100 protein-coding genes and 4 tRNA genes (1 of these 104 running past the window's edge) are annotated in these 115343 nt (G+C 72.9%); 62 read left to right on the forward strand and 42 right to left on the reverse strand.

Annotated features, from left to right (window positions below; all coding sequences use genetic code 11):
• Positions 1–59: 59 nt before the first annotated feature.
• Complete coding sequence (locus IE332_RS01925; protein ID WP_189913542.1) at positions 60–1466, reverse strand: CCA tRNA nucleotidyltransferase; 1407 nt, start codon at positions 1464–1466, stop codon at positions 60–62.
• A gap of 458 nt (positions 1467–1924) precedes the next feature.
• Between IE332_RS01925 and IE332_RS01930 the strand changes: the two genes are divergently transcribed.
• The 7 genes from IE332_RS01930 (at position 1925) to trxA (ending at position 12670) form a co-directional block, all read left to right on the forward strand.
• Entirely contained in the window at positions 1925–4450 is a 2526-nt protein-coding gene (locus tag IE332_RS01930; protein WP_189913264.1) for a DUF6049 family protein, read from the forward strand.
• Positions 4451–4508: 58 nt separating this feature from the next.
• On the forward strand, positions 4509–7022 hold the full coding sequence (gene murJ / locus IE332_RS01935) for a murein biosynthesis integral membrane protein MurJ (protein ID WP_189913265.1): 2514 nt from the start codon (positions 4509–4511) through the stop codon (positions 7020–7022).
• Positions 7023–7323: 301 nt separating this feature from the next.
• A complete protein-coding gene (locus IE332_RS01940) occupies positions 7324–9321 on the forward strand; it encodes a protein kinase family protein (RefSeq protein ID WP_189913266.1) in 1998 nt (665 codons plus the stop codon).
• A 40-nt stretch (positions 9322–9361) separates the two neighbouring features.
• Positions 9362–10084: an RNA polymerase sigma factor SigM gene (gene sigM, locus IE332_RS01945; protein WP_189913267.1), complete on the forward strand. Its 723-nt coding sequence runs from the start codon at positions 9362–9364 to the stop codon at positions 10082–10084.
• Positions 10081–11064, forward strand: coding sequence for a zf-HC2 domain-containing protein (locus IE332_RS01950; RefSeq protein ID WP_189913268.1), 984 nt, complete (start codon positions 10081–10083; stop codon positions 11062–11064). Before sigM ends, IE332_RS01950 begins: the two co-directional genes overlap by 4 nt.
• A gap of 174 nt (positions 11065–11238) precedes the next feature.
• Entirely contained in the window at positions 11239–12204 is a 966-nt protein-coding gene (gene trxB / locus IE332_RS01955; RefSeq protein ID WP_189913269.1) for a thioredoxin-disulfide reductase, read from the forward strand.
• 139 nt (positions 12205–12343) lie between these two features.
• Positions 12344–12670 (forward strand): thioredoxin, encoded by a 327-nt coding sequence (trxA, locus tag IE332_RS01960; protein ID WP_189913270.1) that lies wholly within the window; start codon positions 12344–12346, stop codon positions 12668–12670.
• A gap of 121 nt (positions 12671–12791) precedes the next feature.
• Here the strand turns inward: trxA and IE332_RS01965 are convergent, their stop codons facing one another.
• The 9 genes from IE332_RS01965 to rpmH all read right to left on the reverse strand — a co-directional run bounded on the left by IE332_RS01965 (position 12792) and on the right by rpmH (position 19542).
• Positions 12792–13409, reverse strand: coding sequence for a GNAT family N-acetyltransferase (locus IE332_RS01965; RefSeq protein WP_189913543.1), 618 nt, complete (start codon positions 13407–13409; stop codon positions 12792–12794).
• A 144-nt stretch (positions 13410–13553) separates the two neighbouring features.
• Complete coding sequence (locus tag IE332_RS01970) at positions 13554–14615, reverse strand: ParB/RepB/Spo0J family partition protein (protein ID WP_189913271.1); 1062 nt, start codon at positions 14613–14615, stop codon at positions 13554–13556.
• Positions 14612–15556: a ParA family protein gene (locus IE332_RS01975; protein WP_189913544.1), complete on the reverse strand. Its 945-nt coding sequence runs from the start codon at positions 15554–15556 to the stop codon at positions 14612–14614. Before IE332_RS01975 ends, IE332_RS01970 begins: the two co-directional genes overlap by 4 nt.
• Positions 15557–15853: 297 nt before the next feature.
• Positions 15854–16690, reverse strand: a complete 837-nt coding sequence (rsmG, locus tag IE332_RS01980; RefSeq protein ID WP_189913272.1) for a 16S rRNA (guanine(527)-N(7))-methyltransferase RsmG — start codon at positions 16688–16690, stop codon at positions 15854–15856.
• Between the two features lie 179 nt (positions 16691–16869).
• The gene (locus IE332_RS01985) at positions 16870–17400 is read right to left on the reverse strand and encodes a Jag family protein (protein WP_189913273.1); all 531 of its coding nucleotides are present in this window, start codon (positions 17398–17400) and stop codon (positions 16870–16872) included.
• A 90-nt stretch (positions 17401–17490) separates the two neighbouring features.
• The gene (yidC, locus tag IE332_RS01990) at positions 17491–18642 is read right to left on the reverse strand and encodes a membrane protein insertase YidC (protein ID WP_189913274.1); all 1152 of its coding nucleotides are present in this window, start codon (positions 18640–18642) and stop codon (positions 17491–17493) included.
• Between the two features lie 3 nt (positions 18643–18645).
• Positions 18646–18960, reverse strand: coding sequence for a membrane protein insertion efficiency factor YidD (yidD, locus tag IE332_RS01995; RefSeq protein ID WP_189913275.1), 315 nt, complete (start codon positions 18958–18960; stop codon positions 18646–18648).
• Positions 18957–19385 carry a ribonuclease P protein component gene (rnpA, locus tag IE332_RS02000; RefSeq protein WP_189913276.1) on the reverse strand — a complete coding sequence of 143 codons (429 nt, stop codon included), beginning with the start codon at positions 19383–19385 and terminating at the stop codon, positions 18957–18959. The genes yidD and rnpA overlap by 4 nt, the downstream gene beginning before the upstream one ends.
• A 19-nt stretch (positions 19386–19404) precedes the next feature.
• A complete protein-coding gene (rpmH, locus tag IE332_RS02005; RefSeq protein WP_148643823.1) occupies positions 19405–19542 on the reverse strand; it encodes a 50S ribosomal protein L34 in 138 nt (45 codons plus the stop codon).
• A 355-nt stretch (positions 19543–19897) separates the two neighbouring features.
• Between rpmH and dnaA the strand changes: the two genes are divergently transcribed.
• The 14 genes from dnaA (at position 19898) to IE332_RS02070 (ending at position 35687) form a co-directional block, all read left to right on the forward strand.
• Positions 19898–21772 carry a chromosomal replication initiator protein DnaA gene (gene dnaA, locus IE332_RS02010; protein ID WP_189913277.1) on the forward strand — a complete coding sequence of 625 codons (1875 nt, stop codon included), beginning with the start codon at positions 19898–19900 and terminating at the stop codon, positions 21770–21772.
• 953 nt (positions 21773–22725) lie between these two features.
• Positions 22726–23856, forward strand: coding sequence for a DNA polymerase III subunit beta (gene dnaN, locus IE332_RS02015; RefSeq protein WP_189913278.1), 1131 nt, complete (start codon positions 22726–22728; stop codon positions 23854–23856).
• A 194-nt stretch (positions 23857–24050) separates the two neighbouring features.
• Positions 24051–24926 carry a phosphogluconate dehydrogenase (NAD(+)-dependent, decarboxylating) gene (gene gnd, locus IE332_RS02020; RefSeq protein WP_189913279.1) on the forward strand — a complete coding sequence of 292 codons (876 nt, stop codon included), beginning with the start codon at positions 24051–24053 and terminating at the stop codon, positions 24924–24926.
• A 91-nt stretch (positions 24927–25017) separates the two neighbouring features.
• Positions 25018–26151 (forward strand): DNA replication/repair protein RecF, encoded by a 1134-nt coding sequence (gene recF, locus IE332_RS02025; RefSeq protein WP_189913280.1) that lies wholly within the window; start codon positions 25018–25020, stop codon positions 26149–26151.
• 148 nt (positions 26152–26299) lie between these two features.
• Positions 26300–26842 carry a DciA family protein gene (locus IE332_RS02030; RefSeq protein WP_189913281.1) on the forward strand — a complete coding sequence of 181 codons (543 nt, stop codon included), beginning with the start codon at positions 26300–26302 and terminating at the stop codon, positions 26840–26842.
• A gap of 268 nt (positions 26843–27110) precedes the next feature.
• A complete protein-coding gene (gyrB, locus tag IE332_RS02035) occupies positions 27111–29132 on the forward strand; it encodes a DNA topoisomerase (ATP-hydrolyzing) subunit B (RefSeq protein ID WP_189913282.1) in 2022 nt (673 codons plus the stop codon).
• A 131-nt stretch (positions 29133–29263) separates the two neighbouring features.
• Positions 29264–31801 carry a DNA gyrase subunit A gene (gene gyrA / locus IE332_RS02040; RefSeq protein WP_189913545.1) on the forward strand — a complete coding sequence of 846 codons (2538 nt, stop codon included), beginning with the start codon at positions 29264–29266 and terminating at the stop codon, positions 31799–31801.
• A gap of 151 nt (positions 31802–31952) precedes the next feature.
• Positions 31953–32696 (forward strand): DUF3566 domain-containing protein, encoded by a 744-nt coding sequence (locus IE332_RS02045; RefSeq protein WP_229928223.1) that lies wholly within the window; start codon positions 31953–31955, stop codon positions 32694–32696.
• 262 nt (positions 32697–32958) lie between these two features.
• Entirely contained in the window at positions 32959–34353 is a 1395-nt protein-coding gene (locus IE332_RS02050; RefSeq protein WP_189913283.1) for an SAM-dependent methyltransferase, read from the forward strand.
• A gap of 16 nt (positions 34354–34369) precedes the next feature.
• A tRNA-Ile gene (locus IE332_RS02055) sits at positions 34370–34446 on the forward strand.
• A gap of 85 nt (positions 34447–34531) precedes the next feature.
• Positions 34532–34605: transfer RNA gene (locus IE332_RS02060), tRNA-Ile, on the forward strand.
• A gap of 123 nt (positions 34606–34728) precedes the next feature.
• Entirely contained in the window at positions 34729–35061 is a 333-nt protein-coding gene (locus tag IE332_RS02065; RefSeq protein ID WP_189913284.1) for a DUF6191 domain-containing protein, read from the forward strand.
• Between the two features lie 256 nt (positions 35062–35317).
• The gene (locus tag IE332_RS40545) at positions 35318–35446 is read left to right on the forward strand and encodes a DLW-39 family protein (RefSeq protein ID WP_014137031.1); all 129 of its coding nucleotides are present in this window, start codon (positions 35318–35320) and stop codon (positions 35444–35446) included.
• 168 nt (positions 35447–35614) lie between these two features.
• Positions 35615–35687, forward strand: a tRNA-Ala gene (locus IE332_RS02070).
• A gap of 91 nt (positions 35688–35778) precedes the next feature.
• Here IE332_RS02070 and IE332_RS02075 read toward each other — a convergent pair.
• Positions 35779–36483: a DUF5324 family protein gene (locus tag IE332_RS02075; protein WP_189913285.1), complete on the reverse strand. Its 705-nt coding sequence runs from the start codon at positions 36481–36483 to the stop codon at positions 35779–35781.
• A gap of 226 nt (positions 36484–36709) precedes the next feature.
• On the opposite strand from IE332_RS02075, the gene IE332_RS02080 reads away from it, so the two are divergent.
• Positions 36710–37603, forward strand: a complete 894-nt coding sequence (locus tag IE332_RS02080; RefSeq protein ID WP_189913286.1) for a rhomboid family intramembrane serine protease — start codon at positions 36710–36712, stop codon at positions 37601–37603.
• Positions 37604–37976: 373 nt separating this feature from the next.
• On the opposite strand, the gene crgA is transcribed toward IE332_RS02080, so the two are convergent.
• The gene (crgA, locus tag IE332_RS02085; RefSeq protein WP_189913287.1) at positions 37977–38225 is read right to left on the reverse strand and encodes a cell division protein CrgA; all 249 of its coding nucleotides are present in this window, start codon (positions 38223–38225) and stop codon (positions 37977–37979) included.
• A 176-nt stretch (positions 38226–38401) separates the two neighbouring features.
• On the opposite strand from crgA, the gene IE332_RS02090 reads away from it, so the two are divergent.
• The 5 genes from IE332_RS02090 (at position 38402) to IE332_RS02110 (ending at position 42112) form a co-directional block, all read left to right on the forward strand.
• A complete protein-coding gene (locus IE332_RS02090) occupies positions 38402–39166 on the forward strand; it encodes a DUF881 domain-containing protein (RefSeq protein WP_373313666.1) in 765 nt (254 codons plus the stop codon).
• Between the two features lie 68 nt (positions 39167–39234).
• Entirely contained in the window at positions 39235–39414 is a 180-nt protein-coding gene (locus tag IE332_RS02095; protein ID WP_189913289.1) for a hypothetical protein, read from the forward strand.
• A 55-nt stretch (positions 39415–39469) separates the two neighbouring features.
• The gene (locus IE332_RS02100; protein WP_189913290.1) at positions 39470–40132 is read left to right on the forward strand and encodes an aminodeoxychorismate/anthranilate synthase component II; all 663 of its coding nucleotides are present in this window, start codon (positions 39470–39472) and stop codon (positions 40130–40132) included.
• A gap of 5 nt (positions 40133–40137) precedes the next feature.
• Positions 40138–41274, forward strand: coding sequence for a class E sortase (locus tag IE332_RS02105; RefSeq protein WP_229928224.1), 1137 nt, complete (start codon positions 40138–40140; stop codon positions 41272–41274).
• Between the two features lie 37 nt (positions 41275–41311).
• Positions 41312–42112, forward strand: a complete 801-nt coding sequence (locus tag IE332_RS02110; RefSeq protein WP_189913292.1) for a class E sortase — start codon at positions 41312–41314, stop codon at positions 42110–42112.
• Between the two features lie 36 nt (positions 42113–42148).
• Here IE332_RS02110 and IE332_RS02115 read toward each other — a convergent pair whose 3' ends face one another.
• From IE332_RS02115 to IE332_RS02145, 7 genes are all read right to left on the reverse strand, one after another.
• Positions 42149–42658 carry an RICIN domain-containing protein gene (locus IE332_RS02115; protein ID WP_189913293.1) on the reverse strand — a complete coding sequence of 170 codons (510 nt, stop codon included), beginning with the start codon at positions 42656–42658 and terminating at the stop codon, positions 42149–42151.
• Between the two features lie 291 nt (positions 42659–42949).
• A complete protein-coding gene (pknB, locus tag IE332_RS02120; protein ID WP_189913294.1) occupies positions 42950–45061 on the reverse strand; it encodes a Stk1 family PASTA domain-containing Ser/Thr kinase in 2112 nt (703 codons plus the stop codon).
• Positions 45062–45321: 260 nt separating this feature from the next.
• The gene (locus IE332_RS02125; protein ID WP_189913295.1) at positions 45322–46776 is read right to left on the reverse strand and encodes a peptidoglycan D,D-transpeptidase FtsI family protein; all 1455 of its coding nucleotides are present in this window, start codon (positions 46774–46776) and stop codon (positions 45322–45324) included.
• Positions 46773–48176 carry an FtsW/RodA/SpoVE family cell cycle protein gene (locus IE332_RS02130; RefSeq protein ID WP_229928259.1) on the reverse strand — a complete coding sequence of 468 codons (1404 nt, stop codon included), beginning with the start codon at positions 48174–48176 and terminating at the stop codon, positions 46773–46775. The genes IE332_RS02125 and IE332_RS02130 overlap by 4 nt, the downstream gene beginning before the upstream one ends.
• 133 nt (positions 48177–48309) lie before the next feature.
• Positions 48310–49959 carry a PP2C family protein-serine/threonine phosphatase gene (locus IE332_RS02135; RefSeq protein ID WP_189913297.1) on the reverse strand — a complete coding sequence of 550 codons (1650 nt, stop codon included), beginning with the start codon at positions 49957–49959 and terminating at the stop codon, positions 48310–48312.
• Positions 49960–50012: 53 nt separating this feature from the next.
• A complete protein-coding gene (locus IE332_RS02140) occupies positions 50013–50558 on the reverse strand; it encodes an FHA domain-containing protein FhaB/FipA (RefSeq protein WP_189913298.1) in 546 nt (181 codons plus the stop codon).
• Positions 50559–50604: 46 nt separating this feature from the next.
• On the reverse strand, positions 50605–51477 hold the full coding sequence (locus tag IE332_RS02145) for an FHA domain-containing protein (protein ID WP_189913299.1): 873 nt from the start codon (positions 51475–51477) through the stop codon (positions 50605–50607).
• 419 nt (positions 51478–51896) lie between these two features.
• Here IE332_RS02145 and IE332_RS02150 point away from each other — a divergent pair.
• Positions 51897–51980, forward strand: a tRNA-Leu gene (locus IE332_RS02150).
• A 75-nt stretch (positions 51981–52055) separates the two neighbouring features.
• On the opposite strand, the gene IE332_RS02155 is transcribed toward IE332_RS02150, so the two are convergent.
• Positions 52056–53201 (reverse strand): sensor histidine kinase, encoded by a 1146-nt coding sequence (locus IE332_RS02155; RefSeq protein ID WP_189913300.1) that lies wholly within the window; start codon positions 53199–53201, stop codon positions 52056–52058.
• Positions 53198–53851 (reverse strand): response regulator, encoded by a 654-nt coding sequence (locus tag IE332_RS02160; protein ID WP_478311772.1) that lies wholly within the window; start codon positions 53849–53851, stop codon positions 53198–53200. Before IE332_RS02160 ends, IE332_RS02155 begins: the two co-directional genes overlap by 4 nt.
• Before the next feature lie 337 nt (positions 53852–54188).
• Here IE332_RS02160 and IE332_RS02165 point away from each other — a divergent pair, with 337 nt between their 5' ends.
• A complete protein-coding gene (locus IE332_RS02165; RefSeq protein WP_373313667.1) occupies positions 54189–56021 on the forward strand; it encodes a phosphatidylglycerol lysyltransferase domain-containing protein in 1833 nt (610 codons plus the stop codon).
• Between the two features lie 277 nt (positions 56022–56298).
• Complete coding sequence (locus IE332_RS02170) at positions 56299–56991, forward strand: hypothetical protein (RefSeq protein WP_189913301.1); 693 nt, start codon at positions 56299–56301, stop codon at positions 56989–56991.
• Between the two features lie 168 nt (positions 56992–57159).
• On the opposite strand, the gene IE332_RS41740 is transcribed toward IE332_RS02170, so the two are convergent.
• Entirely contained in the window at positions 57160–60003 is a 2844-nt protein-coding gene (locus IE332_RS41740) for an ATP-binding SpoIIE family protein phosphatase (RefSeq protein ID WP_268256515.1), read from the reverse strand.
• 250 nt (positions 60004–60253) lie between these two features.
• On the opposite strand from IE332_RS41740, the gene IE332_RS02180 reads away from it, so the two are divergent.
• The 5 genes from IE332_RS02180 to IE332_RS02200 all read left to right on the forward strand — a co-directional run bounded on the left by IE332_RS02180 (position 60254) and on the right by IE332_RS02200 (position 66499).
• Positions 60254–61504, forward strand: coding sequence for a rhodanese-like domain-containing protein (locus IE332_RS02180; protein WP_189913302.1), 1251 nt, complete (start codon positions 60254–60256; stop codon positions 61502–61504).
• A gap of 100 nt (positions 61505–61604) precedes the next feature.
• Positions 61605–62267, forward strand: a complete 663-nt coding sequence (locus IE332_RS02185; RefSeq protein WP_189913303.1) for a DUF5819 family protein — start codon at positions 61605–61607, stop codon at positions 62265–62267.
• Complete coding sequence (locus tag IE332_RS02190) at positions 62264–63595, forward strand: HTTM domain-containing protein (protein ID WP_189913304.1); 1332 nt, start codon at positions 62264–62266, stop codon at positions 63593–63595. The genes IE332_RS02185 and IE332_RS02190 overlap by 4 nt, the downstream gene beginning before the upstream one ends.
• A gap of 9 nt (positions 63596–63604) precedes the next feature.
• Positions 63605–65710 carry an FUSC family protein gene (locus tag IE332_RS02195; protein WP_189913305.1) on the forward strand — a complete coding sequence of 702 codons (2106 nt, stop codon included), beginning with the start codon at positions 63605–63607 and terminating at the stop codon, positions 65708–65710.
• Between the two features lie 33 nt (positions 65711–65743).
• A complete protein-coding gene (locus IE332_RS02200) occupies positions 65744–66499 on the forward strand; it encodes a TrmH family RNA methyltransferase (protein WP_189913306.1) in 756 nt (251 codons plus the stop codon).
• Between the two features lie 46 nt (positions 66500–66545).
• On the opposite strand, the gene IE332_RS02205 is transcribed toward IE332_RS02200, so the two are convergent.
• From IE332_RS02205 to IE332_RS02225, 5 genes are all read right to left on the reverse strand, one after another.
• On the reverse strand, positions 66546–67856 hold the full coding sequence (locus tag IE332_RS02205) for a peptidoglycan-binding protein (protein ID WP_189913307.1): 1311 nt from the start codon (positions 67854–67856) through the stop codon (positions 66546–66548).
• A gap of 215 nt (positions 67857–68071) precedes the next feature.
• Positions 68072–68980: a pyridoxamine 5'-phosphate oxidase family protein gene (locus tag IE332_RS02210; protein ID WP_189913308.1), complete on the reverse strand. Its 909-nt coding sequence runs from the start codon at positions 68978–68980 to the stop codon at positions 68072–68074.
• A gap of 23 nt (positions 68981–69003) precedes the next feature.
• Positions 69004–69474 (reverse strand): VOC family protein, encoded by a 471-nt coding sequence (locus IE332_RS02215; RefSeq protein ID WP_189913309.1) that lies wholly within the window; start codon positions 69472–69474, stop codon positions 69004–69006.
• Between the two features lie 216 nt (positions 69475–69690).
• Entirely contained in the window at positions 69691–70719 is a 1029-nt protein-coding gene (locus tag IE332_RS02220) for a hypothetical protein (protein ID WP_189913310.1), read from the reverse strand.
• Positions 70720–71045: 326 nt separating this feature from the next.
• Entirely contained in the window at positions 71046–73202 is a 2157-nt protein-coding gene (locus tag IE332_RS02225; RefSeq protein WP_229928225.1) for a protease pro-enzyme activation domain-containing protein, read from the reverse strand.
• Positions 73203–73458: 256 nt separating this feature from the next.
• On the opposite strand from IE332_RS02225, the gene IE332_RS02230 reads away from it, so the two are divergent.
• Entirely contained in the window at positions 73459–74025 is a 567-nt protein-coding gene (locus IE332_RS02230; RefSeq protein ID WP_189913311.1) for a CGNR zinc finger domain-containing protein, read from the forward strand.
• Between the two features lie 81 nt (positions 74026–74106).
• Here the strand turns inward: IE332_RS02230 and IE332_RS02235 are convergent, their stop codons facing one another.
• From IE332_RS02235 to IE332_RS02245, 3 genes are all read right to left on the reverse strand, one after another.
• Positions 74107–75597, reverse strand: a complete 1491-nt coding sequence (locus IE332_RS02235) for an FAD-dependent monooxygenase (RefSeq protein WP_189913312.1) — start codon at positions 75595–75597, stop codon at positions 74107–74109.
• Positions 75598–75742: 145 nt separating this feature from the next.
• Positions 75743–77443, reverse strand: coding sequence for a phenylacetic acid degradation protein PaaN (gene paaN, locus IE332_RS02240; RefSeq protein ID WP_189913313.1), 1701 nt, complete (start codon positions 77441–77443; stop codon positions 75743–75745).
• A gap of 198 nt (positions 77444–77641) precedes the next feature.
• Positions 77642–78904, reverse strand: a complete 1263-nt coding sequence (locus IE332_RS02245) for a putative hexosyltransferase (protein ID WP_189913314.1) — start codon at positions 78902–78904, stop codon at positions 77642–77644.
• Positions 78905–79033: 129 nt separating this feature from the next.
• Here IE332_RS02245 and IE332_RS02250 point away from each other — a divergent pair, with 129 nt between their 5' ends.
• Positions 79034–79618 (forward strand): TetR/AcrR family transcriptional regulator, encoded by a 585-nt coding sequence (locus IE332_RS02250; protein ID WP_189913315.1) that lies wholly within the window; start codon positions 79034–79036, stop codon positions 79616–79618.
• A 10-nt stretch (positions 79619–79628) separates the two neighbouring features.
• On the opposite strand, the gene IE332_RS02255 is transcribed toward IE332_RS02250, so the two are convergent.
• A complete protein-coding gene (locus IE332_RS02255) occupies positions 79629–80105 on the reverse strand; it encodes an Lrp/AsnC family transcriptional regulator (protein ID WP_229928226.1) in 477 nt (158 codons plus the stop codon).
• Between the two features lie 149 nt (positions 80106–80254).
• On the opposite strand from IE332_RS02255, the gene pdhA reads away from it, so the two are divergent.
• The 4 genes from pdhA to IE332_RS02275 all read left to right on the forward strand — a co-directional run bounded on the left by pdhA (position 80255) and on the right by IE332_RS02275 (position 85666).
• Entirely contained in the window at positions 80255–81394 is a 1140-nt protein-coding gene (pdhA, locus tag IE332_RS02260) for a pyruvate dehydrogenase (acetyl-transferring) E1 component subunit alpha (RefSeq protein WP_189913316.1), read from the forward strand.
• Complete coding sequence (locus IE332_RS02265; protein ID WP_189913317.1) at positions 81394–82401, forward strand: alpha-ketoacid dehydrogenase subunit beta; 1008 nt, start codon at positions 81394–81396, stop codon at positions 82399–82401. Before pdhA ends, IE332_RS02265 begins: the two co-directional genes overlap by 1 nt.
• Positions 82401–83771, forward strand: coding sequence for a dihydrolipoamide acetyltransferase family protein (locus IE332_RS02270; protein WP_189913551.1), 1371 nt, complete (start codon positions 82401–82403; stop codon positions 83769–83771). The genes IE332_RS02265 and IE332_RS02270 overlap by 1 nt, the downstream gene beginning before the upstream one ends.
• Before the next feature lie 233 nt (positions 83772–84004).
• On the forward strand, positions 84005–85666 hold the full coding sequence (locus tag IE332_RS02275; protein WP_229928227.1) for a globin domain-containing protein: 1662 nt from the start codon (positions 84005–84007) through the stop codon (positions 85664–85666).
• Here IE332_RS02275 and IE332_RS02280 read toward each other — a convergent pair whose 3' ends face one another.
• Positions 85667–86209, reverse strand: a complete 543-nt coding sequence (locus IE332_RS02280; RefSeq protein WP_189913318.1) for an NUDIX domain-containing protein — start codon at positions 86207–86209, stop codon at positions 85667–85669.
• Positions 86210–86352: 143 nt separating this feature from the next.
• On the opposite strand from IE332_RS02280, the gene IE332_RS02285 reads away from it, so the two are divergent.
• The gene (locus tag IE332_RS02285) at positions 86353–86778 is read left to right on the forward strand and encodes an SsgA family sporulation/cell division regulator (protein ID WP_189913319.1); all 426 of its coding nucleotides are present in this window, start codon (positions 86353–86355) and stop codon (positions 86776–86778) included.
• A 113-nt stretch (positions 86779–86891) separates the two neighbouring features.
• On the opposite strand, the gene IE332_RS02290 is transcribed toward IE332_RS02285, so the two are convergent.
• Positions 86892–87272: a phage holin family protein gene (locus IE332_RS02290; RefSeq protein WP_189913320.1), complete on the reverse strand. Its 381-nt coding sequence runs from the start codon at positions 87270–87272 to the stop codon at positions 86892–86894.
• Positions 87273–87394: 122 nt separating this feature from the next.
• On the opposite strand from IE332_RS02290, the gene IE332_RS02295 reads away from it, so the two are divergent.
• The 6 genes from IE332_RS02295 to IE332_RS02320 all read left to right on the forward strand — a co-directional run bounded on the left by IE332_RS02295 (position 87395) and on the right by IE332_RS02320 (position 93914).
• Positions 87395–87712, forward strand: coding sequence for a cupin domain-containing protein (locus tag IE332_RS02295; RefSeq protein WP_189913321.1), 318 nt, complete (start codon positions 87395–87397; stop codon positions 87710–87712).
• A gap of 103 nt (positions 87713–87815) precedes the next feature.
• The gene (tenA, locus tag IE332_RS02300; protein WP_189913322.1) at positions 87816–88484 is read left to right on the forward strand and encodes a thiaminase II; all 669 of its coding nucleotides are present in this window, start codon (positions 87816–87818) and stop codon (positions 88482–88484) included.
• A gap of 227 nt (positions 88485–88711) precedes the next feature.
• Complete coding sequence (locus IE332_RS02305) at positions 88712–88912, forward strand: DUF5326 family protein (protein WP_189913323.1); 201 nt, start codon at positions 88712–88714, stop codon at positions 88910–88912.
• A 338-nt stretch (positions 88913–89250) separates the two neighbouring features.
• A complete protein-coding gene (thiC, locus tag IE332_RS02310) occupies positions 89251–91065 on the forward strand; it encodes a phosphomethylpyrimidine synthase ThiC (RefSeq protein ID WP_189913324.1) in 1815 nt (604 codons plus the stop codon).
• A 361-nt stretch (positions 91066–91426) separates the two neighbouring features.
• Positions 91427–92503, forward strand: a complete 1077-nt coding sequence (locus IE332_RS02315) for a hypothetical protein (RefSeq protein WP_189913325.1) — start codon at positions 91427–91429, stop codon at positions 92501–92503.
• On the forward strand, positions 92493–93914 hold the full coding sequence (locus tag IE332_RS02320) for a toll/interleukin-1 receptor domain-containing protein (RefSeq protein ID WP_189913326.1): 1422 nt from the start codon (positions 92493–92495) through the stop codon (positions 93912–93914). Before IE332_RS02315 ends, IE332_RS02320 begins: the two co-directional genes overlap by 11 nt.
• Before the next feature lie 130 nt (positions 93915–94044).
• Here the strand turns inward: IE332_RS02320 and IE332_RS02325 are convergent, their stop codons facing one another.
• Positions 94045–94431: a VOC family protein gene (locus IE332_RS02325; protein WP_189913327.1), complete on the reverse strand. Its 387-nt coding sequence runs from the start codon at positions 94429–94431 to the stop codon at positions 94045–94047.
• A gap of 148 nt (positions 94432–94579) precedes the next feature.
• On the opposite strand from IE332_RS02325, the gene IE332_RS02330 reads away from it, so the two are divergent.
• Positions 94580–95506 (forward strand): LysR family transcriptional regulator, encoded by a 927-nt coding sequence (locus IE332_RS02330; RefSeq protein ID WP_189913328.1) that lies wholly within the window; start codon positions 94580–94582, stop codon positions 95504–95506.
• A 35-nt stretch (positions 95507–95541) separates the two neighbouring features.
• On the opposite strand, the gene IE332_RS02335 is transcribed toward IE332_RS02330, so the two are convergent.
• Complete coding sequence (locus tag IE332_RS02335; protein WP_189913329.1) at positions 95542–96378, reverse strand: helix-turn-helix domain-containing protein; 837 nt, start codon at positions 96376–96378, stop codon at positions 95542–95544.
• 101 nt (positions 96379–96479) lie between these two features.
• Between IE332_RS02335 and IE332_RS02340 the strand changes: the two genes are divergently transcribed.
• Both IE332_RS02340 and IE332_RS02345 read left to right on the forward strand, forming a co-directional pair.
• Positions 96480–97112: an NADPH-dependent FMN reductase gene (locus IE332_RS02340; RefSeq protein ID WP_189913330.1), complete on the forward strand. Its 633-nt coding sequence runs from the start codon at positions 96480–96482 to the stop codon at positions 97110–97112.
• A gap of 43 nt (positions 97113–97155) precedes the next feature.
• A complete protein-coding gene (locus tag IE332_RS02345; RefSeq protein ID WP_189913331.1) occupies positions 97156–98124 on the forward strand; it encodes an aldo/keto reductase in 969 nt (322 codons plus the stop codon).
• Between the two features lie 2 nt (positions 98125–98126).
• Here IE332_RS02345 and IE332_RS02350 read toward each other — a convergent pair whose 3' ends face one another.
• Positions 98127–98729, reverse strand: a complete 603-nt coding sequence (locus IE332_RS02350) for a hypothetical protein (protein WP_189913332.1) — start codon at positions 98727–98729, stop codon at positions 98127–98129.
• Positions 98730–98992: 263 nt separating this feature from the next.
• On the opposite strand from IE332_RS02350, the gene IE332_RS02355 reads away from it, so the two are divergent.
• Complete coding sequence (locus IE332_RS02355; protein ID WP_189913333.1) at positions 98993–99493, forward strand: hypothetical protein; 501 nt, start codon at positions 98993–98995, stop codon at positions 99491–99493.
• Positions 99494–99541: 48 nt separating this feature from the next.
• Here IE332_RS02355 and IE332_RS02360 read toward each other — a convergent pair whose 3' ends face one another.
• On the reverse strand, positions 99542–101011 hold the full coding sequence (locus IE332_RS02360) for an alpha/beta hydrolase family protein (protein WP_189913334.1): 1470 nt from the start codon (positions 101009–101011) through the stop codon (positions 99542–99544).
• A gap of 304 nt (positions 101012–101315) precedes the next feature.
• On the opposite strand from IE332_RS02360, the gene IE332_RS41745 reads away from it, so the two are divergent.
• Positions 101316–101624: a putative quinol monooxygenase gene (locus IE332_RS41745; protein WP_189913335.1), complete on the forward strand. Its 309-nt coding sequence runs from the start codon at positions 101316–101318 to the stop codon at positions 101622–101624.
• 27 nt (positions 101625–101651) lie between these two features.
• Here IE332_RS41745 and IE332_RS02370 read toward each other — a convergent pair whose 3' ends face one another.
• The 3 genes from IE332_RS02370 to IE332_RS02380 form a co-directional block, all read right to left on the reverse strand.
• Positions 101652–102569 (reverse strand): hypothetical protein, encoded by a 918-nt coding sequence (locus tag IE332_RS02370; RefSeq protein ID WP_189913336.1) that lies wholly within the window; start codon positions 102567–102569, stop codon positions 101652–101654.
• A gap of 229 nt (positions 102570–102798) precedes the next feature.
• Positions 102799–104232, reverse strand: coding sequence for a metallophosphoesterase (locus IE332_RS02375; RefSeq protein WP_189913337.1), 1434 nt, complete (start codon positions 104230–104232; stop codon positions 102799–102801).
• A gap of 251 nt (positions 104233–104483) precedes the next feature.
• Positions 104484–105641, reverse strand: coding sequence for a LacI family DNA-binding transcriptional regulator (locus tag IE332_RS02380; RefSeq protein ID WP_189913338.1), 1158 nt, complete (start codon positions 105639–105641; stop codon positions 104484–104486).
• A 345-nt stretch (positions 105642–105986) separates the two neighbouring features.
• Here IE332_RS02380 and hisC point away from each other — a divergent pair, with 345 nt between their 5' ends.
• The 5 genes from hisC (at position 105987) to IE332_RS02405 (ending at position 111443) form a co-directional block, all read left to right on the forward strand.
• A complete protein-coding gene (hisC, locus tag IE332_RS02385; protein WP_189913339.1) occupies positions 105987–107066 on the forward strand; it encodes a histidinol-phosphate transaminase in 1080 nt (359 codons plus the stop codon).
• A gap of 273 nt (positions 107067–107339) precedes the next feature.
• Complete coding sequence (locus IE332_RS02390; RefSeq protein ID WP_189913340.1) at positions 107340–108752, forward strand: efflux RND transporter periplasmic adaptor subunit; 1413 nt, start codon at positions 107340–107342, stop codon at positions 108750–108752.
• A gap of 2 nt (positions 108753–108754) precedes the next feature.
• A complete protein-coding gene (locus tag IE332_RS02395) occupies positions 108755–109558 on the forward strand; it encodes an ABC transporter ATP-binding protein (protein ID WP_189913341.1) in 804 nt (267 codons plus the stop codon).
• Positions 109555–110769: an ABC transporter permease gene (locus tag IE332_RS02400; protein WP_189913342.1), complete on the forward strand. Its 1215-nt coding sequence runs from the start codon at positions 109555–109557 to the stop codon at positions 110767–110769. The genes IE332_RS02395 and IE332_RS02400 overlap by 4 nt, the downstream gene beginning before the upstream one ends.
• An 11-nt stretch (positions 110770–110780) precedes the next feature.
• A complete protein-coding gene (locus IE332_RS02405; protein ID WP_189913343.1) occupies positions 110781–111443 on the forward strand; it encodes a hypothetical protein in 663 nt (220 codons plus the stop codon).
• Positions 111444–111597: 154 nt separating this feature from the next.
• On the opposite strand, the gene IE332_RS02410 is transcribed toward IE332_RS02405, so the two are convergent.
• Positions 111598–112167 carry a DUF6529 family protein gene (locus tag IE332_RS02410; protein WP_189913344.1) on the reverse strand — a complete coding sequence of 190 codons (570 nt, stop codon included), beginning with the start codon at positions 112165–112167 and terminating at the stop codon, positions 111598–111600.
• Between the two features lie 4 nt (positions 112168–112171).
• On the reverse strand, positions 112172–112735 hold the full coding sequence (locus tag IE332_RS40570) for a COG4315 family predicted lipoprotein (RefSeq protein ID WP_229928228.1): 564 nt from the start codon (positions 112733–112735) through the stop codon (positions 112172–112174).
• 138 nt (positions 112736–112873) lie between these two features.
• Here IE332_RS40570 and IE332_RS02420 point away from each other — a divergent pair, with 138 nt between their 5' ends.
• The 4 genes from IE332_RS02420 to IE332_RS02435 form a co-directional block, all read left to right on the forward strand.
• Positions 112874–113413, forward strand: a complete 540-nt coding sequence (locus tag IE332_RS02420) for a hypothetical protein (RefSeq protein WP_229928229.1) — start codon at positions 112874–112876, stop codon at positions 113411–113413.
• A gap of 143 nt (positions 113414–113556) precedes the next feature.
• Complete coding sequence (locus IE332_RS02425) at positions 113557–113970, forward strand: hypothetical protein (RefSeq protein ID WP_189913345.1); 414 nt, start codon at positions 113557–113559, stop codon at positions 113968–113970.
• Between the two features lie 249 nt (positions 113971–114219).
• The gene (locus tag IE332_RS02430) at positions 114220–115185 is read left to right on the forward strand and encodes a methyltransferase domain-containing protein (RefSeq protein WP_189913346.1); all 966 of its coding nucleotides are present in this window, start codon (positions 114220–114222) and stop codon (positions 115183–115185) included.
• Between the two features lie 123 nt (positions 115186–115308).
• On the forward strand, positions 115309–115343 hold the start of the coding sequence (locus IE332_RS02435) for a YciI family protein (RefSeq protein WP_189913347.1). 325 nt of this gene lie beyond the right edge of the window; 35 of the gene's 360 nt are visible here — the first part of the coding sequence; the start codon lies at positions 115309–115311; the stop codon falls past the right edge of the window.

Consider the following 115343-nt stretch of genomic DNA (forward strand, 5'->3'; position numbering starts at 1 on the left):
TGCCGGCCCCACCCCTCACGTCGTGTCCGGAGCGTCCCCGCCGGGGCGCCGGAGCCGGGTCAGCCCTGCTGCCCGGCCCACCAGGCCCGCAGCGCCGCGACCGCCTCGTCGTGCTCCATCGGGCCGTTCTCCAGCCGCAGTTCGAGCATGTGCTTGTACGCCTTGCCGACCTGCGGGCCGGGCTTGAGGCCGAGCAGCTCCATGATCTGGTTGCCGTCCAGCGCCGGGCGGACGGAGTCCAGCTCCTCCTTCGCCCTCAGCTCGGCGATCCGCGTCTCCAGGCCGTCGTAGGTGCGCGAGAGCGTGGCGGCCTTCTTCTTGTTGCGGGTGGTGCAGTCGGAGCGGGTCAGCTTGTGCAGCCGCTCCAGCAGCGGCCCGGCGTCGGTGACGTAGCGGCGCACCGCGGAGTCGGTCCACTCGCCGCCGCCGTAGCCGTGGAAGCGCAGGTGCAGCTCGACCAGGCGCGAGACGTCCTCGGTGAGCTCCTTGGAGTACTTGAGCTCGCGCATCCGCTTGCGGGTCATCTTGGCGCCGACCACCTCGTGGTGGTGGAAGGAGACCCGGCCGTCCGGCTCGAAGCGGCGGGTGCGCGGCTTGCCGATGTCGTGCAGCAGCGCGGCCAGCCGCAGGATGAGGTCCGGGCCGTCCTGCTCCAGGGCGATGGCCTGCTCCAGGACGGTCAGCGAGTGCTCGTAGACGTCCTTGTGCCGGTGGTGCTCGTCGCGCTCCAGCCGCAGCGCGGGCAGCTCGGGCAGCACGTGGTCGGCCAGGCCGGTGTCGACCAGCAGCCGCAGGCCCTTCACCGGGTGGTCGGCCAGCAGCAGCTTGTTGAGCTCGGCCTGGACCCGCTCGGCCGAGACGATGGTGATCCGCTCGGCCATCGCGGCCATCGCGGCGATCACCTCGGGCGCCGGGTCGAAGTCCAGCTGGGCGGCGAAGCGGGCGGCCCGCATCATCCGCAGCGGGTCGTCGGAGAAGGACTCCTCGGGGGTCGCCGGGGTGCGCAGCACCCGGGCCTCCAGGTCCTCCAGGCCGCCGTGCGGGTCGACGAAGCCGCGGCCGGGCAGGTCGACCGCCATCGCGTTGACCGTGAAGTCCCGGCGGACCAGGTCCTCCTCGATGGTCTCGCCGTAGGTCACCTCGGGCTTGCGGGAGGTGCGGTCGTACGCCTCGGAGCGGTAGGTGGTGATCTCGATCAGGAAGGAGCCCTCGGGGGTGTCCTTGCGGGCGCCCACCGTGCCGAAGGCGATGCCGACGTCCCAGACCGCGTCCGCCCAGCCCTTGACCAGCTTGAGCACCTGCTGCGGGCGGGCGTCGGTGGTGAAGTCCAGGTCGTTGCCGAGGCGGCCGAGCAGCGCGTCCCGGACCGAGCCGCCGACCAGCGCCAGCCGGTGCCCGGCCGCCTGGAAGCGGCGGGCGATCTCGTCGGCGACCGGCGACACCCGCAGCAGCTCTTGCAGGCCCATGGTCTGGGCCTCGCTCAGGCCTGGTACGGCCCGGAGGTCGGTGCTGGAACGGTCGGTACGCGCGGTGGGCTCATTGGCAGTGGACACGGCTCACAAGGGTACGTGCCCCGACAGGTCAACCGCCCGCGCGTTTTGGGCGTCTCACCCCACAGCCCGCAACACTGCACCGCAGGCTGCATCGTTACCATGCCGGTGGACGAGTCTCGGGCACCGGACAGGGGATGCGGTGCCGCGTGCCGTCACGGCCTGCGGCGCTCCCGCGGAAGCGGTGCGGCGAGGGCGTCGGGCCATCGGTTCCCAGCGTTCCGAGTGCTCCGAGAATTCCAAGAGTTTCCAGAGTTTCAGAGTTCAAGAGTTCAAGAGTTCCAGAGTTCCAAGCGAAGGACCGTCGGGCGCACCGCGCCGGACGGGACGACCAGCATCAGCAGCAGCGATCGAGAACGGCGAGGGCGAAACGAGTGAGTGAGCCGGCACGGCACTCGGGCCTGGGGGCGCACCGACAGCCTGGACGGGCCGAACGTCCCGCCGACGGACGTCATCCGGTCCGCCGGGCGGGGCTGCGCCTCGCCGCCGCCTGTGCGGCCGCCCTGACCCTCTTCGCGGCCTCCCCGGCCGGTGCGCTGCCGGCCGGGGGCAACACGAACCCGGCCGCCGACTCCACCGCCTCGGCCAAGTACCCGGTGGTCCTGACCATCGAGTCGCTGGCCCCGCAGGTGGCCGTCCCCAACGGCACCGTGACGATCACCGGGCACGTCACCAACGCCGGCCAGTCCGCGCTGAAGGGCGCCCACGCGGCCGTCCGCAAGCCGTACTCCGGCAAGCCGCTGGACCGGCGCAGCGACCTGGCCGGCGTGGCCGGCCGCTCCACGCCGGTCGAGCCGGACGGCGTGGAGCTGGACAGCCCCCAGTACGCCCTTCCGGAGCTGAACCCGGGCCAGACCCTGCCGTACACCCTGAGCGTCGCGGTGAACGACCTCGGGCTGTCCTCCAGCGGCGTCTACGAGCTCGCGGTGGACGCCTGGGGCTCGACCGCCGACAACTCGCACGACCGGGCCCTGGGCATCGCCCGGAGCTTCCTGCCGTACAACCCGGGCGGCGCCGAGGCGCAGCCGACGAAGCTCGCCACGCTCTGGCCGCTGGTGCACGCGCCGGTGCTGACCGCGCAGACCGTCACCGACAACGACCAGTCCGTCCCGGTGCTGCGCGACGACAGCCTGGCCACCGACCTCGCCCCGGGCGGCCGGCTGTACGAGCTGGTCGACACCGGCTCCAAGCTGCCGGGGCTGACCTGGGTGGTCGACCCGGACCTGCTGGACGCCGCGCTCGCGATGACCAAGCCGTACCGGGTGCAGAACCCGGGCACCGAGGAGGCGGGCAAGCCGGCCAGGGACGACAACACCGTCCTGCACAACGGCTCGGCCGCCGCCGGCGCCTGGCTGGACAAGCTGCGCGCCGCCGTCGCCAAGCCGGAGAACCAGGTGGTCGCGCTGCCGTACGCCGACCCGGACCTCGCCTCGATCGCGCACAACGGCGCCGACCTGTCCGGGATGGCCACCGCGCTCGGCAAGGCGGCCACGGCCGGCCGGCTGACCGTCGAGGGCCGGCTCTCGGTGGACACCCGCTCCGACGTCGCCTGGCCGTACCAGGGCTACGTCGACCAGCAGATCGTCGGCCTCGCCCAGCAGACCGGCAGCTCCCTGGTGCTGGCCAACGGGGCGAGCATGCCGGAGCCGGACGCGCTGAACTACACCCCCAGCGCGGCGCGGCCGATCGGCAACGGGCAGAGCGCCGTGGTCGCCGACGAGACGGTCTCCGCGCTCTTCCAGCGGGACCTGAGCACCGCGAAGGACCAGACCGAGTCGACCCAGCGCTTCCTCGCCGAGACCTTCGCGATCACCCACGAGCAGCCGCAGAACCAGCGCGGCCTGCTGGTCATGCCGCCGCGCGACCTGAGCGTCACCACCGCCAAGGTGCTGGCGACCGCCCTGCAGGCGGCGTCCGGCAAGTGGATCGCCCCGGTCAAGCTGGACGCGGTGGCGCAGTCCTCGCCCGACCCGAAGGCCACCACCGGCGTCCCCGCCGCCACCGACTACCCGACCCAGGCCCGTGCCACCGAGCTGACGTCGACCGAGCTGGTCGCCACCAACCGGATCCAGTACGACCTGGACACCCTGATGCGGGTGCTCACCCTGCCGCAGCGGGTGCGCGGCCCGTTCAACGCCGCCATGGTCCGCTCGCTGTCCACCGAGTGGCGCGAGCGGGAAGCGGCCGGCGTCGACTACCGCAAGGGCGTCACGGCCTACCTGAAGGAGCTGACCAAAGCCGTCCAGGTGCCGCCGAAGAAGGTGGTCACCCTGGCGGGCGACACCGGTCTGCTCCAGGTCAGCGTCCGCAACGACCTCACCCAGACGGTCACCAACCTGAAGCTGGTGCTCACCTCGGCCCAGCCGAACAGGCTGAACGTCCGCCGGGAGGAGGAGCTGGTCCTCCCGGCCTCGCAGAGCGCCACCCTCCGCTTCCAGGCCGAGGCGCACAACAACGGGACGGTCCAGATGACCGCCCAGCTCTGGACCACCGGCCCCAACGGGCGGCCGTACGGCGAAGCCCAGCCCTTCACGGTCGAGGTCACCTCGGTGACCAACGGCGTGCTGTACGTCTTCGCGGGCGCCGGCGTGCTCCTGCTGCTGGCCGCGCTGCGCTTCGTCCGCCAGCGAAAGCGGCGGGACGGGCAGCCGCACGCGGACGGCGACCAGCCGGTCGGCGACGCCCCGGCGACGGGCGGGGCCGCGGCGGCGGAGCCGACGGCGGAGTCCACGGACGCCCCGGACGCCCCGGAGGCGGCGGACCGGCCCGCCCGGTCCGCCGGGTCCACCGGCGACGGGCCGGGGGACGGCGACGCCGGTGCCGGTCCCGCGCAGACACCGCGCGGCAGCAGCCCGGATGGCCGGGATCGGGCCGCCAGTGATGAGAAGGTTGGTCCTTGATACCGCCGACCCCCCGTGACGCCGGGCCGGCCTCCCCCCACGACAGCGAAGAGGTGACATGACCGGGCGCAGCGAGGAGCGGCCGCCGGGCCGCGGTGAGAGCCGGCCGGGTGCCGAGTCGCCGTCCGGCGACTGGTACGTGGCCGACACCTACGCCCAGGACCCGTACGCGGCCGACGCCTACGGGAACCAGCAGGACGGCCAGGACCCGTACGGTCTGCGGGCGGGCCGCCCGGCCGCGCCGCAGCCGCCGGCCGCCGCGTACGACGTGCCGCCGCAGCTGCCGCCGCAGGGCGGTGGCTACCCGACGCCGGTGCCGCCGACCCCGTACCCGGCGGCGGACCGGTTCTCGGCCCCGGTGCCGCCGATGCAGCCCGGCTGGGACACCCCGCCGCAGGGCGGCTGGCAGCAGGAGCCGGCCCCGGCTCCGGCCGGCGGCCAGTGGGGCGGTGCCGGACAGCCGCAGCAGCAGTGGGAGCCCGGCCCGGCGCACTCCGCGTGGGACAGCGAGACCACCGAGTACGTCGGGGTGGACGCGCTGTTCGGCGGCCGGCCGGCGACGGAGGCCGCGGCCCAGCCGCCGGTCCCGCCGCCCGCTCCGGCCCCGCAGCCGACCCAGCCGATGACCCAGCACACGACCCAGCCGGTGCCCGCGCCGGGCGCCCCCGGCGCCGTGCCGCCGGCCGGCCCCGCGCCGTACCCGCCGGTGGGCGGCCACCCGGGGCAGCCCCGGCCCGGCGGTCCGGGCGGGCAGCGCCCCTTCGTGCCGCCGATCGAGTTCGACCCGCCGCTCTCCGAGGAGGAGGCCACCATGCAGGTGGCCGCCGTCGCGGTGCCCCCGGCGGTCGAGCCGCTGGCGGACCTCGCCGCCGAGGAGCACACCGCGGAGCCCGCGGCCGCGCCCGCCCCGGCGGGCGGCGGCGGGGGCAAGGTCGCCAGCCTGCTCAACTCCAGCGCGATCATGGCGGCCGGCACCCTGGTCTCCCGCGGCACCGGCTTCGTCCGGACCATGGTGATCACCACCGCCATCGGCGTCGGCGTGATGGGCGACTCGTACAACGCGGCGAACACCCTGCCGACCCTGCTGTACATCCTGATCGGCGGCGGCGCGCTGAACGCCGTCTTCGTGCCGCAGCTGGTGCGCAGCATGAAGAACGACGAGGACGGCGGCACCGCGTACGCCAACCGGCTGCTCACCCTGGTGATGGTCGGGCTCGGCGGCGTGGTGTTCCTGGCCGTGCTCGGGGCTCCCGTCCTGGTCCAGCTGATCGCCCACCCGATGATGGCGAACCCGGAGCGCGCCGAGACCACGGTCGCGATGGCCCGCTACTGCCTGCCCACGATCTTCTTCATGGGCATCCACGTGGTGATGGGCCAGATCCTCAACGCCCGCGGCCGGTTCGGCGCGATGATGTGGACCCCGGTCCTGAACAACATCGTGGTGATCTTCACCTTCTCCGCGTACACCTGGGTCTACGGCGGGTTCGGCACCACCGGCGTCACGCCCGAGTCCATCTCCCCCGAGGGCGTCCGGCTGCTCGGCCTCGGCACCCTGGTCGGCCTGGTCGTCCAGGCCCTGGCGATGATCCCGTACCTGCGGGCGGCCGAGTTCCGCTTCCGGCCGCGCTTCGACTGGCGCGGCCACGGCCTGGGCAAGGCCGCCCGGCTGGCCAAGTGGACGTTCTTCTTCGTGCTCGCCAACCAGGCCGGCTACCTGGTGATCACCCAGCTGTCCACCATGGCCGGTGACGCCGCCGCGGCGGCGGGCCACCACGGCGGTGCCGGTCTGGCCGCGTTCTCCAACGCCCTGCTGATCTGGCAGCTCCCGCAGGCCGTGATCACCGTCTCGATCATGAGCGCGGTGCTCCCCCGGCTCTCCCGGGCGGCCGCCGACGAGGACGCCGGAGCCGTCCGCGACGACATCTCCTACGGTCTGCGCACCACGGCCGTGGCGGTCGTCCCGGGGGCGTTCCTGTTCCTGTCGCTCGGCCCGGTGATCGGCCGTTCGATCTACGCGGTCGGCGGCAACGAGGCCGTCCTGAGCGCCGCCACCGACGTCGGTCTGATGCTCTCCGCCTTCGCGCTGGGCCTGATCCCCTACTCGGCCCAGTACGTGATGCTCCGCGGCTTCTACGCCTACGAGGACACCCGGACGCCGTTCGCCAACACCGTCTGGGTCGCGGTCTGCCAGGCCGGCTTCTCGGTGCTGTGCTGGCTGCTGCTGCCCGCCCAGTGGACCGTGGTCGGCATCGCCTTCGGCTACGGCCTGGCGTACGCCGTCGGGGTGATGGTGGCCGTGCCGAAGCTGAAGAAGAAGATCGGCGGACTGGACACCAAGCGGATCGGCAAGACGTACAGCCGGCTCGCCACCGCCTGCGTCCCGGCCGCACTGGTCGGCTTCGGCGCCAGCCTGGCGGTCCAGCACGTGCTCGGCGGCTGGGGCGGGAGCGTCGCCTCCCTCGTCGTGGCCGGCGGCCTGCAGCTGGGCGTCTTCGTGCTGATCGCCAAGCGCCTGCGGATCGAGGAGCTCAACTCCATGCTGGGCATGGTCCGCGGCCGACTGGGCCGCTGACCGCCCGTTCCACGGCCGGACGAGCGGCGCCCTGAACGGGCGTCAACCGGAGCGCACCGCTCCTCCGCTCGTCCGGCCGAGTGCTGGGCAGCCAGTCGTGCGGGCCCCGCCCGGCGGCGAGATGGCGACCCGGTGTCCTTTCTGCACCACATCTCTCCACCCGTACGCAACCGAGTGGACCCCTCAGCGGTCGTACCCGGTGGAGAAGAGTGGGCACAATTGTCCTGGAGCACAGGGCCGCCAACCCGCGGGCTCCAGCGACTCTCTCGGCCGGGGCGACACAAGGGGAGGCAGGACCACGGTGGCTGATGGCACCAAGGCGGTCGTCGACACGTCAGCAGCTGACGCGGCGGCGGACGAAGCCGCGCTGGCCGCGGCGATCGACGGGCTCGCGGTCGCGGAGGACGCCGACGGGCGTGCCCCCGCCGACACCGACGAGGGCCCCTCCACCGCTGCCGCCGCCCCGGGGAAGACCGCCGGGAACGAGCGCGAGGCGAAGGACAAGGCGAAGGACAAGGCTGAAGGCGAGGCGTCGGGAAGCGGCCGGGAGACCTCCGTCAGCGAGGAGACCTCCGAGATCACCGCACCGCTCTCGGTCCGGGAGATCGCCGCCGAACTGGCCGCCGGCTCCGCCCGGAAGAAGCCGGCCCCCGCCGCCGAGCCCCCCAAGCGCAAGCCCACCGACCCCCAGCCCACGGTCGACCCGCGCGACACCGCCACCCTCCCGCGCACCCTCCCCGCGCCGCAGCGGCGCAGCGGCGACATGATCGGCCACCGGTACCGGCTGGAGGAGTGCATCTCCCAGAGCGACACCTTCAGCAGCTGGCGCGCCGTCGACGAGAAGCTGCGCCGGGCCGTCGGCGTCCACCTGATGGCCTCCGGCCACCAGCGGGCCCGCAAGGTTCTCGCCGCCGCCAAGTCCGCCGCCCTGCTCGGCGACCCGCGCTTCGTCCAGGTCCTGGACGCCGTCCAGGAGGGCGAGCTGGTCTACGTCGTGCGGGAGTGGCTGCCGCACTCCTCCGACCTGGCCAGGCTGCTCGCGAACGGCCCGATGGAGCCGCACGAGGCCTACCAGATGGTCCGCCAGGTCGCCGACGCGGTCGCCGCCGCCCACCGGCGCGGCCAGGCCCACCTGCGGCTCACCCCGCGCTGCGTGCTGCGCACCGACAGCGGCCAGTACCGGATCAACGGCATCGCGGTGGACGCCGCCCTGCGCGGGCTGACCGCGGAGGAGTCCGCCGAGGACGCCCAGCGCGTCGACACCCGGGCGATCGGCGCCCTGCTGTTCGCCGCGCTCACCCACCGCTGGCCGTACCCGGAGGACCGCTACGACCTCCGCGGCCTGCCGAAGGACCTCCAGAACGCCGCGCCGGACCAGGTCCGTGCCGGCGTCCACAAGGGCCTGTCCGAGCTCGCCGCCCGGGCCCTGTTCGACCACCCGCCGCACCACGCCGAGCCGATCACGACCCCGGAGGACCTGGTCCGGGCGATCGCCCGGATGCCCCGGATCCGCCAGCCCGAGCCGGAGCTGCCCGCCTACCCGGCCCCGCCCCGGCACAACACCCACGCCCTGCCCACCGCGCCCAACCCGACCCGGGTGGCCGACACCACCGTCGCCCCGCTGCCCGCCTCCTCCCGGCCCACCTCCTCCCGGCGCATGCGTCGGCGGCTGCGCCGGGTGGTCAAGGCCACCGCCTGGACGGTCGCCCTGGGCGCGATCGGCGTGGCCTCCTGGCAGTTCGTCGGCAGCCTGCGCAACAACAACGGCGCTTCCGCCTCCCCGCTGCCCTCGGTCAGCAGCGCCGCGCCGACGGCCACCCACGCGACCCCGCACACGCCGGTGCCGCTCGCCATCAAGGGCGCGCAGTCGTACAACCCGCTCGGCGAGGGGTCCGACGGCAAGGAGAACACCGCCAAGGCCGTCGACGGCGACCCGAACACCGTCTGGAACACCCAGTGGTACGCCGACCAGTTCGGCACCAAGCCGCCCGCCCTCAAGTCGGGCACCGGGCTGCTGATCGACCTCGGCACCCAGCAGTCGGTCTCCTCGGTGAACGTCCAGTTCGTCGGCGAGCACACCGCGGAGCTGCGGGTGCCCACCCCGGCCGCCGCCGCCAACCCGATGCAGGCCAGGCCGGAGGGGTACACCGTCCTCGCCAAGAAGTCCGGGGCCAACGTCGAGTACACCCTTGACGCCCCGGTCACCACGCGCTACCTCTTGCTCTGGCTGACCGCACTGCCGAAGGACGGCGCCGGCACGTTCACCGGCCAGGTCGCCGAGGTCAAGGTCTCCGGCTGACCGGGGCCGGCGGACCCGGTACGACGCGGAGGCTCGAGGGGTGACGGTGGCGGACGACGACGCGGCACTGCTCGCCCGGCACGTGGCGGGCGACCCGGAGGCCTTCGGCCTGCTGGTGAACCGCCACCGCGACCGGCTCTGGGCGGTCGCCCTGCGCACCCTGGGCGACCGCGAGGAGGCCGCCGACGCGCTCCAGGACGCCCTGGTGTCCGCCTTCCGCGCCGCCGCCGGCTTCCAGGGCCGCTCGGCCGTCACCACCTGGCTGCACCGGATCGTGGTCAACGCCTGCCTGGACCGCGCCCGGCGCAGCGCCACCCGCCGCACCACCCCGCTCGACGAGGACCCGCAGCGCCTCGACACCCTGGTCGGCGCGGCCGAGCCCGCCGACTCCCCGGTGGTCCGGGCCGAACTGCACCGCGAGCTGACCGCGGCGCTCGACGAGCTGCCCGTCGAGCAGCGGGCCGCCCTGGTCCTGGTCGACATGCAGGGCTACCCGGTGGCCGAGGCCGCCGAACTGCTGGGCGTCCCGGTGGGCACCGTGAAGAGCCGCTGCGCGCGCGGCCGCGCCCGGCTGCTCCCGCTGGTGCGCCACCTGCGCGAGAGCGACGGCGGCCCGGACGTTTCACGTGAAACACCGGGCCCGCACGGCTCGGCCCCACCCCGACGGGACGCCCCGGGGAACCCGAAGGCCCCCCGCACCGTCACAGGAACAGGCCCGAGCACCGGTCGGACGATTCTGGAAGGAGACGCGAGCACACGATGACCGCCGACCTCTCCTCCCCCGACCGCACCGACGACCACCCCCCGGTCGAACGGCTCGCCGACCTCGCCGAGGGGCTGGTCGACTCCCCCGCCGACGTCGAGGCGCTGCGACGGCACCTGGACGGCTGCGCCGAGTGCCGGGAGACCGTCGACGCGCTCGCCGAGGTCCAGGCGCTGCTGGGCGAGGTCGAGACCCCGCCGATGCCCGCCGACGTCGCCGACCGGCTGGACGCCGCACTGGCCCGCGCGGCCGCCGAAGCCGCCGAGTCCGCCGACGCGGCTCGCGCGGCCGCGTCCGGGGACGACCGGACGGCCGCCACCCGCCCCCAGGAGGCCCCGGCAGCCGCCCACCGGTCCGCCGCCCAGGCCCCCGCCGCACGCCCCGCCACGGGGCCCTCCGCGCCGCCCTCCCGCCCCGCCGCGGCCACCGGCCCCGGCCGGCCCCGCCCCCGCCGGCGGCGGATCGCCCTGCTGCTCGGCGCGGCCGCCGCACTCGCCGGGCTCGGCCTCGGCGGGGCACTGCTGCTGCACCCCGACGACCGGTCCGGCGTCGCCGTCACCGCGGGCGCCCCGGCCGGCACCGGCACCGCGGCGGACCAGAGCGCCCGCACCCCGCACGCGGCGGGCGGCGGCACCACCTACCGCGCCGACGGGCTCGCGGCCCAGATCCAGCAGCTGCTGGCCCGCTCGGACAGCAGCGCCCCGGGGCTGCGGCCGACCGCCCCGGCCAAGCCCGAGAGCGTCCTGCCCGCCGAGGGCGCCCGGCCGGAGCCCGCGTCCCCCACCTCCCCCACTGCCCCGCCGTCCTGCCCGGCCCCCGCCCCCGGCGTCCCGCTGGCCACCGACCGGGGCAGCTACGACGGCTCCCCGGTCGACGTCCTGGTCTACCCGCTGCCGGGCCGGCCCGGACTGGTGGACGTCTACCTGCGCGCCGCCGACTGCGGTCCGGTCCTCCTGCACCAGAGCGTTCCCACCCGCTGACCGAGTGGTCGCCATGCGATCCACGCCCAGCACGGCACGCCGCTTCCGGAGTTCGGGCACCTGGTACTGATCCGCCTGGGAATGCGGGAGACTGGTCAGTCGTTGTCCCGGGCGGCGGAGCAGGACCGCCCTCCCCGCAGCAAACGCGGGTCGCGATGCGAACCAGGAGAAGCAGTGAGCGACGTCCGTAACGTGATCATCATCGGGTCCGGCCCGGCCGGGTACACGGCCGCGCTCTACACGGCCCGCGCCTCCCTCAAGCCGCTGGTCTTCGAGGGAGCCGTCACCGCCGGTGGCGCGCTCATGAACACCACCGAGGTCGAGAACTTCCCGGGCTTCCGGGAGGGCATCATGGGCCCCGAGCTGATGGACAACATGCGGGCCCAGGCCGAGCGCTTCGGCGCCGAGCTGATCCCCGACGACATCGTCGCCGTCGACCTCACGGGTGACATCAAGACCGTCACCGACTCCGAGGGCAACGTGCACAAGGCCCGTGCCGTGATCGTCACCACCGGCTCCCAGCACCGCAAGCTCGACCTGCCGAACGAGGACAAGCTCTCCGGGCGCGGCGTCTCCTGGTGCGCCACCTGTGACGGCTTCTTCTTCCGCGACCAGGACATCGCGGTGGTCGGCGGCGGTGACACCGCCCTGGAGGAGGCGACCTTCCTCTCCCGCTTCGCCAAGAGCGTCACCATCATCCACCGCCGGGACACCCTGCGCGCCTCCAAGGCGATGCAGGAGCGCGCCTTCGCCGACGAGAAGATCCGCTTCGAGTGGGACAGCGCGGTCGAGGCCATCCACGGCGACCCGAAGCTGACCGGCGTCACCCTGCGCGACACCACCACCGGCGAGACCCGCGAGCTGCCCGTCACCGGCCTGTTCATCGCGATCGGCCACGACCCGCGCACCGAGCTGTTCAAGGGCCAGCTGGACCTCGACGCCGAGGGCTACCTCCAGGTCGAGGCCCCCTCGACCCGGACCAACATCCCGGGCGTCTTCGGCGCCGGCGACGTCGTGGACCACACCTACCGCCAGGCCATCACGGCCGCCGGCACCGGCTGCTCCGCCGCGCTGGACGCCGAGCGCTACCTCGCCGCCCTGGACGACCTGGAGGCCAAGGCCGCCGCCGTGGCGGTCTGATCCCCCGGGCCACCGACCCATCCCCTCCCGCGGGGGTGTTCCACGTGAAACACCCCCGCTCCGGCCGGGCAGAAACAGAACGGGCCCGCCCGTTGTTCTCCTGGCAGCAGCCCCCTCCGTCCTAACCCGAGGAGTTCCCGTGGCCGGCGCCACCACCACCGTCACCGACGCGACGTTCCAGTCCGACGTCCTGGACAGCGACAAGCCCGTGCTGGTCGACTTCTGGGCCACCTGGTGCGGCCCGTGCCGCCAGGTCGCCCCGATCCTGGACGAGATCGCCTCCGAGCACGGCGACAAGCTGACCATCGCCAAGCTCGATGTGGACGCCAACCAGGCGACCGCCGCCCAGTACGGCGTCATCTCGATCCCGACCCTGATCGTCTACAAGGGTGGCGAGCCGGTGAAGTCCATCACCGGTGCCCGTCCGAAGGCCGCGCTGCTGCGCGAGCTGGCCGAGTTCATCTAGGTCGTCGGACCGTCGACCGCACGGCGGCGGGGCTCCCCACCCGGGGAGCCCCGCCGCCTTCTTTCGTCTCCGCCGTCTTTCGTCCCCGTGCCGCCTCGTGCCGCCCCACCCGGGGCCGCGCTCAGAACGGCCGCAGCGCCGGCTCCTTGCGCCCGCCGCCGAGCAGCCGCTCCAGCGCCCCCTCCACGTCCCCCCGCCAGGAGAGCGTGGTCCGCGCCTCCAGCCGCAGCCGCGGGTAGCGCTGGTGCGGCCGGACGGTCTTGAAGCCGACCGCGAGCAGGTGGTCGGCCGGCAGCACGCAGCTGGTCGGCAGCCGTCCGGCCGAACCGAAGGCCTCGATCGCCCGCACCCCGCGCCCGATCAGGTCCTTCGCCACGGTCTGCACCAGCACCCGGCCGAGCCCCTGGCGCTGGTAGCCGGGCAGCACCCGGCTGACCATCAGCTGAACGGCGTCCGGTGAGACCGGACTGGTCGGGAAGGACTGCGATCTGGGGACGTAGGCCGGCGGCGCGTAGAGCACGAAGCCCGCGGGCCGGTCGTCCACGTAGACGATCCGACCGCAGGAGCCCCACTCCAGCAGCACCGTGGAGATCCACCCCTCCTTCTCCAGTTCCGGCTTCCCGGACTCCACCGCCTCCTTGGCGCTGACCGGGTCCAGCTCCCAGAACACGCAGGAGCGGCATCCGGTCGGCAGGTCGACGAGGTTGTCCAGCGTCAGCGGAGCGATCCGGCGTCCCATGGCCCGTACCTCCTCCTCCACTTCACGGTCGAGCATTCCCCCACGAACACCGATGGGTGCATGTTTCACGTGAAACAGCGCTCACGTGAAGCATGCACCCATCGGTCGGTGCCCTCGGCCCTGGAGACAGACCCGAAGCCGGGCTCAGCCCTGCGACAGCCGCAGTCCGTCCTCGCCCGGGGCCATGCTGTCCAGGATCCGGTTGAGGTCCTCCACCGATCCGAACTCCAGCACCACCTTGCCCTTGCCCAGCTTGCCCCCGCGCTGCGACACCTCGACCTTGACCCGGGTGTCGAAGCGGTCCGAGAGCCGGCTCGCCAGGTCGTTGAAGGCCGGGGAGAGCAGCTTGCCCGCCTTGGGGGCCTGGCGCTTCGGCTCCTCCCCCTTCATGGACTTCACGATCTCCTCGACCGTGCGGACCGAGAGCCCCTCGGCGTTGATCCGCTTGGCCAGCCGCTCCTGCTGCTCGGGGTCGGTCAGGGAGCAGAGCGCCCGGCCGTGGCCGGCCATCAGCACCCCGGCCGCCAGCCGGCTCTGGACGGACGGCGGGAGCTTCATCAGCCGCAGCGTGTTGGTGACGTGCGTCCGCGAGCGGCCGATCCGGTCGGCCAGCTCCTCGTGGGTGCAGGAGAAGTCCCGCAGCAGCTGGTCGTAGGCGGCGGCCTCCTCCAGCGGGTTCAGCTCGGCCCGGTGCAGGTTCTCCAGGAGGGCGTCCAGCAGCAGCTTGTCGTCCTCGGTGGCCCGGACGATCGCCGGGATCCGCTCCAGCCCGGCCTCCCGGGAGGCCCGCCAGCGGCGCTCGCCCATGATCAGCTCGAAGCCGTCCGGGCCGGTCTGGCGCACCACGATCGGCTGGAGCAGGCCCACCTCCTTGATGGAGTTGACCAGCTCGACCAGCTTGTCCTCGTCGAAGACCTCCCGCGGCTGGCGCGGGTTGGGGGTGATCGTGTCCAGCGGCAGCTCGGCGAAGTAGGCGCCCGCCGGCTGAGCCTGCTCGGCCTGCCGCTCGGCGGCCGCCCGGGCCGCCACGGTGCCCCGGCCACCCGGCAGCGTCGGCAGCGCGGCCGGCGACGTCGCGCCGACCGCCGCCACCCGGGCCGGTTCGGGCGCGGCCGTCGCGGGCTTCGCCGCCGCCCCGCCGTCCACCGGCGCGGCGGGGCGGATCAGCGCCTCCAGCCCTCGACCCAGACCCCTGCGACCACTCACTGATGACCCTCCGTCGTGCCGTGCTGTGCCACCGGGGCGCCGTGCCCCGGTCGGCCGTCCCGCTGCTGACCGGGCAGCGCGCCGCCCTGTCCCACCGCACGCAGTGCGAGCTCGCGGGCGGCCTCCAGGTAGGAGAGCGCCCCCGTCGAGCCCGGGTCGTAGGTGAGCACCGTCTGCCCGTAGCTGGGCGCCTCCGAGATGCGCACCGAGCGGGGGATCGCCGTGCTCAGCACCTCTTGCTGGAAGTGGGTCCGGACCTCCTCGGCCACCTGGGCGGCCAGCCTGGTCCGGGCGTCGTACATGGTGAGCAGGATGGTCGAGACGTGCAGCGCGGGGTTGAGGTGCGCCCGCACCAGCTCGACGTTCCGCAGCAGCTGGCCGAGGCCCTCCAGCGCGTAGTATTCGCACTGGATCGGGATCAGCACCTCCTGCCCGGCCACCAGGGCGTTGACCGTCAGCAGGCCGAGCGAGGGCGGACAGTCGATCAGGATGTAGTCCAGCGGCTGCTCGTACGCCGCGATGGCGCGCTGGAGCCGGCTCTCCCTGGCCACCAGGGAGACCAGCTCGATCTCGGCGCCGGCCAGGTCGATGGTGGCGGGCACGCAGAACAGGCCCTCGACGTCGTGCACCGGCTGCACCACGTCGGCCAGCGGCTTGCCCTCCACCAGTACGTCGTAGATGGACGGCACCTCGGCGTGGTGGTCGATTCCCAACGCCGTGGAGGCGTTGCCCTGCGGATCGAGGTCGACGACCAGGACGCGCAGTCCGTGCATGGCCAGCGAGGCGGCCATGTTCACGGTGGTGGTGGTCTTGCCGACCCCACCCTTCTGGTTGGCGACCACGATCACCCGGGTCGCGGCGGGCCGGGGCAGCCCCTCGCCCGCTCGGCCGATCGCCTGTACCGCAGCCTGGGCAGCCCGCGCGATGGGCGTGTCATCGATCTGGTCGATGGTCTCCGAGTCCTGCATGGGGCTCAGTGTTTCACGTGAAACCGGAGCGGCAACAGTCGCCGCCCGGAAGAGGCCGAGCCGGCGGCGGAGCCGAAGATCGAGACCGTCGGAGAGCAAGGAGCGACGTTTCACGTGAAACACCATGCCCGCTTTGCCGGAAATCTGATGGTGCGACACTCCGGTGCCCCGGCCGTCGGCCCGCCCGTCACCTGAACGACGACGGGCGGACGCCCCTCCCGTTCAGGAGGACCGTCCGCCCGTTCCCGTGCGTGTCCGAGGTCACCCGGCTCAGCGGGTGCGGCGCCGTCCGCCCCGGGCGGCGCCGCCGGTGCGGGCGCTCGCGTTGCGGCCGGCCCGAGCCGCCTTGGCCCGCCGGGTCGCGGCCTTCACCCCGCCGGGGCTCTCCCCCGCCTTGACCTGGACCACCCGGGTCGAGGTCTCCAGGGTGCCCTCGCCGACCGAGATCACGCTCCACTCGACCGCGCCCAGCTTGGCCAGCCCGGCGCGCGAGTCGGCCAGCTCCTGCTCCGCGCTGTCGCCCTTGAGCGCCAGCATCTGGCCGTGCGGGCGCAGCAGCGGCATGCCCCAGCCGGCCAGCCGCTCCAGCGGTGCCACCGCCCGGGCGGTCACCACGTCCACCGCGAGCTTGCCGACCATCTCCTCGGCGCGGCCGCGCAACACCGTGACGTTCTCCAGCCCCAGCTCCCGGACGACCTCCTCCAGGAAGGTGGTCCGGCGCAGCAGCGGCTCCAGCAGCGTCACCGAGACGTCCGGACGGGCGAGCGCCACCGGGATGCCGGGCAGACCGGCACCGGAACCGACGTCGCACAGGGTGATGCCGGCGGGCAGCAGCTCGGCCAGCACCGCGCAGTTGAGCACGTGGCGGTCCCAGAGCCGGGGCACCTCACGCGGCCCGATCAACCCGCGCTGGACGCCCGCGGTGGCCAGCAGCTCGGTGTACCGGACCGCGGCGTCGTAACGGTCGCCGAAGACCTCCCGGGCGACGGCCGGCGCCTCGCCCGGGCCGGCCACCTCGCCGGGTGCAGCCACTTCGGCGGTCCGCCCGTCGGCGGCCGGGTCCACGTCCGCCCCCGGCCGGCCGGCAGCCGCGTTCTCCGTGTCCATCTCGACCTCTCCGATCCCCGGATCCACCGACCCGCTCAACGCACTGTTTCACGTGAAACGTCTCCCGCCGGGCCGCTCCCCGCGGAAGGGACGACGACCCCGCCCGCACGAGGCGGACGGGGTCGCGTCCGGTGAAGCTCTCCGGCCGCCAGGGCGGCCGGTCATCGACCTGCCGGGCCTCAGGCCGGCAGCACGACCACGCACCGCTGGGGCTCTTCGCCCTCGGACTCGCTGCGCAGGCCCGCCGCGGCGACCGCGTCGTGGACGACCTTGCGCTCGAAGGGCGTCATCGGCCGCAGCTTGACCTGCTCACCGTTGCTCTTCGCCTGCTCGGCCGCCTCGGCGCCGAGCGTGGCCAGCTCGGTGCGCTTGCGGGCCCGGAAGCCGGCAATGTCCAGCATGAGGCGGCTGCGCTCGCCGGTCTCCCGGTGGACAGCCAACCGGGTCAGCTCCTGCAGGGCCTCCAGCACCTCGCCGTCCTGGCCGACCAGGCGCTGCAGCGCGCGGTCGTTGCCGTCGCTGACGATGGAGACCAGGGCGCGGTCGCCCTCGACGTCCATGTCGATGTCACCGTCGAGGTCCGCGATGTCGAGCAGACCCTCCAGGTAGTCCGCCGCGATGTCGCCCTCCTGCTCCAGGCGGGAGACGAGGTTCTCGTCGGCGCTGGCGGCGGCCTCGGCCTCGACGGCGGAGGTGGTGCCTTCCGTCACTGATGGACTCCTTCGGAGTTGGGCCCGTCGGACGGGCCGGGAACGAAGCTCTTCGGGGCTGCCGAAACGAGCCGGGGCCGGTGGGGAGGACTACTTCCTCTTCGGCCGCTGGCCGCCGCCGCGCTTGGGCTGCTGACGGGTGCCCTGCCTGGTGCCGCCGGGCTTGGCCGCGGTCTGCTTGGCCGTCGGCTTGGTGCCCGAGTCCGCCGGAACGGCGTCCTCGACGGACTGCTCGGACTGCTCGGTGGCCTCGCCGGCCTCGGCCGTCTGCGCGCCGCCCTGCTGACGCTGGGCCTTGGTCTGCCGACGCGGCTGCTGGCGGTTCGCCCGCACCGACTCCTCGACCACGGCGGCGGCGGAGGCCGCCTCGGCGAGGGCCGACTTGCTCGGGGGCAGCATGCCCCAGAGCGCGCCCTTGATCTCCGTACCGTCCGGACGCAGCCGGCCGGCCTTCTTCAGCCGCTCCTGGCGCTGCTGGAAGGCGTGGCTGCCCGGGGTCGGGTTGTTGTGGATGACGATCAGCTGCTGGCCCATGGTCCAGACGTTGGTGGTCAGCCAGTAGACCAGGACACCGACCGGGAAGTTGATGCCCATCACGGCGAACATGACCGGGAAGACGTACATCAGCATCTTCTGCTGCTGCATGAACGGCGTCTTGACCGTGAGGTCGACGTTCTTCGTCATCAGCTGGCGCTGGGTGATGAACTGCGACAGCGACATCATGATGATCATCACCGCGGTGACGATCTGGACGTTCAGGCTGTCGGAGCCGACGAACTTGGCCGACAGCGGCGCACCGAAGATGTGCGCCTGCTTGGCGCTCTCCAGCAGGCCCTGGTCGATGACGCCGATCTTCTTGTTGTTGGCGACCGAGGCCAGAACGCCGTAGAGGGCGGTGAAGAACGGCGCCTGCACGAGGATGGGAAGGCAGCTGGAGAACGGGTTGGTACCCGCATCCTTGTACAGCTTCATCATCTCTTCGGACTGGCGCTGCCGGTCGTTCTTGTAGCGCTCCTGGATGGCCTTCATCTTCGGCTGGATCGCCTGCATGGCCCGGGTCGCCTTGATCTGCTTCACGAAGAGCGGGATCAGGCAGATCCGGATGACGACCACCATCGAGGCGATGGACAGACCCCAGGCCCAGCCACCGTTCGGGTCGAAGACGTGGCTGTACAGCGAGTGGAACTGGACGATGATCCAGGACACCGCTGTGTAGAGGGGACTCAGAAAACCGAAGGTCACCGGTCAGACTCCTTGGGCATCGGGCTTCGCCACCGGCTCCGGCTCGGCGGTCCCGCTCTTGGGGCTCAGCAGATCACGCAGCCGGCGGTGCCACACCGGATGCTTTCTCGGCGGGACGTGATCGACCCCGCCGGGCGTCCATGGGTTGCAGCGCAGGATGCGCCACACGGTCAGCCCGCCGCCCTTGACCGCCCCGTGCACCTTGACGGCCTCGAAGCCGTAGTGCGAGCAGGAGGGGTAGTAACGGCAGACCGGACCGAGCAGTGGGCTGATCGTCCACTGGTAGACCCTGATCAGACCCATCAGCAGGTACTTCATCGCCCTGCTCCCGTCGGCGCCGTCGCGGCGGGCTCAGCCTTCAGCAGCCGCTTCAGCGCCGCGTCCAGGTCACGTTCGAGGTCCTGGTACGAGGCGGACGCGGCCTGGGGCAGCGCACGCACCACTATCAGGCTACCGGCGGGCAGCCTGGACAGACGATCACGGATGAGATGGCGCAACCGGCGCTTCACGAGGTTGCGGACGACCGCCGGGCCGACGGCCTTGCTCACGACGAAACCCGCACGCGCCGAAGGAGTCCCCTCGGCGACGTGCGGGCGGAAGTCGCTGGTCCGGTCGGCCTGCCCCTGCGGGTCACCGTCTCTGCTGAGATGGACGACCAGGAGGGGCCGGCCGGCCCGACGACCGCGTTTCACCGCGGTCGCGAAGTCCTCGCGCCGCCGCAGCCGGTTTTCGGAGGGCAGCACAGCAGACTCTTGGCGCGGATCAGGCGGAGATGGCGCTGCGGCCCTTGCCACGGCGGGCGGCCAGGATGGCGCGGCCGGCGCGGGTACGCATACGCAGCCGGAAGCCGTGGGTCTTCGCGCGGCGACGGTTGTTCGGCTGGAAGGTGCGCTTGCTCACTCGGGGGCTCCTGAGGTGAATCGTAGGATGACGAGAAGTCGCTTGGCCGTCACCGTGCGTCCGCGTGATCTCCCTTGGAATCGGAAATCCGGCTCATCGCCCCAGTTCGGCTGGGGTCTGAGGCAATCCACGGCGCCCGTGCTGCGCGCCTTATGGAGCGGGTGGACCCGCGGACATGCGGCAGCGGCCATCGACAACTCGACCTGGTTACGGTACGCGGGACGGGGCTCGAGGGTCAAACCAGCCCTCCGGGACCCGCTTTACCCACAGCCTGTGGACAACGACTTGATCCCGCTCTGTTCGCTGACTACCGTTGCAGAACTTGTCTGGGTTTGTTCTTGGAAAGCGTGCACCAGTGGCTGATGTCAACAGCGACCTCGTCCCGGTCTGGGCCAGGGTCGTCGAGCGGCTGGTCAGCGACCCCGATGTCGCGGAGATGGACAAGCAGTGGGTGCAGCGCACCCAGCCGATGTGGATGATGCACGACACCGCCCTGCTGGCGGCCCCGAACGAGCGGGCCAAGCAGGTACTGGAGGGCCGGCTGCTGCCGCAGCTGACCGAGGCCCTCAGCCGTGAGCTCAGCCGCCCGGTCCGGATCGCCGTGATGGTCGACGCCAACGCCGTGCCGACCACCCCCGCGCCCGCCCCCCAGCCCCCCGCCGAGCCGTACCCCGGCCCGTCCGAGGACACCGACGGCTACGGCGACCAGGGCTACCAGCGCCCGTACGAGCACGGCCCGCAGTACGAGCAGGGCCAGCCGTACGAGAAGGCGCAGCCCTACGAGCAGGGCCAGCCGTACGAGCAGGACTACGAGCGCCCCCGCTACGACACCGGCGGCTACGAGCAGCGCCCGGGGCCGTACGGCGCCCCCTCCGGCGGCCCGCAGGGCTGGCAGGGCTACCAGGAGCAGCCCCCCGCCCACTACGAGCCCGAGGAGCCCGCTCCCCGCCAGGCGCCGCGGCCCCTGCCCGGCCCGCCCGCGACCACCCAGGGCGACCTCTTCGGCGGCGCCTACGGCCCCGGCCCGAACGAGCAGCCCCGCGGTGCCGCGGGCCGCCGCGCCACCGGTGCCCGCCCCACCGGCGGACGTCCGGCGGAGAAGGCCGCCCCGGAGCGGTCCGGCGAGCGCCCCCCCGTCCCCGGTGTGCCCGCCCCGCCCGGCGCTCCCCCGGCCGGCGGCTCCCGCAAGGACGAGCCGGCCGCCCGGCTGAACCCCAAGTACCTCTTCGACACCTTCGTCATCGGCGCGAGCAACCGCTTCGCGCACGCGGCGGCGGTGGCGGTCGCCGAGGCCCCGGCCAAGGCGTACAACCCGCTCTTCATCTACGGCGAGTCCGGGCTGGGCAAGACCCACCTGCTGCACGCCATCGGGCACTACTCGCGCAGCCTCTTCCCGGGGACCCGGGTGCGCTACGTGTCCTCGGAGGAGTTCACCAACGAGTTCATCAACTCGATCCGGGACGGCAAGGCGGACACCTTCCGCCGCCGCTACCGGGACATGGACATCCTGCTCGTGGACGACGTCCAGTTCCTGGCGAGCAAGGAGTCCACGCAGGAGGAGTTCTTCCACACCTTCAACACCCTGCACAACGCGAACAAGCAGATCGTGCTCTCCTCGGACCGGCCGCCCAAGCTGCTGACCACGCTGGAGGACCGGCTGCGCAACCGCTTCGAGTGGGGCCTGATCACCGACGTCACCCCGCCGGAGCTGGAGACCCGGATCGCGATCCTCCGCAAGAAGGCGATCCAGGAGCAACTGAACGCTCCCGCCGACGTGTTGGAGTTCATCGCGTCCCGGATCACCCGCAACATCCGGGAGTTGGAGGGGGCGCTGATCCGGGTCACCGCCTTCGCCAACCTCAACCGGGCGCCGGTGGACCTGGAGCTGGCCGGGATCGTCCTCAAGGACCTGATCCCGGGCGGGGACGAGGACGCCGGCCCGGAGATCACCGCGCAGGTCATCATGCAGCAGACCGCCGCGTACTTCGGTCTGGGCGTGGACGACCTCTGCGGATCCTCGCGCAGCCGGGTGCTGGTGACGGCCCGCCAGATCGCGATGTACCTGTGCCGGGAGCTCACCGACCTGTCGCTGCCGAAGATCGGCGCGCAGTTCGGCGGCCGCGACCACACCACGGTGATGCACGCGGACCGCAAGATCCGCTCGCTGATGGCCGAGCGCCGCTCGATCTACAACCAGGTCACCGAACTGACCAACCGCATCAAGAGCTAGCCACCGCCGCGCACGCGGCCCGGAGGGCGTCAGGAGCGATCCTGACGCCCTTTTCGCGTGTCCGGACGCATCAGCGGGCATCCACAGGTGTGCGCCGCCCGCCGGCTGGGCAGAGATGTGGTCGACGGACGGTTCGCCAGTCCACAGCCCGCGCCGAACAACTGACCGGTGATTCGAAAACCCGGGGCGCGCAGGGCAGTTGTCCACAGGGCGGGTGCCTTCCCCGCCGTCCACAGGCCGGTGGCTCCGGAGTTATCCAGAATTCTTCCACAGGCCCGTCACCGCTACGCTCTTCCGCGCAGGTCAGGTGCCTGTGGACTTGTGCACAACGGTTATCCACAGGGTGTGGACAATTGACGGCCCGCCAGTGGGCCATCCGGGTTATCCACCGGTTGTCCCCAGGGCAGGGGCGGTTATCCCCAGGTTGTCCACAACCGCGTCCACAGTTCGACAACCGTGAGCTGGCGTTCATACCCTGGTGTGAAAGGCGTCACGAAAAGTTGACCGGGCCCCGTGGATAACCGCACCCGGATCTGGGGACAGGCCTGGGGATAACCTGTGGATACCGAGCGTGCCCTGTGGGTAACGCTCAGCTGTCCACAGCGGGGCCTGCTCGTCCACAGCCGCCGTCCACACCCACTGTGGACAAAATCCGGGCCTTGACCTGCGGAAACGGGGTTATCCACGGTTTCCACAGGCCCTACTACTACCACTACACATTTAGACCGTGGACTTGCTTTCAAAGTGGGTGGGCCCCGAATCTGTGGACAACGCGACCCCGACACCTGTTCGGGTTGCTTCCGCCCGTCTGCCCCGTCTGTCGGCGGAGTACGTCAGACTGTCCTTGCGACTGGAAGCGGAGCGAGCAGAGCTCCGACGGACAGCGGACCGACGATCAAGATCAGACGAACCAGAGTGCGAGCGGGAGCGCTCGATCCAGGAGGCGGTTACCGGTGAAGTTCCGGGTGGAGCGTGACGTCCTCGCGGAGGCGGTGGCCTGGGCTGCCCGCAGCCTCCCGGCACGGCCTCCGGTGCCGGTGCTGGCAGGCCTGCTGCTGACCGCGCAGGAGGGCAGCCTGGCGCTGTCCGGCTTCGACTACGAGGTCTCGGCCCGGGTCGAGCTGGAGGCGGACGTCGAGGAGGCCGGCACCGTGCTGGTCTCCGGTCGACTGCTCAACGACATCTCCCGCAACCTCCCCAACAGGCCTGTGGAGATCTCCACCGACGGCCAGCGGGTCAGCGTGGTCTGCGGCAGCTCCCGGTTCACCCTCCCCACCCTCCCGGTGGACGAGTACCCGGCCCTGCCCCAGATGCCGACCGCCACCGGCACCGTCTCCGGTGACGTCTTCGCCTCCGCGGTCAGCCAGGCCGCCGTCGCCGCGGGCCGGGACGACACCCTCCCGGTGCTCACCGGTGTCCGGGTCGAGATCGAGGGCGACCGGATCACCCTGGCCGCCACCGACCGCTACCGCTTCGCCGTCCGCGACCTGCTGTGGAAGCCCGAGCAGTCGGACATCTCCGCAGTCGCCCTGGTCCCGGCCAAGACGCTGCAGGACATCGCCAAGTCCCTGGGCAGCGGCGACACCGTCTCCATCGCGCTCTCCTCGGGCGGCGCGGGCGAGGGCCTGATCGGCTTCGAGGGCGCCGGCCGCCGGACCACCACCCGGCTGCTGGAGGGCGAGTTCCCCAAGTTCCGCAGCCTGTTCCCGACCGAGTTCAACGCGGTCGCCGCGATCCAGACGCAGCCCTTCCTGGAGGCGCTCAAGCGCGTCTCGCTGGTCGCCGAGCGCAACACGCCGGTCCGCCTGAACTTCGAGGAGGGCGTGCTGACGCTGGAGGCCGGATCGGGCGACGACGCCCAGGCCACCGAGCGGATCGACGCCTCCCTGGAGGGCGACGCCATCTCCATCGCCTTCAACCCGGGCTACCTGGAGGAGGGCCTCAAGGCCATCGACTCCGCCTACGCCCAGCTCAGCTTCACCACCCCGACCAAGCCCGCGCTGCTCAGCGGCAAGGTCTCGGTGGACGCCGAGGAGGACAAGGCCTACCAGTACCTGATCATGCCGGTCCGCCTCTCCGGCTGATCCCCGGGAGCGGCTCCGGCCGCCCCCGCTCCGCGTGACCGTCCACAGGCTGTGCACACCCGCTGTGCACAGCCTGTGGACGTCTCCCCCGGTCGGCCGGACCGCAAGCGGGCGCGGGCGGTCCAGCGCGTAGGCTCAGGGAGTGCGGCAACGGCGCCGCCGGCAGGCACGTCACCACAGGTAAGGACTTGGTCATGGAGCTCGGCCTCATCGGTCTCGGCAAGATGGGCGGCAACATGCGCGAGCGGATCCGCCGCGCCGGCCACACCGTCATCGGCTACGACCGCAATCCGGACATCTCCGACGTCGAGAGCCTGCAGGAGCTCGTCAACAAGCTGCAGGGCCCGCGCGTGGTCTGGGTGATGGTCCCGGCCGGCGCGGCCACCCAGGCGACCGTCGACGAGCTCGCCGAGCTGCTCTCCCCCGGCGACGTGGTGGTGGACGGCGGCAACTCCCGCTGGACCGACGACGTCAAGCACGCCGAGGCGCTGGCCGCCAAGGGCATCGGCTTCGTGGACTGCGGCGTCTCCGGCGGCGTCTGGGGCCTGGAGAACGGCTACGCGCTGATGTACGGCGGCGACGCCGAGCACGTCGCCCTGGTCCAGCCGGTCTTCGACGCGCTCAAGCCCGAGGGCGACTTCGGCTCGGTGCACGCGGGCGCGGTGGGCGCCGGCCACTTCGCCAAGATGGTCCACAACGGCATCGAGTACGCGATGATGCAGGCCTTCGCCGAGGGCTGGGAGCTGCTGGAGGCCGCCCCCGAGGTCACCGACGTGCGCGAGGTCTTCCGCAGCTGGCAGGAGGGCACGGTCATCCGCTCCTGGCTGCTCGACCTGGCCGTCCGCGCCCTGGACGACGACGAGCACCTGGCCAAGCTGCGCGGCTGGGCCGCCGACTCCGGCGAGGGCCGCTGGACCGTCGAGGCCGCGATCGACCACGCCGTGCCGCTGCCGGCGATCACCGCCTCGCTGTTCGCCCGCTTCGCCTCCCGCCAGGAGGACTCGCCGCAGATGAAGATGATCGCCGCGCTGCGCAACCAGTTCGGCGGCCACGCGGTCGAGTCGAAGTAATCCCCTCCGGGGCGCAATCCCCACCCCGGGTCCGGGGCGCAATCCCCTCCGGACCCGGTTCATCCACAGAAGGCGGGCGCAGTCCACAGCCATGCACGTCGCGCATCTGTCGCTCGCCGACTTCCGGTCGTACGCCCGGGCCGAGGTTCCCCTCGACCCGGGCGTGACGGCCTTCGTGGGGCCCAACGGCCAGGGCAAGACCAACCTGGTCGAGGCGATCGGCTACGTCGCCACCCTGGGCAGTCACCGGGTCGCCACCGACGCGCCGCTGATCCGGCTGGGCGCCGAGCGGGCGGTGGTCCGCACCTCGGTGGTGGACCGCGGCCGCTCCACCCTGATCGAGCTGGAGCTCACTCCGGGCAAGGCCAACCGGGCCCGGATCAACCGCTCCGACAACGTCCGCCCGCGCGATGTGCTGGGCCTGCTGCGCACCGTGCTGTTCGCCCCCGAGGACCTCAGCCTGGTCAAGGGGGACCCGGGTGAGCGACGCCGCTTCCTGGACGAGCTGCTGACCGCCCGAGCCCCCCGGCTGGCCGGTGTGCGGCAGGACTACGAGCGGGTGCTCAAGCAGCGCAACGCCCTGCTGAAGACCGCCGCGATGGCCCGCCGGGCCGGCGGCGGCAAGGGCGCGGACCTGTCCACCCTGGAGGTCTGGGACGGCCATCTGGCGCGGGCCGGCGCGGAGTTGACGGCCTTCCGGATCCAGCTGGTGGCCGCCCTGCAGCCGCTGGTGACCGCCGCGTACGGGCAGCTGGCCCCCGGCGGCGGTGAGACCCTCCTGGAGTACCGCAGCTCCTTCGAGGGGGAGCTGCCGACCAGCCGCGAGCAGGCCGAGGAGCAGCTGCTGCAGGCCCTGCAGGCGGTCCGCAAGCAGGAGGTCGACCGCGGCCTCACCCTGGTCGGCCCGCACCGCGACGAGCTGGTGCTCAAGCTCGGCCCGCTGCCCGCCAAGGGCTACGCCAGCCACGGCGAGTCCTGGTCGTTCGCGCTGGCGCTGCGGCTGGCCTCGTACGAGCTGCTGCGCGCCGACGGCGGTGAGCCGGTGCTGATCCTGGACGACGTGTTCGCCGAGCTGGACGCCGCCCGCCGGGACCGGCTGGCCGAGCTGGTGGCCGACGGCGAGCAGGTGCTGGTCACCGCGGCGGTCGCCGAGGACGTGCCGAAGGCGCTGGCCGGCGCCCGGTTCGCGGTGGCCGACGGTGCCGTGCGCCGCGTGGACGCCTGACCCGCGCAGCCGTTCTCCGCCGGCTGTCCCCTGCCACCCCTCACCCCCACCGCCGCGGGTCGCGGCGGCCGTGCGCTCCCGTAGGCTGGACGGCTCGGCGGGCGTGCGACCGCGACCGTTGTCCACAGGCTGGGGAAAGGAGATCGCCGTGAGCGAGCCGGCGGAGAACCCTCCCGGCGGGCCCGGCGCCCCCGAGCCGACCGGCGCCGATCTCGCCCGCTCGGCACTGCGGGCGGCCCGGGCCCAGGCCAAGCAGCGCGGCGAGCAGGTCCGGGAGAAGCGCGAGGCGAAGCGGCACGGTCTGCGCAGCGGCGCCCGTTCGGACGGCCGCGACCCGGTGCCGCTGGGCGCCGCGCTGAACCGGCTGCTGACCGAGCGCGGCTGGGAGTCCTCGGCCGCGGTCGGCGGGGTGATGGGCCGCTGGCCGCAGATCGTCGGTCCGGACATCGCCGCGCACTGCCACCCCTCCTCCTACGACGAGGCGGCCGCGGTGCTCACCGTGCAGTGCGACTCCACCGCCTGGGCCACCCAACTGCGCTGGCTGGCACGACAGTTGGTGGCCCGTCTGAACCACGAGCTGGGCCACGGCACGGTCAGGACCATCAAGGTGCTGGGCCCCGCGGCGCCCGCCCGCGGCTACGGCCGGCTGCGCGCGCCCGGGAGCAAGGGGCCGGGAGACACCTGGGGCTGATCGAGCCACCGGCCCCTCGCCGGCGGCATGGATCGGATCCGGATCTTCCGGAACCCCTGACAGCCCTCCCAGGCGCTCTGGGGCCCCCGGGCGAGTATCGGGACACGTGCCGAGGGGATTCAGGGCGGCGTATCTGCCTTCAAGGGCTGCCAAACGCCCATCTCTGTCAGTCGTACCGGTAGACTGAGAGCCAAACACTGTTGCCAGTGGCAACCGAGTCGAAACGCCGTGGTCGCACGCTCGCCCGTACGGGGCGGGAATGCGGCCCGTGCTGTGCCAGAGAGGGCGCTTCGTGGCCGATTCCGGCAACCCCAGCCAGACCCCAGACCAGTCCGACCAGGACGAGAAGTCCTACAACGCCAGTAACATCCAGGTGCTGGAGGGCCTCGACGCCGTCCGCAAGCGTCCCGGCATGTACATCGGCTCGACCGGTGAGCGTGGCCTGCACCACTTGGTGCAGGAGGTCGTGGACAACTCCGTCGACGAGGCGATGGCCGGGCACGCGGACACCATCGACGTCACGCTGCTGCCGGACGGCGGCGTGCGGGTGGTCGACAACGGCCGCGGCATCCCGGTCGGCATCGTCCCCGGGCAGGAGAAGCCGGCCGTCGAGGTCGTGCTCACCGTGCTGCACGCGGGCGGCAAGTTCGGCGGCGGCGGGTACGCGGTTTCCGGCGGTCTGCACGGCGTCGGCGTCTCGGTGGTGAACGCGCTCTCCACCCGGCTCGCGGTCGAGATCCACACCGAGGGCCACCGCTGGACCCAGGACTACAAGATGGGCGCGCCGACGGCGTCGCTGGTCAAGAACGAGACCACCGACCGGACCGGCACCAGCGTCACGTTCTGGGCCGACGGCGACATCTTCGAGACCACCGTCTACTCCTTCGAGACGCTCTCCCGGCGCTTCCAGGAGATGGCCTTCCTCAACAAGGGCCTGTCGATCTCGCTGACCGACGAGCGCCCGGAGCACGTGGACGAGGACGGCAAGCCGCTCTCCGTCACGTACAAGTACGACGGCGGCATCGCCGACTTCGTCGCCCACCTCAACTCCCGCAAGGGCGAGGTCATCCACCCCTCGGTGATCGACTTCGAGGCGGAGGACAAGGACAAGGCGATCTCGGTGGAGATCGCGATGCAGTGGAACTCCTCCTACACCGAGGGGGTCTACAGCTTCGCCAACACCATCCACACCCACGGCGGCGGCACCCACGAGGAGGGCTTCCGCGCCGCGCTGACCGGCCTGGTCAACCGCTACGCGCGGGACAAGAAGCTGCTCCGCGAGAAGGACGACAACCTCTCCGGCGAGGACATCCGCGAGGGCCTGACCGCGATCATCTCGGTCAAGCTCGGCGAGCCGCAGTTCGAGGGCCAGACCAAGGACAAGCTCGGCAACACCGAGGCGAAGACCTTCGTCCAGCGGGTCGTCCACGAGCAGCTGAACGACTGGCTGGACCGCAACCCCAACGAGGCCGCGGACATCATCCGCAAGTCCATCCAGGCCGCCACCGCGCGCGTCGCCGCCCGCAAGGCCCGCGACCTGACGCGCCGCAAGGGCCTGCTGGAGTCCGCCTCGCTGCCGGGCAAGCTCTCGGACTGCCAGTCCAAGGACCCGTCCGAGTGCGAGATCTTCATCGTCGAGGGTGACTCCGCCGGCGGCTCGGCCAAGCAGGGCCGCGACCCGCGCACCCAGGCCATCCTGCCGATCCGCGGCAAGATCCTGAACGTGGAGAAGGCCCGGATCGACAAGGTGCTGCAGAACACCGAGGTCCAGGCGCTGATCTCGGCCTTCGGCTGCGGCATCCAGGAGGACTACGACGAGTCCAAGCTCCGCTATCACAAGATCGTCCTGATGGCGGACGCCGACGTCGACGGACAGCACATCCGCACCCTGCTGCTCACCCTGCTGTTCCGCTTCATGCGGCCGCTGGTCGAGTCCGGGTACGTCTACCTCGCCATGCCCCCGCTGTACAAGATCAAGTGGGGCAAGGACGACTTCGAGTACGCCTACTCCGACCGCGAGCGCGACGCGCTGATCGCGGCCGGGGTCGAGGCCGGGCGCCGGCTCCCCAAGGACGACGCGATCCAGCGCTTCAAGGGTCTTGGCGAGATGAACGCCGAGGAGCTCCGGGTCACCACCATGGACGCCGAGCACCGGCTGCTGCTCCAGGTCACGCTGGAGGACGCCGCCCGCGCCGACGAGCTGTTCTCCGTGCTGATGGGCGAGGACGTCGAGGCCCGCCGCTCCTTCATCCAGCGCAACGCCAAGGACGTCCGCTTCCTGGACGTGTGAGGCCTCCACCCCAGGCCCCGCACGTACCAGTCCGCGTGAAAGGAAACTGACCACCAGTGGTCGACGACAACCGTCCCGAAGGCGACCAGCCCGAGACTCCCGAGGCCGCCGAGGCCACCGCCCAGGCGACCATGCGGATCGAGCCGGTCGAGCTCGAGACCGAGATGCAGCGCTCGTACCTCGACTACGCGATGAGCGTGATCGTCAGCCGCGCGCTGCCCGAGGTCCGCGACGGCCTCAAGCCGGTGCACCGCCGCGTGCTCTACGCGATGTACGACGGCGGGTACCGGCCCGAGAAGGGCTACTACAAGTGCGCCCGCGTCGTCGGCGACGTGATGGGCAACTACCACCCGCACGGTGACACCTCGATCTACGACACCGTGGTCCGCCTGGCCCAGCCGTGGTCGCTGCGGATGCCGCTGGTGGACGGCAACGGCAACTTCGGCTCCCCGGGCAACGACCCGGCCGCGGCCATGCGCTACACCGAGTGCAAGATGATGCCGCTGGCCATGGAGATGATGCGCGACATCGACGAGGACACCGTCGACTTCGCCGCCAACTACGACGGCCGCTCGCAGGAGCCGACCGTCCTGCCGGCGCGCATCCCCAACCTGCTGGTCAACGGTGCCACCGGCATCGCGGTCGGCATGGCCACCAACATCCCGCCGCACAACCTCCGCGAGGTCGCCTCCGGCGCGCTCTGGGCGCTGGAGCACCCGGAGGCCTCCAACGAGGAGCTGCTGGAGGCCCTGATCGAGCGGATCAAGGGCCCCGACTTCCCCACCGGCGCGCTGATCGTCGGCCACCGCGGCATCAACGACTACTACCGCACCGGCCGCGGCTCGGTCACCATGCGGGCCGTGGTCGAGGTCGAGGAGATCCAGGGCCGCCAGTGCCTGGTGATCACCGAGCTGCCGTACCAGGTCAACCCGGACAACCTCGCGCTGAAGATCGCCGACCTGGTCAAGGACGGCCGGGTCGCCGGCATCGCGGACGTCCGCGACGAGTCCTCGTCCCGCACCGGCACCCGCCTGGTGGTCGTGCTCAAGCGCGACGCGGTCGCCAAGGTCGTGCTGAACAACCTGTACAAGCACACCGAGCTGCAGACCAACTTCGGCGCCAACATGCTGGCCCTGGTCGACGGCGTGCCGCGCACGCTGTCGCTCGACGCCTTCATCCGGCACTGGGTCAACCACCAGGTCGAGGTCATCGTCCGGCGCACCACCTTCCGTCTGCGCAAGGCGGAGGAGCGCGCCCACATCCTGCGCGCCCTGCTCAAGGCCCTGGACCTGATCGACGAGGTCATCGCGCTGATCCGGGCCTCGGCCAGCGCCGACGCCGCCCGCACCGGCCTGATGGGCCTGCTCGACATCGACGAGCTCCAGGCCAACGCCATCCTGGAGATGCAGCTGCGCCGCCTGGCCGCCCTGGAGCGCCAGCGGATCATGGACGAGCACGACGAGCTGCAGCGCAAGATCGACGAGTACAACGCGATCCTGGCCTCGCCGACCCGCCAGCGGGAGATCATCTCCGAGGAGCTCACCGCGATCGTCGAGAAGTACGGCGACGAGCGGCGCTCCACCCTCATCCCGTCCGACGGCGACCTCTCCATCGAGGACCTCATCGCCGAGGAGGACATCGTCGTCACGATCACCCGTGGCGGCTACGTCAAGCGGACCCGCTCCGACCTCTACCGCTCGCAGAAGCGCGGCGGCAAGGGCGTGCGCGGTGCCCAGCTGAAGCAGGACGACATCGTCGACCACTTCTTCGTGACGACGACCCACAACTGGATCCTGTTCTTCACCAACAAGGGCCGGGTCTACCGTGCCAAGGGCTACGAGCTGCCGGACGCCGGGCGCGACGCCCGCGGCCAGCACGTCGCCAACCTGCTGGCCTTCCAGCCGGAGGAGCACATCGCCCAGGTGATGGCCGTCCGGACGTACGAGGACAAGCCGTACCTGGTCCTCGCCACCCGGGCCGGCCTGGTGAAGAAGTCCCCGCTGAAGGACTACGACTCCCCGCGCTCCGGCGGCCTGATCGCGATCAACCTGCGCCAGGACGAGGAGGGCCGGGACGACGAACTGATCGGCGCCGAGCTGGTCTCCTCCGAGGACGACCTGCTGCTGGTCTCCAAGAAGGCCCAGTCGATCCGCTTCACCGCGACCGACGACGCCCTGCGGCCCACCGGCCGCGCCACCTCCGGCGTCAAGGGCATGGCCTTCCGCGAGGACGACGAACTGCTCTCGATGAACGTCGTCCGTCCGGACACCTACGTCTTCACCGCCACGGACGGCGGCTACGCCAAGCGGACCGGTGTGGACGAGTACCGTGTCCAGGGACGCGGCGGCTACGGCACCAAGGCGGCGAAGATCGTCGAGGGCCGGGGCTCGCTCGTCGGCGCGCTCGTGGTCGACGAGAGCGACGAGATCATGGCGATCACCCTCTCGGGTGGGGTGATCCGCACGAGGGTTTCCGAGGTTCGTGAAACCGGACGTGACACCATGGGCGTCCAACTGATCAACCTCGGAAAGCGCGACGCGGTCGTGGGCATGGCCCGCAACGCGGAGGCCGAGGACGAGGAGACGGCGGAGGACGAGTTCGCCGGCACCGAGTCCACCGAGACGACCGAGGGTGCGGAGACGGCGGTCGGCGGAGACGTCGAGGCCTGAACCGAACCGCAGACCGGTGCCGCCGCGTCCACAGGGTTGGACGCGGTGGCTCCGGCCGCCGGCCAGTTCCGGGCAATCCCGCCGGGCGCTGGATGACGAGTGACGAAGCAGGGCGGCGACGCCGCCCTGGTGGGAAGTGCGGGAGGACCAGGTGAGTGGAGCCACGGGTGCTGCGGGAGGGACCTCCGGCGGCCGTCCGGGCGCGCAGGGCGGGGGTTCGTACGGGGTGCCGCAGCCGCCGACCGAGCACTCGACCGCGTCCACCTCGCTGATGCCGCCGGTCGGCGCCGCGGGTCAGAGCGGTGCGACGTACGGCGGCGGCCAGACGCCCCCGCCACCGGGCTCGCCCGCGCCCGGCTCGGGAGGCTTCTCCCAGCCGACCACGTACGCCAAGGGGCAGCCGACCCCGGCCCGGGGCACCCGGACCTCCGGCAACACCCCGCCGGGCGGCACCCCCGTCCCGGGCGCGGCCCGGCGCCCCGCCGCGGCGCCCGCGGCGGCGGCCGCCGGGCCCGGCCTCGGCCGGACCCGCAAGGCCCGGCTGCGGGTGACCAAGGTCGACCCGTGGTCCGTGATGAAGGTCAGCTTCCTGCTGTCGCTGGCCGTCGGCATCATCCTGATCGTGGCCTCGGCCGTGCTGTGGATGACGCTGGACTCGCTCGGCGTCTTCGACTCCCTGAGCAAGACCCTCAAGGACGTCACCGGCTCCGACAGCAACGGCGGCGTCAACCTGATGGACTACGTCGGCTTCGGCAAGGTGATGACCTTCACCACGCTGATCGCCGTGGTCGACGTCGTCCTGCTGACCGCGCTGTCCACCCTCTCCGCGTTCATCTACAACGCGGCGGCCGGCTTCACCGGCGGCGTCGAGCTGACCCTGGCCGAGGAGGACTGATCCCGGCCGGATCCTGACCCTCGCTCAGCTTTCCGTCCACGGACGGAATGTACGGGCCCCACCGGCTGTTGCAGCCGGTGGGGCCCGTCGGCATTTCGGGTGACAGCCGGCACCCCGCGGCGTGCCGTCCGGAAGCCGGTCGGCCGCGGTGGGATTAGCTGGATGGCGCCCGTTCCGCGCCTGGGAGTGCCGCAGGCCCGCCCCCCCGGTCCGCCCGACCGGGCAGGTGAGGTTCAGCAGGACGACTGGACGGAGGCGCGCGGTGGCGAAGCTCGCAGGTCAACTGGTCGAGGCCCTGGAAGGGCTGCTGGAGGTCCCGGTACCGCTGCGGGTACAGGCCTGGGACGGCAGCGTCGCCGGCCCGCCGGGGGCGCCCACCCTCGTCCTGCGCAACCGCCGGGCGCTGCGCCGCCTGCTCTGGCAGCCGGGCGAGCTGGGCCTGGCCCGGGCCTACGTCGCGGGGGACCTGGAGATCTCCCCCGGCGGCGACCTCTACGAGGTGCTCTCGGCCGTCGGCCGGTTCGCCGAGCTGCCGGAGATCCGCACGCTCCGCCTCGGGCCGCGCGAGGCCCTCGGTGCCAAGGGCCGCCGGGCCCTCGCCACCGTCCTGCGCGCCGGCGCGCTCGGCCCCGAGCCGGCCCCGCCCCGGGAGGAGGTCCGCAAGCCCGGCGGGCGGCTGCACAGCCGCGGCCGGGACCGCGCGGCCATCAGCCACCACTACGACGTCGGGAACGACTTCTACGGCCTCGTGCTGGGCTCCTCGATGGTCTACTCGTGCGCCTACTGGACTCCGGAGGCGAAGAGCCTGGAGGCCGCCCAGGTGGCCAAGCTCGACCTGATCTGCCGCAAGCTCGGCCTGCGGCCCGGGATGCGGCTGCTGGACGTCGGCTGCGGCTGGGGCTCGCTGCTGCTGCACGCCGTCCGGCACTACGGCGTCACCGCGGTCGGCGTCTCCATCTCCGCGGAGCAGGTCGCGCTGGCCCGCGCGCGGGTCGAGGAGGCCGGCCTGGCCGACCGGATCGAGGTCCGACTGCAGGACTACCGGGAGATCGTCGACGGACCGTTCGACGCCGTCTCCAGCGTCGGGATGGCCGAACACGTCGGCTCCGAGCAGTACCGGGTCTACGCCGAGGGCCTGTACCGGCTGCTGGTGCCCGGCGGCCGGCTGCTCAACCACCAGATCGCCCGCCGCCCCGACCACCCCGGCGAGCCGTACCGCAGCAGCCCCTTCATCGACCGCTACGTCTTCCCCGACGGCGAGCTCTCCCCGGTCGGCTCCACCGTGGCCCGGCTGGAGGAGGCCGGCTTCGAGGTCCGGGACGTCGAGTCGCTGCGCGAGCACTACGGGCTGACCCTGCGGGAGTGGGTGGCCAACCTGGAGGCGCACTGGACGGAGGCGGTCCGGCTGGTCGGCCGCGGCCGGGCCCGGGTCTGGCGGCTGTACATGGCGGCCTCCGCGCTCGCCTTCGAGCAGAACCGGATCGGGGTCAACCAGGTCCTCGCCGTCCGCAGCACCGAGGAGGGCGCGGCGGGCCTCCCGGCGACCCGCGGGGAGTGGTTGCTGGACCGCGCCGCCGGCACGCCGCGGCCGGTCGCCGGGGTGCCCGCCGCGTCCCCGGCCGATCCGGATTTGGGAGATCGGCCGTCGGTCCGCTAATCTTTCAGTGCGGCAAGGGCCTATAGCTCAGACGGTTAGAGCGCTTCCCTGATAAGGAAGAGGCCACAGGTTCAAGTCCTGTTAGGCCCACCACCGCGAAGGCCCCGGAGTGATCCACTCCGGGGCCTTCGACGTTTTCGCGGATCGGCCGGATTCGGGTACGCTCTCTGTTCGGCGAGGGCCTATAGCTCAGACGGTTAGAGCGCTTCCCTGATAAGGAAGAGGCCACAGGTTCAAGTCCTGTTAGGCCCACCTCCCCGAAGGGCCCGGAGTGATCCACTCCGGGCCCTTCGGCGTTCCCGCCCGCCGGACCGGGAACCGGGGGCCCGGCCCGGCGGTTCTCCGGGACGGACCGTGTGGAGGGTTGGTGGCGACATGACGGTGTTCTGGGCGATGAGCATCCCGGGGCTGGTCTGTGCCCTGGTGCTGGTGGCGGCGGTGGACCAGCTGCTGCTGCGGGCGGGCCGGGCGCGCTGGGTGCCGTGGCGGGGCACGGGCCGGGAGGGGCAGATCTCGGCCACCGGATTCGAGCAGCTGCACGCCCAGTTCGCGCCGGGCAAACAGCACGAGCTGGACGAACGCGGCAGCACCCTGATGCTGCGCGACGAGGAGGGCGAGGGCGCGCCGCCCCGCAGCACGGTGGACCTGGCGAGCGGTACGGCGGTGGTGGTGCTGCCCCGGTCGGAGGGCCCGGCGGGCCGGGTCTGACCGGGGAATCCCGGGCCGGTCGTGCGCGGGCGGAGCACCCGGGAGGAGGTGCTGCGTCAATCCTGGGCCCGGACCGCCGGGTTGGCCGCACCGGTGGCTGGTCACGATTGGGATACCGGTGTGTATCATCGGCCGCAAGGGCAGTCTGGCACCCGGCCGCCCTTCGCGCTCGAAACACAACTGGACTCGTCGGCCCGGTCAGTCCGGCCGGATCCGGCTCTTGAGTCCACCAACGCAAGAAGGACGAGGTCCCGCGGTGAAGAAGCTTCTCCTGGTCGCCCTGGTCGCCCTCGGCGGCTTCTTTGTCTACCGTCAGGTCCAGGCGGACCGCGCCGAGCAGGACCTGTGGACCGAGGCCACCGACCCGGTCCCGGCCGGTCGCTGAACCCGGGCGATCTGACGATCGACGGTCTTCGGAGGCGCCGACCCGCGCCTCCCGGACCGGCCGGCCCGGTCGACCGACCGGACCGGCCGGTTCCCCACAGGGGACGGCGCTGGGAAACTCGCCGGAACCCGGTACGCTAGTGCCCGTCGGCACGCGCGATGCCGTCGAGGGGCATTAGCTCAGTTGGTAGAGCGCTGCCTTTGCAAGGCAGATGTCAGGAGTTCGAGTCTCCTATGCTCCACAGTTCACAGCAGTCACCGATCGGCCGCTGACCAGGGATCTGGTCGGCGGCCGATCGGCGTTCCCGGGCCCGTTCCGCGGCTTTCGAGCGGTCAGTCCGCCGCGGGGCCCCCGTCGTCGGCGGGCTCGGCGGCCTCTGCGTCGGGGCCGGCGCCGTTCATCGGGGCGGTGGCGGCGTGCGCGCCCGCCGGGCGGCGCTCCTGCGGGGCCGGCGGCTCGACCAGCCACTCCGGGTTGCTGTGCCGGCGCCACCACTGCCAGGCCACGACGCCGCCGCCGATCGCCAGCAGGCCGGCCACGGCGAGGCCGGCGGCCAGCCTGTCGCACCGCTCCTTCCTGGCGTTCCGGGCGGCCAGCGCGCTGATCTCGGCGGAGCTGACGTGGCCCTGCAGCGCGGTCAGCGCGGCGGCGCCCCGGGACTGGGCCTCCTGGGCGACCGGGGTGACCGCGGCGCGGGCCTCGTCGACCGCCTGCGCGACCCTGGGGCCGACGGTGGCGCGGGCCTGGTCCGCCGCCCGGGTCGCGGAGAGGCGGGCCGCCAGAGCGGCCTCCTGGGCCCGGTGGAGGGCCTTCAGGGCGTTCTGCTGGGCCTCCGGCGGCAGGCTGGCGAAGGCCTGGCCGAACTGTGGGGCGAGATGCTTGTCGTACTGGACGCGGAGGTTGTGGGCGGCCTGGGTGGCCATCGGCCCTAGGGCGTCCAAGGTGGGCCCGAGGCGGTGCTTGGCGCCGTCCGCGAACTGTGCGGCGGTGTCCCGGGTCCTGGTGGCCGTCTCGCGGGCCGAGTCCGAAAAACTCACGAGTCTCTCCTCCTGGGTGGCGTCCTTTATGCACATATCCACCTGAATGCTGATCATGCATGGTGATTTGTCCGGCGGCACGCTGGGGTGGGCCGTACGCGGGCCCCTGCCGGGCGGGGGCACGGAAACGGCCGGCCGGGCGGGATGCGGGGGATCGGGCCGGGGGCCGGGGGTGCGGCAGTAGGCTGGCTGTTTCGGAGGTCGTGTACCGGAAGGGGATCCGCTGATGCTCCCGGACGAGCCGCGGTCGTCGGCCGATCGGTCCCCGGAGGGCGGGCCGCCCGGCTGCTACCGGCATCCCGGGACGCCCGCCGGGATCTCCTGCACCCGCTGCGAACGGCCGATCTGCCCGGAGTGCATGGTGCCCGCGTCGGTGGGCTTCCACTGCCCGGAGTGCGTCGGCGCCGGGCACGCCGGGGCCAGGCGGGCGACCACCCGGTTCGGCGGGGTGCCGGCCGCCGACGGCGGACTGGTCACCAGGGTGCTGGTCGGCGTCAACGTGGTGGTCTGGCTGCTGGCCGCCTATGTGCTCACCCCGCGCCTGGACCAGGTCTGGGAGCTGCTCAGCGTCGGACGGGACCGCGATGGCGGCCCGGGGGGCGTCGCCGACGGCCCGGACCAGTGGTACCGGCTGCTGACCGCCACCTTCCTGCACGATCAGTGGTGGCACATCGGGCTGAACATGCTGGTGCTGCTCGTGCTCGGCCCGCCGCTGGAGGAGGCCCTCGGCCGGCTCCGCTTCCTGGCCCTCTACCTGGTCGCCGGCCTGGGCGGCAGCACCTTCGCCTTCCTGGTGGCCGGGGACTGGTTGAGGTCGGTCGGGGCGTCCGGGGCGATCTTCGGGCTGATCGGCGCCACGATCGTGATGCAACTGCGGAACCGGGGTGCGCTGGCTCCGGTGATGGCGTTCCTGGTCTTCAACCTGATCGTCACCTTCTCCCGCGAGGGCATCGACTGGCGGGCGCACCTCGGCGGTCTGGCGTTGGGCGCCCTGACCGCGGCCGGCCTGATGTACGCGCCGCGCGAGCGCCGCGGACTGGTCCAAGGGCTGGCGGTGGCGGGGGCGTTGGCCGTGGAGGCGGCGATGCTGTTGGTCGGGATGTCCCTCTACGGCTCCTGAGGTCCCCGGGCCGCGGGGCCCGGGGACCCGGACGTTTGTCCACAGCGGGTGCGGGGTTGTGCACAGGCTGTGCGGCACCCGGGTTGTGGACTGCTGTTCTACGCGTGTCCTGCTGTGCGGTTCTTCCGTTCCCCGGGGCTTGTGCACAGCTGTGGACGGCGCCGGCCGGGAAAGTTATCCACAGGTTGGGGAGACTTTTCCCCAGTGTGGATAACCATGTGGATAAGCCCGACAGTCTGATGATGGGGATGGCGGGCGGGGGCAACCGACCGGCTTCCCGCCCAGCTCCGGACACGCCTGACCGCCGCCCCGGGTCGAGCTGTCCGGAGCGGCGGGAATCGGCCCGTTCCCGGGCCTCAGGACGAGCGGGTCGTCACTTCCACTGGGTGGAGACGCCGAAGCCCGCGGCGATGAAGCCGAAGCCCACCAGGATGTTCCAGTTCCGCCAGCTCTCGACCGGGTAGGTGCCGCTGGTCACGTAGTAGGTGACGATCCACACCAGGCCGATCAGGAACAGTGCCAGCATCAGCGGCGCGACCCAGCCGCGGCCCGAGCTGATCTTCACCACGGCCGTGGTCGGCGGGGTGTAGTCGGACTTCTTGCGGAGTCGAGACTTCGGCACGAGGGGTTCTCCTGTCGATGCGCTGTGAGACCGCGCAGAGGTGCAGCGGGTGGGTCGGGTAGGTCGGCGGTCGGCAGCGGAGAACACCCCGAGGGGGACGGCTCCGCACGTGCCACCGGCGTCCGTTAGCGTAGTGGCTCGGCGGGTCTTGAGGAGATAAGGGTACGGTGACTAATTTGTCGATTCCCCCGGAGCCGGCCCCTACCCGCCCTTCCGGTACCCGAATTGTCGGACGTGCCCTGACCTGCGCCGTCTTCGCGCTCGCCGGTCTGCTCTTCTACATCAGCGCGCAGACCGCCCGCGGCACCGACCTGCGGACCGACAACTCGCTGCTGAGCCTCGGCGACGTGATCCGCCAGCGCAGCGCGCAGAACCAGCAGGCGCAGTCCCAGCTCGCCGACCTCCAGGACCGGGCCCAGGACCTCACCGAGCAGCAGGGCCACAGCCCCGCCGACGCGGCCCGGCTGGACGGACTGCGGGCCGGCGCCGCCCTGGAGCCGCTGCAGGGCGGCGGCCTGACCGTCACCCTCAACGATGCCCCGCCGAACGCCACCGCGCGCATCCCCGGCGTCCCCGAGCCCGGCGTCAACGACCTGGTCATCCACCAGCAGGACATCCAGGCCGTGGTCAACGCGCTGTGGCGGGGCGGCGCGGAGGGCGTCCAGGTGATGGACCAGCGGCTGATCTCCACCAGCGCGGTCCGCTGCGTCGGCAACACCCTGCTGCTCCAGGGGCGGGTCTACTCCCCGCCGTACGTGGTCAAGGCGGTCGGCCGGACCGAGGCGCTGCGCTCGGCCGTCGACGCGGACCCGACGATCCGCAACTACCTGCAGTACGTCCAGGCGTACGGGCTGGGCTGGAAGGTCCAGGAGAGCGGCGACCTCACCCTGCCGGGGTACTCCGGTACCACCGAGCTGCGTTCGGCGGGCGGGCAGCAGTAGCGGACCGGCCTCGCGGCCGTGGGGGGCGGGTCTACTCTTGACCCAGTCTGCTACGACGAGGGAGCACCATGTACGGCTTCATCTGGCGTCACCTCCCGGGGAACACCCTGGTGAAGGCCGCCATTTCGGTGCTCCTGATCCTGGGGATCGTCTACCTGCTCTTCACGTACGTCTTCCCGTGGGCGGAACCATTGCTCCCCTTCGGCGACGTCACAGTGGACGGCGGCGACGGCGCAGCGAGCGGCTGACCCGGGCGGCCCGGTACTTCCATCCAGCACCGCATCCCACGGAGACCACGCGCGCATGACCACCCAGTCGACCCCGCCCCGCATCCTGGTGGTGGACAACTACGACAGCTTCGTCTTCAACCTGGTCCAGTACCTGTACCAGCTCGGCGCCACCTGCGAGGTGGTGCGCAACGACGAGGTGACCGTCGAGCACGCCGTCCGGCGCTCGGGCGAGGAGGGCTTCGACGGGGTCCTGCTCTCCCCCGGGCCCGGTGCCCCCGAGGAGGCCGGGGTGTGCATCGAGATGGTGCACCACTGCGCCCGGATCGGGCTGCCGGTGTTCGGCGTCTGCCTGGGCCTGCAGTCGCTCGCGGTCGCCTACGGTGCCGTGGTGGGCCGGGCGCCGGAGCTGCTGCACGGCAAGACCTCGCTGGTCGAGCACGAGGACGGCGGGGTGTTCGAGGGCCTGCCCTCGCCGCTGACCGCGACCCGCTACCACTCGCTCGCGGTCGAGCCGGCCACCGTGCCGGCGGAGCTGGTGGTCACCGCGCGGACCGAGAGCGGTGTGATCATGGGCCTGAGGCACCGTGAACTGCCGGTCGAGGGCGTGCAGTTCCACCCGGAGTCGGTGCTCACCGAGGGCGGGCACCGGATGCTCGCCAACTGGCTCGCGGAGTGCGGCTTCCCGCAGGCCGTCGACCGGTCGGCCGGGCTCGCCCCGGTGATCGGCCGGGGCTGAGCGGCGTGACCGCGCTGCGTCCGGAGGGGCGTTACCAGCCGGAGGCGGACCCGTACGGCGGCGCGCAGCACTACGGGGGTCCCGAGCAGGGCGGGGGCCGCTACGGCGGTTCGCCGCACGGCGGTCCGCAGTACGGCGACCAGCCGTACGGTGACGACCCGTACCGGCAGGAGTCCCCGGTCCGGACCGTGCCCGAGGACGCCTGGGGCGTGTACGAGCAGGCCGAGGAGCCCCTCGCGGGCGGGCCCGAGTACCCGTGGCTGCCCGACCAGACCCTCCAGCTGCGCCTGCCCGTAGGGGTGGGCGGGCCGGCCGCCGAGCCGGTCCCGGCCACCGGCGGCCGGGCCGAGCGCCGCCGGGCCGCCCAGGGCCGGACGGCGATCCGTTCGGGCAACGGGCGACGCCGGGCGGGCGGCCGCGCCGCGGGGCGGCCGCGCCCCAAGGAGTCCGTGCTGGTGGTGGCGGCCCGGGGCGTCGGCGAGCTGTGCATAACGCTCGGCGTGGTGATGCTGCTCTTCGTCGCCTACCAGCTCTGGTGGACCAACGTGCAGGCCGACGCGGCCGCGGACGGGGCCCGCAACAAGCTGGAGCAGCAGTTCGACGCGGCGCCGCCGCCCGCCCAGCCGGGGCAGCCGGCCCCGGACCCGAACAAGCCCGAGGTGTTCGAGCCGGGCAAGGGCTTCGCCATCATCTACCTGCCCAAGCTGGGGCTGAAGTTCCCGATCGCCGAGGGCACCTCCAAGCCGGCGGTGCTCGACAAGGGCCTGGTCGGCCACTACCCCGGCACCGGCATGCCGGGCGACAAGGCGGGCAACTTCGCGCTGGCCGCCCACCGCAACACCCACGGCGAGCCCTTCCGGTACATCAACCAGCTGGGCAAGGGCGACAAGATCGTGGTGGAGACCGCCGCGGGGTACTTCACCTACGAGGTCACCGGCGGCATCCCGGAGACCTCGCCCAGCAACGTGAGCGTGATCAAGCCGGTGCCGAACGGCGCCGGGTACGCCGGCCCCGGCCGCTACATCACGCTGACCACCTGCACTCCGGAGTTCACCTCCAAGTTCCGTCTCATCGTCTTTGGGAAGATGATCGAGGAACGGCCGCGCAGCCAAGGCAAGCCGGCCGCGATCTCGGGCGGGTAGCCGCCCGGACGCCGGGCCCGGAGGGGGAGCACCGCAGATGCAGGACGACGAGACCGCGCAGCCCGTCGGACCGGGGCGGGAGGCCGCCCCGCCGGCCGGGCGGGGGCGGAGCCGGGCGCTGGCCGCGCTCGGGGTGTTCGGCGAGCTGCTGATCACCCTGGGCCTGGTGCTCGGCCTGTTCGTGGCCTACTCGCTGTGGTGGACCAACGTGCAGGCCGACCGCGCGGCCTCGCAGGCCGCCGACCGCCTCCGCGGCTCCTGGGCGGCCGGCCCGACCGCCGGCCCCTCGGCCGCGCCCGGCACCACCCCCGCCCCGGGCGCGCCGTCCGCGCCGGAGAGGTTCGCGGCCGGGGACGACGTCGGCTTCCTGCACGTCCCGGCGATGGGCCGGGACTACCAGGTGCTGATCCGGATGGGCACCTCCACGGAGGTCCTGGACGAGGGCGTGGCGGGCGTCTACGAGCAGCCGTACCGGGCCGCGATGCCCTGGGACCAGGCGGGCAACTTCTCGCTGGCCGCGCACCGGGACGGCCACGGCGCCAAGTTCCACGACCTGGACGCCGTCCACAAGGGCGACGCGGTCGTCGTCGAGACCAAGGACAAGTGGTACGTCTACAAGGTCGACAACACCCTGGCGGAGACCTCCAAGTACGACACCGGCATCGTCGCGCCCGTCCCGGCCCGCTCCGGGTACGCCGGCCCCGGCCGCTACATCACGCTGACCACCTGCACCCCGGTCTACACCTCGCGCTACCGGATGGCGGTCTGGGGGAGCCTGGTGCGGGTGGACGACGTGGACGCCAAGCGCACCCCGCCGCCGGAGCTGCGCCGCTCCTGAGGTGTGGCGATTAGCACCAATGGTCGACTTCGGAAATCAGTCGCCCGCATACCAGGCCTGATTGGTGCCGCCATTGATGTCCCACAGCTGAGCGGGCGCACCGTTGTTGGAGCTGAATCCACCGATTTCGATGGCATAGCGATTCCACTGGAAGCTGTACACCGGACCCGTACTGCTGGCCGAGTACTTCCAGAAACGCTGATTGGCGTTGTAGTTGCATTCCCATTGAACGAGTGCGGCTCCGGCGTATGCGTTTTCGCCGGGGATGTCGACGCACTTGTGGGTAAAAGCGTTGGCGAGGGTGAACCGATTTACGCCGTAAATGTCCACGATGTACCAGGACTGGTTCGCGCCACCGGTGCAGTCCCATTGGCGGATCGGTGTACCATCATCGATCCGCCAGTCGGCGACTTCAAGACATTTCTTGGTCGCAATGTTGATGATCCTCGTTGGGGTCAAGGCGGTTGACGTTGCTGGAGTTGCTGGTGCGGCGGATGCTGGCTGGGAGACCAGGAGCAAGGCGGTAGCTGAGGCGATGGTCGACATCTTTAGAATTATCTTCTGTCTGTTGCCCATTGAGGCAGGCGCTCCGTTCTTGGATTCTATCTGGTTCGTGGAAGTCCCATGCTTCCCTTGCGGCATGGCTGGCGTCAAGGCCTGGTGGGTATTCCGCGTGTATCGATAGATTTGTGTCGGTATGGAAAATTTCCCTCTCCTGGTGACTCTTTGCCCCTATGGCTCATTTTTGCTTCAATGGTGCCAAATATGCCAAACGCCCGACCGGGGAATCCGGTCGGGCGTTTTGGGGCTCAGTTAAACCAGGGGAATATCGGAGGCTTAGTGGTCCCCTTTGGGGGGTGTGGTGGTGGGCTCGCCCCCTTTGGGCGGGTCGGCGGGCTTCGTGATCAGCTGGACCTGGGTGTTCGGGTCGACCTGGGTGCCGGCTCCGGGGATGCTCTGCTGGACGATCGCGTTCGGGTCCTGCGGGCCGTTGACCACGGTGTAGCCGAGGCCCGCCTTTGAGAGCTGGGCGATGGCGTCCGACAGCTTCTGGTTCTGCAGCGGCGGGACCTGGGCCTTGTCCGGGGCCTTGAAGACCGTCAGGGTGATCTTGGTGTTGGCCGCGGCTTTGGTGTTGGGCTGGACGGACTGCTGGGCGACCGTGTTGACCTTGGAGGGGTCGGGGGCCGGCGTACTCTGCGCGGCGAACACCACCTGGAACCCGAGGCCCTGCAGCGTGTTCTGCGCGTCCTCCTTCTGGGCGCCGACCACGTTCGGGACGTTGATCTTGGTCTTGCCCTGGGAGACCGTCAGCTTGATCGGCGCGGTCGGGTCGGCGGACGCGTTGGCCGCCGGGTCCTGCGCGGTGACGGTGTCCTGCGGGGCGTTGTCGTCGTCCTTGTACTCCGGGGTGCCGACGTTGGTGAAGCCGGCCGCGGCCAGCGCCTGCAGTGCCTGGTCCTTGGTCTTGCCGACCACCGGCGGCACGGTCGCCTTCGCGGGGCCGGAGGAGAGCTGCACCGTGATGGTCGAGGTCTCGGCGACCTGGAGCCCGGCCACCGGGTTCTGGGTGCAGACCTGGTCCTTCTTGATGTTGGCGTCCGGGCAGGCGAGCTTCTCGCCCTCCGCCACCACCAGCTTGGAACCGGCCGCGGCGGCGGCGGTCTTCGCGTCGGCGAGGGTCTTGCCCACCAGGTTCGGCGCGGCGACCTTCACCGGGTCCTTCGTGCCCTTGTCGCCGAACATCGCCTGGGCCACGAAGAAGGTGCCGACCAGGACCAGCACGGCGGCGATCGCCAGCACGATCCAGGAGGTGTTGCTCTTCTTCGGCTGCTCCTCGCCGCGTCGGCCGGCGCGGCCCTGGCCGTCGTCGTTGCCGCCCTGGCCGGCGTAGGTCTGGCCGTAGCCGTCGTCCGGGTAGCCGCCCTGCTGCCCGTAGCCGGGCTGCCCGGAGGCCTGCGGCAGGAGGGTGGTCGGGCCGCCGCCGGGCTGCTGCGGCAGCACGTTGGTCTGGCCGTACGGGTCGTGCTGCTGCGGGTAGCCGTTCTGGTCGTAGCCGTAGCCGGCCGAGCCCATGCCGTAGGCGGCCTGCTGGGCGGCGGCCACCGGCAGGCCGTCGAGGAAGCGCTCGATGTCGTCGCGCATCTCGTCGGCGCTCTGGTACCGGTAGTCGCGCTCCTTGGCGAGCGCCTTCAGCACGATCGCGTCGATCTCGGGGCGGACCTCCGGGTCGAAGACCGACGGCGGCTGCGGCTCCTCCCGGACGTGCTGGTAGGCCACCGCGACCGGCGAGTCGCCGATGAACGGCGGGCGGACGGTCAGCAGCTCGTAGAGCAGGCAGCCGGTGGAGTACAGGTCGGAGCGGGCGTCGACCTGCTCGCCCTTGGCCTGCTCGGGGGAGAGGTACTGGGCGGTGCCGATGACGGCCGAGGTCTGCGTCATGGTCATCCCGGCGTCACCCATCGCGCGGGCGATGCCGAAGTCCATGACCTTGACGTTGCCCTGCCGGGTCAGCATCACGTTGGCGGGCTTGATGTCGCGGTGCACGATGCCGGCCCGGTGCGAGTACTCCAGGGCCTGGAGGATGCCGATGGTCATCTCCAGCGCGCGCTCCGGCAGCAGCCGGCGTCCGGAGTGCAGCAGCTCCCGCAGCGTCGACCCCTCGACGTACTCCATCACGATGTACGGGATGGAGATGCCGTCGATGTAGTCCTCGCCGGTGTCGTACACGGCGACGATCGCGGGGTGGTTCAGGGACGCCGCCGACTGCGCCTCGCGGCGGAACCGGGCCTGGAACGACGGATCCCTGGCCATGTCGGCCCGGAGCGTCTTCACAGCGACGGAACGGCCGAGCCGGGTGTCATGGGCGAGGTACACCTCGGCCATGCCGCCGCGCCCGAGGACGCCGCCGAGCTCGTACCTGCCGCCTAGGCGACGAGGCTCTTCCATAGTTCCGACCCTCTCCCTCACCCGCCGGTGAGGTTGTGACGTAGGTGTCCCCGCACGCTCTGGGTGACGCCGCGCGGACCGCGACCGGTTCTCCGGCCGGGCCGTGCGGTGCCTCACGGGCGGCAACGGGCACACCCGCTGCTGGCGGATACGCTACCGGTCGCACCCCATCGGACCGGAGTCAGCCGTCGGCCGATATCAGACCGGTATCCGGACGGGGGTGCCGATCGTGACATTCCCCTCACCCGGGACGGGGCTGCCTACTTGCCGAGTGCGGCCTGCATCACCGCCTTGGCGATCGGGGCCGCGAGCCGGCCGCCGCTGATGCCGTCGCGGTTCTGCGAGCCGTCCTCGACCACCACCGCGACCGCCACCGACTGGCCGTCGGCGCCCTTGGCCCAGGAGGTGAACCAGGCGAAGGGCAGCCCGGCGTTGTCCTCGCCGTGCTGCGCGGTGCCGGTCTTGCCGCCGACCTGCACGCCGGGGATCCTGGCGGTCTTGCCGGTGCCGTTCTCGACCACCGAGACCATCAGGTCCTGCATCTTCTGCGCGGTGGACGGGCTCATGGCCTGGGAGAACTGCTTCTCGGTGTGCTTGGAGATGGTGGTCAGCGAGGCCGAGCGCTCCTGGTCGACCAGGTAGGGCTGCATCAGGCTGCCGTTGTTGCAGATCGCGGCGGAGACCATGGCCATCTGCAGCGGGGTGGCGCGGGTGTCGTGCTGGCCGATCGAGTCCTGGGCGGTGCCGTCCAGGCTCTTGCTGTCCGGGAAGACGCTCTTCTCGGAGCGGACGGGGATGTCGATCGTGCTGTTGAAGCCGAACTTCTCGGCCTGCGCCCGCATCTTCTCCTTGCCCAGGTCGGCGCCGATCTTGGCGAAGACCGTGTTGCAGGACTGGTCCATCCCGGACTTGACGGTGGCGTTCTCGCAGCGCTCGTCGGGGCTCTCGTTCTTCAGCTGCGTGGTGGTGCCGGGCAGGATGTACGGCTCGGGCGTGGTCGTGGCGTCGTCGACGCCCTGGAACATGCCGTTCTCGAACGCGGCGGTCGCGGTGACCAGCTTGAACGTCGAGCCGGGCGGGTACGTCTCCTTGAGCGCCCGGTTGAGCAGCGGCTTGTTCGGATCGGCGTTGAGGTCGTTCCAGGCCTTGGTCGAGGCGCCGTCGAAGCCGGAGAAGCTGCCCGGGTCGAAGGACGGCGTGGAGACCATGGCGAGGATGGCGCCGGTCTTCGGGTCGATCGCGACCGCGGCGCCCTTCTTGTTGCCCATGGCGTCCCAGGCGGCCTTCTGGACCTTGGCGTTGATCGTGGTGACGACGTCGCCGCCGCGCTTCGGCTCGCCGGTCAGCATGTCCAGGGTGTTGCGGAAGAACAGCCGGTCGTCGCTGCCGGAGAGGATGCCGTCCTCCAGCGCCTCCAGGCCGACGCTCTGGAACTGGGTGGCGTAGCCGGTGACCGGCGCCCACATCGGGCCGTCCACCCAGGAGCGCTGGTACTTGAAGCGCAGGCCGTTGACGAAGTCGGACTTCGTGACCGGCTGGCCGCTCGCGATGATGTTGCCGCGCGGGTGGGCGTACCGGTCGTACAGCTGGCGCTTGTTGTTCTTGTCGGTGGCCCAGGACTCGGCCTGGACGCCCTGCACCCAGTTGGTGCGCACCATCAGGGCCAGTATCAGGACGAGGCAGAAGATCGAGACCCGGCGGATCGGCTTGTTCATCGGGCGGGTCCTCCCGGGCCCTCGGTGGCGGGGGTCGGCTCGACGCCGGGGCGGCGGGCGCTGTCGCTGATCTTCAGCAGGATCGCGACCAGCGCCCAGTTCGCGACCACGGACGAACCGCCCTGCGCGAGGAACGGCATGGTCATACCGGTCAGCGGGATCAGTCCGGTCACACCGCCGGCCACGACGAACACCTGCAGCGCCATCGCCGAGGCGAGGCCGACGGCGAACAGCTTGCCGAAGGGGTCGCGGGCGGCGATCGCGGTGCGCAGGCCGCGCTGGATCAGCAGCCCGTACAGCAGGAAGATCGCCATCATGCCGGTGAGTCCGAGCTCCTCGCCGAAGGAGCCCAGGATGAAGTCGCTCTTGGCGGCGAAGTTGATCAGCCAGGACCGGCCCTGGCCGAGGCCGGAGCCGGTGACGCCGCCGGAGCCGAGCGCCATCAGCGACTGGCCGATCTGCTCGGTGGCGCCGGGCGGCGGCTTCGGGGCGAAGGCGGCCATCGGGTCGAGCCAGGCGTTGATGCGGATCTTCACGTGGCTGGCGGTCGAGGCGACCAGGACCGCGCCGCCGACGGACATCAGCAGGCCGAACAGGATCCAGCTGGTCCGCTCGGTGGCGACGTAGAGCATCACCACGAACAGGCCGAAGAACAGGAAGGACGTGCCGAGGTCGTTCTCGAAGATCAGGATCAGCAGGCTGAGCAGCCAGATCACGACGATCGGGCCGAGGTCGCGGCCGCGCGGCAGGTACAGGCCCATGAAGCGGCGGCTGGCCAGCGCCAGGGCGTCCCGCTTGACCATCAGGTAGCCGGCGAAGAACACCGTCAGGATGATCTTGGCGAACTCGCCGGGCTGGATCGAGAAGCTGCCCACCCGGATCCAGATCTTGGCGCCGAAGTCCTCCGCCCGGGCCGGGAAGAAGGCCGGCGCGGCGAGCAGGACCAGGGCCACCACCATCGAGATGTAGGTGTAGCGCTGGAGCACCCGGTGGTCCTTCAGGAAGACCATCACCGCGATGAAGCCCGCGATGCCGAGGCCCGACCACATCAGCTGGTTCTGGGCCGCCGGGAAGTTGCCGCTGAGCAGCTTGCCCGCCTTGTCCAGCCGCCAGATCATCACCACCCCGAGGCCGTTCAGCAGGGTGGCGATCGGCAGCATCAGCGGGTCCGCGTACGGCGCGAAGCGGCGCACCAGCAGGTGCGCGACCAGCGCCAGGGCGCCCATGCCCAGCCCGTAGCCGAGCATGCCGGCGGGCAGCTTGGAGTCCATCGCGAGGCCGACGTTGGCGTACGCGAGGACCGGCAGCAGGACCGCGAAGAGCAGCAGGGCCAGCTCGGTGTTGCGCCGGTTCGGCGCCTCCTGCGGGGAGATCGTGGTGTTGTCCCGCCGACGGGGCACGACGCGTCCGGCGGTCGCCCGCCGACGGCCGGACCGGCCGGTGTCTTCGCTCAGGTCGTAGCTGCTCACGTGGTGACCGCTCCCTGACGGCCGGACCGACCGCCGGGGGCGGTCCTATGTCGGATCACGGACGTCACTGCTTCGGGCAGGCGTTGGCCCGGCTGAGTTCGTCTTCGGTCAACTGGGTCGGGTCGCCCTGCGTCCCGGTCGCCGGCGCGGTGGTGTTCGGCGTCGGGGCGGGCGTGCCCGTGGCGCCCGCGCCCGGGGCCGGCGTGCCCGTGGCCGGCGCGGTCGCCGTGGCCGAGGGGGTGCCGGTCGGGGCGGCCGCGGCCGGGCCCCGGTTCTTCTCGCCCGGGGTGGGCGTGGTCGCCAGGAACGCCGCGTTGGTGGCCTGCGTCGCCTGGCTGCCCTGCGCCGGGGCCGTCTTGGCGGCGGCCTTCTGGCAGAGCTGGACCCAGCCGTCGAGCTCCTGGACGGTCGACTGGGCGTCCTTCAGGCTGCCGACCGAGATGGTCTTGTTCACGTGCGCGCGCTGGTCCTGCGGCAGCCACTTGAGCTGGATCCCGCTGTACGAGGCGTGCACCGAGGACAGGCTCAGGCCGGCCAGGTTCTGGTTGATGCCCTGGTAGACCGCGACGTGGTCGCCGTCCTCGCCGACGTAGTACTGGTCCTGGGTCCACCGGTAGCCGAAGAACCCGGCGCCGCCGAGCAGGCCCAGCGTGACCAGGACGGCCAGCGAGACGGTCAGCCCCTTGCGCTTGCGCTTCGCGGGCGGCTGCTCCTCGTCGAAGTCCTCGGTGCCGTAGACCGAGGGCTCCGCGGAGCCGTAGCCGTACGCGCCCTCGTAGCCCTCGGCGGGGCCGAAGCCGCCCGCCGGGTCTCCCTCGTAGCCCTCGGCCGGGCCGAAGGCGCCCTGCGGGCCGCGGCCGAGGCCGGCCGCGCGGCCGGCCGGGGTGTCCGCGATCGAACGGTCGGCGGCGGCCGAGGACGGCGGGGCCTCGGCGACCGCGCCGACCACCACCGGGACGTCGTTGAACTGGCCGCTCATGGTGTCCGTGGCGCCGACGTCGATGACGTCCGCCACGATGCAGGTGATGTTGTCCGGACCGCCGCCGCGCAGGGCGAGCTGGATCAGCTCCTGCACGGTCTGCTCGGGCGAGTAGTAGCTGCCGAGGGTGTCCTGGAGGGTCTGGTGGCTGACCGGGCCGGAGAGGCCGTCGGAGCAGATCAGGTAGCGGTCGCCGGCCCGGACCTCGCGGATCGACAGGTCGGGCTCGACCTGGCCGCGGCCGTCCAGCGCCCGCATCAGCAGCGAGCGCTGCGGGTGGGTCTCGGCCTCCTCGGGCGTGATCCGGCCCTCGTCGACCAGGCGCTGCACCCAGGTGTGGTCCTGGGTGATCTGCACCAGCGAGCCGTCCCGCAGCAGGTAGGCGCGGGAGTCGCCGACGTGCACCAGGCCCATCCGCTGGCCCGTCCACAGCATGGCGGTCAGCGTGCAGCCCATGCCTTCGAGCTGCGGGTCCTCCTCGACCATCTGCCGGAGCCGGTCGTTGGCGCCCTGGACGGCGTCGCCCAGCAGGGTCAGCAGGTCGGCGCCCGGCACGTCCTCGTCCAGCCGGACGATCGAGCCGAGCACCTCGGAGGAAGCGACCTCGCCGGCCGCGGCGCCGCCCATGCCGTCGGCCACGGCCAGCAGCCGCGGCCCGGCGTAGCCGGAGTCCTCGTTCCCCTCCCGGATCAGTCCCTTGTGGGAGCCGGCGGCGAAGCGCAGCACCAGGGTCATGCGACCTGTGCCCCCCTCTGGGTCATGGACGGGATGCTGTCCCTCATGCGCTACTACTTCCGCAGTTCGATGACGGTCCTGCCGATACGGATCGGCATGCCCGGCTGGAGCGGGGTGGGCGCGGTCAGGCGCTGCCGGTCCAGATAGGTGCCGTTGGTGGAGCCTAGATCCTCGACCGTCCACTGCCCAGTCTGATCCGGATAGATCCTGGCATGCCGAGAGGACGCGTAGTCGTCGTCCAGCACGATGGTGGAGTCGTGCGCGCGGCCCAGCGTGATCGTCTGGCCCTGCAGCGCGACCGTGGTGCCGGCCAGCGAGCCCTGCACCACGACCAGCTGGGTCGGCCCGCCGCGGCGGCGTCCGCCGCCGGGCTGGGTCGGGGCCGCGGCCGGAGTGGCGGCGGGGGCGGGCGCGGGGCGACCCGCGGCCTGGGTGGGCGCACCCCCGGCGGCCGTGGCGGACGCGCCCCGGCGGGAGGGGCGCGGGTTCACCTTGGTGCCGAAGAGGTCGCTGCGGATCACCTGGATCGCGACGATGACGAACAGCCACAGCACGGCCAGGAAGCCCAGCCGCATGACCGTGAGGGTCAGTTCGGACATGACCGTCCCGCCAGTCGGTGAGCGAGGCGCGCGAACAATTCGGACACTACCCTTCGACCTGCCGGTAGACGATGGTGGTGGAGCCCACGACGATTCGCGAGCCGTCGCGGAGCGTAGCGCGCTGGGTGTGCTGTCCGTCCACCACGATGCCGTTGGTGGACCCCAGGTCGAGCACCATCGAAGGGGTGCCGGGCCGGATCTCGGCGTGCTTGCGGGAGACCCCGGGGTCGTCGATCCGCACGTCGGCCTCGGTGGATCGGCCCAGGACGCAGGCCGAACCGGTGATCTGGTGCCGGGCGCCGTTCACCTCGACCCAGCGGCGGACCGAGGCACCGCCGTGGCCGGCGCCGGGGAGGTTGCGGACGTTGCCGCCGGCGGGCGAGGGCGGGCCCGAGGGCATCGCGGGGGGCGCGGCCGGCGGCGGGGGCGTGCCGTACTGGGCGGCGCCGCTCTGCTGCCACGGCGCGCCGGGGGCCGGGGCGGCCGGCGGGCGGTCGTAGCCGGGCTGCTGCGGCTGCTGCTGCGGGGCGTACTGCTGGGGCTCCTCGGCGGCGAGGGTGCGGCTGCGCACCCGGTACAGGCCGGTGTCGAGGTCGTCGGCCTTCTCCAGGTTCACCTGGAGCGGGCCCATGAAGCTGTACCGCTGGGCCTCGGCGTACTCGCGGACCATGCCGGCCAGCTCGGTGCCGAGCTGCCCGGAGTAGGGGCTGAGGCGCTCGTGGTCGTGCGGGCTCAGCTCGACGATGAAGTCGTTCGGCACGACGGTGCGGTCGCGGTTCCAGATGCTCGCGTTGTTGTCGCACTCGCGCTGCAGCGCCCCGGCGATCTCCACGGGCTGGACCTCGGACTTGAACACCTTGGCGAAGGTGCCGTTGACGAGACCCTCGAGCCGCTGCTCGAACTTCTTCAGCACTCCCATGGGGCACCCCCTTCCAGAGTTCGTTCGCCTGCCTGCCGGCCGGATCCCGCCCGGGAACCGGTCGCGCCTACTTGCGGTACTTCCGTACTGATCGTATCCACGCCGGGCCCTTCCGTACGGTTCCCGGAGCGTGTGGTGCCCGGGGGTGGGCTCGGACACACAGGGTGACGCATTCCGGGTACGGCACGCCAGGTGTGCCCGTCGGAGCGGTCGTCCGCACCTCGCGCACGCGTTCGTCGCGCACCCGTTCGGATGCGGTCGGTCTCCCCGGACGGGCGATTCGGAGCAGCCCCGCAGGTCGTGCTAATGTTTTCCACGTCGGAAGGGCCGCCCGGAAGGGAGGCCGGTCCAAGGAAGCGCGAAGGCCTCATGGTACCGAGCGTTTCGGAAGACCGGTCGGCAACGAGGACAACACCCATGCGCGGGTGGCGGAATAGGCAGACGCGCTGGATTCAGGTTCCAGTGCCCGAAAGGGCGTGGGGGTTCAACTCCCCCCTCGCGCACAGCGAAGCCCCGCAGATCTACGGATCTGCGGGGCTTCACCTTTTTCTGGGGCTCCTGAGCCGAAGGGGCGCGCCTCAGGGAGCCCTGGCCGGGAGCTCGGCGCGGACCTCGAAGCCGCCGTCCTGGGTGGGGCCGGCGGTCAGGGTGCCGCCCAGCAGCTGGGCGCGCTCGCGCAGGCCGACCAGGCCGTGGCCGCCGCCCGGGAGGGTCTCGGCCGGGTGGACCGGCGGGGCCTCGTTGCGCACCTCCACCCGCAGCCGGCGGCCCTTCGCCCGGACCCTCACGTGCACCGCCGCCTCCGGGGCGTACTTGGTGATGTTGGTGAGCGCCTCCTGCACGGTGCGGTAGGCGGCCCGCTCGACCGCCTCCGGCCACGGGCGGTCGCCGGGGTTCAGCTCGGCGTCGGCGGCCAGGCCGCTCTCCTCGATCAGCCGGGGCAGGTCGGCCAGCCGGGGCTGCGGGGCGAGCGGGGCGTCCGGCAGCGTGCCGGTGCCGCGCAGCACGCCGACCATCTGGCGCAGCTCGTCCAGGGTCCGTACGGACAGTTCGCGGATGGTGCGGGCGGTGGTCACCGCGGCCGGGTCGGCGGTGCTGACCTGCAGCGCGCCGGCCTGGATGCTGATCAGGCTGACCTGGTGCGAGACCACGTCGTGCATCTCCCGGGCGAGGCGGCCGCGCTCGGTGATCAGCACCCGCTCGGCCAGCAAGCGGCTCTCCCGCTCCTGGCCGCGGGTCAGCTCGTCCAGGCGGGCGGCCAGCTCGCGCCGGGTGCGGGCGAGCAGGCCGGTGGCGGCCGGTCCGGCGGCCAGCATCACGGCCTGGATGGCGTCCAGCGCGGTGGCCCGGCTCAGGTCGATGAGGTCGGGGGGCAGCGGCCAGTGGAAGAACTCGACCAGGGTGAAGAGGATGCCGCAGGGGACCACGAACCGCGGCCGGGGGCGTTCGGCGGCGACCGTGTAGACGGCGGTTATCGGGGCCAGCCAGATCTCGTCCAGCCAGCTGCCGGGCATGGTGAGCAGCAGCACCGTGACCGGGAAGCGGCGGCGCCAGAACAGCGCGACGGCGGCCAGCGTCGAGAAGGACAGCTGCCACCAGGCGGCGTCCCGGGCCACCAGGGCGGCGTCCAGCAGCGAGTACAGGACGGGCAGCAGCAGCATCAGCCAGGGCGCGGTGCACCAGGCCGGCAGCCTGCGGGACGGCAGGTGGTCGGCGGCCGTCATGCCCCGTCGCCGGGCTTGGGCCGGACCAGGCCGGCCCGGTGGGCGAGGACGGCGGCCTGCACCCGGTTGGCGGCGCCGAGCTTGCCGAGGATCGCGCTGATGTGGTCCTTGACGGTGCCGGTGCCGAGGAAGAGGCGGTCGGCTATCTCGGCGTTGGACAGGCCCTCGCCGAGCAGGGCGAGCACGTCGAGCTCCCGGCCGGTGAGGGTGCGGGCCAGCGCGGTGGCCTCGGCGTCCGGGCCGCCGCCGTCGACGTAGCCGCCGATCACGGTGCGGGTGACGGTCGGGGAGAGGATGTTGCCGCCGGCCGCCAACACCCGGACGGCGTGCACCAGCTGCTCGGGGGCGGTGTCCTTGAGCAGGAAGCCGGTCGCGCCGGCCCGGAGCGCGGTGCCGATGTACTCGTCGGTGTCGAAGGTGGTCAGCATCGCCACGGCGGGCGGGTCGGGCAGGGCGCGCAGCCGGCGCAGCACCGAGATGCCGTCGAGGTCGGGCATCCGGATGTCGAGCAGCACCACGTGCGGGCGCAGGCGCTGGACGTGCTCCTCGGCCTGCCCGCCGGAGCAGTCGCCGACCACCTCCAGGTCGGGGGCGGAGCCGACGATCAGGCCGAGGCCGGAGCGGACCAGGATCTCGTCGTCGACGATCAGCACGCGGGTGGTGGTGATGGTGCCTCCTCGGTTCGGGCGGCCGGGTGGGGGCGGTCCGCGTGGGTCCTTCCGAGCGTAGGGGTAGCCGGGGCGGGGCGCCGAACACTCGGGGGGTGGCGACCCCCGCCGTTCGGCGGGGGTGGGAATCCGCTACCCGGTTCACGCGATTCTCAGGTTCGGTGGGGAACCATGGAGTTGGCTGACCCTTTCCGGCCCGCTCCTCACCAGGGCGGACAGCCGGGCGGGCGTCGCCGGTCAGTCCGTCGGGCCCGCGCGGGCGCCAGGCGCCGGGCCGTACGCGGATGCGCCCCACCATCTGATCGTTTGGAATTGAGCTGTGTCGTCCACTGTGAAGTCGGACCCGTCCGCCGCGTCCCCCGGGCCCCGGCCCGTCGGCGTGCTCGACCGCTGGCGCCCCAGGGCCGCCGCGGCCTCCGTCTGGTACCTGCGGCTGATCGCGCTGCTGAATGTGGCGACAGTACTGCTGGTGCCCTTCCGTGACCAGGTCAGCGAGCACAACGAGGGCGAGTACTTCACCCCGTACCTGATGACCTCGGGCCTGGCCGCCGCGGTGCTCTCGGTCTTCCTCGCGATCGCGATGCGGCGCCGCAAGCGGGCCGCGTGGATCTTCAACGCGGCGCTCGGCGGCCTGTTCGCGGTGCTCTACCTGGCGGCCATGGTGCTGCCGGACGAGCGGTTCAACAAGCACCCGCTCAACTACTTCTCCACCGTGCTGACCTGCCTGTTCGTGCTGGCGCTGCTGGTCGGGCGGAAGGAGTTCACGTCCAAGGGCGACAGCTCAAACCCGAAGACCGCCGCGGCCACGTTCGTCGGCGGGCTGATGTTCGGCGGCGCGGTCGGCGGGCTGCTGGTCTGGGCGACCAACGACCTCAAGGGTGCGGGCTTCTGGGACCTCTTCCGGTACTCCGTCGGCCGGATGATCACCATCAACCCGTCCGAGCACCTGCGCTCGGTGATCGCCGCCCCGACCTGGGTGAACGCCGCGATCAACGCCATGGGCGGGGTGCTCTTCCTGCTGGTGCTGTACGTGGCCTTCCGCAGCCCGCGGGACAAGGAGCTGCTGACCCCCGAGGACGAGGCCCAGCTGCGCGGACTGCTCGCCAAGCAGGGCGAGCGGGACTCGCTCGGCTACTTCGCGCTGCGCCGGGACAAGGCGGTGATCTTCTCCCCCAGCGGCAAGGCGGCGGTCACCTACCGGGTGATCGGCGGCGTCTCGCTCGCCTCGGGCGACCCGATCGGCGACCCGGAGGCCTGGCCGGGCGCGATCGACGCCTGGCTGGCCGAGGCCCGCGAGCACGCCTGGGCGCCGGCCGTGATGGGTGCCTCCGAGGAGGCCGGGGTGATCTACGCCCGGCACGGGCTGGACGCGCTGGAGCTGGGTGACGAGGCGATCGTCGAGCTGGACGAGTTCTCGCTGGACGGCCGCGCGATGCGGGTGGTCCGGCAGGCGTACAACCGGGTCAAGCGGGCCGGGTACACGGTGCGGATCCGCCGCCACGAGGAGATCTCCGAGGAGGAGATGGCCGAGCTGGTGGCCAAGGCCGACGAGTGGCGCGACGGGGCGACCGAGCGCGGCTTCTCGATGGCGCTGGGCCGGCTCGGCGACCCGGGCGACGGCCGCTGCGTGATGCTGGAGTGCAGCGACGGCGAGGGCGAGCTCAAGGCGCTGCTGAGCTTCGTCCCGTGGGGCCCGGACGGGCTCTCGCTGGACCTGATGCGCCGGGCCCGGGACACCGAGAACGGCCTGATGGAGTTCATGGTGATCGAGCTGCTGCAGCGTGCCGACGAGGTCGGGCTGAAGCGGGTCTCGCTGAACTTCGCGATGTTCCGTTCCGTTTTCGAGCGCGGTTCGCGCCTCGGTGCCGGCCCGGTGCTGCGGCTGTGGCGCTCCACCCTGGGATTCTTCTCGCGCTGGTGGCAGATCGAGTCGCTGTACCGGGCGAATGCCAAGTACCGGCCGATCTGGGAGCCGCGCTACCTGCTGTTCGCGAAGAGCAGCGAGATTCCGCGGATCGGCATCGCGAGCGCGCGCGCCGAGGGGTTCATCGTCGCGCCCAGCCTGCCCGCCCTGTTCCGGCGCCGGCACGCCCGGGCCGCCGTGGCCGCCGCACCCCGGGTGCCGGTGGCGGCGCAGGACGGGAAGGGGTAGCCCTCCGCCGGGGGGCGGAGGGGGCCGGTCGGTCGAATGGGGGTCAGGCGGGGGGATTGTTCTCCCCCCAGAGGATGACCCATATCCCCATCCGTGCCGATGTGGCTTTGTTAACGGGCTTCTAATGTTGGAGTAGACGAGAGTTCGGGGATTCGGAGAAACGACTGTGATTGACAGGACCCACGCGGGGGGCGTGCGAAAGGGGCCGCTGGCGGTAGCCAGGGCGGCCGCTGTCGCCGAGTGGGGAACGTTGTTCGTGACGGTTCGGAACGCTTTGGTGCGAAAGAAGTTCGCCGCGGTTCCGCTGGCCACGCTGGCGACGTTTCTGATCCTGCTGTTCAGCATCGTCCAGCACCTGCCGGGCGGTGAGCGTTTCGTCAACAACATCGGGGTGGTGCGGGCGGCGCTGCCGCTGGAGGTCTCGCTGCTGCGGACGCCGCTGTCGCTGTACGTGCCGGCGCTGGACCTGCCGGTCTGGGGGGCGCTGGCCCAGGTGTTCGTGGTCTTCGCGATCGCGGAGATCGTGCTCGGCCGGCGGCTGACCCTGGTGGTCGCCTACACCTGCACCGTGGCGGGCACGCTGTTCGCCCGGGTCGGCGTGGCGATCGGGCCGGCCCACCTGTTCGGCTTCCCGAAGTGGGTCGCCTACGTGCGGGACACCGGGCCCTCGGCTGCGGTGGTGGCGCTTGCGATCTGCATCGCCTTCCGCAGCCGGGCCTGGTTCACGGCCGGGCTGGTGGTGGCCCTGATGGTCGGCGAGGCGGTCGTGCTGCCGAACCTGGCGGGCCTGGAGCACGTGGTCGCGGTGATCGCCGCGCTGCTGATCGCCGTCTCGGTCGAGGTCTTCGGGGACTTCTGGCCGCGGGTGCTGGCCGGGGTGGGTGCCGCCACCGCGGTGGCCACGGCCGCGTCCCGGGAGGTCGCGGTGGAGGCCCGGCGCCGCCGGTCGGCGGGCGCCGTGATTCAGTAACTCGCCCGCTCGCCTCCGGGACGCTCCGATCCGGTGCCGACGGTCGGCGCTCCAAGGCCCTCGTCCCTCGGGCCTCCTCGCTTCTCCCTTTCGGCACCGGCGCGCCCCTTCGGCTCGGGGCGGGGGCTCGCCCGCTCGCCCGTGACCCGGTTCGGGGCGGGGCGGCCGTCAGGCGTGCGGGAGGGGCAGCTCGAACCAGACGACCTTGCCCACCGCCTTGCGGGCGGTGCCCCAGCGCTCGGCGAGCTTGGTGACCAGGGTGAGCCCGCGGCCGGTCTCGCCGAGCTGCTCGGCCGGCTCCAGCGAGGGCAGGTTGTGGTTGTCGTCGCTGACCTCGACCAGCAGCTTGTCCACCCGGATCAGCTGCAGCTGGACCCGGTCCCGGGCGACCCGGACGGCGTTCGTCACCAGCTCGCTGACCAGCAGCTCGGTGGTGTCGCTGAGCGCCTCCAGGTGCCAGCCGGCCAGCTGCTCGCGAACCAGCGAGCGCGCCCGGCGAACCTCCCGGTGGTCCACGGTGAGGTCCCAGGTGGCCACCTCGGACGGGGCGACCCCGTCGAAGCGGGCCACCAGCAGGGCGACGTCGTCCTTGCGGTCGTCCGTGTGCAGCCGCCGCAGCACCTCGTCGCAGGCCTGCTCGGGGCTCTGCTGCGGGTCGATCAGGTTGCCGCAGAGCGCGGCCAGGCCGGCTCCTATGTCCCCGCCCCGGACCTCCACCAGGCCGTCGGTGCACAGCACCAGCATCGAGCCGTCCGAGACGTCGATGGTCTTGGCGACGAACGGCACCCCGCCGACGCCGATCGGGGCCCCGGCCGGGATCTCCAGCAGCTCGCCGCTGCCGTCCGGGTGCACCAGGACCGGCGGGACGTGGCCGGCGCTGGCCAGTTCGCAGGTCCGGTTGATCGGGTCGTAGACCGCGTACAGGCAGGTCGCGAGGTGGTCGTCGCCGAGCTTGTGGGCCAGGTTGTCCAGGTGGCGCAGCAGCTGGCCGGGCGGCAGGTCCAGGGCGGCCAGGGTCTGCATGGCGGTGCGGAAGCGGCCCATCGCGGCGGCTGAGTGCAGGCCGTGGCCCATCACGTCGCCGACCACCAGGGCGACCCGGCTGCCGGGCAGCTGGATCGCGTCGAACCAGTCGCCGCCGACCTCCGCCTTGGGGTCGCCGGGCAGGTAGCGGTGGGCGATCTGCACGCCGGGGATCTGCGGCGGGCGGGTCGGGATCATCGAGCGCTGCAGGGTGGTGGCGACCCGCGCCTCGGCACGGTGCAGCCGGGCGTTGTCCAGCGACAGCGCGGCGCGGACGGCCAGCTCCTTGAGGGTCGCGGCGTCGCTCTCGTCGAAGGGGGTGCGGTCGGGCAGCCGGAGCAGCTTGAGGATGCCCAGCACGGTGCCCCGGGCGGAGAGCGGCACGACCAGCATCGAGCGGCCGGAGACCACCGGGGCCAGCCGGGCGCCGCCGAGCGCGATCGCGTAGTCGACCGCGACGTCCGCGCTGACCACCGGGACCAGCACCGGCTGGTTCAGCTGGAGGGCCATCCCGGGCGGGGTGCGGCGGGGCATGCTGACCAGCGAGCCCTCGGAGAGCACGTGGTCCCAGGCGCCGCCGGTCTCGTTGTAGACCAGGGCGACCCGGCGCAGCATGGTGTCGTCGTCCGGGCGGGCGACCGGCAGCTCGGAGTCCGAGATCAGCCCGTCCACCAGGTCCACGCAGGCGAAGTCGGCGATCCGGGGGACCAGCACCTGGCAGAGCTCGTGGGCGGTGAAGCCGAGGTCCAGGGTGGTGCCGACCTTGCCGCCGACCTCGTTCAGCAGGGCCAGCTGCTCGCCGGCCTGCCCGTTGGTGAGGAACGGGCCCAGCCGGCCGCCCGACGGGGCCGCGTCGCCCGCGGGGGCGGGCACCGGGACGTGCCCGGCGGCGGGCGGGGCCTGGTCGGCGTGCGGCTGCGGGCGGCCGTCGGCGGACGACTCGGCGGACGACTTGACGGGGGCTCGGTCGATGGCGGGTCCTTCTCCGGTGGGTGCGGGGACCTCCCGGCCGGTGGCGGGGGGAGGGACGGACGGGCCGCCGGCGGCCGCGGCGCCGCTGACGGCGGTGACGGGGTGGGCGACCTGCTGAGCGACGGGTTGGGCGACGGGGAGCTCGGCGGGCTCGCGGTGGGAGGGTTCGCGCTGGGCGGGCAGCGGGGCGGCCGCACGGCGGCCGGGCGCGCCCTGCTCGGGCTGCGGCGGCGGGCCGACCCGGGCCGCGCGCTGCTGGGGCGTCGGGTAGCGCCGGCCGAGGCCGGAGGCCGCGTGCGTGGTGCCGGTCTGCGCGTCGGCGGGCAGCACCGGCAGCACGGTGACCGCGTCCAGCCGCAGGGCGGGCAGCCCGCCGGAGCCGAGCGCGGCCAGCATCGGGGCCCGGTGGGCGGCGGGCAGCAGCCTGGCCAGCGGTTCGGGCACCCGGTCGGCAGAGGGGGTGAGCGCCGCGGTCAGCCCGTGGAAGCCGCCGCGGGCGGCGGGGGCGGCGGCGAACGGCAGCAGCCGCTCGCCGAGCGCGAGCCGGGGGCCGGCGGTGCGCAGCGGTCGGGCGTCGGCGGCCAGGGTGAGCAGTCCGCCGGACGGGCCGGGCAGCGGGTAGGCCCACCAGAGCACGTCGCGCTGGTGCTCCTCGCGGTCGGTGACGGTCAGCCGCCCGGCCCAGGGACGGCCGGAGGCGGTCAGCTCGGCGAGGGTGTCGAAGGCGTCGCAGGCGCGGCGGACGGAGCAGCGGCCGAGCACCCGGGACTCCACGGCGGGCAGCAGGCCGGAGGCGGGGCGGTCGTGGGCGACCTCGGCGCGGTGCCCGAACAGTTCCTCGGCGGCCCGGCCCCACTGCGCGATCCGGCCGGACCGGTCGACCAGGACGAGGGCGAGCCGGACCAGGGCGGCCACGCCCGTCGGGTGGTCGCCCGGGGCGGCCCCGCCGGCCGTCGGACGCGGTGCGGAGTTGGACTCGGCCACCATGGATTCGGTCTGCTCCCGCCTGGCCGCCACGCCTGGAGGCGGCCGTCTCTCCGGAGGAAGGCACGCTGTGCGGATACCAGCGAAGCACGGACCGGGCCGGGCTTGATACCGAAACGGGGAGATTCATCAGTATCGGTTGCGTGTCGCGCGCCGAGCGCCGGTTCGTACTCCCGGTTCACCCGGACGGGGCTTTCGCGCACGGCGGTAGGCTGGCAGGCCGGACCCGCCCGAGCGGCGGACCCGATCCGCAGGACGCAGCCGGACGAGACAGAGGCGAGAAGTGAGCGCGCAGAGCCCCGCCCGCTGGACGGACCCGGAGCAGCTGGAGCTGGAGGAGCGGGTCGCCGCCGCCGAGCTCGCCTGGCTCAGCATGGACGTGGACGTGCAGACGCTGCGGGTGGAGATCGACAACTTCGCGCTGATCCACCATCAGCTGCTCGGCCCGCTCTACGCCCGGCTGGACGAGCTGGACGCACTGGTCGCCGAGGCGGTCGCGGCCCGCACCGGGCTGCCGGAGGACCTGCGCCGGGCCGCCGAGGCACGCCGCCAGGTCGAGGAACTCCCGGACCTGGACGCGCTGTTCGACTCCGTTCAGGAGCAGCGGGAACAGCGGGAGCAGTCCGGCGAGGGGGAGCAGACGGCCCCGCCGCCGTCCGCCGCCCCGACCCGGGTGCGGCCCGGCAAGGACGCCCAGCGGGTCTACCGCGAGCTGGTCCGCCGCGCCCACCCCGACCTCACCACCGACCCGGACGAGCAGCGGCGCCGCGCCGACTTCCTGGTCCGGGTCAACGAGGCCTACGCGTACGGGGACGCCGCCGCGCTGGAGGGCCTGGCCGCCGAGTGGTCCACCGCACCGGAGGCCGCGCCCGCCGTGGACGCCCCCGACCGGACCGACTGGCTGCGCCGCCGGCTGGAATGGCTGACCGGCAAGATCACCGCGACCGCGACCGAACAGGTCCGGCTGGAGCAGACCCCGATGGGCCAGCTGCTCGCCCTCGCCCCGCAGGACCCGGACCGGCTGCTGGAGCAGCTCGCCGAGGAACTGCTGGCCAAGGCCGCCGACCGGCAGGCCGAGCTGGAACGACTGCTCGGCGGCCACCGCCCGGCGGACGGCCACGGCCCGGCGGCCGGCGAGGACCGGGCGCCGGTGGGCGACAATGGCACGGACCCGACCCATCCCCAGCACGCCCAGGAGAGCCACACGATGTTCGCGCAGATCCCCACCGCCGACGCCGCCGCCGTGCCCGCCGACGCCGCCCTGCTGGACGTGCGGGAGCAGGACGAGTGGGACGCCGGCCACGTGGACGGCGCGCTGCACATCCCGCTGGGCGAGGTCATCGCCCGGCTCGGTGAGCTGCCCGACGACAAGCTGTTCGTGCTCTGCCGGGTCGGCGGCCGCTCCGCGCAGGTCGTCCAGTACCTGGTGCAGCAGGGCCGGGACGCGGTGAACGTGGACGGCGGCATGTACGCCTGGCAGAGCGCCGGCCGTCCGATGGTGAGCAGCACCGGCGCGGAGGCCTTCGTCCTCTGAGGGGAAGCCCCCCGGGGCCCGTCACCCGGTAGGGCAGGATGGGCGCGCGAGCGCGCCGGTACCGGGCCGGGCGCCGCCCGCCGACCGGGCTGGGGAGGCCATGACGGAGACGACGGACCGGCCGGCCCGCGGCAGGGCCTGGTCGAAGCCCGCCCAGCTCGTCCTCGGCCTCGCCGGGGCGGCGCTGATCGGCGTCACCGGGCTGTTCCTCGCCGCGGTGTTCCTGCACGTCGCGCCCGCCAACTCGCTGTCCCGGCAGTACCGGGACGAGATCGACGGCGTGGTGTACCCGGAGTTCGAACAGAACTGGAAGCTGTTCGCGCCCAACCCGCTGCAGCAGAACGTCAGCGTGGACGCCCAGGTGCGGACCGTCGCGCCGGGCGGCGCGACCACCGCCCGCGAGTGGACCGGGCTGACCGCGCGGGACATCGCCGCGATACGGGGCAACCCGGCGCCCAGCCACGTCGACCAGAACCTGCTGCGCCGGGCCTGGGACTTCTACGACGGCTCGCACAACCCGCAGGACGAGACGCCGGTCGGCTCGCGCGGCAAGCTCGCCGAGCAGTACCTGAAGCGGATCGCGCTCCAGCGGATCGGCCGGGAGGCGGACGGCGAACGGGTCCTGGAGATCCGGTTCCGGGTGACCACCGCCACCGTCCCGGCGCCCTCCTGGAGCGGTGAGACCGCGCCGCCGGCGCCCAAGGTGCGGGAGCTGCCGTGGTGGCCGGTGGCGGACGAGGACTACCGGGGGCTGCTCGGATGAACGAGGTGTCGCTGCCGGCCGCCCGGCCGGACGGGGACGGGCCGCTGGACGGGGTTGAGCCGGCGGCCGGGGTCGAGCCGTCGGGCGGCGCGGTGCCGCCGCCCCGCGTCCCGCGGCAGGCCGGTGCGGGACCGGACGCCGCGGCGCCGCGCGGGCCGGGAGCGACCGAACTGCTCGGCCGGGCCGTCGACGCCTTCACCGGGCGGGTCCTCGGCCGGCACCAGGCGGCCGTGGTGCGGATCGGCTTCGGCCTGGTCTGGCTCGCCCACCTGCTGCGGGAGTGGCCCAACCGGCGGGTGCTGTACGGCGACCGCTCCCCCTGGTCGATGGAGCTCGCCGAGCGGCTGCTGGGCGACGACGGGGCGTTCACCGTGCTGACCTGGTTCGGCGGGCGGTTCTGGTTCGAGCTGGTCTACCACCTGGCGGTGCTGGCGGCCCTCGGCGTCCTGCTGGGCTGGCGGACCAGGGCGAGCACGGTGCTGTTCCTGGTCACCGTGCTGTCGCTGCAGAACCGCGACGTCTTCCTCGGCGACGGCGGCGACAACGTCGTCCACCTGATGGCCGTCTACCTGGTCTTCACCCGCTGCGCCGAGGTGTGGTCGCTGGACGCCCGCAGGGCGCGGAGCGGGCGGGGCGGACGGGCCGGGGCGGTGCTCTGGGCCGTCCTCGGGGCCGTCCTGGCGGTCTGCCAGTTCGGCGGCTTCTCCGGCACGAACCTGAGCTGGACCGGCCGGACCTTCCCCCACCTCGGCTGGGCGCCGCTGTTCTGGGGGCTCTGGGCGGTGGCCGGGCTCTGGTGGGTGCTCGGCCGGCTGCGGCCGGACGGCGAACCGCGGGCGGTGCTCGACGCGCTGGCGACCATGGTGCACAACTGCGCGATGCTGGTGATCGCCGTCGAGGTGGTGCTGATCTACGCCACGGCCGGCTGGTACAAGGTGCAGGGCTCGCGCTGGCAGGACGGCACCGCGCTGTACTACCCGCTGCACCTGGACTACTTCACCCCCTGGCCCGGGCTGTCCGCACTTGTCGGCTCGGCGCTGCTGCCGGTCTTCCTGATCTCGTACGGCACTGTGATGGTGCAGGTGGCCTTCCCGTTCACCCTGCTCAACCGGCGGGTCAAGAACGTGCTGCTGGCCGTCATGATGCTGGAGCACGCGGGGATCGCGGTGGTGCTCGGGCTGCCGGTGTTCTCGCTCGCGATGATCGCGGCGGACGCGGTGTTCCTGCCGACCGGCGCGCTGCTCCGGCTGGCGGCGTGGGCGAGCCGGCTGGCGGCGCGGGCGAGCCGGATCCGCACCGGCCGGATCCGGCGGAGGCCCGCCCCCTAGGATGTCGCTATGTCCTGGTTCGACGCACTTCGTGACACCGCGCGGACCGGACTCACGCTGGACCGGACGCTCACCGACCCCAAACGGGCGGTGCGCGGGGCGGTCGCCGTCGCGCTGGTGCTCTTCCCGACCCTCGCGCTCGGCGGGGTCGGGCTCGCCACCTCGGCCGCGATGGGCGCGTTCATCGCGGGCTCCGCCACCTTCCAGCGCAGCTTCCGCCCCCGCGCCAGCCTCGCCGTCGCGGCCGGGGCCGGACTCGGGATCAGCACCTTCCTCGGCTACCTGGCCGCGGGGGTGTACGGGCTGTTCCCGGTGCTGCTCGCGGTCTGGGCCTTCGGCGCCGGGCTCGCCTGGGCGGTCGGGCCGACCGCCGGGGTGGTCGCGACCAATACGGTCTCGGTGATGCTGATCGTCGTCCAGCTGCCGGTCAGCGCCACCGCCGCGCTCGGCCACGGACTGGTCGCGGCCCTCGGCGGGGTCGTCCAGGCCGCCGTCATCACCCTCTGGCCGATCGGGAGTTGGAGCGCCCAGCGGGACGCCCTCGCCGACACCTACGCCGAACTCGCCGACTACGCACGACGGTTGCGACAGGACCCGACCGCACACGTCGACCCGGCGCCGTTCATGACCGCCCGGCACGCCGCCGCCCTCACCCCCTGGCAGGACCGCCACCGGCCGCCCGAACTGCGCGGCCTGCGCGGTATCGCCGAACGGATCCGGCCCACCCTCGCCGCGCTCGCCGACCCCAAGGTCGGAGCCCCCGAGGAAGGGCCCGAACGGGACCGGGCCCGGGAGGTGCTGGCGGCCGCCGCCGAGGCCATGGACGCCCTCGCCCGGGCGATCCGCACCGGCGACCCGGTCCGGCTCCCCCGGTCCGCGCCCTCGCTCACCCTGGTCCCGCCCGACGACGGGCCCCGGCTGCGCGGCGCCGCCCGGCGCTCCTCCCGACGGCTCGGCACACTGCTGCGGAAGGCCGCCGACACCCTCGACCGCAACGACGAGGACACCATCACCACACCCGTGGTCGGGGCCGGCGGGGCACTGCACAAGCCCTCCATCGGCCGGATGCTGCCCGTCGCCCTGCGGGCCGTCCGGCGCCAGCTGCGGCCGCGCTCGGCGATCTTCCAGCACGCCGTCCGGCTCGCCGGGGTGGTCACCGCCGCCTACCTGCTCGCCCGGCTCGTCGGGTTCCACCACGGGTACTGGGCGCCGATGACCGCCGCCATGGTGATGCGGCCGGACTTCGCGCAGACCTACAGCCGGGGCGTCGCCCGGCTCGCCGGGACGGTCGTCGGGGTCGCCGTCTCCACCCTGGTGGTGCAGCTCGCCCACCCCGGGCAGTGGGTGCTGGCCGCGCTCGCCGTGGTCTGCATCGGCGGGGCGTACCTCGCCTTCCGCACCGGGTACGCGCTGACCACCGTCGGGATCTCGACGTACGTGGTCTTCCTGCTCGGGCTGCAGGAGGGGAACCCGCTGGTCACGGCCTTCGAACGGGTCGGGCTCACGCTGCTCGGCGGATCGGTCGCGCTCGTCACGTACGCGCTGTTCCCGACCTGGCAGACCGCCCGGCTCGGCGAACGGCTCGCCGAATGGCTCGCCGCCGCCGGACGGTACGCGGGGGCGGTGATCGCCTGCTACGAGCAGCCCGCGGCGCCGCGCGGACGGGCCGTACGGAGCGCCCTGCTCGACTCCCGGGAGGCGCGGTCCGAACTCCTCCAGGCGATGCAGCGGGCCGACGCCGAGCCGGGACGGCACGAGACCGGGCTGGCCGGGGTGAGCCGGCGCCAGATCGACCGGGCCCGGGCGGCGGTCGGCCACCTCGGACGAGCCGCCGTGCTGCTGGAGGCCCACCTGCCGGCGGCGGACGCCGAACCGGTCGCCGGGACGGGGGAGTACGCGGAGGAACTGCGGCTCGCCACGGCGCTCGCGGCGGCGGCGCTGCTGACCGGGCGGCCGGTGGAGTTCGGGGCGGTGCGGGAGGCGCAGGCGCGGCTGGAGGAACGGCTGGCGCGGGGCGCGGCGGGGGTGCAGGGGGACGTGGTGCGCGCGGGGACGCGGCTGGTGGGCCAGGCCCTGCGGGATCTGGAGCGGGCCCTGCGGGGGTCGGCGACGTAGGGACCGGCCGCGGGCGGTGGGAGAGTGGGCGGCATGGGTGACGAGGAGCTGGTGCGGGCGTGGCGGGAGGCCGAGCGGGAGCCGGGGGCGGTGGTGCTGGACGGGTTCCACGCGTTGAAGCACGCGCTGCGGTTCGGGGGTGACGTGCGGCGGGTGCTGACCGTGGACCGGGAGGCGCTGCTGGCGTTGGCCGCGGAGCTGGCGGAGGACGTGGTGCCGGCGCTGGAGGGGCTCGCGCTGGAGGTGCCGGAGGCGGTGGTGCGGGGGCTGGTGTCGCGGGTGCATCCGACGGGGGTGATCGGGCTGGCGGTGCGGCCCCCGGCCGAGGCGAACCTGGCGGCTCTGGCGGAGCGGCCGCGGCGGTCGCCGGTGGTGCTGCTGGAGAATCCGCGGAACCTGGGCAACGTGGGGGCGGTGATCCGCTTGGCGGCCGGGTTCGGGGCCACCGGGGTGGTGACCACCGGGGACCTGGATCCGTGGCACCCGAACGTGCTGCGGGGCAGTGCCGGTCTGCACTTCGCCACGGCGGTGGAGCGGCTGACCCTGCCGCAGCTGCCGGCCGGGCCGCTGTACGTGCTGGACCCGGAGGGGACGGACATCCGGGACCTGTCGTTCCCGGACGACGCGCTGCTCGCCTTCGGCACCGAACGGTACGGGGTGTCGGAGGAGCTCAAGGTTCGGGCCGACCACCTGGTCGCGGTGCCGATGCGGCCGGGGGTGTCCAGCTTCAACCTGGCGACCAGTGTCGGGATGGGGCTCTTCCACTGGATGTCGGGGAGCAAGCGGTGAGCCGGTGAGGTGCGGCATCCGGGGCGGATGCCGCACCTCAGATGGTTCAGGAGAAGAGGCGGCGCCAGGTGTCAGGGCCCGGGTAGCCGTCGGCTTCGGCGCCGCGCCAGCCCTGGGCGAGCTGGAAGGCCTGGGTGGCCTTGCGGTCGGCCTCGCCCCAGCGGGGGCCGGGGCCGACGGTGTAGGAGCCGCCGAAGCCCTTGCGGACCAGCTGTTCGCCGAGCTGCCGGACGGAGTCGTTCTCCTGGCCGGGGCCGAACGCGCCGGCGCCGGGGAAGGCGGGGGCGTCGGCGGCGGGCGGTGGCGGGGGCAGCGGGGTGCCGGCGGCGATGTTCCGGCCCTTGCCGTTGACCAGGTAGTCCCAGGTGTCCTTGCCGGGGAGACCGTCGGCTTCGGCGCCGCGCCAGCCCTGGGCGACTTGGAAGGCCTGGGTGGCCTTGCGGTCGGCCTCGCCCCAGCGCGGGCCGGGGCCCTCGGAGTAGAAGCGGGAGCCGCCGCGCTGCACCAGCATCCGGCCGAGCTGGGTGACGTACGCGTTGTTCGCGCCGGGGCCGAACTTGTCGGCGCCGGGGAAGGCGGTGGCGGGGGCGCCGTCGCTGCTGCCGCCGGACAGGCCGGTGTAGCGGTACGGGACGTAGCCGCCGGAGTTGTTCCAGTACGCGTACGGGGTGGCGCGCTTCCGGGTGCCGGGGGAGGTCTGCTCGTAGGCGAGGTACCGGGTGCGGGAGGAGTCCGTCCAGCCGCCGAAGAGCGTCACGTGCGAGCCGGACTGCGGGTTGGCGGGGTTGTTGTAGAGGAGGACGTCGCCCGGCTGGAGGTCGTTCTTGGTGATCCGCTCGGCGAAGTCCGGCAGGGTCCAGGTGGTCTGGCTGCTGCCGAGGCCCCAGGCCATCGAGACGAAGCCGGAGCAGTCCTGGCGGTAGCCGTCCGTCCAGTAACGGCCCATGCCGTACGGCACGCCCTGGTCGACCCAGCTCTGCGCGCGCTGGATGATCTGCGCCCGGGTGACCGGCTGGGCGGTGCCGGGGGCGGCGTAGGAGCGGGCGCCGTCGGACTCGCCGTAGGGGCCGCTGACCTCGCCCTGGGGGGACTGCGGGGGCTGGGCGCTGCTGCTGCCGCCGGGGGTGGGGGCCGCGGCGGTGGCGGCCGTTCCGCCGCCGATCGCGGTGCCGACGGCGGCCACCAGGACGGCGGCCCGGCGGCGGAGGCTGCGGGCCGCGGCGTGCCCGCCCTCGTGGACCGGCGCGGCGTGCAGCCGGGCGAGGCGGCGGGCACGGCAGCCCCCGCATATGCAGTCCTCCTCCGGTTCGACCTCGTCGAACTCGATGAGCGGGGACAGGGGGTCGGTGAGGGTCATGCTCCGCCTCTTTCCTGCGGTCTTTCCAGGCCCCGGCCTGACGGCGGGACAGGAGTGGCCTTCCCCGGCCGGCTCCGCGTGTCATCGGGACCAAAGTCCCAAAGCGGGCGGAGCACGGCGCGGCAGGTTGAGCCGGGAGGGTGACGACCGTTCGGCTCCCGGGCGTGGCGCGGCGGTGCGGGCGACGGTAGTGCGAGTACGGAGCTGAGTCGGGATCAGTGCGGGTTGGCGGGTGAGTACTCGGGGTCGGTCCAGGTCAGCGGGGTGGCGTCGGCGAGTTCGACCACGCCGGTGACGGCCAGTTCGACCATCCGCTCGGCGCCGGGGACGGCCTGCCGGGCCTCCTCGGACCAGTCGGTGCGGGCCTCGCCGGTGACCAGCAGCGCCCCGCCGCTCTCCCAGTCGGGCAGCAGCAGGCCGGCCCGGGGGTCGAGCTCCAGGTTGCCGAGGGTCAGGAACATGCTGTTGCCCGGGTACTCCGGCCAGCGCAGCCGGTCCGGGGCCACCGCCTCCAGGAAGCCGGGGAAGCCGCCGCGGTGGGAGGCGTCCACGCTGCCGTCCGGTCCGGTGGTGGCGACGAAGAAGGTGTCCGCGGTGGCCGCGGCGAGGCGCTGGGCGGTGGTCAGCCGCGGGCCGGCGGCGACCGCGCGGGGCGGGCCGGCGACCGGGCGGTCCAGCGGGGTGCGGCGCTGGATGTACTTCGGGCAGTTGGCGACCACCTCGGCGGCGTGGAGCAGCAGCCCGCCCCGGCCGTCCGGGACGGAGCCGCCGTTGAGCCGCATCCGGCGCCGGCCGGCCGGGTCCAGGGCGATGGTGCCGACCCGGGCCGGGCGGGCCAGCGCCCCGGCCAGCGGGTCGGCCCCGGCCGGGCGGGCGGCGACCGAGACCGTCCGTTCGTCCGGCGCCCGAAGGAATCCGGCCGGTCCGGCCAGCTGGGTGGCCCAGACCCGGCCGTCCTCGTCGGCGGCGCCGACGACCAGCATCCGCCGCTCGGCCAGGAAGCGGGCGGCGACGGCCGGGACGGTGTCGCGGATCGACCGGCCGGCGTGGTCGGCCCGTTCGGTCCGGCCGGCCCGGGCCTGGGCGGCCCGCTCGCCGGGGTGGTACGGCGTGCTGGTGGTCATGGTGGGCTCCCCCGGGTTCGGGTCTAGAAGAATCCGCAGGTCGGGGCGGAGGTGGTGGGGGCGACGGCCTCGGTCTCGTCCACACCGGTGCGGGTGTAGACCTCCAGCCGGATGCCGTCCGGGTCGGTGAAGAAGATGCCGCCGGAGGCCGAGCCCTCGCGGTGCGGGACGACGCCGTCGTAGGCGAACTCGGCGCCGAGTCCGCGCAGCAGCCGTTCGGTGGCGCGGACCTCGTCGAGGCTCTCGACCTCGAAGGAGAGGTGGTGCAGGCCGGGGCCGGTGGTGGCGAAGGTGCCGGTGCTCTGCTGCCAGAGGGTCACCACCAGGCGGCCGTCGCGGCCGAGCAGGGCGAACCGGCGATCGGGGTCGGTGCCCTCGGCGGTGACGTCGAGGCCGAACACGGTGCGGTAGAAGTCGATCGAACGGGCCAGGTCGGTGACGTTCAGGCCCACGTGGCCGGTCTGCAGGGTGCGGAGCAGGGTGGTGTCGGACATGCCTGGTCACTCCCGGGGCTGGGGCTTCCGGCGAGGCTTCTGCCTAACCGGTACTCATGAGAGTAAGAGTTAGGTGATGCATCGTCAACCGGTACGGGTTGGTGAAGTGGTTAGGTTTCCGGGGTGGACACGGAAGAGCCCCGCCGGACCGGGTGGTCCGACGGGGCTCGGGAAGGGTGGAGGGGTGGTGGGGGCCGGCGAGCGTCCGGCCGGAGGCTAGGCCCACTCCCAGCGGATGCCGATGTGGCCCGGCTGCTGGTCCGGGGCCAGTACGTGGGCGCTCGCCGAGGCGCCGATCCAGAGCTGCTCACGGCGGTGGTCGACGTCGGCGCCCGGCTCGCGGTCGTAGCGCTCGCAGTGCGCCGGGACGGCCGCCGGGTCGAAGTGCACCTGGAGCACGTACTCGCGCACCGGGGTGGCGAAGCGACGGCTGTACTCCAGCGTCGGCCCACCGGGCGGGATCTCCACCTCGTACTCGAAGACGGTGCTGTCGCCGAGGCCGAGCGGGCGGTCCAGCATCAGCTCGGCGACGGTCAGCCCGACCTCCGGGCGGCGGCGCACCCGGCCCAGCCGGCCGTGCCGCACCGCGGTGATCTCGGGGCAGCCGGTGGCCTCCTCGTCGGCCTTGTGGACGACCAGGCAGCGGCCGACGCCGCCGACGGTGGCGCGCACCACCTGGCGCATCCGCAGCAGGTTGCCGCGCCGCTGGGCGTCCACGTAGTACGAGTCGTGGATGCTCAGCCGCTCCAGCTCGCCGGCCGGCGGGGCGTCCAGCTCGGTGAAGATCGAGGCGATCTCCAGCTCGCCCGGCCAGACGTCCTCCAGCCCGAGGTGCAGGGTGTTAGCCGCGGCGGCCCAGCGGCCGCGCGGGCGCGGCGGGCCGAGCAGCGAGGAGAGCGCGCTGTGCGGCAGGCCGAGCAGCTCCTCCAGCAGGTGGACGGCGCGCAGCGAGCTGGCGCGTTCGGGCTGGCTGCGGCCGCGACGCCAGTAACTGAGCGTCGTGACACTGACCCTGACGCCCCGTTGGGCGAGGGCGGCGCGGATCCGGTCCAGGCTGAGGCCGCTGGCCTCGATGGCCAGGTGCAGGGTGTCGGCGAAGCCGCCGACCGGGGCGAGCCGGCCGGCCTGCGGCGCCGACGCCGCTGCCGGTGTCGGGGCCTGCGCGGGTGCAGGCGGTCCGGGGCGCTCTGCGCGCGACCCGACCAGCCGCAGCCGCGCGGCGTCCTGAGGTTGCTGTGCGGCCATACGGTGACCCTCCCCACCAGGTGAGTTCGGTGGGACCGGGCCGACGCCGGGGCGCGTCGCCGCGGGCTTCACCGAGCTTTGGGGAACCCTATGCACGGTCGAGAGGCTACGTCATCAGTCGTGCGTATGACAGTGGTCACGGCAGGTCGACCGGATGGTTAGCGATCTTGAAACAGTCCGGAAACACAAGGCCGCCGGACCCCGGCGCCGGGCGGTCCCGGAAGACGCGACACCGCCGGGGCGGGCCCTGACGGCGCCGCCCCGGCGGGGGACTCGGTGGTGCTGCCCGGTGCTACGCGGAGTGTCCGCTCGGCACCGGAGGGTGATCAGCCGATGTTCAGCGCCACGTCGTCGACCACGAAGCTGGTCTGCATGGACGAGTCCTCGGTGCCGGTGAACTTGATGGTCACGGTCTGGCCGGCGAAGGAGGTCAGGTCCAGGGTGCGCTGCACGTAGCCGGCGGCGGCGTTCGCGTTGGAGTAGGTCGCCAGCGTGGTGCTGTTCGCCTGGACGGTCAGCTTGTCGTACGCGGTGGAGCCGGTCTCCGCGGTGTCGATGTGCAGCCAGAAGGTCAGCTTCGCGGAGGCGCAGCCGGCCGGGATCGAGACGGTCTGCGACATCGTGTCGGTGTGGGCCGAGCCGTAGCCGTTCATCCAGGCCTTCCAGCTGCCCGTGTGGGCGGCCTGGGAGGAGCTGTTGTCGACGACGCCGCTGGAGGTGGTCCACGGGGCGGCGGTGCCGGTCTCGAAGCCGCCGTTGCCGACCAGCTGGGCGGCGGTGCAGCCGCCGGACGGCGGGGTGGTGCCGCCGCCGAGCAGGGCGGTGGTCAGGGCGTCGGCGACCGGGGAGCCCCAGCCGGTGACCTGGTCGTAGCCGGCCTTGGCGGGGAAGTCCTGGTTGGAGCCGGTGCTCACGTCGTGGAAGACGCTGCCGTAGCTGCTGCTGTTCGCGACGGTGTACAGCCGCGGGCTGGCCTCGCCGAGGACCGGCTGGCCGGCGGCCTTGGCCTTCTGGTTGAACTGGGCCGCGTAGCCGGACCAGAGCGGCGCGGCCGCGCTGGTGCCGCCGTAGACCTGCCAGCCGCCGGCCGTGTAGATCGAGAAGCCGCTCGCCGGGTCGGCGTTGGAGGAGACGTCCGGGACGGTGCGCATGGTGCCGCTGACCCCGGTGCCGGTCTGCCAGCTCGGCTTGGCGAACACGGTGGAGACGCCGCCGCCGGCGGTGCTCCAGGCGCTCTCCGAGGAGTAGGTGTTGCCGGAGCCCACCTTGAGGTTGGTGCCGCCGACACCGGTCTGGTGCGGGCTGGAGGCCGGGAAGTCGACGGCCTTGACGGTCGAGCCGCTGGTGGAGCGGGTGCAGTCGCGGGAGCCGTCGTCACCGGAGGCGGAGAAGATCGAGATGCCCTGGGCGGCGGCCTGCTTGAAGGCGTTGTCGACCGCGGTCATCGAGGCGGCGGTGGTGTCCGGCTCGCAGGAGCCCCAGGAGATCGAGATGACCGAGGCCCGGTTGTCGGCCACGATCTTGTTGGCCATGTCGATCTCGCCCTGGTCGCTGTTCGGGGCCTCGTAGACCAGCTGGGTGGCCTTGGGCGCCGCGCCGCGGACGATCTCGCTGTCCAGCTCGACCTCGCCCTGGCCCTGGCCGGGGGCGGAGTCGTAGCTGGCACCGTCGACCGAGACCGTGGTGACGGCCGGGCCGGTCAGGCCGAACTGCGAGTCGTAGGTGGTGAGGTTCGAGGACTTGTAGCCGTCGAACTCCCAGAGCGCGACGGTGGTGCCGGTGCCGTCCGCGCCCGTCTTGTTCAGGTTGTAGGCGCCGGTGTACTGCACCGGGTTCATGCCGCTCGGGCTGGCCGTGGCGGCCTTCGGGGCGAGCGCGTTGGGCGTGGCCAGGCGGTTCTTGCGCACCGCGTGGTTGTCCAGGCCGCTGACGCCCTGCACCACGGCGGCCAGGTCGGCCGGGATCGAGGCGGCCGCGTCGTTGGCGAAGAAGGCGCGCTGGAGCTGCGGGTCGACGTACGAGCTCTCGTGCGTGCCGAAGGCCTGCGAGACCTGCGCGGCGGTGCCGTGGGCGTTGACGACCTGGCGGTTGGCGCTCACGTCGGTGACGGTCAGGCCCTGCTGGGCCAGGTAGGCCTTCACCTGGTCGACGGAGGCCTGGGTCGGGCCGAACCGGGCGGTGAACTGCTCCGGCGTCAGGTAGTGGCCGTACTCGGCGGTGCCGGGGGTGGCGACCGCGGTCAGGAAGCGGTCCAGGGCGTCGGAGTCACGCAGCTTCAGGCTGACGGACACCGGGATCTGCTGCTCGGCCGGGACGTCGCCCTTCTTCTCCGAGTGGGCCACCGCCGGGTTCACGGTGTTCGGCAGGGCGACGCGGGGGGCGGCGTTGGGGGTGGCGGCCTGCGCGGCGGAGACACCGAGCGAGACGGCGGTCAGCGGCAGGACGGCTATCGCCGCGGCGAGAGCGAGAGTGCGGGGGCGCAACGGATCCTCCTCTGGCCGGCTGTGGGGGCCGGCAAGGGGCCAGGCGTTCCGGGGTCGAGAACGCTGGCTCGAACATGACAGAACCCGTGTGCGAATTGGCTCATGATCAAGCAATTCGTTGCTAAAAAACAGTCAACTGTGGAGGGGTGGAAACTCCCGCATTCCATACAGTGAATGACCCGAATTCACGGCCCGGTCCATACCAATTCGCACCGAGGGCCCCCGACGTAGAATCGGGTGGAGCCGAGGGAGAACGATGACTGACGTGAAGGCGGACCCGAGGGACCCACGACCGCTGACCGGCGAGCCGCTCGCGCTCGACCTGCTCAACACGCGCTGGGCCGGGACACCCGTCAACGACCTGCTCACCGGGGTCGAAGGGTACGGGATCTGGCTCTCCTCCGCCGGACTGGGCGGACGCTGCGAGGCCGACGAGGAGGGGCTGGCCGCCATCCGGAAGGCCCGCGAGGCGATCCTCCTGGCGGCCCAGGAGGCCCGGGAGCAGGGCGAGTTGAGCACCGCGGCCCGGGCCGGACTGGACGCGGTACTGGCGCACGGGCGGATCCGGCGGACGGCCGGACCGGGCGGCGCCGAGGACCTGGCCGAGACCGACCGGCCGCACTGGCTGGCGCCCTGGCTGGCCGCGGACGACTTCCTCACGCTGCTCGGGCAGGGGGCGCAGCGGGTGAAGCAGTGCGCGCACGAGGCATGCATTCTGCATTTCTTCGACGCCTCGCAGAACGGGCGCCGGCGGTGGTGCCGGATGGCGGTCTGCGGGAATCGCGCGAAGGTGGCGCGGCACTACGAGAAGGCCCGGGGTTAACGGACGACCGAATGACTGGTCGGGCGCCGGCGTTCGGGCACCGCGGTCCGGGCGGGCAGGTGTGCCCGCCCGGACCGGGGGTCAGGCCGGGTCGCCGAGCCAGGTGGTGAGCGCGGCGCGGAGCTCGTGCTGGCCGGGGTCGACGGCGCCCCAGGCGACGTAGCCGTCCGGGCGGATCAGCAGGACGGTGTCGCGGAGCTTGCCGTGCGGGTCGGCCGGGGCGGCGGAGACCATGCGGTCGGCCCAGGGCTCGGCGGCGGCCAGCTCGTCGTTGCTGACGAGGACGAACCTGCCGGCGCGCAGCGCCTCGTACAGCCGCTCGGGGGCGGCGGGGGCGCCCTCGGCGGGCTTGCTGAGGGCGGTCAGCCGCAGGTCCGGGACGCGCTTGCCGACCTGCGGGTGGGCGTCCTTCGGGGCGGGGTACGAGATGCCGATGCCGGAGACCATCCGGGCGCCGCGCTCGGTGATCAGGTCGAGGTGGCCGCCCAGCGCGGTGAGCGCCCCGCGCAGGGCGCGGGTGGGGGCGGACTCGGCGAGGGCGAGCCGGATCAGCGCGCCGGAGGTGCGCAGCACGGTCTTGCCGACCGGGTGCCGCTCGGTCTGGTACGTGTCGAGCAGGGCGTCGGTGGCCCGGCCGCGGACGGCGGCGGCGAGCTTCCAGGACAGGTTGGCGGCGTCCTGCAGGCCGGTGTTCATGCCCTGGCCGCCGGCCGGGGAGTGGCAGTGCGCGGCGTCGCCGGCCAGGAAGACCCGGCCGGAGCGGTAGTTGGGGGCCTGGCGCTCGTCGCTGTGGAAGGTCGAGCTCCAGCGCACGTCGTGCAGCCCGTAGTCCTCGTCGAGGATGGCCCCGACGAGGGTGGTGAGCTGCTCGGCGGTGGGGGTGGTGCCGTCCTCGAAGCGCTCGTTGCGGTCCCAGGCGATCACCCGGTACCAGCCGTCGCCGAACGGGGCGATGAAGGCGAAGCCGGTCTCGTTGGCGCCGACGGTGATCGCCCCGGCGGGTTCGCGCTCCAGCCGGACGTCGGCCAGCACCACGGAGTCGACCACCGACTCGCCGGGGAACGGGATGCCGAGCAGGTCGCGGACGGCGGAGTGGACGCCGTCGGTGCCGACCGCGTAGGCGGCGCGGTGGCTGTGGCCGTCGGCGGTCTCCACCGTGACGCCGTCGGCGTCCTGGCGCAGCCCGGTGACCTCGGCGCCGCGCAGCAGGGTCGCGCCGGCCTTCTGGGCGCGCTCCAGGAGCAGCCGTTCGACGTTGTACTGCGGGGTGATCAGGACGAACGGGAAGCGGGTCGGCAGGGCGCCGAGGTCGATGGTGAAGCGGTCGAACATCTTCAGCGCGCCGAGCGGGCGGCCGGTGGCGATCAGGTCGTCGGCCAGGCCGCGGGCGTCCAGCAGCTCCAGGCTGCGGGCGTGCACCGCGAAGGCGCGGGTCAGGTTGGACTCGGCGGCACGCTTCTCCAGCACGGTGACGCCGACGCCGGCGGCGGCGAGGTCGCCGGCCAGCAGCAGTCCGGTCGGTCCGGCGCCGACGATCAGGACGTCGGTTTCGGACGTCGGCTTCACGGCCATGTATCAGCTCCCGTTGTTCGGAGGGCGGTTGGACGCCGTTCCCTGCGTTCTCCCAGCCTCCATCATCGCTGGCCCGGGAGGGAGCTGTGAACCGCCGGGCCCCGACGGTCGGTGACCGTCGGGGCCCGGGGAGTCACGCCGGCGCTCAGGCGTGCCGGCGGACCTCCACCGTGCGGAACCGGTTGGCGACGAACGCGCCGTCGCAGTAGGCCGAGTTGGCGGCCGGGTTGGCGCCGGTGCCGTGCAGGTCGGAGAAGGCGGCGGTCTGGTTGGGGTAGACGCCGCCGGTGAGGTTGAGCGAGAGCGAGACGCCGGCGTCCAGCGCGGCCTCGACCAGCAGCTGCTCCACCTCGGGCGAGGTGGTGTAGCCGGAGGCCGTCATGGCGCCCTTCTCGCGGACCGTGGTGCGCAGCAACTCGATGCCGGCGGGGGTGGATTCGACGGCGACGGCGAAGGAGACCGGGCCGAAGCACTCGCTGCGGAAGACCGCGCGGTCGTCCGGCTTGTCGGCGTCCAGCTTGACCAGGGCGGGGGTGCGCAGGGTGGCGCCGGGGAACTCGGGCGAGGTCACCGGGCGCGGGGCGAGGACGAGTTCCCCGTACTCGCCGCCGGCCGCGGCGGCCGAGCGCTGCAGCACGCCGGGGTTGACCACGGCGCCCAGGACGGCGGCGGCGCGGGTGTCGTCGGAGAGCAGGCCCTCGATCGCGCCGGCCAGGTCGGTGACGACCTCGTCGAAGGACTTGTCGCCCTGGTCGGTGGTGATGCCGCCGCGCGGGACGAGGACGTTCTGCGGGGTGGTGCACATCTGGCCGCTGTAGAGCGAGAGCGCGAAGGCCAGGTTGCCGAGCATGCCCTTGTAGTCGTCGGTGGAGTCGATGAGGACCGCGTTGACGCCGGCCTTCTCGGTGTACACCTGCGCCTGCCGGGCGTTCTCCTCCAGCCAGTCGCCGAAGGCGGTGGAGCCGGTGTAGTCGATCATCTTGATCTCGGGGCGGACCGCGAGGGTGGCGGCGACGGTGCCGCCCTCGTGCTCGGCGGCCAGGCAGACCAGGTTCGCGTCGTAGCCGGCCTCGGTGAGCACCTCGCGGGCGATCGCGACGGTCAGCGCCAGCGGCAGCACGGCCCGCGGGTGCGGCTTGACCAGCACCGGGTTGCCGGTGGCCAGGGAGGCGAACAGGCCCGGGTAGCCGTTCCAGGTGGGGAAGGTGTTGCAGCCGATCAGCAGCGCGAGGCCGCGCGGGACGACGGTGAACTCCTTGGTCATCACCAGCGGGTCGCGCTTGCCCTGGGGCTTGGTCCAGCCGGCCTGCCGGGGCAGCCGGGTCTGCTCGGCGTACGCGTAGGCGACGGCCTCCAGACCGCGGTCCTGGGCGTGCGGGCCGCCGGCCTGGAAGGCCATGCCGTAGGCCTGGCCGGTGGTGTGCATGACGGCCTGGGCGAACTCGTGGGAGCGGGCGTTGATCCGGTGCAGGATCTCCAGGCAGACGGCGGCGCGCTCCAGCGGCGAGGCCGCGGCCCAGCCGGGGCGGGCGGCGGTGAGCGCGGCGATCAGCGCGTCCGGGCCGGCGTGCGGGTAGGTGATGCCCAGCTCGACGCCGTACGGGGAGGTCTCGCCGCCGACCAGGTCGCCGTCGGTGGGGTGGCCCGCCAGGGCGAAGGGCTTGCCGAGCAGCGCGTCGAAGGCGGCCTTGCCGTCCGCCGGGCCGCTCTCGCCGTACGCCTTCGGGAACTCGGGGTAGGGCGACCAGTAGTCGCGCTTGGCGGCGGCGTCGAGCGCGGCGTCCAGGGTGGCCTGGTGGCGCGCGACCAGCTCGCTGACGAGGGGGTGGGTGACCGCTGCGGACATCTGTGCGCTCCTCAGAGGGGAGGACGGGACACGTCACAGAGTAACCGAACGATCGGTCGGCTCAAGAGGGTGCAGGGAAGGGAATCCGCCGGGACGTGAGCCGGGGCATCTACCGGGACATCCGCCAGGACATCCGCGGAACGGACGGAGGGCGCGTCCGTGGCGGACGCGCCCTCCGAACCTTCCGCACCGCGCGGTCTACGGCACGCCCAGCTCGAACAGCACGTACCCGCCGTACCAGCCGGAGGCGATCGCGCCGCTGCCCAGCACCGCGGCCAGCACCGGCCAGCTCAGCTTGCGCATGCCCACCGCCAGCGCGATGAACAGCGGGAACGCCGGCAGCAGGTAGCGCGAGGTGTTGCCGAAGATGCCGAGGCTGCCGAGCACCGAGACGATCGTGGCCAGCGTGTAGGCGGTCAGCACCAGCGGCGGGCGCAGCCGGATCATCAGCACGATCAGCACCGGCAGGGTGAGCACGATCAGGGTCGCCAGCAGGTCCGGCACCGGGAACGCGAAGGGGTAGTCGTTCCGGCCCAGCAGCACGCCGCGGATCGCGTGCCAGGTGCCCTGGCCGCCGTCGAAGTAGTGCAGCCAGGCGTCGTGCTGCAGCCGGAAGTAGCCGCCCCACTCGCCGGTCTTCCAGCCCACCCAGCCGACGTAGCCGAGCAGGCCGACCGGGGCCAGCAGCATCGCGGCCAGCGGGCGCAGCACCCCGCTCTCCCGCCGGTACAGCTCGACCAGCGCGGCCAGGCCGACCGCGCCGATCAGCGCCGCCGCGGTCGGCCGGTTGAGCCCGGCGACCAGGGTGATCACCCCGGCCGCGACCCACTGCCTGGTCATCACGGCGTAGCAGGCCCAGGCGGCCAGCGCGACGAAGGTGGAGTCCGAGTAGACCGCCCACTCGGCGCCCGAGCCCGGGGCGATCGCCCAGATCCCGGCCGCGATCACGCCCGCCCGGACGTCCCCGGTCAGCTTCTCCACCACGGCGTAGATCCCGGCGGCGGCGAACAGCGAGGCCACCACCGACACCAGCATCCCGGCGCCGTACAGGCCGAGCGGGGTGACCTCCGAGGTCAGCCGCATCAGGCCCGGGTAGAGCGGGAAGAAGGCGGCCGAGTTCTGCTCGACGTTGAAGCCCTCCGGGCCGGGGATCGCCACCAGCGCCGGGTGGTAGCCGAACTGGGCGACCTGCTGGTACCACCAGCCGTCCCAGCTGGCCAGCACGTCCCAGGGGTTGGCGCCGCCGCCGAACCTGGCCGGCTTCTTGGCGTAGTCGCCGGCGAACGAGAGCAGCTTCATGAACACCGTGAAGCCGATCAGCTTCAGCAGCGCGTAGCACCACACGGCCGGGCCGAACCGGACCACCAGCGCCCGGGCGCGCTCCTGCCAGGCGCGCGACTCCTCGGGCTCCCCGCTGCGCTGCTCGGGCACGTCGGAGGCGACTGCCGGTATTGCGTTCATCAGCCGTGGACCCCAGCCTGCTGGACGTGGACGGATCGTCCGCAGATTCTAGGGCCTGGCCCTCCTGACCGGTGCGGACCGAGAGGACCCGATCGCGTACCGCGCCGGGCGGCCGGGGATACTCGGAGGATGGCCGATCACACCACGCGCACCGCCTACACCGTTGAGTCACTGCTCGCGGTGACCGTCGACGTCTTCAACGAGCGCGGTTACGACGGCACCTCGATGGAGGACCTGTCCCGGGCGGCCGGGATCTCGAAGTCCTCCATCTACCACCACGTCCGCGGCAAGGAGGAACTGCTGCGGCTGGCGGTCGGCCGGGCGCTGGACGGACTCTTCGGGATCCTGGCCGAGCCGGCGGCGGTCGAGGGCCCGGCGGTCGAGCGGCTGGAGCACGTGGTGCGGCGCACCGCCGAGGTGCTGCTGGCCGAGCTGCCGTACGTGACGCTGCTGCTGCGGGTGCGCGGCAACACGGCCACCGAGCTGTGGGCGCTGGAGCGGCGCCGGGACTTCGACCACCAGGTCGCGGAGCTGCTGCGGGCGGCGGTCGCGGACGGTTCGCTGCGCGCGGACGTGGAGCCGCGGCTGGCCACCCGGCTGCTGTTCGGGATGATCAACTCGATCGTGGAGTGGTACCGGCCGGGGCTCAAGGCCGCCGACGGCGTCGCGGACGCGGTGGTGCACCTGGCCTTCGACGGCCTGCGGGCCCGGTAGCCGGCGGCGCTTACACGGGGGGTGCCGGGTCCGGGGGGACCTGGTCGGTCTCCTCGAAGACCAGCATGGTGCGGGTGCCCAGCACCTGGGGGATGGACTGGATGCGGTTGAGCACGAGCTCCCGCAGGGTCCGGTTGTCGGCGGTGTGCACCAGCAGCAGGACGTCGAAGTCCCCGCCGACCAGGGCGATGTGCGCGACCCCGGGCAGTGCCAGCAGCTGCTCGCGGACGGTGCGCCAGGAGTTCTGGACGATCTTCAGGGTGATGTACGCGGACGCGGCCTGACCTGCCCGTTCGTGGTCCACCCTGGCCGTGAAGCCGCGGATGATGCCGTCCTCGACCATCCTGGAGATCCGGGCGTACGCGTTGGCCCGGGAGACGTGCACCCGCTCGGCCACCGAGCGGATCGAGGCCCGGCCGTCCTGCTGCAGCAGCCGCAGGATCGACCGGTCCACCCGGTCGAGTCTGGACATCTGTTCAGCCGACATGACCCCCCACCCTCACCGATTGGACGTAATGCCACCAGTCGACCGCCGCGCAGGCCGAATGTCCACCACCTTGTCACGCTTCTGGCCAAGATGAACAGACGACCGAACAATCGGTAGGGAGCCCCCGCCACCCCTGGAGGTGCCCCGAGATGACCGTTCTCGACCACAGACACCACACGGGCGTGCCCGGTTGGTCGCCCGGAGCCACCGCCCCGCGCACCGACCCGGCCCCCCTTCTCCCGGACCTCTCCCCCGTCCGGGTGCTCGGCACCCCCGCGCTGGAGAAGTACGAGCCGGCGCTGCTGCGCGAGCTCTACCGGCGCCTGGTCGTCGGCCGCCGCTACAACCAGCAGGCCACCACCCTGACGAAGCAGGGTCGACTCGCCGTCTACCCGGCGTCCACCGGCCAGGAGGCCTGCCAGATCGCCGCCGCGCTGGTGCTCGGCGAGCGGGACTGGCTGTTCCCCAGCTACCGCGACACCCTCGCCGTGGTCTCCCGGGGCGTCGACCCGCTGGAGGCGCTGACCCTGCTGCGGGGCAACGCCCACACCGGCTACGACCCGCGCGCCAGCCGTACCGCCCCGCTCTGCACCCCGCTCGCCACCCAGGCCCCGCACGCCGTCGGGCTGGCGCACGCCGCCCGGCTCAGCGGCGAGCCCGCCGTCGCGCTGGCGATGCTCGGCGACGGCGGCACCAGCGAGGGCGACTTCCACGAGGCGCTGAACTTCGCCGCCGTGCTCAACGCGCCGGTCGTCTTCCTGGTCCAGAACAACGGCTACGCGATCTCCGTACCGCTCAGCGCGCAGTCCGCCGCGCCCAGCCTGGCGCACAAGGCCGTCGGCTACGGCATGCCGGGCCGGCTGGTCGACGGCAACGACGCCCCCGCCGTGCACTCCGTGCTGGCCGAGGCGGTCGAGCGGGCCCGCGGCGGTGGCGGTCCGACCCTGGTCGAGGCCCTGACCTACCGGATCGAGGCCCACACCAACGCGGACGACGCCACCCGCTACCGCACCGAACCCGAGGTGGCCGCCTGGCGGGACCACGACCCGATCCTGCTGATGGAGCGCGCGCTGCGCGGACTCGGCGTGCTGGACGACGCCCTCGTGCGGGAGTCGGCGGACGAGGCGGAGGCGCTGGCGGCCCGGATGCGGGCCGAGTTCCACGCCGACCCGGCCCTGGACCCGATGGCCCTGTTCGCCCACGTCTACGCCGAGCCGACCCCGCAGCTGCGGGAGCAGGCCGCCCAGTTGTCCGCCGAGCTGGCCGCCGAGGCCGAGGTGCAGCACTGATGTCCACCGTCGTTTCCTCCGGTGCCCGTACCGCCTCCATGGCGCAGGCGCTCAACTCCGCGCTCCGGGACGCCATGCGCGAGGACCCGGCGGTGCACGTCCTCGGCGAGGACGTCGGCGCGCTCGGCGGCGTCTTCCGGATCACCGACGGGCTGACCGCCGAGTTCGGCCCGGACCGCTGCCTGGACACCCCGCTCGCCGAGGCCGGCATCCTCGGCACCGCGATCGGCATGGCGATGTACGGGCTGCGCCCGGTGGTCGAGATGCAGTTCGACGCCTTCGCCTACCCGGCGCTGGAGCAGCTGTTCTCGCACGTCGCCAAGATGCGCAACCGCACGGCCGGCCGGCTCCCGCTGCCGATCACCGTCCGGATCCCGTACGGCGGCGGCATCGGCGGGGTCGAGCACCACAGCGACGCCTCCGAGGCGTACTACACCAGCACCCCCGGCCTGCACGTGGTCACGCCCGCGACGGTGGGCGACGCGTACGGGCTGCTGCGCGCCTCGATCGCCTCCGACGACCCGGTCGTCTTCCTGGAGCCCAAGCGGCTCTACTGGGGCAAGGACGGGTTCGACCCGGCGGCGCCGGTCGAGCCGATCGGCAAGGCCGTGCTGCGGCGCGCCGGGACGTCCGCCGTGCTGATCACCTACGGCCCCTCGCTGCCGGTCTGCCTGGAGGCGGCCGAGACGGCGAAGGCCGAGGGCTGGGACCTGGCCGTGCTGGACCTGCGCACCCTGGTGCCGTTCGACGACGAGACGGTCTGCCGGGTGGTGCGCTCGCTCGGCCGGGCCGTGGTGGTGCACGAGGCGACCGGCTTCGGCGGCACCGGAGCGGAGATCGCCGCGCGGGTCACCGAGCGCTGCTTCCACCACCTGGCCGCGCCCGTACTGCGGGTCACCGGCTTCGACATCCCGTACCCGCCGCCGATGCTGGAGCACCACCACCTGCCCGGGGTGGACCGGATCCTGGACGCGGTCGCCCGGCTGCAGTGGGAGGACCGAGCATGATGCCCGTCGTACGGGAGTTCCGGCTGCCCGACCTCGGTGAGGGGCTCACCGGGGCGGAGGTGGTGCGCTGGATGGTCGAGGTCGGCGAGGTGATCGCGATCGACCAGCCGGTGGTGGAGGTGGAGACCGCCAAGGCCGTGGTGGAGGTGCCCTGCCCGTACGGCGGGGTGGTCACCGCGCGGTACGGCGAGGAGGGCGAGGAGATCGCCGTCGGCGCGCCGCTGGTGACGGTCGCGGTGGCCGCGCCGGGCGGGGGCTCCGACGAGCCGGTCGGGTCTGCTCCCGGATCCTCGGCTTCGGCCGGGTTCTCGGCTTCGGCCGAGGTGGAGCGGCCGCTGGTCGGGTACGGCGTCGCGGAGACCGGGAAGGGCGGGCGGCGGCGCCGGGTCGGTGCGGCTGCTCCTGCTGTTCCCGTCGTTTCCGCTGCGCCTGCTGCTCCGGCTGTTCCCGCTGTGCCGACTGCGCCTGCTGCTCCGGCCGTGGTGCCGGTGATCTCGCCGCTGGTGCGGCGGCTGGCCCGGGAGCAGGGGGTCGACCTGACCGCGCTCACCGGCAGCGGGCCGGACGGGCTGATCATGCGGGCGGACGTCGAACGGGCGGTCGCGGCCACGGTGGCGGCTCCGGTCGCGGCCAAGGCCGCCGGGACCGGTGCGGCCGGTGCGTCCGTCGGGTCCGTCGCTTCGGAGAACGTCGTCCCGTTGCGCGGGCTGCGCAAGGCGGTGGCCGAGAAGCTCAGCCGCAGTCACCGGGAGATCCCGGCCGCGACCTGCTGGGTGGACGCCGACGCCACCGAACTGATGGCACTGCGGCGGCAGTTGAACGCGACCCCGGGCCCGAAGGTGAGCGTGCTGGCGCTGCTGGCGCGGATCTGCACGGTCGCGCTGGCGCGCTTCCCCGAGCTCAACTCCTCGGTGACCGAGGACGGTTCGGGCATCGTCCGGCACCCGGCGGTGCATCTGGGCTTCGCCGCGCAGGGCGAGCGCGGCCTGGTCGTCCCGGTGGTGCGGGACGCGCAGGACCGCAGCACCGAGCAACTGGTCGAGGAGCTGGCCCGGTTGACCGAGTCGGCGCGCGGCAGCTCGCTCTCCCCGGCCGAACTGACCGGCGGTACCTTCACGTTGAACAACTACGGGGTGTTCGGCGTGGACGGTTCCACCCCGATCCTCAACCACCCCGAGGCGGCGATGCTCGGGGTCGGCCGGATCGTGGCCAAACCCTGGGTCCACGGCGGGGAGTTGGCGGTGCGCGAGGTGACGCAGCTGTCGTTCACCTTCGACCACCGGGTCTGCGACGGCGGGACGGCGGGCGGATTCCTGCGGTTCGTCGCGGACTGCGTGGAGCAGCCCGGGATGCTGCTGCGGCAGCTCTGAGGGCATCCGCCGCGCACGGACGACGGTTGCCCTGGGTGGACGGGGGGCCACTCAGGGCAACCGCGATCGAGTGAGAGTAGCGCGTTCCCGGGCCGGGTGTCCGGGCTTCGCGCGATTTGTCGGATGAGCAGTTCGGGCGTGCCACGCTGCCTAGGCGTCAGCAGAGACAAGCCAGGTGGTGGCGCAGGCCGGCCGGAGGCGAAACGATTCTCTTGGGTACTCGAAACGTAGCGGTGAAGTCCCGCAGAACACTTCTGGTCCGCACCGGGCACGGTTCGGCGGGGGCCTCCTCCGTCCCGGGCCTGCCGGAGCTCCCGTCCGAGGACCCGGCGGTGCGGCAGGCACGCCGGTCGGAGGAGCCCCGCTCGGCGGAGCCGGTGCGGCCGCCGATGCCGCTGGACCCGCCGGACCTCCCGCCGGTGGCCGCGCCCCTCGCTCCGGCGATGCCTCTCGCTCCGGCCGCGACCGGCATCCCGGCGATGCCCGGCATCCCGGCGATGCCCGGCATCCCGGCGATGCCCGCCGAGCCGCCGGCCGTCCCGGCGCCGAGCTACCCGGAGGCGGTCATGACCACCGGGACCTCGCCCGCCTTCCGTCCGCTGTTCGCCGATGCCCCCGGGCTCAACTGGGCCGGGCCGGGCGACAGTTGGAGCGACGCCTGGGCCGTTCAGCCGCCCGTCGAGCACCCGTCGGCCGCCGTGCCGGCCGCCGCGCCGGCCCTCCCGGCCGGTGGACAGCTCGTCCCCGCCGTCGAACTCCCCCTCACCGCCCGGGACATCGAGCTGATCCGGGCCAGCCTCGCCGTCGTCGAGCCGGTCGCCGACCGGGCCACCGCGCACTTCTACGCGCTGCTCTTCCTGCAGCACCCCGAGGTCCGCTCGCTCTTCCCCGCCGCCATGGACGTCCAGCGCGACCGGCTCTTCCGCGCCCTGCTGGACGCCGCGCGCGGCGCCGAGGACCCGGTGGCCCTGACCGCCAAGCTGGGCGGGCTCGGCCGGGGCCACCGCCGGTACGGCACGCTGACCGGCCACTACGCCCCGGTGGGGGAGTGCCTGGTGCAGGCACTGGCCCGGTACGCGGGCGCCCGCTGGGACGCCGAGACCGAACTGGCCTGGCGCCGCGCCTACCGGCTGATCTCCTCGATCATGATCGAGGCCGCCGAGGAGGCCGCCCGCACCTCGCCGCCCTGGTGGCAGGGCGAGGTCGTCCGGCACGAGCGCCCCGCCCGGGACATCGCGGTGATCACCGTCCGCCCCGACCAGGCGTACCCGTTCCGGGCCGGGCAGTACACCAGCCTGGAGACGCCCTGGTGGCCGCGGGTCTGGCGGCACTACTCCTTCGCCACCGCCCCCCGGCCGGACGGGCTGCTGACCTTCCACGTCAAGGCCGTCCAGGCGGGCTGGGTGAGCAACGCGCTGGTCCACCGGGCCGCGCCCGGGGACGTCCTGCGGCTCGGCCCGGCGGCCGGGTCGATGACCGTCGACCACACCGCCGGCGGGGACCTGCTCTGCCTCGGCGGCGGCACCGGCATCGCGCCGGTCGGCGCCCTGGTCGAGGAGATCGCCGGGCACGGCGTGCCCGGCCGCCGGGTCGAGGTGTTCTACGGGGCCCGCCGCGCCGCCGAGCTGTACGCGCTGGACGGGCTGCGCGAACTGGCCCGGGTCCACCCCTGGCTGACGGTCCGCCCGGTGCTCTCCGGCACCGGCCCGGCCGAGGGCGCGCTGACCGGCGAACTGCCCGAGGTGGTGGGCCGGTTCGGCCCGTGGGCGGACCGCGAGGCGGTGCTCAGCGGGCCGCCCGCGATGGTGCGCCGGGGCGTCGGGGTGCTGCTCCGGGCCGGCGTCCCGGCCGAGCGGATCCGGCACGACCTGGTCGGCGACCTGGCCGCCGGGTGATCACCCGAGATCGGGCGCGAGCAGCGCGCGGATGCCCTCGATGTTGGCCGCCAGGTACGCCCGCAGCCGGGGCGGCACCACATTGACCGAGGTGACCCCCTCCCGGGTGAACGGCAGCCGGACCACCTCGTACTCGCCGTTCGGCTCCGTCACCTCCGGCCCGTGCCGCCGGCTGAGGTCCATCGAGGCGAGCCGGCAGACGAAGAAGTGCTGCACCTTGACCCCGTGCGGATGCAGCGGCGTCCCGTCGTCGTGGTGCGTGTGGCTGATGGTGTCGACGAAGGCGGGCACCACGTCCACGACCTTGCCGCCGAGCTCCTCGTCCACCTCGCGGTGCAGCGCCTCGACCACCGTCCGGTCCTCGCGCTCGACCCCGCCGCCGGGCGTGATCCAGTACGGGTGCGGCGCGCCCGGCCGGACCCGTCGGATCAGCACGATCGACGCCGGGCCGTACGGATCGTCGGGGTCCAGCTCCAGCAGGATCGCCCGGGCGGTGCGCTTCACGACCGGGCGCGGTGGCGGGGTTCGGTTCTCGTGGTCCATGGCCACCTCCGGGGCTGGAGCGTTGTGCGGGAGTCTCCCGCGCCGGGAATGCGTCGAAACCCGGGGAATCGACCGAAACGCGGACCCGCCCGGGCCGCCACCGCGCGCGTCGCGGGAACCGCAGAACGAGAGGTAGGGGCGCCATGCAGCACAGCACCGTCCAGGGCCACCTGGTGATGGACCTCCTGGTCTCGCAGGAGCTCTCCCTCCGCATCCGGGTGGACCTGGCGTACGAGGCCGCCGACCCGTACGCCGTCCGGTTCACCTTCGACCTGCCCGGCGACGCGCCGGTCACCTGGTACTTCGCGCGGGAGCTGCTGCTCGAAGGGATCGGCGGCCCGGCGGGCGAGGGCGACGTGCACATCCACCCGGTCGGCGAGGAGCGCTCGGAGGTCCGCGTCGTGCTGCGGTCCCCGCACGGCCAGGCCGCGCTGCGGGCCCCGTCGGCGCCGCTGACCGCCTTCCTGGCGCGCACCGGCCGGCTGGTGCCGATGGGGCGGGAACTCGCCGGGCGGGAGCTCGACGCCGAGCTCGCGGACATCCTCAGGGGGCGCGAGAACGCGGGGTGAGGCACGGGGTGCGGCGCGGGGTGGGGGCCGGCCGCGGCTGGGCGGACGACGAAGGGGCCCGTCCCCGGTGGACCACCCGGGTACGGGCCCCTCGCGCGGGCGCACGTCGGCGGTCAGTCGTCGTCCAGGGCCAGGTGCAGGCCCCAGGCCACCAGGCTGATGATCAGCGAACCGACCAGCGCGTTCCCGAAGTTGTTCACGTGGAAGTCCAGCTCCAGCCTCCCGGACGCCCACGAGGTCAGCATCAGCATCAGGGCGTTGATCACGAAGGTGATCAGGCCCAGCGTGAGGATGAACAACGGGAACGAGAACAGCTTGACCACCGGCTTGATCAGCCAGTTGACGAGGCCGAAGACCACGGCGACGCCGAGCACCGTGAGTGCCTTGTGCTGCCAGTCGGCCTTGCCCTGGGCGAGTTGGATGCCGCTGACGATCCAGGCGGCGACCCAGATGGCCACCGCGTTGATCAGTGTCTTGATGACGAAACCCTTCATGCCGCCCAAGAGTGGCAGGCCGGGCCTCCCGGGGGAACCACCACACGGCGGGTTGGTGTTGAATGCCCCTGGTCCCGGAGGTGGACGGACGGTCCCGGAGCGGACGAAGGAGGACGGCGGCGGTGAAGCTGTTCCGGCTGGACGAACTGGACGCCGAACGGGCGGCCAACGACGGCGCGTACCTGCGGTTCCTGCGCGAACCGCACATGTCCGCCGGGCTGTACGCGCTCTCCCCCGGTGACACCGACCCGCAGACGGCGCACGACCAGGACGAGATCTACCAGGTGATCAGCGGCCGCGCCGAGCTGACCGTCGGCGCCGAGACAGCGACGGTCGGACGCGGCACCGTGGTGTACGTCCCGGCGGGCACCCCGCACCGGTTCCACCACGTCACCGAGGAGCTGCGGGTGCTGGTCGTGTTCTCGCCGCCGGAGGCCTGAGCGTTCCGGAGGCCTGAGCGTTCCGGAGGGCTGAGCGTTCCGGAGGGCTGAGCGTTCCGGAGACCTGAGCAGGGAGAAGGAGGGCTCGCTTAGGGTCGTCCGCATGACCCGCAGCCTCACCGAAGAACTCTGGGCCTCGATCGAGCCGGTCTACGCCGAGATCCTCGCCCACCCCTTCCTCGCCGGCCTCACCGACGGCACCCTGCCGCGCGAGGCCTTCCGCCACTTCGTCGTCCAGGACTCGCACTACCTGCGCGACTACGCCCGCGCCCTCGCCGTCTGCGCCGCCAAGGCGCCCGGTGAGCAGGACGTCCGGGCCTTCGCGGACGACGCGGTCGGCGCGCTGGCCGCCGAGCAGGGCATGCACGCCGAGTTCCTGACCGCCTTCGGCGGCACCGCCGAGCAGGCCGCGGCCGAGCCGGTGCTGCCCACCACCCGCGCCTACACCAGCTACCTGCTGGCCACCGTCTACGGCGGGTCCTTCGCCGAGGCGCTCGGCGCGGTGCTGCCCTGCTACTGGATCTACGCCCGGGTCGGCGAGGCGCTGCTCGCCCAGGGCTCCCCCGAGCCGCTCTACGCCCAGTGGATCGCGACCTACGGCGACGAGGCGTTCCAGTCGGTGGTCCGCCGGGTGCTGGCCCTCACGGACCGGATCGGCGAGGAGCTCTCCCCGGCCGAGCGCCGCAAGGTGGTGGACCACTTCGTGACCACCTCGCGCTACGAGTGGATGTTCTGGGACGCCGCCTGGCGCGGCGAGCGCTGGCCGGTCTGACCGGCGGCGGAGCCCGTTCCCGGCCGTTCGGCGGGGGTCTTCCGGGGGGGTCTCCCCGTAGATCCGCAAGGGGTCTTCCCGGGGGTCGGGGTCGGGGTGATCTCGGGGTTCTCTCCGGGCCGTTGGCCCTCGTTCCGGCACTCCGGCCCCCGTACGATCGAAGTATCGAAAGCAAGCGGGATGCGGCACCGGACGGCGGCCGACCCGAGGGGAGAAGAGGAACCGACATGGCTGAGCTCTGGAAGTCGCTGCCCTCCTGGGTGCGCAACATCGTCATCCCGGTGCTGGTCCTGGTGCTGGCCTGGAACATCGTCGCCTTCGTCTTCGGCGTGGTCGGGGCGCTGGTCTGGTTCGCGATCAAGCTGCTGGTGGTGGTCGGCATCGCGGCCGCGGTGGTGATCCTGGTGAAGAAGGCCGCCAGGAGCTGACCGCCCTCCCCCGCACCGCCGCCCTGAGGCCCGGTCCCCGTCACGGGGAGCCGGGCCTCGGCCGTTCCCGTTCCCGGGCATCCCGCCCGCCTGCCTCCGCCTGCTGCCTCCGCCCGCTGCCTCCGCCCGACGCTTCCGGCCGGTGGACCCGCTCTGGACCTGCGCCGATCGGCTCGCTACGGTGTTGGGCGTCATGTGCAGGCAACACCGCCTGCGACGCGGGAGCTCGGAGCACCGGGCTGAGAGGGCGCTGACCGGGACGTCGACGGACGGACCGACGGCTGCGTCGACCGCAGGAACCTGGACCGGGTAATGCCGGCGTAGGGAGTAGAGGTCAGATGACCACGTTCGACGCACAGCCGCAGTCTGCCCAGAGCGCCCCCAGCAGCGAGCGCACGGGCTACCCGACCCCGGCTTGGCGCAAGGCCTACCGCGAGGGATCCCGCCCCGACCTGCGGGTCCCGTACCGCGAGGTGCGGCTCACCAACGACAAGTCCGTCCCGCTGTACGACACCTCCGGCCCGTACACCGACCCCGCGTACGAGCCCGACGTGCGGCGCGGCCTGCCCGCCCTGCGCGACCCGTGGATCCGCCAGCGCGGCGACGTCGAGGAGTACGACGGCCGCGAGCCGCGCCCCGAGGACGACGGGATCAAGCACACCGCTCCGCGCGGCGGCAACCTGCGCAACCTGGATGCCGTCTTCCCCGGCCGTCCGCGCCGCCCGCTGCGTGGCCGGGGCGGCGTCGCCGTCACCCAACTCGCGTACGCCAAGCGGGGCGTGGTGACCCCGGAGATGGAGTTCGTGGCGCTGCGCGAGGGCCTCGCGCCCGAGTTCGTGCGCGACGAGGTGGCCCGCGGCCGGGCCGTCATCCCGGTCAACGTGAACCACCCCGAGGTGGAGCCGGCCGTCATCGGCACCAACTTCCTGGTGAAGATCAACGCCAACATCGGCAACTCCGCCGTCACCTCCTCGATCGAGGAGGAGGTGGAGAAGATGACCTGGGCCACCCGCTGGGGCGCCGACACCGTCATGGACCTCTCCACCGGCCGCAACATCCACACCACCCGCGAGTGGATCCTGCGCAACTCCCCCGTGCCGATCGGCACCGTGCCGCTCTACCAGGCCCTGGAGAAGGTCGACGGCAAGGCCGAGGAGCTGAGCTGGGAGGTCTACCGTGACACGATCATCGAGCAGTGCGAGCAGGGCGTCGACTACATGACCGTCCACGCGGGCGTGCTGCTGCGCTACGTCCCGCTCACCGCCCGCCGCAAGACCGGCATCGTCTCGCGCGGCGGCTCGATCATGGCCGCCTGGTGCCTGGCGCACCACCAGGAGAACTTCCTCTACACCAACTTCGAGGAACTCTGCGACATCCTCGCCGCCTACGACGTGACCTTCTCGCTCGGTGACGGCCTGCGGCCCGGCTCCATCGCCGACGCCAACGACGAGGCGCAGTTCGCCGAGCTGCAGACCCTCGGCGAGCTCGGCCGGATCGCCCGCGAGCGCGACGTCCAGGTGATGATCGAGGGCCCGGGCCACGTCCCGATGCACAAGATCAAGGAGAACATGGATCTCCAGAAGGAGATCTGCGACGAGGCGCCGTTCTACACCCTCGGCCCGCTCACCACGGACGTCGCCCCCGGCTACGACCACATCACCTCGGGCATCGGCGCCGCGATGATCGCCTGGTGGGGCACCGCGATGCTCTGCTACGTCACGCCCAAGGAGCACCTGGGCCTGCCCAACCGGGACGACGTCAAGACCGGCGTGATCACCTACAAGATCGCCGCCCACGCCGCCGACCTCGCCAAGGGCCACCCCGGCGCCCAGGAGTGGGACGACGCCCTCTCCGACGCCCGCTTCGAGTTCCGCTGGGAGGACCAGTTCAACCTGGCCCTCGACCCGGAGACCGCCCGCGCCTTCCACGACGAGACCCTCCCCGCCGAACCGGCCAAGACCGCCCACTTCTGCTCCATGTGCGGTCCCAAGTTCTGCTCGATGAAGATCTCCCAGAAGATCCGCGACGAGCACGGCGACGGCGCCACCGCCGTGGCCTCCGGCTACGACGCCGAGGCCGAGGCCGGCATGCAGGCCATGTCCGAGGAGTTCAAGGCCCAGGGCAGCCGGGTCTACCTCCCCCTCGCCGACTGACACCCCGCACGGCCCGAGGATGGGCGCCGCTTCACGAGGCTGACGGCCTCCGGGAGCGGCGTCCGTTCGGTTTCGGGCTCGGGCCCTGACGGCGATCGAGGTGGACGATGACGTTCTGGCGAAGCCCTGTGCTCCCCGAGGTGCCCCTGCCGAGCGTCCGGCCTCTGATATTTCGACAGTGCGTCGCTCCGGCCACCGGTCTCTGCCATGCTGTGGACCGAGTGTGACGAGCCGTCGGGCCATGTCGGGGCGTGCTGACCATGCGTCAGGCATTCGGGGTAGGAAGGCTGATTCCTTGGCTGGTGGGACCGCGCGCGGCGAGGGTTTAGCAGCCCTCGTTCCGCAGTCGAGCAGGCCCGTCGTGGCGGTGGTCGGAAGCACCCCGCCGGGGGATTCCGAGCGAGCTGATGGCAGTGTTTCGGCCGCACGGGCCGCCGAGGAGATCGGTGCCGCCCTCGCGGTGCGGGGATGCGATCTGATGGTCTATTCGAGCTCGCCCGCGTTCCTGGAACACCATGTTGTCACCGGGTACCTCGCCGGGGCGCCGATCTCGGCCCGGTCGATCCGGGTGCGGCCCCCGTTCGACCATCCGCGTATCGACTTCGCGGAGATGAACCAGCACGAGGAGGCCTTCGAGGTCCGCCATGAGGCCGGGGAGGACTGGGAGGTCGCCTTCTACCGGTCGCTGAGCGAGGTGCAGGGGATCGTCCTGATAGGCGGCGGCCGGACCACCCTGGTGACCGCGATGGTAGGACTGGCCTTCGAGATACCGCTGGCGCCGGTCGCAACCTTCGGTGGTGGCGCGCGCAAGGCCTGGGAGACGCTTGGCAGGGTCCGCAACCAGGCTACGGAGGACGAGATCTCCGATCTCGGGGCCGGCTGGCGGCCCGGTTCCGGTGAGCGCGTGGTGGAGATCCTGCTGGAACAGCGCCGCCGTCGGCTCACGCAACAGCGGCAGCGGGAGGAAGGCCGTCGGTCTCAGGCGCGGCGCGCGGGTCTGGGCCTCCTAGTCGGAACGGTGATGTTGCTGGCCGCCCTGGCGACGATCCCACTCACCTATGCCACCACGGGCAGCGCTTCGCTGAACCTGACCGCGCTCATCCTGGGCTCCTTGCTGGCGGCCATCTCCGGGGCCATCACCAGGACCTCGGTCGACCGCGGTGGCGACTGGTACCGAGCCTCCGCTCTCGGTATGGCCGCCGGCGCAGTGGCCTTTCTGCTCTTCGTGACGGCGCAGTTGGCCACATCGCCGGACATCCTGGCCGGAGCCGGCGCCAGAAGGCTGCTGTTCTTCGTGGTGTCCGTCGGTTTCATCGCGGGATTCACCTCCGATGCGGTCTACGCCAAGCTGCGGCAGCAGGACGTCCTCGACATGTCCGGGTTGAATTCGGCAGTGACCTCCCCGACGGCCGCGGAGGAGGAACCGGGTGGGCAATGACCGTGCACTTGCCGAGCGGCCCACCGTGTTCCTGAGCCACCGCTACCGGTCCGCGGACGTTAACCTCTTCTTCTGGCGCATCATCAGTGAGGTCCAGGAGGTGGCGTTTCGGGTCGACGAGGGCACCATGTTCACCAGCGTCACCCGGCTTGAGCGGCTGATCCGCGATGCCGACGGTTTCGTCGGCGTCTATCCGCTTCCGGGGGATTCCCAGGAGTCCTGGGACCTGGCGGAGTTGCGCCAGGAAGCCCGTTACTTCCTGCTGGAACTCGGCATCGCCATCCGCGCCCAGCGGCCGGCCATCGTGTTCTGCGACCATCGCTATCGGCGTCTGATGCAGTCGCCGCCGAGTGTCATGGTGATCGAGTACGACCCGCAGGAGATCTCGGATGCCCCGGATTCGGCGTTGGTCGCCAGGGTCAGCCGGGCCTACCGGGCCTTCGTCGAACGGCTGAGCCTCGCGATGGGCATCAGGAGGAAGGCGCGGGCTCACCAGGCCGGAAGGGTAGGACTGCTGCTGTCACGCGAGTACCAGCCGGAGGTCCGCGAAGCCCTGGAACAGGTGCTGAACGATACGGCGTGGGAGCCCGCGCCGTTACCCTGGCCACCGAGGTTCGACCCGGAGCTGATGACCCGGCTGCGTAGGCTCGACTGGGCGATCCTGGCCCTGGACGACCCGGCGGCGCAGATGACGGCGGGCTTCGTCCTCGGGCACGGTGTGCCGCTGCTGCCGATGCTCCACGAGCGGAACGGCCCCCAGGCCGAGACCGCCGAGGAGGTGCTGTTCGGGGAGTCGGAGGTTGGGCACCGCAAGGCGATGCTCCGGTGGGAGTCCGAGGCGGATCTGGTGCCGGCGTTCCGCACGCATCTGAAGGTGATCGGTCAGCAGCCGCGCTACATCCGGGACGCCGGCCAGGCGGCCGAGTACTTCGCGTCGGCCAGCAGGCGCAAAGAGCAGGTCTTCCTCAGCTATGCGCGCGAGGACAGCGTGGTGGCGGCGGAGTTCAGCACTCTGCTGCGCGGCTCGTTCCAGAAGGTCTTCGACTACCGGGTGCAGGGTGCGATACGAGCCGGTGCGAACTGGATGGCCGAGCTCTCCGACGGGCTCTCCACCAGCGCGATCGGGGTGCTGCTGTTCTCGTCCAGTTACTGGCAGAGCAAGTGGTGCACCATGGAGGCGGAACGGCTCTACCGGGCCCACATCGAGGGCCGTGCCCGACTGCTTCCGGTCTGCCTGGAACGAACCGCGGTGCCGGAGCCGTTCAGCGGGCTCCAGTACCGGGCGCTGTACCAGTCGAGCGCCGAGGACATCGTTGCCGAGCTCGTGCGCGAGTTCCCGCTCGCCGAGTCGCTGGAGGCGGTCGCTCTGCCGGACTCCCGGCGGCCGCGCGTGGAGAACTTCGGGGACTGAAGCAACCGATGGAGTCAGTGCCCGGGGCAACCGGCGCTACCTCCCCCTCGCCGACTGACACCCCGCACCACTGAAGCGCCGCCCCGGGGGATTCCCGGGGCGGCGCTTCGGGGTTGTGGGGCCGGGGCGGTCAGGCGGTGGTGTCCTGGGGGTACCAGCGGAGTTCGACGGTGTTGCCGTCGGGGTCGCGGACGTAGAGGGAGGTGGCGGTGCCGCGGGCGCCGTAGCGGGGGACGGGGCCTTCGAGGACGGTGAAGACGCCGGAGTCGATGACCTGCTGCCAGTCGAGGGGTTCGACGGTGAGGCAGATGTGGTCGACGTTGGACTCCTGCCGGGGGCGGCTGGTCAGGTCGATGATGGTGTCGGCGGTGACGCGGACGGACGGGAAGGACACCTTGCCGGCGCGCCACTCGTCGACGCGGACGGGCTCCAGGCCGAGGAGGCCGGCGTAGAAGGCCAGGGAGCGCTCGACGTCCGAGACGTTGAGGACGAGGTGGTCGAAGGCTATGACGCGCACGGTGGGTCCTTGGGTGGGACGGGGGACGGCGGGGGCGGTCCCACGCGGTCGGTGACGGGTTCCATGATCCTCCGGTCCGAAGGTCGGATCAACACACGATGACCGTACGATCGTTGAGCGGGATTCAACGATCGAGGGGTGGGGCGGCATGCTGGAACGGCTGGAGATCGAGGTCCTCCTCACGCTCGCCGAGGAGTTGCACTTCGGCCGGACCGCCGAGCGTCTGCACCTGACCACCGGGCGGGTCAGCCAGGTGGTGAAGAAGGTGGAGCGCCAGATCGGCGCCCCGCTGTTCGAGCGCACCAGCCGGTCGGTGCGGATCACCCCGGTGGGGCGGCAGTTGGCGGACGACCTGGTCCCGGTGGTGGAGGCGATGACGGCCGCGCTGCGGCGGGCTGAGGACGCCGGCCGGGGGGTGACGGGGGTGCTGCGGGTGGCGTTCCTCGGGGAGTGGACGGCGCCGGTGCTGCTGAAGGCGGTGGCGCTGTTCGGCGAGCGGCACCCGGAGTGCCGGGTCGACGTCCGCGAGGTGCAGCTCTCCGACTCCCGGGCGAGCCTGGTGGACGGTTCGGTGGACGTGCTGATCGCCTCCTACCCGTTCGACGGGATGGCCTGCGGACCGGTGCTGCTGACCGAGCAGCGGGTCCTGGCGGTGCCGGTCGGGCATCCGCTGGCCGGGGAGCGGTCGGTGTCGGTGGAGGTGCTGGCCGACCATCCGGTGGTGCAGTACCCGGCGGTCACCTCGGCGGCGTTCAAGCGGGACCGCACCCCCGACCACACCCCGTCGGGCCGTCCGGTGGCCAAGGGGCCGGCGGGCGGCACCTTCTCCGAGATGCTGGGCCTGGTCGCGATGGGCCGCGGTGTGCTGCCGGTCGGCGAGCACTCCCGCCGCTACTACCCGCGCCCGGACGTCGTGTACGTGCCGATCCACGACGCGCCCCCGATCGAGCGCGGCCCGATCTGGCGGGAGGGGAACTCGACGGCCCGGGTGCTCGCGTTCGTCCGGGCGGCGGCGGACGCCGCCGGTGGCCGCGAAGGGGGCGCGGTACCGTCCTGCGTGGCGGCGGCGGAGTGAGCGCCGCCGGGCGGTGAAGCCGCCCACGGGCGGGCTCAGGAGATGGCGCGCAGGCGGGGCGGGGCCGGGGTGAGCAGGCGGTCGAGGTGGGCGGCGGTCTCGTCGTCGGCGGGGAGCAGGACCAGGAGCTGCTGGGAGTCGTCGGGCAGTTCCAGGGTCTCGCGGTGGAGGCGGAGTTCGGGGCCGGCCGGGTGGTGGAGGCGCAGCGGGCCGCGCCGGGGGACGAGGTGGTTGCCGAGGCGGCGGGTGAACTCGGGGCCGGCGAGCGGGGCGAGGTCGGTGCTGAGCCACTCGGAGGCTTCGGCGGTGGGGCCGATCCAGAGGTCGAAGGCCTGTTCGTCGGCGATGTCGTCCCAGTCGGCGAAGAGGGTGCGGGCGCGCGGGTCGGTGAAGACGTAGCGGGTGAGGTTGGGGGCCGGGGTGTCGAGCAGGCCGGCCGCGCCGAGGACGGCCGCGTAGCCGCTGGTGTGGGCGAGGACGTCGCCGAGCCGGTTGGTGACGGCGGCGATGCCGGGTTCGAGCAGCCGCAGGGTCTCGCGGACGGTGGGGCGGATGTCGCGGGGTGCGGGGACGGGCCGGGTGCGGCCGGCGCACGCGCCGCCGGTGATCTTGGTGAGGTAGCGCAGGTGGTTGCGTTCGGCGGGGTCGAGGCTGAGGGCGTCGGCGAGCGCGTTGACCACGGGGGTGGAAGGGTTGCGGTCCCGGCCCTGCTCCAGCCGGGTCAGGTACTCGACGCTGATGCCGGCGCGGACGGCCAGATCGGAGCGGCGCAGTCCGGGTGAGCGGCGGCGGCCGTGGTCGGGCAGTCCCAGCGTCTCCGGCTGGATGCTGTCGCGCTTGGCGCGGATGAAGTCCCCCAGTGGTGTCCCCATATGACGAGCGTACGACTCGGTCCGACGTGGAGGGTGGCCCTGCGGGGGCCAGCCTGGGCACGGTCTGGTTGGGGCCCGGGGGCGCGCCGAGAGTGGTGGCCATGGAGACGAACGCCAATGAGCAGCAGAGCACGAACAAGCAGCAGGGCGCGCACAAGCTGGTGATCATCCTCGGCAGTGTCCGGGAGGGCCGCTTCGGCCCGGTGGTGTCCTCGTGGGTGGCCGAGCAGGCCGCCGCGCACGGCGGCTTCGAGGTCGAGGTGGTGGACCTCGCCGAGGTCGAGCTGCCACTCGAACTGCCAGCCGCCTCACCGAAGTTCGCGGGCGACGGTTACCCCCGTCCGGCCGGGATGGCGAGGCTGACCGAGGCCCTGGAGGGCGCCGACGCCTTCGTCGTCGTCACGCCGGAGTACAACCACAGCTACCCCGCCTCGCTGAAGGCCGCCATCGACTGGCACTTCACCCAGTGGACGGCCAAGCCGGTCGCCTTCGTCAGCTACGGCGGCGCGGCCGGCGGCCGGCACGCCGTCCTGCACCTGGAGAACGTGCTGACCGAGCTGCACGCGGTGACCATCCGGGACGGCCTGGCCTTCCCCAACTACTTCACCGCCTGGACGGACGGCCGTCCGGACGACCCGCAGGCGCCCGGCTACGCCAAGGTCCTGCTCGACCAACTGGACTGGTGGGCGGGCGCGTTGAAGAACGCCCGGGCCGCCTCGCCGTACCCGGCGTGAAGCCCCGCGAGGGAGGAACGGAAACGAGGGAGGAGCAGGAGCGATGGAGTACCTGAAGCTCGCCGGTACCGACCTGGAGGTCAGCCGGATCGCGCTCGGCTGCATGGGCTTCGGCGGCTCGGGCGGCGGGCACAACCCGTGGGCGCTGGACGAGGAGGCCGCGGCGCCGGTCTTCCGGCGGGCGGTGGAGCTCGGCATCACCTTCTGGGACACCGCCAACGTGTACGGCGGCGGCGCCTCGGAGGAGCTGGTCGGCCGGGCGGTGCGGCGCTACACCCGGCGGGAGGACGTCGTCCTGGCGACGAAGGCGGGCCTGCCGATGCACGACGGCCCGGGCGGCTCCGGGCTCTCCCGGCGGGCGGTGCTGGAGCAGGTCGACGGTTCGCTGGCGCGCCTCGGCACCGACCACATCGACCTCTTCCAGCTGCACCGCTTCGACCCGGCGACCCCGGTCGAGGAGACGGTGGCGGCCCTGCGGGAGGTGGTCGACGCGGGCAAGGTCCGGTACGTCGGCGCCTCCTCGATGTGGGCCTGGCGGTTCGCCGAGCTGCGGTACGCCGCCGAGCGCTCGGGCGGCCCGGACTTCGTGTCGATGCAGCACCAGTACAGCCTGGTGCAGCGGGAGGAGGAGCGGGAGATGTTCCCGTTCCTCGCGGACCGGGGCGTCTCCAGCCTGGTGTGGTGCCCGCTGGCCTCGGGCCGGCTGGCCCGCCCGTACGGGGAGCGGACCGCCCGCTCGGCCGGGGACCCGGTCGCCCGGCGGTTCTTCGGGGACGTGGACCGGCCGATCGTGGACGCCGTCCAGGACGTGGCCGCCGCCCGCGGGGTGCCGATGGCGCAGGTCGCGCTGGCCTGGGTGCTGCGCAACCCGGTGGTCGCCGCCCCGGTCGTCGGCGCGACCCGCCCGGGCCACCTGGACGACGCCGCGGCCGCCGTGCGGCTGCGCCTGACCGACGCCGAGGCAGCGGCCCTGGAGGCGGCGTACACGCCCCGCCTGCCGACCGGTTTCTGAGCTCAACGGGCGGTGCGCCGACGGTAGTAGTGCACGGTGAGCACCGCGAGCAGCGGCCCCCAGGCGGCCAGCGGGAGGTAGCCGATCCAGAACACCACGGTCTGCCAGCCGTGGGTGACGATCCCGTCCCGGTCGCCCCGGATGGTCAGGCCTTGCGCGAACATCACCATCGCGTACGGGAAGACCATCAGGGCCGCCGAGCCCAGCCCGGCCGGGACGACGGCGGCGAGCACCGGGACGGGGCGCCCGCCGAGGACGGGGAGCCGGCGCGGCCACACCTCGCCCCAGCGGGCGACCAGGCCGAAGCAGAGGAAGGCCAGGGCCTCGCTGACCACGCTGAGGGCGAGGATGTACGCCCAGCCGCCGTCGAAGGAGGCCGGGTCCCGGTCCGGGGGCGTCGGGCCGTGGTCGAGCAGCGGCAGGCCGAGGACGAAGCCGCCGATCCGCCAGAGGCAGGAGGGCAGGACGGCCAGGGTGATGGCGTACGCGGTGCGGACGGCCCAGCGCGGGACGCCGGGCGCGGGTGTGCCGTGCAGCCGTTCGGCCAAGGTCGGTGCCGCGGTCGGTCCTGCAGTGGTCGGTGTCGCGGGCGTCGGTGCGTTCATGGTTCCGCCTCCGGTTCGGGGGGACGTCCGTCGTCCGCCGTCCGCCTTCGACGGTCCCGGAGATCCGGGGCGGGGGCGTCCTCGCCGGAGGTGAACCGGCTCCCCCTGGCGGGGGAACGGGCCGGTGCCGCGCGGGCGGAGGCGGCGGGGGGCCGGGTAGTACCCCGGTATGACGCCGGATCGGGCTCCCCGGTGTGACGAGTGGGAGGGGGCCGGCGCGGGAGGGTACGGGCACCGACCGAACGAGGCTGAAGGAGCCGAGCATGTCCCCGATCCACCGTCAGGTCAGCGCCGACATCCGTGCCGACGTCCGTGTCGCCGTCCGGGCCGGGCTGGCCCTGCCGGCCGCCGCGGTCGGTGCCGTGCTGGTGCTGGCCGGCCGGCCCGGGCGGGCCACCCGGTGGCAGGCGCGGGTGTCGGGGGGCCGGGGCTGGACCGGCGGCCGGGTGCTGGCCCGGGCGGCCCTCGGGCTGCCGCTGGACGCGCTGGCGCTGCTGGTCACGGGGTACGCGCTGTTCAACTCGGTGCGGAACTTCGGCTACCCGCTCTGGTACCTGGGCACGGACTACCACCAGGCCTGGGGCGGGCCGACCATGGCCGGGGTCTGGGCGGTGCACGCGACGGGCTGGGCGCTCTGCCTGTTCCTGCTGCTGCGCTGGCCGGTGCGGTGGATCGCGCGCGGCCAGCGGGCGCTGACCGTACGGCTGTCGGACGGCGGCTCGCCGTCCCCGGCCGCCCGGGTGGCGGTTCCGGCGACGGCGTGACCGCTGCCCCGGCCCCGGTCAGGGCCTCGGCCCCGGCCCTGGCCCCGGTCAGGGCAGCAGGAGCCCCCAGGACAGGGCCCAGGGCGTGAACAGCGCGGCGGCCAGCAGCAGGGCGCCGAGCCGGGCCCGGTCGAGGCCGGGGGCGGTGGCGAGGGCGGCCCGCCGTCGCAGGGCGGTGCCGGCGGCGACGACGGCCGAGCCCAGGGCGACCAGGGCGAGCAGCTGCACCGCCAGCCAGACCACCGGGCGGCCGAACAGCACCGGGCCGGGGAACATCGCGGCCGTGACCACCAGGAAGAGCAGGTAGCCGAGCCCGCCCAGCAGCGCGGCGGTGCCGGTGGCGGCGGCCCAGCGGGCGGCGCGGGGCAGGGCGTGGGGGCGCGGCCCGCGGCGGATCCGGCGGGCGGCGCCGGTCAGCGCGTAGCCCGCGAAGCCGGTCAGGCAGAGCAGGGTGGCGACGGCCTGGAACCAGGTGGACTCGTACCAGCGCAGCGGGGCGAGCTCCCGGCTGCGGGCGTCCTGGTGCGGGGCCGGGTCCGCGGAGGCGGTGGGGAGGGCGGTGGCGAGCCGCTGGATCCAGGCGGCCTCGGTCTCGGCGTAGTCCGCCGGCAGCCGGTCGGGCCGGTCGTACCCGGCGTCGTCGGTGACGTGCAGGTTGTGCCGGACACCGGGGACCGTCCGCAGCGTGTAGTGGGTGTTGCCGGCCCGGTCGAGGGCCTGCCGGATGATCGCGGCGCTCTCCTCGGGGGCGGCCTCGCGGTCGAGTGCGCCCCACTCGGCCAGGACGGGCTGGTGGATCCGCTCCCACACCGGCACCGGGTCGTAGCCGGCCTCGGGGAAGAGCCCGGCGGCGGACAGTACCCGGACCGACGTGTCCGGCAGCGCGGTGCGCAGCGAGCCGGTGACGCCGGCGTGGCGCAGGTACCCGTCGTACGCCCAGGCCTGCTGGCGGGCCGGGGTGAGGCCGACGGCGCCGGCGGTGACCAGGTAGGCGACGTCGGGGGAGCGGGTGGCGGCGAGCGAGACCACCCAGGCGCCCTCGGAGAGGCCCCACAGGCCGACCCGGTCGGGCGCGACCTCCGGCCGGGCGCGCAGCAGCCGGACGGCGGCGAGGGCGTCGTCGGCGAGCTGCCCGTAGTCGCGGTGGGTCATCGAGTAGCCGTCGGTGCGCTTGTCGAAGACCAGCGTGGTGATGCCGCGCCGGGCGTACGCCTCGGCGGCCGACCGCAGTTCGCCCAGCGGGCCGGGGCCGGCCCCGGGGATCAGGACCAGCCCGGGGCCGCGCTGCCCGGCCGTGGCGGTGGGCGGGGCGGTGGGCGGGGTCAGCACCAGGCCGTGCAGGACGGTGCCGCCGGCGCCCGCGAAGTCGACCCGGGTGGCGACCGGGTCGCCGGAGCCGGTCGCGGCGCCGGCCCGTCCCGCCCCGGGGAGCAGGACGGTCAGGGCTGCCAGGAGCGCGGTGACCAGCAGTGTCGTCGGTGCGGTGGTGCGCAGTGGCCCGTGGCGCCCGGTGCTCATCGCGGTCCTCCCCCGTGTCCGGTGTTCTCGGCGGGTCCAGCTTGTCCTGGCCAGGGGTGGTCGGGCGATGGTGGCCGCACCCCGACCGGGGGTGGGGAAATCCCCCGGTCGGTACGGGAACTGACGCTGTGACGGGCGATGACGGGCGGCGACGGGCGGTGGTTGGGCCGTACGGGTGAGCCCGGGAAGATCGGGGCGGTGCCGGTGGTTGGGCCCCGAAGACAGGCCAGGCCAGGACAAGGCCGGGCCAGGCCAGGACAAGGCCAGGCCAGGACCGGGCAGGACTCGACGGACGGGGGACGGGATGTCGGAGCGGATCACGGCGATCGCGCGGTTGCGGGCGAAGGCCGGGCGCGAGGCGGAGATGCGGGAGCAGGCACGGACGATGGTGGGGCCGAGCCTGGCGGAGCCGGGCTGTCTGTCGTACCGGAACTACGTGGACCCGGAGGATCCGGGGGTTCTGGTGGTCGTGGAGGAGTGGGAGTCCCGGGCGGCGTTCGACGCGCACCTGGCCAGCCCGCACCTGGCACGGTCGCTGGACCGCACGGCCGAGCTGCTGGCCGGTCCGCCGGAGTTGCGGGTGCTGACGGACGTGCCGGAGCCGACGCCGTAGCACCGGGGCCACGGCGGGGGATCGGGCTCAGGTGACGTCGTCGGGCCCGGTGAACGCGGGCGGGGTGTAGCCGGGCCCGGTGAAGTCGGGCGGGGTGAACGCGGCGGAGCGGTGGGTGCGGCCCTCCGGGTCGGTCAGTCCGTCCGGGCCGGGGCTGGTGAAGGAGGGCGAGCTGTAGCCGGGGCTGCTGAAGTCGGGGCTGCTGAAGTCGGGCCCCTCACCGGCTCGGGCCTCCGCACCGGCATGGCTCTCCTCGCCCGTGCGGCCCTCCGCCGCGGCGCGGGGCTCGGGGACGGCGGCTCCGGGCACCGGGGGGAGTGCGGCGTGCAGGTAGGGCAGCAGGCCGCGGTCGCGCAGGGCGGTGCGCCACTCGGTGCGGGCCGCGGCGAGTGCGGCGGCGAGCTCGGGGTCGGTGCCGGCCGGGGCGGCGGTGCCGTCGCGTATGGCGGTGAGGAGGAGGCCGACCATGCCGATGGCCATTGCGGCGACGCCGGCGGCGAGCGCCACCCAGCCGGCCGTGACCAGGGAGCGGGCGAGGACGAGGTCCGGGTCGGCGGCGCGCAGCAGGTAGCCGATGAGCAGCAGGAACACGGCGGCGGCCCAGGCCAGGATCGGGGTGAGCACGGTGAGGACGGGGAACAGTCCGGCGCCGCCGTTGGCGGAGCGCAGCTGGGTGAGCAGGCCGGGGGCGGTGGGCTCGACGCCGGGCGGTGGCGGGGGTGTGGCACGCAGGCTGTCGCGCAGCCGGGTGTAGTGCGCGTACTCGGTGGCGGCCGCGGCGTTGACGCCGTCGGCGTCGCGCAGCGCGCGGATGCGCAGTTGGTCGCCGGTGAGCGCGCCGGGGGCGCGCAGGGCGGTGAGGACGGTGCGGTCGCGCAGGGCTTCGGCGAGGAGGCGCTCGTACTCCGGGCGGTCCTCGGCGAGCAGTGGCGGGGGGTTGGACATGGGGACCCCGTTCGTGCGGACCCCGGTCCGCTCCGCCCCGGGGGCGCGGGCGCCCTCAGGACGCCGGAACGGGCCGCGGAGGCGGGCCGCCGGACGGGCGGCCGGGTGTGGTGTGCCTCATGGTAGGGGCGGGTGCACCCGGGTCGACAGTCGGTTTCCGGAATTTCGCGCCCCGGGCCGCGCGCGTGCGACGGCCCGGGCGCCGGGAACAACTGTTCGGCGAGGGGTCTCAGTTGACGGGCAGACGGGCGACGAGCAGCCGGCCTTCCATGGTCACGCCGCCGTCCATGGCCACCGCGAGGTCGTCCGCGTACACGTACGGTCCGGGGATGTGCGGCGGCTGGCCGTCGTCCGCGTGCACCGCGCCGGTGAGGTACGGGATGGGGCTGTGCCCGTGCACGATCCGGGTGCCGCCGTAGGTGTCGAGCAGCTCGTGGACGGCCGTCGGCCCGGCGTCGCCGCGGAAGGCGAACCGCTTGGTGAAGCGGCGGAAGCAGTCCCACCACTCGTCCACGCCGGCGTCGGCGAGCAGGGCGTGCACGGCGTCGTTGACGTCGGGGATGGACTCGCCGTACTCCAGGTACGCGGTGGTGTCGGAGTGCAGCAGCAGGTGGTCGTCCTCCAGCGCGATGGCGGGGAGCCGGGACAGCCAGCTGATGTGGTGCGCCTCCAGGCGGTCCAGGTCGTTCTGCTGGCCGCCGTTGAGCCGCCAGGCGGCGAGGAAGGAGGCGGTGCCGGCGGTGGACTGGACCGGCTCGTCGCCGTACTTGGCGGCGCCGAGGAAGAGCAGTTCGTGATTGCCCATCAGGGCGCGGCAGTAGCCGCCGGCCGCGGCGGCCTCGGCGGCGAGCTGCATGACCAGGTCGATGACGCCGATGCCGTCGGGGCCGCGGTCGGTGAAGTCGCCGAGGAACCAGATCCGGGCGCGGCCGGCCGACCAGTGGCCGTCGGCGTCGATCAGGCCCTGGTGGTGCAGTTCGGTGCGCAGCTCCTCCAGGTAGCCGTGCACGTCGCCGACGACGTAGACCGGGCCGGGCGGCTCGCCGGGGCCGGGGGCCGGGTACGGGTAGGTGGGGGCGGAGGGGTCGGGCAGCGGCGGGCCGAGCTCGATGGTCGGCGGGTCGTCGCGGCCGTCGCGGGCGTCGAGCTGGAGGGCCGGGGAGGGCTGGTCGGGGAGGGTCGGCTCGTAGCCGGCGCGGTCGTCGTAGCCGCCGTTGCCGCCGTTGTCCTCGTAGGCCGCGTGCTCCTGGTAGGTCGCCCGGTCCTGGCCGCCGTCGTACCCGGCCTGCTCCTGGGCGTCGTACGCCGCGTGCTCCCGGCCGTCGTAGGCCGGGCGTTCCTGGTCCCCGTAGCCGGGGCGTTCCTCGTACCCGGGCCGGTCCTCGTAGCCGGGGTGGTCCTGGTGCGAGAACGCCGCGGACTGGTCCACCGTCTGGCCCTGGGCGTGCACGGTGTGGCCCTGGCCCTCGGCCGTCCAGTGCTGTTCGAGGTAGCGGGCGCCGCCGTAGCCGCTGTACGTCTCGGCGTCGTACGGGGTGCCCTGGTAGCCCTGGGCGGGCTCGGGTTCGTAATAGGTGCCGTAGGGCAGCACGTCGAGGTCCGGCTGGTGGTTGGGGCCCGAGTGGGGGTGCTCGGGCCCGGGGAAGCGGTCCTCGGGTGTCATTCGCCCATCATAGGAAGACCACTCTCCCGGCGTCGTCACCTGGTGGGCATCCAATCCTCCGGAGCGTCAGCCGGGCGGCCCCGCAAGGTCCGTTTTGTCCCGGCTCGGTATGGTCTCGTCAGCTCTGGTCGGGCTGCTTTCGTGCTCGTCCGGCTCCGGTCGGTGTCCGGCCGGGGGCCGTCGGGGTGCCGGCCGGGCCCCGCCCCGGACGCCGGTCGGCGTCCCGACGGCGCCGGCCGGCGACAACGGGTCTAGACCTCGCCCGGGGGGCGGGGCGGGCTGACGGTGGTGCGCGGGCTCCGGCGCTGGGAGGACGCGCGGACGATCAGTTCGGTCGGCATCAGGGTGCCCGGGGGCGGTCCGGTGCCGGCGGTGCGGAACCGGGGCGGGAAGAGCCGGGCGATGTCGACGCCCGTCCCGGAGTCCACGCCCTCGATCGCGTCGATGAGCAGGTTGACCACGGTGGTGCCGATCTTGCGCGGCTTGAGCGAGAGCGTGGTGATCGGCGGCTCGGTGGTCGCGTAGACGTCGCTCTCGCTGCAGCAGACCAGCAGCAGGTCCTCCGGCACCCGCAGGCCGTACCGCCGGGCGGCGGCGAGCAGGTCGGTCCCGTTGGGGTCGAACAGCCCGTAGACGGCGTCCGGCCGGTCGGGGCGGGCGAGCAGCCGGTCGGCGGCGACCGCGCCGGCCGCCGGGTCGTGCGCGGGGTAGGTCTCGTAGACCGGCTCCTGCCCGACCTTGGCGCACCAGCCGAGGTAGGCCTCGGTGGAGAGCCGGGTGTAGGTGTCGGTGCTGGTCCCGGTGAGCAGGCCGATCCGGCGGGCGCCGGCTTCGGAGAGGTGGTCGAGGATGCCGAGCACGGCGGCCTCGTGGTCGTTGTCGACCCAGGCGGTGACCGGGCAGTTGCCCGGCTTGCCGTCGCTGACCACCGGCACGCCGGACCGGTACAGCTCGCTGACCAGGGGGTCCTGGTCGGGCGGGTCGATCACCACCGTGCCGTCCAGGGCGATGTTGCCCCAGACGTCGTGGCGCGAGGAGGCGGGCAGCACCACCAGCGCGTAGCCGCGGCCGAGCGCGGCACTGGTGGCGGCCCGGGCCATCTCGGCGAAGTACGCGAACTCGGTGAAGGTGAAGGGTTCTTCGCCGTACGTCGTGACGGTCAGCCCGATCAGGCCGGACCGTCCGGTGCGCAGGGTACGGGCGGCCGCCGAGGGGCGGTAGCCGAGGCGCTCGGCGACTTCGCGCACCCGGCTGCGGGTTTCGTCGGGCAGGCGGCCCTTACCGTTCAGCGCGTCGGAGACGGTGGTGATCGACACTCCGGCGGCTGCCGCCACATCCCGGATGCCGGCCCGCTCCAGACGCCGTGAGGTGGTGGGTCGCCGACCGCTCTGGTTGGCTGCTGCTGTCATGGCGGACCGATCGTATGGCTCCTGACAAGGGTCTGTGACCGGCGCATCGGGAGCCTTCGGAGATACGTTTCTCCAAGAGTGAGCCTGGGTGCGCCCCTTCGATACCCGCCCGAAACCAGGCTTCTTACCTCTGACATGTGCCAAAGGAACCAGGCAGAATGGCTGATCTGCGTCTGTAACCCGACCGGGCATCTCACTCCTACGGGTGAGGGCGGTCGGTATCGTGCAAGGCACCCGACCGGGGTGGTCCGGGCGCGTCAGGAGATCCCGGGTACGGAGGCGAACCCGTCCGTGGCGGGCGAGCGCACCGGACTGTTGTGCAACTTCTGGAAACGGAGTACGACCGTGAGCAGTGGTACGTCAGCGCAGGGCCCGCGGCTGCGGCCGACCCTGGACGGCATCCCCACCTACAAGCCCGGCAAGCCGGCCGGCGCCGACGCCTACAAGCTGTCCTCGAACGAGAACCCGAACGACCCGCTGCCCGGCGTGCTGGAGGCGGCGGTCGCGGCGGCCGGCTCGTTCAACCGCTACCCGGACATGGGCGTCACCGAGCTGACCGAGGTCCTCGCCGAGCGCTTCGGCGTGCCCGCCGAGCACATCGCCACCGGCACCGGCTCGGTCGGCGTCGCCCAGTCGCTGATCCTCGCCACGGCCGGCCCTGGCGACGAGGTGATCTTCGCCTGGCGCTCCTTCGAGGCCTACCCGATCATCACCCAGGTCGCGGGTGCCACGCCCGTCCCGGTGCCGCTCACCGCCACCGGCGACCACGACCTGGACGCGATGCTCGCCGCGATCACCCCGAACACCCGGCTGATCTTCGTCTGCAACCCGAACAACCCCACCGGCAACGTGATCCACCGCGCCGAGCTGGAGCGCTTCCTGGACGCCGTGCCCGGCGACGTCCTGGTCGTCGTGGACGAGGCCTACATCGAGTTCATCCGCGACCCCGAGGTGCCCAACGGCATCGACCTCTACCGCGACCGCCCGAACGTCTGCGTGCTGCGCACCTTCTCCAAGGCGTACGGCCTGGCCGGCCTGCGGGTCGGCTTCGCGATCGCGCACGAGCCGGTGGCGAACGCGCTGCGCAAGACCGCCGTCCCGTTCGGCGTCAGCCAGCTCGCCCAGAACGCCGCCGTCGCCTCGCTGCGCTCCGAGGAGGCGCTGCTGGAGCGGGTCGAGGGGCTCGTCCAGGAGCGCGCCCGGGTGGTCGCCGGGCTGCGCGCCCAGGGCTGGGAGATCCCGGACTCGCAGGCCAACTTCGTCTGGCTCTGGCTCGGCGAGCGCTCGGCGGACTTCGCCGCCGCCTGCGGCGCGGCCGGCGTGATCGTGCGGCCGTTCCCGGAGGGCGTGCGGGTGTCGATCGGGGAGGCCGAGGGCAACTCGATCTTCCTGCAGGTGGCGGAGGCCTTCCGCAAGTCGCTCTGACCTTCCCGTTCCCGCAGGGGCGTGCCGCTCGTCGGCGCGCCCCTGCGGCGTCTCCGGCCCGCCGTGCGCGGTCGGGCGCCCGTACCCGGCCGGCTCCCGGATGGCTGTGGATCGCTGGGAGCCTGCTGGGAGTTCGGCCAACGGCGGGCCACGAGGCGCCCAAGCGGGCCGCGCTGGGCGGATGTTCTGCCCGTAATGCCCGGATCCGCCCGGTCAGTCTTCTCCCAGCCGGCGCTCAGGGCTCCGCAAGAGCGCCCCGGGAAGCTGTCCGCCATGAAGGTCCTCCCACGGCGGCGCGGTGCCGTCCTCGTCAACTCCGCGCTCGGCGTGGCCCTGCTGGGCGGTGCGGCCCTGGTGTACACCACGGTCAGCGGCAGCTCCGGCCCGGCCTCGGCCAAGCCCGTGACCCGGACCGCGACCGTCGCCAAGGGCACCGTCCTGGCCACCGTGTCCGGAACCGGCACCCTGGTGTCTCCCACCGACGCGGCCCAGGATTTCACCACGGGCGGCAAGCTCACCGCGGTCAAGGTCGCGGTCGGGGACGCCGTCAAGAAGGGCCAGGTGCTCGCCACCGTGGACACCACGGCGGCCCAGCAGCAGGTGGACGCGGCCAGGGTGGCCCTCACCACGGCCAACGCCAACCTCACCAAGGCGCAGGCCGGGGTCACCACCACGACCACCGAGCCGCTGCCGGCCCCGGCCTCCGGGGGGTCCGGCGGCGGGACCGGCAGCGGCACCGGAGGGTCCGCCGGCGGTGGCGGACGCGGGGCGGGCGGGAGCAGTACGCCCGCCCCGCAGACCACCACCGTCACCACCACCAAGGTCGACGACGCGGCCGTCGCCCAGGCCGAGCAGCAGGTCGCCACCGCGCAGACCAACCTCTCCAACGCCCAGACGGCGCTGGCCGGGACCACCCTGACCGCCTCGCTGGACGGCACGGTCGCCTCGATCTCGAACAAGGTCGGCGACACCGTCGGGGCGACCGCCTCCGGCTCCACCGGTTCCGGATCCGCCAAGTCGACCGGCACGAGCACGGGTGCGAGCGCGCCCAGCGGCTTCATCGTGCTCACCAACCCGACCGGCATGCAGGTCACCGCGAACTTCTCCGAGCTCGACTCGCTCAAGCTGAAGAAGGGCGAGGCGGCCACCGTCACCCTGAACGCGCAGTCCGACACCAAGCTCAACGCGACCGTCCTGTCGGTCAGTTCGCTGCCCAGCGGCAGCGGCTCCGGCGGCGCGGCCGGCTCCGCCGCCGTCCAGTACGCGGCCACCCTGCAGCTGAGCGGCGACACCAGCACGCTGCGCACCGGCCTCAGCGCCACCGTCCAGGTGATCACCGGCGAGGCCGACAGCGCGCTGTCGCTGCCCACCGCCGCCCTGTCGGGCACCGGCACCTCCCGCACCGCGACCGTGGTGCACGAGGACGGCGCCACCGAGCGGGTCACCGTCGGGGTCGGCGTCGAGGGCGACAGCACGGTGCAGGTGGTCTCCGGGCTGAAGGAGGGCGACAAGGTCGAACTCCCCACCACCAGCGGCAGCAACGGCTTCCCGAACGGCTCCTTCCCGGGCGCCGGCGGCAACGGCCGGGGCGGCAACGGCGGCGGGGTCTTCCCCGGCGGTACGGGCGGCGGCGCAGGCGGCACCGGCGGTGGCGGCACGGGCGGCGGCCGGGGCGGTCGGGGCTGAGCATGCGTCACGTCATCGACAAGCGCGTCCCCGAGACGCCCGTGCCGGTGATCCGGATCCGCCGGCTCACCAAGTCGTACGGGCACGGCGACGCCACCGTGCACGCGCTGCGCGGCCCGGACGACCCGGAGACCGGCGAACCGCAGGGCGTCGGCCTGGACATCGAGCAGGGCGACTTCGTCGCCGTGATGGGCAGCTCGGGCTCCGGCAAGTCCACCCTGATGAACATCCTCGGCTGCCTCGACGTCCCGACCTCCGGCCGCTACCTGCTGGACGGCGTCGACGTCGGCCACCTGGACGAGCAGCAGCTCTCGCTGGTGCGCAACCGCAAGATCGGCTTCGTCTTCCAGTCCTTCAACCTGATCCCGCGCACCACCGCCCTCGCCCAGGTCGAGCTGCCGCTCGCCTACGCGGGCGTCCGGGCCGCCGAGCGGCGCCGCCGGGCGCTGGCCGCGCTGTCGCTGGTCGGCCTCGGCGAGCGCGCCGGGCACAAGCCCAACGAGCTCTCCGGCGGCCAGCAGCAGCGCGTCGCGGTGGCCCGGGCGCTGGTCACCGCGCCCGCGATGCTGCTCGCCGACGAGCCGACCGGCAACCTCGACAGCCGCTCCACGGAGGAGGTGCTGGCCCTGATCGACGGGCTCAACGCCACCGGCCGCACGGTCGTGCTGATCACCCACGAGGACGAGGTCGCGCGGCACGCCAAGCGGGTGCTGCGGCTGGTGGACGGCCAGATCGTGAGCGACCTCCGGCAGGCCCCGGTCGACGGACCGCCCCCTGCCCTCCACGACCTGGGAGTGCCCGCGTGATCCTCTGGCAGACACTCCGCTTCGCGGTCGGCGGCCTCGCCGCCAACAAGGTGCGCTCGGCGCTCACCATGCTCGGCGTGCTGATCGGCGTCGCCTCGGTGATCCTGCTGCTGGCGGTCGGCAACGGCTCGTCGGTCGCGGTCAAGGACTCGATCACCTCGCTCGGCACCAACTCGCTCACCGTCAGCTCCGGTTCGGCGGCCGGCGGCGCCCGGGCGGCCTCCTCGGTGAAGAAGCTGACGGTCGCGGACGCCAAGGCGCTGGCGACCGACGCCGGCGCGTCCACCGCGATCAAGTCGGTGGCCCCGGTCGTCACCACCAGCGGCACGGCGCTGTACGGGAACGTCTCGTACAGCCCGGGCTCGATCGTCGGCACCTACCCGGCGTACTTCGAGACCGCCAACCAGAAGGTCGTGAAGGGCGAGTACTTCACCGACGACGACGTGCTCGGCTCGCGCAAGGTCGCCGTGCTCGGCGCCACCACGGCCAAGCAGCTGTTCGACACCGAGGACCCGGTCGGCAAGCGGATCGTCCTCGGCGGCACGCCGTTCACGGTGGTCGGGGTGCTCCAGGCCAAGGGCGGCAGCGGCTTCACCGACCCGGACGACGTGGTGATCGCCCCGCTGCCGACGGTGCAGAACGCCTTCACCGGCTTCGGCGCGGTCAACCAGATCCTGGTGCAGGCCGCCTCGGCGGACACCACCACGGCCGCCCAGTCGGAGATCACCCGGGTGCTGCTCGCGGCACACGCGATCGCCGACCCGGGCAAGGCCGACTTCCGGATCACCAACCAGGCCTCCCTGCTCACGGCGCGGGAGAGCACCACCAAGACCTTCACGGTGCTGCTCGGCGCGGTGGCGGCCATCTCGCTGCTGGTCGGCGGGATCGGGATCACCAACATCATGCTGGTGACGGTCACCGAGCGGACCCGCGAGATCGGCATCCGCAAGGCGCTCGGGGCGCCGCGCGCGGTGATCCTCGGGCAGTTCCTGACCGAGTCGACGCTGCTGTCGGTGATCGGGGCCGGCCTGGGCGTGGCCGCCGGGATGGCCGGCTCGCACTTCAGCATCGTCGGCATCAAGCCGGTGATCATCCCCGAATCGGTGCTCGGCGCGTTCGGCATCGCCGTCGCCATCGGACTGTTCTTCGGCAGCTACCCCGCCAACCGGGCCGCCTCGCTGCGGCCGATCGACGCCCTCCGGCACGAGTAGGACTCCACTCCATGAGCAGCAAAGAGATCGCCCCGGTCAGCAGTACCCCGGCCGAGCAGGTCGCCCTGCTCTCCACCCCGCCGGACGCCCGCGACGTCAGCGCGGAACTGGCGGCGCCGCCCCGGCGGAAGCTGCCCTGGCTCAGCCTGGCGCTGGCCGGCGGCGTGATCGCCACGGGGGCGTTCGCGGGGGGCGTCTGGTACCAGCAGAACCACGGCTCCGCCGGGGACAGGTCCGCCCGGCCGACGGCTGCGGCGGGTGCCCAGCGGCCCGCCGGGGGCGGCGGGTACGGGCAGGGCGCCGGGGGCTACGGGCAGGGCGCCGGGCAGAACGGCGGCCGTCGTGGGGGCCAGGGCCAGGGTGCGGGCGCCGGTCAGGGCCAGGGCGGACAGGCCGGTTTCGCCCGGGGCACGGTAAAGGCCGTGGACGGAAACATCGTGTACCTGACAGACTCCAATGGCAACACCGTCAAGGTCACCACCGGCGACGCGACGAAGGTCCAGCTCAACAAGGAGGGCAAGGTCACCGATCTCCAGCCCGGCCAGAGCGTGACCGTCGTCGGCACCCCCGACGCCAACGGTGGCTACACCGCGAACCAGCTCGTCGAAGGAGCCGCAGCAGGCGGCTTCGGAGGCGGAGCCGGCGGCGGTAATCGGAACCCGTCCGGCGGCTGACCCGGAGCCCGACGGACGACCGCGAGGCCCTCGCCCCTTCGGGGGTGGGGGCCTTCGCGTGCGCCCGGCGCGGCTCGTCGTCGCGGTTCGTCATCGGTGCGGCGCGGCGTCTTCAGGACCGTGACGACGCCGGGGCCGGCCCGGCATCGGGGGCTCACAGGCCGGGCACGTGAAGGCCGTTCAGTTGCCAGAGGGCGGCGCTGTACCAGAGCAGGGCGATCAGGACGGTCAGGGCGCCGCCCGCCGTGGGCAGGGCCCAGCCGGGGAGCCGGGGGTGACGGACCACGACGACCTTGGTGACGAACGCGCCGTAGAGGAAGCACCCCGCGAACGAGTGCAGCGCGATCCGGCTGTCCGTCACCTGCACGCCGTACGCGGTGAGGCAGTGGTAGGCGACCGGGAGGGAGAGCAGGAACGCTCCCAGGCCGATCAGCCGGTGCCCGGTCCGGACCGACCGGGGTGCGGCGGGCAGGCCGGGCAGCCGGCCGTACATCCACAGCGCCAGCAGGAGCTGGACCAGGGCGAGGCCCAGCAGGGCGGTGCCGAGCTGGGCCTTGAGCTGGTTGGCGTCGGCGAAGCGGCGGCCGAAGAGGCCGCTCGTGTAATCGGGGGTGTGCGCCCGGCCGTACCAGAAGAGGCCGGCCGTCACCGCCACCGGCAGGAGCGCCCACAGGAGGCCGGAGGCCCGCCGGCGGGGACGGGACGGCCGCTCGACACGGTGCATCCGCTCAGTCGCCCTCGACCTTGTCACCCGCGGCGTTGACCACGTACCACTTGGCGCCGAAGGCGCTGGACTCCTCGCCGTTGGTGTCGCCCTGGGCCTTGTCGCCCTCGAAGTAGTAGAGCGGGTGGCCGTTGTAGACGACCTGGGACGTGCCGTCCTTGCGGGCGGTGGTGGTGAGCTTGGCCTGGTCGGCGCCGTGCGCGGCGGTGGGGGTTCCGGTGGTGAGGACCGGCGGCCAGGCGGTGGCGCAGGCGTCGTAGCAGGTCGGGGTGGGGGAGGTGTCCGCCTCGAACAGGTAGAGCGTCTTGCCCTGGGCGTCGACCAGGATGTTCTGGAACTTGCCGATGGTGGCCGCCGCGACCAGGGTGCCCGCACCGGTGGCTCCGGCGGACGGGCTCGGGCTGGCGCTCGGGCTTCCGCTCGGGCTCTCCGTCGAGGTCGTGAAGGGCGCCGCGGCTGTGGTGCTCGCCGCGGCCGTCGTCTTCTTGCTGCTGGAGCAGCCGCCGCACACCACGGTGATCAGGGCGATGGCGGCGGCCGTGGCGGCCACCGCGCGGGTGTTTCTCATGGGCTTCTCCCGGGCCGGGGTGGGAACTGGTGCCACCACTTCAGCCTGAACGGGCTCGGCCGCTTCACGAGGCACGCCAGCGGGTGGGCAAGTACACCCGTTTTGCTGGGTGGCCGTCATGCGGTAGATCTGACGATCATGACAAATGATCAGGTCAGCAGGCTCATCGGCGGCAGCTTCGGGCTCGCCTTCGTCCAGATGAACGCCGGGACCCTGCCGACGGCCGCCGCCGCTCCCCTCCGGGTGCTCGCGATCCTCGCCTTCCTCCGGATCGTGCTGACCCGGCGACGTCCGGCCGAAGCCGTCGCCGGTGAGGCGAGACCCCCGCGTGGGCCGGGCTTCGGGCGGGGCTACTGGTACGTCGTGGCGGCCGAGGTGCTCGGGCTCGGCGTCGGCCTGTACGTGATCGCCAATGTGCTGAACACGCCGACCGCGTCCGTGGCCTGGATCGCGTTCGTGGTCGGCGTGCACTTCTTCGGGCTCGCCGTCGTCTGGAAGCGGGCCGCGCTGCACGTCCTCGCCGGGTCGATGGCGGTCTGCGGTGTCGTCGGCCTCGTCCTGGCCGCCTGCGACGTCTCCAAGCCGGTCATCGCGGTGGTCTCCGGCATCGTCCCGGGTCTCCTCCTGCTCGGCTCCGTCCTCTGGTCCGGCCGTTCCGCCGCTGCCACCGCTCAGTGACCCTCACCGGCGGCCCCTCGCCCCTCCGCGCGGGGCCGCCGGTGTGTGTGCCTAGCCCCACCCCCCTGTACGGCTGGACCCGTATGGGGGCGCTCGCCCGCTCCGTAGCGTCGATTCCACAACGACCCGGAGGGAAAAGAACCATGGCGACCGTCGCGACCACCCAGTCCACCTTCACCACGATCAAGAAGTGCGTCGTGCTCTTCGGCGCCGTGAGCGCGATCGTCCTCGGCACGGTCGCCGTGACGGCCTTCACCGGCCACGAGGCGACGCCGTTCATGTGGATCCGCGCTGTCATCCTCCTCGGCGCCGCCCCGCTGGTCCACCGGATGGTCTCCCAGGCCGCCGCCGGGTCCTACCGGGCCTTCGACCGGGTCCGCACCCTGGCCAGGGTCATGCCGGTCGCCGTCATCGGGGTCGATCTGATCCCCGGCCTCTGCCCCGCCTGGTACGTGGTCCTCCAGGGGATCTCCGCCCTCGCCCTGGTCGCGGTCGCCGTCCTCACCCACGGCTCCGCGCTGCGCGCCGCTTTCCCGAAGCCCTCCGAGGGCAGGTGAAGCGTGGGAAGTCGGCCCCGCCGACTTCCTGTGCGGGCGTTCTGCCCGCGTAGCTGTCACCAAGGATTTCTGCGAATTTCCTACTTCCTCGATTCACAAGTCTTGACCCTTTGTTCACAACTTCGGGAGCATCGGGGGCGCCGACCGCGGGGGAGAGCAAGACGGCCGGCCGGTCCTTTGCGGGTTCATCGAGCAGGCGGCCGGGTGTACCCCGACGTCTGTGATCACCCACGAAGGGAACGACCGGGCATGACGACTGTTCTGCACAGCGACCAGCAAGTCCTGCGTGCCAGAGCCGACTTGGCCACCGAGGTCGAGCGAGCGGGCTCGGCGCTCTCCGCCCGGGTGGTCGACGCGTTCCTCACCGTGCCGCGACACCCCTTCGTCCCGGTGTTCTACCGCGAGGAGAGCGGTCTCCATCTCCCCTGGCGCGAGGAGGACTTCGCGGACGACTCGTGGCTCGCGGAGGTCTACGCCGACCGGGCGCTGATCACCGAGGTCGACGGCGTGCACGCCGAGGATGCCGCGCCGGGAGGATTCCGCGGCGGGATCGCGACCTCCTCCGCCACCCTGCCGAGCCTGCTCGCCGAGATGCTCGACGCGCTCGACGTCCGGCCCGGCAGCCGGGTGCTGGAGCTCGGCACCGGCACCGGCTACACCGCGGCACTGCTCTGCCACCTCGCCGGCTCGGCCACCGTCACCACCGCCGACCGCACCGGGCAACTCGTCGACAACGCCCGCACCCGGCTGTACGACAACGGCTTCGAGCCGACCGTGGTCCGGGCCGAGGCCGCCGACGGCTCCGACGGCCACCCGGCCGGAGCGCCGTACGACCGGATCATCGCCACCCGAGGCGTCCGCCGCATCCCCCGGGCCTGGCTCGACCAGTGCGCCCCGGGCGGCCTCATCGTCGCCCCGGTCCGCGGCGCGGTGGCCCGGCTCACCAAGCTGGCGGACGGCCGCGCCGTCGGCCGCTTCCTGCCGAGGAACCCGGGCGAGGCCCGGGCGACGGAGGCGACCGACTCCCGCGTCCTCGACGACCCCGCCTTCTCCTTCTGGGCCGCCCTCCACCCCCAGGACCTCCAAGCCGCCCACACCTCCTGGCTCGCCCACCACCGCCCCCGCCGCGAGTGGTTCACCCTCGAAGCCGGCCCCGGCGCCCAGCACATCACCCACACCACCCCGGACGGCACCACCCTCACCTGGGCCCTCTGACGCCTCGCGCGGGAAGTCGGCCCGCCCGACTTCCCGCGCGACGGTGCAGGCGCGACCGGCCGGTCGGTGACGTCCGGTGCTGTGAGCCTCCGCATCCGCGTGGTGCGGTGTCAGGATCGCGGGATGAAGTACCTGGTGCTGATGTACGCGGACCCTGC

Origin of the sequence: Kitasatospora xanthocidica (assembly GCF_014656195.1) — a bacterium.
GTDB classification, from domain to species: domain Bacteria; phylum Actinomycetota; class Actinomycetes; order Streptomycetales; family Streptomycetaceae; genus Kitasatospora; species Kitasatospora xanthocidica.

Coding starts and splice junctions, on each gene's coding strand:
- IE332_RS01925 (WP_189913542.1), bottom strand. CDS start 1,466: ATGGGCCTGCAAGAGCTGCTGCGGGTGTCGCCGGTCGCCGACGAGATC.
- murJ (WP_189913265.1), top strand. CDS start 4,509: ATGACCGGGCGCAGCGAGGAGCGGCCGCCGGGCCGCGGTGAGAGCCGG.
- IE332_RS01950 (WP_189913268.1), top strand. CDS start 10,081: ATGACCGCCGACCTCTCCTCCCCCGACCGCACCGACGACCACCCCCCG.
- IE332_RS01965 (WP_189913543.1), bottom strand. CDS start 13,409: ATGGGACGCCGGATCGCTCCGCTGACGCTGGACAACCTCGTCGACCTG.
- rsmG (WP_189913272.1), bottom strand. CDS start 16,690: ATGGACACGGAGAACGCGGCTGCCGGCCGGCCGGGGGCGGACGTGGAC.
- yidD (WP_189913275.1), bottom strand. CDS start 18,960: ATGAAGTACCTGCTGATGGGTCTGATCAGGGTCTACCAGTGGACGATC.
- gnd (WP_189913279.1), top strand. CDS start 24,051: ATGGAGCTCGGCCTCATCGGTCTCGGCAAGATGGGCGGCAACATGCGC.
- recF (WP_189913280.1), top strand. CDS start 25,018: ATGCACGTCGCGCATCTGTCGCTCGCCGACTTCCGGTCGTACGCCCGG.
- gyrA (WP_189913545.1), top strand. CDS start 29,264: ATGCGGATCGAGCCGGTCGAGCTCGAGACCGAGATGCAGCGCTCGTAC.
- IE332_RS02065 (WP_189913284.1), top strand. CDS start 34,729: ATGACGGTGTTCTGGGCGATGAGCATCCCGGGGCTGGTCTGTGCCCTG.
- IE332_RS02080 (WP_189913286.1), top strand. CDS start 36,710: ATGCTCCCGGACGAGCCGCGGTCGTCGGCCGATCGGTCCCCGGAGGGC.
- IE332_RS02095 (WP_189913289.1), top strand. CDS start 39,235: ATGTACGGCTTCATCTGGCGTCACCTCCCGGGGAACACCCTGGTGAAG.
- IE332_RS02100 (WP_189913290.1), top strand. CDS start 39,470: ATGACCACCCAGTCGACCCCGCCCCGCATCCTGGTGGTGGACAACTAC.
- IE332_RS02110 (WP_189913292.1), top strand. CDS start 41,312: ATGCAGGACGACGAGACCGCGCAGCCCGTCGGACCGGGGCGGGAGGCC.
- IE332_RS02115 (WP_189913293.1), bottom strand. CDS start 42,658: ATGTCGACCATCGCCTCAGCTACCGCCTTGCTCCTGGTCTCCCAGCCA.
- pknB (WP_189913294.1), bottom strand. CDS start 45,061: ATGGAAGAGCCTCGTCGCCTAGGCGGCAGGTACGAGCTCGGCGGCGTC.
- IE332_RS02125 (WP_189913295.1), bottom strand. CDS start 46,776: ATGAACAAGCCGATCCGCCGGGTCTCGATCTTCTGCCTCGTCCTGATA.
- IE332_RS02135 (WP_189913297.1), bottom strand. CDS start 49,959: ATGACCCTGGTGCTGCGCTTCGCCGCCGGCTCCCACAAGGGACTGATC.
- IE332_RS02140 (WP_189913298.1), bottom strand. CDS start 50,558: ATGTCCGAACTGACCCTCACGGTCATGCGGCTGGGCTTCCTGGCCGTG.
- IE332_RS02145 (WP_189913299.1), bottom strand. CDS start 51,477: ATGGGAGTGCTGAAGAAGTTCGAGCAGCGGCTCGAGGGTCTCGTCAAC.
- IE332_RS02155 (WP_189913300.1), bottom strand. CDS start 53,201: ATGACGGCCGCCGACCACCTGCCGTCCCGCAGGCTGCCGGCCTGGTGC.
- IE332_RS02185 (WP_189913303.1), top strand. CDS start 61,605: ATGACGGAGACGACGGACCGGCCGGCCCGCGGCAGGGCCTGGTCGAAG.
- IE332_RS02190 (WP_189913304.1), top strand. CDS start 62,264: ATGAACGAGGTGTCGCTGCCGGCCGCCCGGCCGGACGGGGACGGGCCG.
- IE332_RS02195 (WP_189913305.1), top strand. CDS start 63,605: ATGTCCTGGTTCGACGCACTTCGTGACACCGCGCGGACCGGACTCACG.
- IE332_RS02200 (WP_189913306.1), top strand. CDS start 65,744: ATGGGTGACGAGGAGCTGGTGCGGGCGTGGCGGGAGGCCGAGCGGGAG.
- IE332_RS02205 (WP_189913307.1), bottom strand. CDS start 67,856: ATGACCCTCACCGACCCCCTGTCCCCGCTCATCGAGTTCGACGAGGTC.
- IE332_RS02210 (WP_189913308.1), bottom strand. CDS start 68,980: ATGACCACCAGCACGCCGTACCACCCCGGCGAGCGGGCCGCCCAGGCC.
- IE332_RS02215 (WP_189913309.1), bottom strand. CDS start 69,474: ATGTCCGACACCACCCTGCTCCGCACCCTGCAGACCGGCCACGTGGGC.
- IE332_RS02220 (WP_189913310.1), bottom strand. CDS start 70,719: ATGGCCGCACAGCAACCTCAGGACGCCGCGCGGCTGCGGCTGGTCGGG.
- IE332_RS02230 (WP_189913311.1), top strand. CDS start 73,459: ATGACTGACGTGAAGGCGGACCCGAGGGACCCACGACCGCTGACCGGC.
- IE332_RS02235 (WP_189913312.1), bottom strand. CDS start 75,597: ATGGCCGTGAAGCCGACGTCCGAAACCGACGTCCTGATCGTCGGCGCC.
- paaN (WP_189913313.1), bottom strand. CDS start 77,443: ATGTCCGCAGCGGTCACCCACCCCCTCGTCAGCGAGCTGGTCGCGCGC.
- IE332_RS02245 (WP_189913314.1), bottom strand. CDS start 78,904: ATGAACGCAATACCGGCAGTCGCCTCCGACGTGCCCGAGCAGCGCAGC.
- IE332_RS02250 (WP_189913315.1), top strand. CDS start 79,034: ATGGCCGATCACACCACGCGCACCGCCTACACCGTTGAGTCACTGCTC.
- IE332_RS02255 (WP_229928226.1), bottom strand. CDS start 80,105: ATGTCGGCTGAACAGATGTCCAGACTCGACCGGGTGGACCGGTCGATC.
- pdhA (WP_189913316.1), top strand. CDS start 80,255: ATGACCGTTCTCGACCACAGACACCACACGGGCGTGCCCGGTTGGTCG.
- IE332_RS02265 (WP_189913317.1), top strand. CDS start 81,394: ATGTCCACCGTCGTTTCCTCCGGTGCCCGTACCGCCTCCATGGCGCAG.
- IE332_RS02270 (WP_189913551.1), top strand. CDS start 82,401: ATGCCCGTCGTACGGGAGTTCCGGCTGCCCGACCTCGGTGAGGGGCTC.
- IE332_RS02280 (WP_189913318.1), bottom strand. CDS start 86,209: ATGGACCACGAGAACCGAACCCCGCCACCGCGCCCGGTCGTGAAGCGC.
- IE332_RS02285 (WP_189913319.1), top strand. CDS start 86,353: ATGCAGCACAGCACCGTCCAGGGCCACCTGGTGATGGACCTCCTGGTC.
- IE332_RS02290 (WP_189913320.1), bottom strand. CDS start 87,272: ATGAAGGGTTTCGTCATCAAGACACTGATCAACGCGGTGGCCATCTGG.
- tenA (WP_189913322.1), top strand. CDS start 87,816: ATGACCCGCAGCCTCACCGAAGAACTCTGGGCCTCGATCGAGCCGGTC.
- IE332_RS02305 (WP_189913323.1), top strand. CDS start 88,712: ATGGCTGAGCTCTGGAAGTCGCTGCCCTCCTGGGTGCGCAACATCGTC.
- thiC (WP_189913324.1), top strand. CDS start 89,251: ATGACCACGTTCGACGCACAGCCGCAGTCTGCCCAGAGCGCCCCCAGC.
- IE332_RS02330 (WP_189913328.1), top strand. CDS start 94,580: ATGCTGGAACGGCTGGAGATCGAGGTCCTCCTCACGCTCGCCGAGGAG.
- IE332_RS02335 (WP_189913329.1), bottom strand. CDS start 96,378: ATGGGGACACCACTGGGGGACTTCATCCGCGCCAAGCGCGACAGCATC.
- IE332_RS02340 (WP_189913330.1), top strand. CDS start 96,480: ATGGAGACGAACGCCAATGAGCAGCAGAGCACGAACAAGCAGCAGGGC.
- IE332_RS02345 (WP_189913331.1), top strand. CDS start 97,156: ATGGAGTACCTGAAGCTCGCCGGTACCGACCTGGAGGTCAGCCGGATC.
- IE332_RS02350 (WP_189913332.1), bottom strand. CDS start 98,729: ATGAACGCACCGACGCCCGCGACACCGACCACTGCAGGACCGACCGCG.
- IE332_RS02355 (WP_189913333.1), top strand. CDS start 98,993: ATGTCCCCGATCCACCGTCAGGTCAGCGCCGACATCCGTGCCGACGTC.
- IE332_RS02360 (WP_189913334.1), bottom strand. CDS start 101,011: ATGAGCACCGGGCGCCACGGGCCACTGCGCACCACCGCACCGACGACA.
- IE332_RS41745 (WP_189913335.1), top strand. CDS start 101,316: ATGTCGGAGCGGATCACGGCGATCGCGCGGTTGCGGGCGAAGGCCGGG.
- IE332_RS02370 (WP_189913336.1), bottom strand. CDS start 102,569: ATGTCCAACCCCCCGCCACTGCTCGCCGAGGACCGCCCGGAGTACGAG.
- IE332_RS02375 (WP_189913337.1), bottom strand. CDS start 104,232: ATGACACCCGAGGACCGCTTCCCCGGGCCCGAGCACCCCCACTCGGGC.
- IE332_RS02380 (WP_189913338.1), bottom strand. CDS start 105,641: ATGACAGCAGCAGCCAACCAGAGCGGTCGGCGACCCACCACCTCACGG.
- IE332_RS02390 (WP_189913340.1), top strand. CDS start 107,340: ATGAAGGTCCTCCCACGGCGGCGCGGTGCCGTCCTCGTCAACTCCGCG.
- IE332_RS02395 (WP_189913341.1), top strand. CDS start 108,755: ATGCGTCACGTCATCGACAAGCGCGTCCCCGAGACGCCCGTGCCGGTG.
- IE332_RS02405 (WP_189913343.1), top strand. CDS start 110,781: ATGAGCAGCAAAGAGATCGCCCCGGTCAGCAGTACCCCGGCCGAGCAG.
- IE332_RS02410 (WP_189913344.1), bottom strand. CDS start 112,167: ATGCACCGTGTCGAGCGGCCGTCCCGTCCCCGCCGGCGGGCCTCCGGC.
- IE332_RS40570 (WP_229928228.1), bottom strand. CDS start 112,735: ATGAGAAACACCCGCGCGGTGGCCGCCACGGCCGCCGCCATCGCCCTG.
- IE332_RS02420 (WP_229928229.1), top strand. CDS start 112,874: ATGACAAATGATCAGGTCAGCAGGCTCATCGGCGGCAGCTTCGGGCTC.
- IE332_RS02425 (WP_189913345.1), top strand. CDS start 113,557: ATGGCGACCGTCGCGACCACCCAGTCCACCTTCACCACGATCAAGAAG.
- IE332_RS02430 (WP_189913346.1), top strand. CDS start 114,220: ATGACGACTGTTCTGCACAGCGACCAGCAAGTCCTGCGTGCCAGAGCC.